This window comes from Streptomyces sp. NPDC001544 (genome assembly GCF_042894285.1).
Taxonomy (GTDB): domain Bacteria; phylum Actinomycetota; class Actinomycetes; order Streptomycetales; family Streptomycetaceae; genus Streptomyces.
Genome location: NZ_JBIAVN010000011.1, coordinates 1 through 111,947, shown reverse-complemented (window position 1 = coordinate 111,947; position 111,947 = coordinate 1). Strand labels below are relative to the sequence as shown.

Below are 111,947 nucleotides of genomic sequence, written 5' to 3'. Positions count from 1 at the left end.
GATTTGTCCAGGCCCGGCCACGGAGGTTGGGTCACCCGGCGCGCTGGGTTGTCTCTCCGGCCCGAGCGGGTACGGCGGGCAGGGATACGGTGCAGGATGCGCAGCGTCGGGCCTCAGCGGGTACGGGGCTGAGGCATTCGGGGCAGTCCCGTTTGGGAGCCTGGACGTCGTGGTGCGGGGCGAGGCGTTCGTGGAGCTTGTTGATCGGGAGCACGACCAGGAAGTACAGGGCGCTGGCGAGGAGGAAAAAGCTGATCGCCGCGTTGACGAACGCGCCGTAGGGGAACTTGGTGGCGCCTATGGTGAAGGTCTTGCGGCTCATATCGCCGGTGGCGCCGGTGGCCAGCCCGACAAGTGGGGTCAGGAAGGCGCTGACGAAGCCGTTCACCACGGCGGTGAACGCTGCCCCGATGACGATGCCGACGGCCAGGTCGACCACGTTGCCGCGCAGGATGAAGCTGCGGAAGCCTTTCACCTTCTCACCCCTAAGAGGTTCTTGACGTCGACGGGCGGCACCGAAAGCGCGGTCAGCCCATCCCTTTCGCCTCGGATGCCCTGCTCCCCCTTACCCATGCCGGCTCCGCGGCGCGGCACGGTGATGTACCAGTTCACCAAGTGGCGCGACGACGGCAGACCCTCCATGACCTGCCTGCGCCGGCAGGTGCGCTGTTCGGCAAATTCTCGTTGAGTGGGGAGTCGCGCTATGAACCATCCGGCTCCCCGCGGATGAGCGCAGTGACGGGGCCCGGGCACGGTTCGTGATCAGCCCGGGCCGCCGTCGGCTGGCCCGGCTGAACCGAGCCGGGTCCATCTGGTGTCGGGATGACAACCCGCTCGGGGCGGGTTCGGCAGCAACGGCCGTCACGATCTCCAAACCGTGCTGCCCCACCCGCCCGGCATCGGCGGCCCGGGCCACCGGCAGCACCGGATGGGAATCCACACCTCGACCTCCACCACGTCCGCGTCGATACGCAGGCTCATCAGCACCGGCCCGGGCACGTATTGCGGGCGTTGGTGACCAACTCGCTCACCACCAGCTGGGTCAGGTCCATCGCGCGGGCCGAGACCGGCACACCGTCCTCAACCTGAACGCTCGCGCGCCTCAACGAGGCCTGGCGGCAGCACGAACCCGACGCACCGGTCATCACCGCATGGTGACCAGAGCCAGACGAAGCTCCTGGTAGGGCGACGAGTGATCTTAGTTGTGAACCCGTCTCCCACGAGCTTCGCTGTTACGTGCGGCCGCTGGCTTCAAGCTGCACGCCCCCGGCGGACAGCGCGAGAGCCGGCCGTTTCGCGCCGCCGCTCGATACGGCCGTTCCTCCCCGATCGCATCGCAACGGTGGCGTAAGCGCCGGGACGGCAGTCAGCGGAAGGCCGTGGCGCCAGGGCTCGAGAGACCTCGGCAGGCGCTCAAGCTCGTCTGTGGTCACGGCTCCCGGAGGATCACTGCGCAAGATGGTCATGGCCGTTTCCGTATGCGTAGGGATCATCAGAAGCCGGGTGTTCCAAGCGGAAGCCACCAAGTGGGCGCGCAGCCCCTCAGCCGCGCCCCATGCTGAACCCCCGCAACCGCCAACGGGCCCGGGAGCGGCGGGGCTATGTGCCCACCGTACGTCGCCGCTGCAGGCGATCGGCGGCGGTCAGCAGGGCACGTCCAGGATGATGGCGGTGCCGCGTCCGGTGTTGGCGGCGTGTGCGGTGCCGCCGTGGGCGGTGGCCACCGCCTGCACGAAGGCGAGCCCAAGGCCGGATCCCTCGCTGGTACGGCTTGCCTCGGCGCGGGCGAAGCGGTCGAAGGCGCGAGGCAGGAACTCCGGCGGGAAGCCGCTCCCCTCATCCGTGACGCACAGGCGCAGCCTGCTCTCGTGGACAGTAGCCGTGAGGCGGACGCTCCCGTGGCCGTGGCGCAAGGCGTTGTCGACCAGGTTGCCGATGGCGGGTCGCAGCCACCGGGCATCCACATTGACGGTCGCCTCGGCCGCGTCGGCGGTCAGGTCGCGCGCGGCCCGTTCGGCGGTTCGCTGGTGCGGGGCGAGCGCGGCGTCGACGAGGTCGGCGAGGGATACGGGTGCTCGGGTGAGGTGGCCGGTGCTGCCGAGTTCCTCCAGGTCCAGCAGTGCGTTGGACAGGTCGATCAATCGTTGGACCTCGCTGTCCATGGAGCGCAGGGTGTCGGTGAGTTCGCCGGCGGAGCGGGGGCGGTGCAGGGCGACGTCGAGTTCGGCGCGGATCAGGGTGAGGGGGGTGCGCAGTTCGTGGCTGGCGTCCGCGACGAAGCGGCGCTCGCGTTCGGCGGCCGCCTCCAGGCGGTCGAGCATGTGGTTGAGGGTATGGCCGAGACGGGTGATCTCGTCGTCCCGGTCGTCGGGCACGTCCAGGCGCAGATGCTGGGTGCCGTCGGCGAGGGTGGCGGCCCCGCTGCGGTATCGCTCGACGGGGCGCAGGGCGGCGCGGGCGGTGCGGTAGCCGACGTAGGAGGCGGCGATCAGGGTCAGGCCGGAGGCGAGGGCGAGCTGGGCGAGGAGTTCGCGCAGCGCCTCGTCGCGGTGGCCGCGCCGCACGGCGGCGATCACGATCCGGGTCTGTCCGCCGGCGGTGACGCGCCTGGCCTGCAGACGCAACGTGTCCGCGGTGATCGGCAGCAGGGAGCCGACATCACGCCGGATGGTGGCATCGCCGGTGACGGCGTCGAGTTCGGCGGATGTGAGCAGCAGTTGGTGGCGCAGGGCGTGGCTGGAGCGCAGGATGCGGCCGTGCGTGTCCAGGACCTGTTGGAGGCTGCCGCTGGGGCCCGGCGGAAGATCTTCTCCGCGGCGCACGGCTTGGTCCAGACTGTGCTGGTAGGTGCTCAGGTCGTCGTTGAGCTGCTGGTCCAGGGCTGTTTTGACCCGCCAGTAGACCAGGCCCGCCGCGCCGGCCAGGACCAGCGACATGGTGATGGCGACGGCCAGCACGAGGCGTGTGACCACGGGCAGCTGCCGAAACCAGGCCCGCGGTCGGCCGGGCAGCGTCACGGGGTGGTCTCCAGGCGGTAGCCACGCCCGCGCAGGGTCGTGATCGTCGTTCGGCTGAAAGCGCGGTCGGCCTTGGCTCGCACCTTGGAGACGTGGACGTCGATGGCGTTGCTGCGCAGGTCGGTCTCACCGTCCCAGACCTCCTCCAGCAGTTGCAGGCGGGTGACCACCCGCCCGGCGTTCTCCATCAGTACCCGCAGGACGTCGAACTCCCGGCGGGAGAGGTCGAGTTCGGTGTCCGCTCGCCAGGCACGCTGCTGTTCGGGGTCCAGGACCAGGTCGCCGACCTGGAGGCGGCCGGAGGCGTCAGGGCGGCGCCGGGAGATGGCTCGCAGCCGGGCCAGCAGTTCTTCCATGGCGAACGGCTTGACCACGTAGTCGTCGGCGCCGGCGTCCAGGCCGGCCACGCGTTCACTGATCGCGCCGCGCGCGGTGAGCAGGATCACCGGGACGTCGATGCCCTCGTCGCGCAGGGTCCGGCAGACCTGCAGGCCGTCCAGGCCGGGCAGCATCACGTCGAGGACCACGGCGTCCAGGCGGGGGTCGCGGGCGGCGGCGAGCCCGCTCGGGCCGTCGTAGCGGCCCTCGGCGGTGTGGCCGGACTCGATGAGGTAGTGGACAACCAGGTCCGTGAGGCGTGTCTCGTCGTCGACGACCAGGTAGTGCATGCCGGTCAGGCTAGCCGCCCGCGGCGACCGCCCGGACGCCGGGCGTCGGGGAGTCTTCATGGTCTGTTCATGCGGCATCTCTAGCGTCGTCCATGTCGCGGTGCTCCGCGGACCGCGACTGGTCCGCCGTCCGACGTGCCGTGACGGAAGGGACCATCCATGCACACAGCGGTCACGGTGCTCGCCGCCAAGGGCATCACCGACCACATAGCGCCCGCCGACCTGATGACGCGCGGCGCTCTCGACGTCATCGCTCTGATGCTCCTGGTGGGCTGGCTCTACCGGCGCCGTCCCAGTGCACCGGCGATGCCGTTGGTGCTGGCCGCGCTGAACATGGGCCTGTTCGCGGCGATGAGCACCATCAGCTCCGGGAAATTCCCGGCCGGGGTCGGCTTCGGCCTGTTCGGCATCCTCTCCCTGGTCCGGCTGCGCAGCGCGGCGTTCACCCTACGCGACGTCGCCTACACTTTTGTCGCGCTGGTCATCGCCCTGTGCACCGGACTGCCGCAGCGCCAGACCTGGCTCGTCGTCGCGCTGGGCGCCGCGGTGCTCGTGGCGGTCCTGTTGGTCGACGACCCCAGCAGGTACGAGCCGGCGACCCGGACCGTGAAACTCACCCTCGACCGGATCTATCCCGAGCCCGCACTCATTGCCCAGGACGTGGCGTCCCGCTTCGGCCAGGCCCCGTTGTCGGTGGTCGTGGACGAGGTGGACTACGTCCGCGAAACCACACGAGTCTGCGCACGCTACCCCGCCGGACCGGACGAGCCCACAAGCCAAGCGGATGGAGAACCGCGCGAGCCGGTGGTGGTCCCGTGACCGCCGCGTCCACTCTCACGGCCGGCCTGGGCCTGCCGGCTCTGCGCGGCGCCACGCTGGCCGAGGTCGACGCGGCTGCGGCCCTCCAGCACCGCACCGACCGCAAGTACCTGCTCCCCCTCGGCCGCGCCCGGGCCTTCGTGGCCCGGCTGGCGGACACCCACCATGTCCTCGACCTGGCGGGACGGCGCACGACCAGCTACCTCAGCACGTACTTCGACACCGAACAGCTCGCCGCCTGGCACGCCCACGTCCAGGGGCGCCGACGCCGCTGGAAGGTCCGCACCCGTTTGTACGGGGAGGACGAACTGTGCCGGGTGGAGGTGAAAACCAAGGACGGCCGCGGCGCCACAATCAAGCACGCTCTGAAGGTCCCGGCCACCGCGTACGCCGAACTCAGCCCGCAGGCCGCCGCGTTCGTGGACCAGGTCCTGCAACGGGCCCGGGTCCCCGTCACAGCCAGGGAGCTGGTCCCCTCCGCCGAGGTCCGCTACGTCCGCGCCACCCTCGCCGACCTGGACCACGGCACACGCGTCACCCTCGACGGCCACCTCACCTGCCACCACGGCGACCGCGCCGCCGCACTCGATGCCGGCCAGGTGCTCGTCGAGACCAAGGGCGGTGCCCGGCCCGCCCCGGCCGACCGGCTGCTGCTGAGCCTGGGCGCCCGCCCGGTGTCGCTGAGCAAGTACGTCATCGGACAAGCCCTGCTCACCCCCGGCCTGCCCGACAACGACCTGCGCCGCCTCGCCCGTACCCACTTCACCGCACAGGCGAGCACGCAGCCTGTCCTCGAAAGGATCTCCGCCGCATGAACGCCCTGCGCGGCATCAAATGGCCCTACGCCGTCATCGCGCTGCTCGCCGTCACCGCTGCCGCCCTCGGCCTGCTGCGACCGCAGTTGCTCCCGGCCGCCGCCTCCACGTCCGCAAAGAAGAAGCCCGGCGCGACGGCACTGATCAAGCAGAACCCGCCGCCCAAGCTCTTCACCGACACCGAGATCGCCACGATCGGAAAGCAGGCCGCGGCCCAACGCGCCAAGGCCGATGCCCTGTTCGCCCGGTGGAAGGCCGCACACGGCACCACCCGCGACGACAAGGCGTTCGCCGCCTGGGCGGCCCAGCAGATCCCGGCACCGCCCTCGGCCAAGCAGCGCACCGTCGAACTCCACCAGGTCCAGGCACTCGCCAAGACCCGCACAGCGGCCGGGAAGAAGGCCGCGACCTGGCTGGAGCTCTACGGCAAGAAGGACATCTGGAAGCTCTACCTCCACGACCAGCGCGAACTGATCCCCGCGGCACCGGGCACGGTCGAGAAAGCCGAACTCAAGGCGGCCCTGAAGCTGGCCAAGACGGTCAGCGACCAGCTGGCCGCCAAGGACAAGCAGTCCGCCCCCTTCGTTCTGGACCCGAGCCTGCGCCCCGACAAGCACATCAAACCCGGCGCCAAGGGCCCCTACTCCTACCCCTCCCGCCACGCCGCCCGTTCCGCCGCAGCCGTCACCTACCTCAGCGCCCTCGCGCCCCACCGGGCCCAGGACTACGAGTGGATGCGCTCCGAAGTCCTCTACTCCCGCCTCTACATGGCCGGCCACCTCCCCAGCGACCTCACCGCCGGCACCCTCCTCGGTGACCTCATCGGCGGCTACGAACTCGCTGTCAGCGGCCACTGACCGGCCGGCCGTCGAGGCCGGTGCCGACTGGAGCAGCTGGGCTGTCCTGCGCCGAGGTCACTGAACGCTGCTCAGGGTCTGTCGCCTGGGCGGATGGATCGGTGGGTCGACGTCAGCGGGGCCGGCGCGGACGCGATCACCTTGTGTACCGGCTTCCGCCCGGCCCTGTCCCACCTCGCCCCGCTGGACCTGCGCTGCGTGGACTGCTCGCGTAGGCGCCGGAGCGGACGTCGCGCGCCCAGTTCCCTGGTTGCGTGGAGCTGCCCTTGAGATCCCTTGCCCGACCGTCCGGACCTGGACATAGCCGTCTGGCTGACCCGGCTGCTACCGGATTGTTGGGAAACCCTTACCGGTGCCTTCCCGGTCGTGAATCTTCGGCCCGTACCGTGGCGGTGTTCCGGCGGCGGCCCGCCGCAGACCTTTCGACCAAGTGGGAGTGTGGATGACGACGGGTCGCCGGGCCGTGCTGGCCGCCCTGGTGGGTGGCGTGCTCGCCGGATGCGCAGGCCCGAGGAGCGCGGCGAGCGAGGCCACGTCCGGGCAGCCCACGGTGCCCGCACCGAACGCGACGCCCGCGCCGAACGCCACCGCGGACGCTGCGGCATCCACTCCCTCGCCGACGGCGGTCACCCGTGCCGAGATCGTGGCTCGTTACGGACATGCCGTGCCGCGTTCCTGGGGCTTCGATGGCCCCGGCGTGGTGCACGCGCTGCCGAGGGGGAGGCGTGAGATCGCGCTGACCTTCGACGCCTGCGGCGGCCCGGGCGGCAGCGGTTACGACCAGGCTCTGATCGACTTCCTGCGCAAGCGCGAGGTACCGGCGACTCTCTTCATCAACTCCCGCTGGATCGGGGCCAACCCGTCCCTCTTCCGCCGACTGGCCGCCGAGCCGCTGTTCGAGATCGCCAACCACGGCACCCGGCATCGTCCGCTGTCGGTCACCGGGCGCTCCGCCTACGGCATTCCCGGCACCCGTGACGCCGGGGAGGTGTACGACGAGATCGCCGGCAACCGCGCCGAGCTCACCCAACTGCTGGGCGCTCCGCCGCGCTTCTTCCGGTCCGGCACGGCTTACTGCGACGACGTCGCGGCACGGATCGTCACCGACCTGGGAGAACGCTTCGCAAGCTTCTCGGTCAACGGCGACGGCGGCGCCACCTTCACCCCCGAACAGGTCCGCACCACCGTTGCGTCCGCGCCCGGCGGCTCCATCGTCATCTGCCACATGAACCATCCCGAGGGCGGCACCGCCCGGGGCATCACCGCCGCCGTACCGCAGTTGCTGGCGAGAGGTCACACCTTCGTGCGCCTGTCCGACGCGGTGCGCTGACCAGCGCCGCGGCAGACGAGGCTTGCCCGTCAAGGAGCGTGCCGGGCGTCGCGAAGGGGTGAACGCTGCCTGTTGCCCACTGGCCGACCGGCTCCGCCTCGCACCACCGAGGCGATCAACTGGTCCGTGACGGCGATGGGGAGGTACCAGTACGACTTGCGTTCCCGGGCCGCGCCAGGGCGTCCCGTATCTCCTCGGGCGGGAAGGGTGCCGGTTGTGGAAGCCGTTGGCGGCGACCACGAAGGGGGTGCCGCGGCGACTGACCATCACCGGACGCGCCCGGCCTGCCGCCACGCTGTTGCCGAGCCGCGAAGGGCTGCGCCCGCGTCGCACCGCCCGTTCATCGGCTCATGCGCACAAGCGCCCGTCCCCTATACCTGTGATGCAGCGAGCAACTGCAGGGCACGCTCTTTCATCCGGGGACTGGCGTCTGAGGCGTTGCCGGAATCGAAGGGGGGCTGGGGGTCGTACTCGATGGCGAGTTGGATGGCCTGGGCCGTGTCGTCGTCCGCGAGCAGGGATGCAAGGTACAGGGCCATGTCCACTCCCGCCGATACCCCGGCCGCGGTGATGACCTTTCCTGAGCGCACGTAGCGCTGCGGCACGTAACTGACGTCGAACGTGGTCTGGAGGTAGTCGGCGGAGGCCCAGTAGGTCGTCGCCTCCCGGCCGTTCAGCAGCCCGGCCGCCGCGAGGACGATGCTGCCGGTGCAGACGGAGGTCGTCCACTGCGTGTGGCGGTGCATCTCGCGGATCCAGCGCAGGAGCGGCTGGTTGTTCATCGCCCCGACGGTGCCGCGGTTGCCCGCGCCCGGGACCAGCAGGACGTCGAGTCGGTCGACCTCGGCGATGGAGCGGTCGGCGACCACGGCGACGTCTGCCGTGTCCGTGCGGACGGCTCCGCGTTGCTCACCGATCATGGTCACGGTGGCGTCCGGCAGCCGGGACAGGATTTCGGCCGGGCCGGTGGGGTCCAGCAGGCTGTAGCCGTCGTACAGCAGGATGCCGATGTTCGGGCCCGTACCGCCGCTGCGCGGGGCCGCGTGCGCCGCTTCGGTCCGGGCGGCCGTTGCCGTGGCCGTGAGTGCGGCGGTGGCCACAGTCCCGCGCAGGACGTTTCTGCGTGTCGTGGAATAGCTCATGGGCCAGGAGTCTTCTGCCTTGGTGCGTAACGTGGGAGCGGCATGTCCGGCATCCTGCGAAGTCTGTCCCCCGTGACCCCGTAGTGGTCGAGGAACGCCTGCCGCAGTGTCTCCGCCGACCCGAACCCGCAGCGGCGGGCGATCGCCGCCATGGGCAGTGCGCTGGAGCGCACGAGGTGCGCCGCCGCCTCGGCGCGTGCCGCGCGTACGGCCCGGGCGGGAGTGGTACCGAGGTGGGCGGTGAACAGGCGGGTCAGGTGCCGGGGACTGATCCCCGCCCTGGCTGCCAGGGCCGTGAGGGTGAGGTCTTCGGACAGATGGCCCGCGATATGGCCCATCAAGTCCTTCACCAGCCGATCCTCCGGCGGTGGCGCTGCCAGGAACATCGATATCTGCGCCTGGTCGGCGGGCCGGTGCAGGTGGGTGACGAGTTCGCGGGCGACGGTCCGGGCGAGTGTCGGACCGTGGTCGTCCTCGATCAGGGCCAGCGTCAGGTCGAGGGCGCTGGTGACCCCGGCCGAGGTGTAGACGTTGCCGTCACGGATGTAGAGGGGACTTGTGTCCACGGCCACGGTGGGGTGGCGCTCGGCGAGCCGGTCTCCCCATCCCCAGTGGGTCGTCACCCGTCTGTGGTCGAGCAGCCCGGCGGCGGCCAAGACGTAGGCGCCGGTGCAGACGGAGGCCACACGTCGGCTGTGCGCGGCCAGCCGGCGCACCTGGCCCAGTAACCGCTCGTCCGCCGCCGCGTCCTCGCAGCCGATGCCGCCCACGACCATCAGCGTGTCCAGCCGTCCCACGACCGTCTCCAGGCTCTGCCCCGCTGTCAGCAGAACCCCGGCCGAGCTCCGGACAGCCCGGCGGCCGACGGCGCCCAGCTCGATGGCGTAGGGCGGCTGTGCGCCGTACCGGTTGGCGATGTCAAGGGCCCCGCTGGGGCACGCGATGTCGAGGATCTGCGCGTCGTCGTAAGCGACGATGAGAACCCGACGCTGACGCCCATGCTCGTTCTTACCCTGCTTCAAGCCCCCAGCTTCACTTCTCTCGTCGGGCTCCCCCAGAGGGCCGTGCCCGAACCGGACCGAGGGCCTCGGGCGGATCCGCTCCGGCGGTTCCTCAACCACCACACGCCACTGCCGAGCGCGCGGCCAACCGCGACAGTACCCAGAGTACGGCCATGGGCATGCCGTCGTCGTTCTTCAAGTTGTTCGCTACCGCCTGCGTGGGCGACTTCAGCACGCGGCTGCCGCAGTCACAGCCGCAGTCTTGGTCGCCCGGGCAGCGGTCCTGCACCAGGCCCACCGAGCTCACGCGGCCCGTGCTGCCCGCCCACCGCGCGTTCGGACGGCACCACCCGCCGACCGGTCCGCGTTCTCCGCAGCTGATGCCGCCCCTCCTGCCAGCCAGGACGCGGCCATCTGCGCTGTACGAGAAGCTGAAGAACACGTCCGCCGCAGCTGGCGGCAACTCCAGGCACGCACTGACCTGCCGGAGTGACCGAAGGTGAGCGCCGCAGCCGCCACGCGACGGCTGGCGCGGTGGTGACCGAGTCAGCTGCGCGTACCGGTCGGGAAGGTGCTGCTGCTGCCGGCCCGTGACGTCAGCCGGTTGCAGGGGAACGGACGGCGAGCAGGGCCCGGTCGTCGGGGAAGGCTGTGTCGGGGTGATGGTGCGGGAAGCGGTCGCAGGGCCAGATGGCCTAGGCGGCTTCCTCGCCGACTTGTCACTCAGGACCCGTGCCGGTGTCGTGCGAGGTCGGCCCGTGACGGCGCGCGGGATGCGGATGCTGTTGAGGACCTGGGCGAAGGCGGTGGCGTCGTTGACGGTGCCGGGCGCGAGCACGATGGACAGCGGGAGGCCCCGCCCGTCGACGGCAAGGTGCATCTTGGTGGTCAGCCGGCCCCGGGACCGGCCGAGAGCCTGACGCGCCTGCGAGCGGTCCGGATCTTCCAGTTCATCCCCGTCTGCGCCCCCCTTTTTTTTGCGGGCGCCGGCCGCGTACTGGTGGGGCCGGTTGATCGTGGAGTCGACGGAGACGGTCCACTCCACCCGGCCCACCGCGTCGTCGCGGACCTGCACGTGTTCCAGCAACTTCGCCCAGGTCCCGTCCGCTTCCCAGCGAGCGAACCGCTCGTAGACGGTCTGCCAGGGTCCGTACCGCTCGGGCAGATCACCGCACGGAGCCCCGGTCCGCATCCGCCACAGCACTCCGTTGACCACCTGCCGGTGATCACGCCACGGTCGACCACGCGCCCATCCACCCGCGGCAACAGGGGCTCTCTTCGCTCCTATGCCGCGTCCGTCAGCTCACCTCGACCAGCCAGAAGATCAATGATCGGAGCGCTCGTGCTCGGACTCCCACGCGGGGTCCGTCACGAAACGGCTCAGTCGGTAGGTGGTCGGCAGCGCAAGGCGCCCGCATAGCGTGTCGATCCGGATCATCTCCCCATCGACTCCTGCCTCCCGAAGACCGCGCAACCGCGTTCGCATCTCCGCCTGGTCCTGAGTCTCAACGACCACTTCCCACTGTCCCGCGTCCGGCGCAGCGCGAGCAGCGAGCCGCTGCCGCGCGTCCTCTTGCCGCCTCGCTTCTCTTCCGCTGTCCCGGCACCCGCCCAGAATCACTGACTGCCGTCAGGACGGCAAGGCAGCTGGACCGAACACGCACCCGCTCGCTGATCATTTGTCAGACAGGCCCTGGGCAACGTCTTGTCGATCAGGTGTCGAGCCAGATGAGTGTGCTGGCCAGCGTGGTCGCTGCTCGGTAGCGGGCGGGTTGTTTGTCGTAGCGGGTGGCGATGCCGCGCCACTGCTTGAGTCGGTGGAAGCAGCATTCGACGACGTTGCGGCGCGCTCATGTCCCAGAGCTCGCCGACCAAGGAGTCGCCATGCCAGACCTCGTATGCGGCCGCTTCCCCCACTTGTCCTCCCCGCTGTCTTGTCCGATGATCTATCGGCGCCGAACACCTGCCATCGCTGCGGGCGTCGCCGACGGCTCGGGGTGCGGGCATCCTTACCCCCAGGGCGTGCGGCACGCCCACGGCTGGGAGGTATGAAGCCCATGGGACTCCTCGACGGAAAGACCGCGCTGATCACCGGTGCGGGCACGGGCATCGGCCGGGAGACGGCGCTGCTGCTCGCCGAGGCGGGCGCGACGGTGATCCTCGTCGGACGTCGGCCGCACGTCCTCGAGGAGGTGGCCACGGTCGTCGAGGACGCCGGTGGCACCGCCTTCACCCGCCCCACACACGTCGAGGACGCCGGGGAGGTCCGAGAGCTCGTCGAGTGGACGAGGGAGGTGGCGGGGCCCGTCGACATCCTGGTCAACAACGCGGGCGGCGCGAGCAGGGTGCGCGACGTCCGCTGGATCAGTGAGGCCGAGTGGAACGCCGTCATTGGCGTCAATCTCAACGCGGTCTATCTGCTCACCCAAGCCGTCCTCCCGGACATGCTGACGCACGGCGGCGGCACGGTCATCACCATATCCTCGCTGGCCGCTGAGCGGCCCACCCTGCTCGGCGGAGCCCCGTACGGCGCGGCGAAGGCGGGCGTGCGCAACTTCATGGCGTATCTGCGCAACACCTTCCGCAACGACCTGGTCCGCGCCACCTGCATTCTGCCCGGCGAAGTGAACACGCCGATCCTGGATGACCGCGCCGTCCCGCCGGGCGAGGAAGCGCGGGCGCGCATGGTGCAGCCGCAGGACGTGGCCCGAGCCGTCCTGCTGTGCGCCACGCTCCCGCAGTGGACAGTCGTCGAGGAACTGGTGATCGCACCGACCCTGGTGCGGGACACATCCGCCGACGTCGAGGGGAGCCGCTGGATCGGGGCCCCGGACGACGCCTGCGACGTGCGGTGATCAATTCCGGTCGTCATGGCCGTGTCCTGGGTTCGGAGCTGGTTGACTAGGGCCTGTCCGGCGGATCATGCCGCAGGGCACGGGCGGTGCCTCATCGGCGCTGGTGAGCGGGGCGAATGGGGGTGGCCCCGCGCGAGCTCATTCGAGCGTGGGGGAGCGTCCGGCCGCAAGGCGGAGGAGGGCGCCGACGCGATGGGGGCCCCCCGCGCGAGCTTGTTCGAGCGTGGGGGAGTCGGCAACCGACGACAACGCCGGTGGGGGCACCGCCCGCTCGAGCGAAGCCGAGAGTGGGGCAGGGCGTGCCAAGCCCCGCGTCTGCGGCATGATCCGCCGGACAGCACACCTAGCGCGGCCACAGTTCGTCGCTCGAGCACACCCGGGCGCTCATGTTGCGCTCCATCATGCACAGCGCCGCGTCCGCCAGATCGCGGTGGATGTGGGCCACCGCGTCACGGGGGATCGTCACGTCGAGATGGCGGATGTGTGCGTCCAGTGCCGAGTAGAGCACGCACTGCTCGGTGACCTGACCGCACAGGACGAGGCGGTCGATGCCCTGCTGGGAAAGGAGGTAGCCCAGCGGTGTCTCGTAGAAGATCGAGTGGCGGGCCTTGACGATGAAGAGCGAGGAGCTGTCGGGCCGCAGCGGCTCGACCAGAGAGGCGTGCGGCCCGGCAAGCGCCTTCTCCAGCAGTTCGCCATGGTGCGAGCGCCATTCGCCGAAGTTGTCATTGACGTAGATGACCGGCGCGTCGCTCTTCCGGGCCCGCTCCAGTAGCGAAACGACCCGTGGAACCACCTCGGCCACCGAGGGCAGCAGCAGGTCGGCATCGGGGTGGTCGTAGGTGTTGATCATGTCGATGACGATCAGTGCGGTCTTGTCCATGATCTCCGTAGAGCCCTTCCCAACGCGATCAGCCTATCGCGTCCTGCCAGGGCAAGCATGTCAACCGGGGCTTCACTGGTGCCGCCGCCTTCGGCAGCCGGTCCGGCTGCCCAGGACGGGAAGGACGGCTGTTTACGGCTGAAAGTGCTACACATGGCCCTGGATGTGGCGGTCGCCTGCCTGGTAGGCCGCTGCCTGTGACATGTCGAGCAGATACGGCTCGGACCGGTTCGAGACGCCGACCGGTCAGTCCCACCTGATCCGGGGCGTCCGGGTGGTGAGGACAGCGCCGGCGCCGGCGCGTTGTCACCCCCCTATTTCTGGGGGATTCACGCGCCTTCCCGGCCAGGGCATCGTCCAAGGTGCAGCGGACTTTGTGCACGCTCGGCACGGTGGGAGCCGGGGATCGCCGGGGAAGAACGGGAGTTGACTCATGACCGCACGACGGACTCTGACATCGCTCGTCACCACCGCACTGACGGTGTCGGCCATCGCGCTGGCCGGCGCGCCCGCCCAGGCTGCGGGCGCCACCAACATTCGCGTCTGGAACTCGAACCACTGCCTCGACAGCGACGTCGGCAACGCCGCGAGACTCCAGATGTGGAGTTGCGACAGCGGCTCCGACGAGGAGTGGCTCACAGAGTACTGGGGGAACGGCCAGTATCGCTTCATCAATCAGCAGACCGGAAGGTGTATCACCGCTCCCTCGGGACTCGCGGCGGGCGCCATCACGTTGTTGCCGTGCGACCCCGTCGTGAGCACCCGGGCCATCCAGCTCTGGCACGCCTACGCCACGCAGCCCGGGGACCCGACCGTGGCGGTGTGGCAGAGCGCGGAGAGCGGCCTGTGTCTGACCACCCCGAGTGTGGCCAACCGGACGATCCCGCAGACCCTGGGCTGCGACACCTCCGACCGGTACGACTGGTGGCAGCAGCAGTGAGCTTGTCGATCAACCTCGGCGTTCGAGGAGTCGGGTGAGTGATTCCGTGGGCCGGCAGAGCCACTGCAGGAGTGGGTTGGTGACGACGAAGAAGTGGGCACTCACCCGCCCTCGCTCCTTGTCCAGGATCCGCGGGGCCCCGTCGCGGTGGACGTAGCGGAGATAGCGTCGGTGGATCGGTGCGCCCGCTATCAGGAGTACTGGTGAGGCCACGAGGAGGGCCAGCGGGATCAGGGCTCTCACGGCTGTGAGCTTGGCTCTCTCCTCATAGCGCATGCGGTCAGTGTGCTGGTGCCCGTTCCTCCGGGGGAAGGTTGCATACGCGCCACTGAGCGCCGCCTGTCGGCCAACGTGCCGAAACCGTGGTCTCGGAAAGGTGCACCGATTCCACACTCCTTTCATGCATCCGGACCTGGAACTGATCTCCCGTACGTTGCCTTCAGCGACAGCGGAGGCGGCCACCGTTCCCGAACTGGGCACGGTGATTTCACGGCACATCGCCCGGCTCGTGCCGCACGACGGATACATGCTGAGAGGAATTGACCCGCTCACGGGCGCGGCGTGTTTCCTGGCCAAAGAACACGGTTACGGAGCCGCCTTCTACCGTGCCCTGGAAACGGAAGAGATCCTCGGCCACGACCAGCACACCGTAGCCTGCCTGGTCAAGAGCGTCCGTCCCGTCGCAGTCCTCGAATACGACGCACCGGACAGACGGCACAGCGTTCAGCACGAAGAGATCATGAGCGTGACCGGGGTAGGCAGCGAAATGCGGGTCGCGCTGACCCTCAACGGGATGCCGTGGGGGGTATTGGTCCTGCTGAGAGGGACAGACAACAGACCCTTCTCGACGGCCGATGCCGTGAATGCCGGGCGCCTCTCCAGCCCCTTGGCCGGAACGCTGAGACAGTACGTCGCCGGTCGGTTCCTGCGTCCCGTCCGTAGCGCACCCGCGCCAGGTGTCGTGTTGATCGACAGCAGCGACACCATAAGAGCCGTGACCAGAACCGGCCGCGAATGGGTGCGCAGGCTCGTTCCGGAGAATGTGACGGCCGACGAGGACGAGATATTCGCGCACGTCTGGAACATCGCCCTCGCGGCACGACAGCCGGGCCGTCAGGCATTGAGCCGTATCCCCGGACCTGACGGGTGGATCGTATTGCAGGCCCAACCGCTCGACGAGCCAGGCCCCGGCGGTGTGGCGGTGACCATCGAGTCCGCGTCTTCGGACGTGCTGTTACCCGCTGCGGCCGTCCTGTACGGGATCACTGCAAGGGAGCAGACGGTCATCAGGCGGGCGCTCGACGGACTGGCCGTCAAACAGATCGCCCGCAGTCTGAATCTTTCCTTGCACACCGTCAACGATCACTTCAAAGTCATTTACCGAAAGACCGGAGTCAACAGTCGGGAGGAACTCATCGCCAGCCTTTCGAGATGACCCGTCCGGCAGCGTAACTGTGCGCGGGCGGATCACGGAGACGTGCCGGCGGCGGCGCTGTCGCGCAGGAAGCCCGCGAACGCCTGGGCGGCGGGGGTGAGGACGTGGTCGCTCATGCGGACGAGGAGGATACGGCGTACGGGGGGCGGGAGTTGCAGGGGCAGGACGCTGACGCCGGCGCGGATGCCTTCCAGGGCGAGGGTGGAGGCGAGGGCGACGCCGATACCGGCGGCGACCATGGCCTGGGCCTCCTGGTAGTCGTGGGCCTCGTAGGCGATCTGCGGCTCGAAACGCGCATGCTGAATGTGAACACCGGGGCCGTCTCACCGGCACCATCCCCACCCCCGGGCGTACGGCACCCGACGAGGGCACGGCCGTGGTGCCGGGCACCCCCGAACCGCCGGCCGGGCCCGCATCCGGCGCGAAGCCCGAGGAGACCGAGGCGGCCGATCTCAGGGCGGCGGCTGGATCGGACCGCGACCCCGTGCCCACCGCCGACTGACGTCCCGGCCGGTCCGGGGCCTGTGTTCCGGACCGGCCCGGCCACCTGCGGCCTCCCTTCGCCTTCGGCGGCTTGCGACTCGGCGAGCCCGGCCCGAGGCCGGTGAAGGGGACGCGATCGTCTTCTGCGCGGGCGGCTCTTAGTGCTGCAGCGCCGGTGATCCGGTGGACGCACGTCGTGCGGCGCTGCGGTAGGCGGAGATGCCCAGAGCGAGCATCCAGTAGCTGAAGACCGCGCCCATCAGGGCGGTGGTGCCCCAGCCGTTCGCCGCGTAGAAGTGTGCGGGGGTGTTGCCGAAGAACAGAGACGGCACGAAGACCAGATTGAGCCCTGCCAGGAGGAAGGCGGAGCGGTGGGTCCAGCGCGGCAGCAGGTTCGTTCGGGAGATTCCGCAGCCCACGGTGGTCAGGAACAGCGCGAGCATGAGGCGGTCGATCGACCCGTAGAGGATGTAGGTGCCGCTGACCGTGATGGTCGGGTCGATCGGATGGTCGGCGGCGATGACCGCGCCGGCTTCCAGACCGCTGGAGACCAGGGTGATCGTCGCGTAGACCAGCCCGGCGGCGAAGGCCAGCGTGCCGACCCATTCGTAGGCGGGGTTCACCGCTTTGACCAGTTCACGGAAGGCAGTCACGAAGACGATCAGCAACGCCAGGGCGAGGATTCCGATCAGCAGCCTGGTGAGGACGTTCGAGTCCGGCGGTGGACCGGAGTAGATGAAGTACAGGGGTACTTCGACGATGAAGGCGGCCGCAGTGGCGATGCCGGCGAGGCCTGTCAGCCGTCTGGCGACGGTTTCGTTCATGGCTGTCCCCCTGGGGTTCCGTGTGGTGGGTGCCCGGTTGGTGCGGCGACATGAATACTGCCGCTCGCGGCGCTTGTCGTCGCTGGGCCTGGACACCGGATGGGGGGTGGCCCTGCCGACACCCCTGCCCGAAGGGGGGCCATGGCGCCCGCTGCCTGAGGGGTGCGGTCTTGGCCGAGGCCATACCCTTACGGCGGGTCGTCTGCGTGGATGTGGAGACGATCCCTGCCGCTCAGTCGGCATGGGCGATCGCATCGAGCTGTCTGTCCAGCCGCTCAAGGTCGGGGTGGCCCAGGAGTTCCTCGAGGAGGCGCTGCCGCATCTCGTGGATGTAGGCCTCGGTCAGCTCCTGCGGCGTCACTGCGAGCCCTTTCGCCACACTCGCCGTGGTCGCCTCGTCCAGGCCGCCGGCCAGGGCGATGGCTGCCAGGATCAGGATCCTCGCCTCCGTGTCATGTGTGGTCAGGTCGTAACCGGCCACCCGGGCACGGTCCAGCAGCCAGCGGGCGAAGCGGCTCTTCGCGATCTCGTCCCGTGACATGGGCGTCTCCCTCCATCGGCCCGGGCAACGCCCCGGCGAAGCCTTCGTCGACCAGGGCGCGTGGCCCCTGGATGCCGTTCTGTACCTGAGCGAGGCCGGAGGGCGCGGTCAAATGCCCTCACAGCTCTGGTCGGTGACATGTCGAACGCGCCCGCCGGACGCCGTGCCCTCCAGTCGGCGGCCCGGCTCGCCGGCCTCCCGGCGGCCGGAGCCGAGTCCGACTGACGTCCCGTCGTACGACTGTCCCGGCGATCCCCTCGATGCACAGCACGGTCTCCCCCACATACGTGCCGGCCCCGCCACCCTGCTCAACAAGACGATGCCTCAATCACTCCAGTCGGTGGGCGCCCGGGCGGCGCTGCGCCGGGGGCACTGGTTCGAAAGAGCCGGCCCTACTGTCTCGACCGTGTCCTGCCGCCCCATTGTGTTGCGCCTTACGCCCCCCTACTGTTCGACTTTGCCTGAGTCTGTTTGATGCTGATTGCTCAGGCGGTATGGAGGCCGCAGTGCGGGGTAATCGGATCGGTTCAGAAACTGCGAGACCCGGACGCAGTCGGTGGTGGAAAGCGGTCCTCGCGACAGCCGCGACCATCGCCCTCGCCGCGGGCATGACCGCGCCCGCCACGGCGCAGGAGGCCGGTGGGCGGGACCCCGCCGCCCCAGCCGCCGGTCCGCAGGCGCACACGGTGAGTCTCGACGGCTACTCCTTCCTCGTCGACGGCAAGCGCACCTATCTGTGGTCCGGCGAGTTCCACTACTTCCGGCTCCCGAGTCCGGACCTGTGGCGGGACATCTTCCAGAAGATGAAGGCCGCCGGGTTCAACTCCACGTCGCTGTACTTCGACTGGGGTTACCACTCGCCGAAGCCGGGGGTGTACGACTTCAGTGGGGTGCGTGACGTCGACAAGCTGCTCGACATGGCCCAGGAGGCCGGGCTCTACGTGATCGCGCGCCCGGCGCCGTACATCAACGCGGAGGTCGACAGCGGCGGCCTGCCCGGCTGGATGACCACCAAGGCCGGACACAACCGCAGTGACGACCCGCAGTTCCTGAAGTACGCGGACGAATGGCTGACCCGGATCGACCGGATCATCGCCCGCCACCAACTGACCAACGGCACCGGATCGGTCATCGCCTACCAGGTCGAGAACGAGTACTACAACGGCTCGGACGCCGGACGCTCCTACATGAAGCACCTGGAGGACAAGGCCCGCGCCGACGGCATCACGGTACCGCTGACCGGCAACAACAACGGCACGTTCAACTCCGGTACCGGCGCCCTGGACGTCGACGGACCGGACTCCTACCCACAGGGCTTCAACTGCTCGAACCCCTCGAAGTGGAACGGCGTGCCCGACATCGGCTACGACCACCCGGACGGCAAACCGCTGTACTCGCCGGAGTTCCAGGGCGGCGCCTTCGACCCCTGGGGTGGGCCGGGCTACGACAAGTGCGCCCAGCTGATCAACGACCAGTTCGCCAACGTGTTCTACAAGCAGAACATAGCCGTCGGCGCCACCGCGCAGAGCTTCTACATGACCTACGGCGGCACCAACTGGGGCTGGCTGGGTATGCCGGAGAATTACACCTCCTACGACTACGGGGCCGCGATCCGCGAGAACCGCCAGCTCGATCCGAAGTACTACGAGGACAAGCTGATCGGATACCTCACGCAGTCGGTCAGCCCGCTGACCAAGACGGAGGCGGTCCGGGCCACGCCGCCCGACGACTCCGCGGTCGTCGACACGGCCCGCATGAATCCCGACACCAAGACGCAGTTCCACGTCGTGCGGCACGGGAACTCCACGTCCACCGCGGTCGACAAGACCCACATCGCGCTGGACTTCGACGCCCAGCCGTCCGCGGACACCCACTACACGTGGGACGACCCGGACTCCGCGCTGCAGTACACCGGTTCGTGGTCGCACGTGGCCGACACGAGCTACACCGGCGGCGACTACAAGCACACCGAGTCGTTCTCCAACAAGGCCGGTGACTCGGTCACCGTCCCCTTCGACGGCACCGCGATCCGCTGGATCGGCTCGAAGACCAACAACCACGGCAACGCCGACGTCTACCTGGACGGCACCAAGGTGGCGACGGTCGACGACTCCGGTGGCGAGAACCAGGCGGTGATCTTCCAGAAGACCGGCCTGTCGCCCGGGGCGCACACGCTGCAGATCGTCGTCGACGGGAGCCACAGCTCGGGGTCGACGGACAACTACGTGTCCATCGACGCCATCGACGTGCCGACGGCCGCCACCGCGACGCCGACCTACCCGGTGGTGCCGCAGCAGCCGGGCACCGCGATCACCCTCGACGGACGCGACTCGCACGTGATCGTGGCGAACTACCGGCTCGGAGACTCGCAGTTGCAGTACTCCACGTCGGAGATCATGACCCACGCGAACGTCGGCGACCGGGACGTCGCCGTGCTCTACGGCGCCCCGGGCAGCGACGGCGAGACCGTTCTTCGCTACTCCTCCAAGCCCACCGTGACCAGCAACGGCGGCACCGTCACGACGACCTGGGACGAGGCCACCGGTGACCTCCGGCTGAACTACACGCACAAGGGCCTGATCCGCGTCGAGATCAGCGGCGGCGGATCACGCCCGCTGCTGCTGCTCGTCGGCGACAAGGCCACGGCGGAGACGTTCTGGCGTCAGGACACGGCGAGCGGCCCGGTACTCGTGCGCGGCACCCATCTGCTGCGGACGGCGACCAGCCTGGACGACGGTCGGACCCTGGCACTCACCGGCGACAACGCCGACGACAAGAACATCGAGGTGTTCACCTCCGCCGAGCACGTCACCTGGAACGGCAGGACGTTGAAGAGCCGGGCCACCGGCTCAGGGAGCCTCACCGGGACGATCCCGGTGGCCGCCCCGGTCCACCTGCCGGCGCTGACGAACTGGAAGCACGCCAAGGAGTCCCCCGAAGCGGCCCCCGGTTTCGACGACTCGAGCTGGCAGGTGGCCAACAGGACGACCACGAACAGCGTCTCCGGCGTCAACTCGCTGCCGGTGCTCTATGCGGACGACTACGGCTTCCACACCGGCAACACGTGGTACCGCGGTCGCTTCCGCGCCGGCGGCAAGGAGAAGGGAATCCACCTGGTATCGGATTCCGGCGGAGACGCGCAGGCGTTCTCTGCTTGGCTCAACGGCACCTTCCTGGGCAGCTCCACGACAGGCAGCGCCGACTTCACCTTCCCGGCCGGTTCGGTCAAGTCCAAGGGCGACAACGTCATCTCCGTGCTCACCGTGAACATGGGGCACGAGGAGGACTACAACTCCACCAACGGCAACAAGACCGCGCGCGGCCTGACCAGCGCCTCCCTCGCCGGGGCGCCACTGACCTCCGTCACCTGGCGGCTGCAGGGCGTACGAGGCGGCGAGGAACTGCAGGACACGGTGCGCGGACCGCTCTCCACGGGCGGCCTGTACGGCGAGCGGGCCGGCTGGTCCCTGCCGGGCTATCCCGACGGCGAATGGAACCGGATCTCCCTGCCGACGACCGACACCCGTCCCGGCGTCTCCTGGTACCGCACCGACGTGAACCTGGCCCTGCCCCGCGGGCAGGACACCTCGCTCGGACTGACGTTCACCGACGACCCGTCACGCAAGTACCGTGCCACGATCTTCGTGAACGGCTGGCAGGTCGGCAACTACGTCAACTACCTCGGCCCCCAGAGCAGCTTCCCGGTCCCCAACGGGATCCTGCACCCGAACGGCAGGAACAGCATCGCGATCGCGGTGTGGAACCTGGACGGCAGTACCGGCGGACTCGGCAAGGTCTCGCTCACCGACTACGGCAGCTTCGCCTCGTCCCTGCGCGTCGCCCAGAACGACAGCCCCCGCTACGACCACAAGAAGTACGCGATGCCGAAGCGGCCGGGGGCGGACGTCACCCTGGACGTGGCGGACACCGCGCAGTCGGAGCAGGCCTTCACAGCCGAGGCGACGGTGCGGGTGCCCAAGGACGGACCGTCCGCCTCCCGGCTGACGGCCTCCCTCTCCGCGCCCGACGGCTGGAGCGTGAGGGCCACAAGCCCCACGTCGGTCAAGCGACTGCGCCCCGGCGAGTCGGCCGCCTTCACCTGGAAGGTCCAGCCGTCGGCCGGGAAGCTGCCATCCGCCTCGGCACTCACCGCCACCGTGCACTACCTGCAGCACGGACGGCAGGCCACCGGCAGTGACGAGCGCGTCATCGGCGGGATCCCGCCGGCTCCGCCGGCCGGCAAGAGCGCTGTGAGCGACCTATCGTTCTTGTCGTCCACCAACGGGTGGGGTCCGGTCGAACGGGACAGCAGCGTCGGCGAGCAGGCGGCCGGGGACGGCCGTCCGATCACTGTCGCCGGCGTCAGGTACGGCAAGGGCCTGGGCACCAACGCGGTCAGCGACGTCGAGCTCTACCTCGCGGGAACATGCTCCCGGTTGACGGCGGACGTCGGTGTCGATGACGAGACAGGCGGTGCGGGCACGGTGACGTTCTCCGTGATCGCCGACGGCAAGACCTTGGTGACCACGCCGACGATCCGCGGCAAACAGGCCGCGGTGCCGATCGACGTCGACGTCAGCGGCGCACAGGTGGTCGACCTCAAGGTCGGTGACGCCGCCGACGGCAACGGCAGCGACCACGGAGACTGGGCCATGCCGACGTTGACGTGTAGCTGAGTGCCACCGGGCGCCGGCCGCGCAACGTCGGCGCCCGGTCACCGCAGGCGTACTCACCGGCCAGGGCTCGCAACGACTCCTTGGGCTCCCAGTGCCAGGGAGAATCCGGCGCCGCCGGACGGTTCCCGGTCCCTTTGAGAGGTCAGGCAGCCAGCGTCTGGGTTGCTCGAGCGGCCGTACGACGGTCCGCTCGCATCCGCTCCAGGAGGGCGTCGGCCGCGATGAGGGCCTGGTCCACCGACTGGGTGCCGGTCATGGCGCACAGCCTGTGCGAGGTGTCTTCCAGTTCTCGGCTCGAGTGGCCGGTGGGATGCAGGTCATGCCGGAAGCGGGCATCGGCGAAGCGGGCCAGTACCGCACGCAATTCATTCTCCGCAGGCAGCAGCACAGCGACAGTCCTTCTCGATATGCGGGCCCCTTGACCGGGCCCGCGTCACGGGTGCAGGCGAACAGGTGGTTCCGCCGGGAAAACTCGTGTGCCCTCAATCGATCACCGCATGCACTCCTGCCGCGCCGGTGGCCGACCCGGTGACGCCTCTCGGCGCCCGGTTGCCGCGGCTTCTGTCATGGCGCCGACCGGGCAGCATCGGTGCGCACATCGCCTCCGCGGGCCCTGAGGCGTACGCCCCCTTCGATGAGCACGCGGTGCACGAAGCCGTAGGACCGCCCGTGGGCCTCGGCTATGGCCCGGATCGATCGGCCCTCGTCGTACTCCCGAGCGAAGGTCTCGGCCAACCGCGCGCGGGCGCCGCCTGTGATCCACTTCCCCTTCTGCACGAGGTCTCCTCTCACAAGGTCGTCATGTGATCACCGGTTGCCCGTATCACCGATACTCATGTGACGATCGGGTGGGCGCTCATCTGTCCTTCACCTCTCCCCGCCCACGGCCCGGTCGCCCTAACGCTCCCGGCTCTCCTCCCGTGCCTGCTGGAAGGCATCGGAGATCGTCTGGGCGGCGCCGGACAGAGCGCCCTTGGTCTTCCCGCGGGCGCCGGACTCCGTGAGCTGTCCCGTGAGCTCCGTGAGCCCGGCCGGCTTGCGCGGCCCCGCTTCCAGGTCGAGGCGGTTGCACGCCTCGGCGAAGCGAAGGTAGGTGTCGACGCTGGCGACCACGATCCGTATGTCGATCTTGAGTATCTCGATGCCGACGAGGGAGACCCGCACGAAGGCGTCGATCACCAGTCCGCGGTCGAGAATGAGTTCCAGAACGTCGTAGAGGCCACTGGAACCGCCCCCGCCACCCTGCTGTGTCGCCACGGTCATCGCGACCAACCCCTCGTCGTCTGAGTTCTGCACGGTCTCGTCGGCGGAGACCGTCGACAGGATGCGAGTAGCCCCCACGGACGGCGACCAAACACCAGTACGATCAGCCTGGGGATCCTTCCGTCACCGAATGATCCGGTGAGGGCTGCGTTCTCGCACTCCTCGCCCCAGCCGGCGGCCCGGCGCCCCACCGGTGCGGGCAACCCGCGCACCATGGCCGGGTCGGTCAGCGCACGGACGGTTGCCGACGGGACCGGTGGGCGCTGGGCGTCCGCGTCGGGTGAGCGGTGGAACGGCCACGGGAACGACAGACGACATAGGGCCTGGTGACGTAGCCGAGCGGCAGCGTGAAGGCGTGGACGAGGCGGCCGAACGGCGACAGGTCGAAGAGGGCCGGCGCCAGGAGTGCGTGCACCTGATACACGAGGGGTGCGTGTGCCATGGCGTTGATGTCCGGGTCCTTCGGGGACGAGCAGCCCCATGGTGTGCCCGCCGATGACGAGGAACAGCGCGTAGTGGAAGAGCGGTCCGCCGATGCCCAGCAGCCGGGACTCGTGGAGTTGGCTGGATCGGGTGGTGAAGCCGAAGCGGTCCTAGCGGTAGCGCCAGGCGGTGCCGGTGACCAGCGTGGCCAGGGCGACGTAGGGCAGTACGCCCCACAGCGCGATACGCAGGTGCGTCATCAGAGGCGCACTCCTTCGTCGAGGGTGGTCCGGACGGCCCGGATCACGTCGAGATAAGGGCTGCCCTGAGCGGCCAGGCCGGCGGCGAGCAGGGCGAGGGCGCCGCGGTGCTCGTGCAGCACGGCACGGCCGACGGCCGGGCAACGCGCCGCGAACTCGAGGACGGAAGGGAGGTGGTCGGGCGGTTCACCGTCGGACGGCTCCCAGCCGCACTGCCGGTAGCGTGCCTTGAGTGCGGCGAGTGAGGCGCCGCGGCGGCGGGTGTCTCCGTCCGTGTAGTGGGTCAGGTGGAGGGTGCGCCGGCGGCTGCGGTCGAAGGTGGTGACGTACTCGGCCGCGAGGTCGAGCAGGGGGATGCCGGCGGTGCGGCGGCAGAACCGCAGCAGCGGTTCCGTCGCCGGGCCGGGAAACCCGCCGAGCGATTCGATCACAAGGGCGCGCTGCGCCTCCCAGCGGTGATCGGGGTACTGGAGGAGCAGGGAGGCGGCCTGGTGCACCGCGCGGTGCTGGTTCATCGAGACTCCGCCTTCCGGTCGGGGAAGAGGCCCCGCGGCCGGCCGCGGCCGTTCCAGTCGAGGAGGTTGACCCTGCCGCGCAGCCCGTCGGCCGCTCCGCCGCCCGCTCCCGTCGCAACGGGCGGGGCGTGGAAGGCTTCCGTCGCGTCCGTGCCGTACATACCGGGGCCGCCGTCGTGGTCCAGGCTGCACCCCGGGCCGTCCGCCCCTCCCCCGCCGGGTTCCGCGACGTAGGTCGTGGGGATGACGTACCGCTCCTCGTACTTGGCAAGGGCCGGCAGTCGGTACATGGCCTCGATGGACCGTTCGTCCATGCCCACACTGCGGGCGATGGCCGGATCGAGTTCCTCTCCGAGGTTGACGCGGCGCATGTGGGCGCGCATCGCGGCCAGGCGGCACAGTGCGGCTTCCACGGGCGCGGTGTCGCCCGCGGTGAACAGGCCGGCAAGGTATCCGAGGGGGATGCGCAGGGAGTCGATCGCGCCGAAGAGGGCCGACGGGTCCTCCCCGTCGTGGCCGCTGCGGGTGAGCGCCTCGACCACGGGAGAGAGCGGGGTGACGTACCCGACCATGGGCATCGTCCGGTACTCGGGATGCAGGGGGAGGGTGACCCGGTAGGTCGTGATGAGATCACGGACCGGGGAGCGACGGGCCGCCGTGATCCAGTCGTGCGGGATGCCCGACTGCTCGGCGGCACCGACCACCTCGGGGTCGTCCGGGTCGAGGAAGCGGTTCAACCGGGCTTCGTACAGGTCGTGTTCGTCGTCGACCGAGGCGGCCTCCCCCACCTTGTCGGCGTCGTGGAGCATGACGCCGAGGTAGCGCAGCCGGCCCACGCAGGTCTCCGAGCAGACGGTCGGCTCGCCCGCCTCGACGCGCGGGCAGCACAGGGTGCACTTCTCGGCCTTGCTGGTGGCGTGGTTGAAGTAGACCTTCCCGGTGCAGTTCACGCCGTGTGTGGAGCGGACCACTTTGTCGTGCGCCCAGCGCTCCCAGTAGGGAGTGTCATTGACGTCTTGATCCGTACGGAATTCCGCGCGCAGGTCCGGTGTGGTCGCGGTGCGTCGCAGCATCCCTCCCGCTCGCAGAAGTCGATCGGCGGCCAGTGCCGCCGCTCGTTCCACTTCCCGTCGGGCGCCGCGCCGTCTCACCGTGATCACTCCCTCTGTAGCCGGCAGAGCACGCAGGCCCCGACGGTCGAGACCGTCGGGGCCCGCCTTCCGTTTCTGTCAGCGTCGACCACTGTGACCGAATGCGTTCGGACGACTACGCGGAGTTGATGATGTCTATACGGTGCTTTTCTTGCGCTTTGCAATGATTGTGCACGCCATGGGGGAGGTGCTGCCGTCCCCCGGAGCGCGCCGGGCTGGTACCGGCACTCAGGGCTCTGACGACAGGCGCCGCCGGCCTCGAACTCGGTCTGGACCCCGTCGGCGAGGCCGGCCGCCTCGCCGGAGTCGTCGACGATCCACTCAACCCCACGCCGTAGGACTGCCCGGCGGGCAAGGCGCGGGCTTCGTACGGCAGGACCGGCGTCGACCGGGCCTGTCCTGGTCGACACGTCGGTGAGCGTGCCCCGCCTGACGCAGGGCCGGGCAGCCGGGCCGCCGCGCGCCGAGCCTGCCCGGACGAGGGGGGCTGGGGTCCGGTGGATGGAGGCGCAGGTTCCGCTGCTTCACCGGGCCCCAGCTATGAGGCCTGGTGCCCATGAAGGTGCCGATTACACCGATTTCACCGGACGGGATCTCCTGGCTCCGGCACGTCTGCGGGCCCCGGGAACACCCGGGGCCCGCCGACATGACGTGTACCGCTTGGGCTACCAGCGATACCAGCGGCCCTTACGGCCGCCGCTGTCCGCGGTCCGCACCACGAAGCCCAGCAGCCAGACCACCAGCACGATCACGGCGATCCACCACAGTGCCTTCAGCGCGAAACCCGCACCGAAAAGGATCAGAGCCAACAGCAGAACGAGAAGCAGGGGAACCATAGTTATCAACCTCCGACGCTCCGGATGCCCGGCCAATCGAAGAACACACGGTCGATTTCCCTGGTTTCTTCACCCCTCTAGCGGACACTCGGCACACTTTCACCACCGCACACGGTTTCCTCCGCCGCGTCAGGACGATGCCGCGGTGCGGCCGGACGGGTCATCGACGGAGCGTCGTGGCCGCAGAGCCGGGAGCCATCAGTGCGGACGGTGAGGGTAGGCGGTAGTGACCCTGATCCTTCGCATGAAAGTGGTGCTCTCCCATGACCAAGACAGAGGACGTCGTCGAGCTCATCCTGCAGGACCACCGGCGCATGGAGGACCTGTTCCGTCTGATGCGCAGCGTCGAAGCAGACCGGGCCGCAGCGCTCAAGGAGTTCGCGGAACTGCTGATCGCCCACGCCCTGGCCGAGGAGGCCAAGGTCTATCCCGCCCTCAAGCGGTACAAGAACATCGACGACGAAGAGGTCGAGCACGGCGAGCACGAGCACGACGAGGGCAACAAGGCCCTCCTGGACCTCCTGGAGGTCCAGGAGGTCGGCTCCGAGGAGTGGGACTCGAAGCTGGAGGACCTGGTGGAGGCCGTCACCCACCACGCCGACGAGGAGGAGCGCACCATCCTCAACGGTGCGCGCGAGAACGTGGCGATGGAACGGCGCGAGGAACTCGGGGTGGCGTTCTGGGAGGAGCGCGAGCGTCAGCTGAAGGCCGACTGCGGTTCGGTCGACAACGTGCGCCGCATCGTCAACTCCTGACCGGGTACCGCAGCGGCGTCCCGCGCCGGGGTCAGGGCCCCGGTCCCGGGCCCGGTTGTACGGCCCGGCCCAGCCCGGCGCGCGCCGCCTCCAACTGCGCGGCGAACGCGATGCCCAGGAACAGGGCGATCCCCGTCAGGTTGGCCCACAGCAGCAGGGCCACGAACGCGGTGAGGGGACCGTACACGGCGCCGAAGGCGCCGCTGCGGGAGACGTAGAGCGTCAGCAGCCAGGTCGCGGCCACCCACAGCACCAGGTGGACGGCGGAACCGAACGCCAGCCAGGTGTACCCGGGCTGGTCGCGCCGCGGTGACCAGCGGAAGATGACGGCCGAGGCGACCCAGGCGAGGGCCGTCCCCACGGGCACCTCGAGGGCGCCCCACCACCCGGGCGGCCCGGGCCGGTGCAGCGCCTCGGCCGTCGCGGAGGTCACGGCCTCGCCGGCCACCAGCACGAGGAAGCCCAGGACCATCGGGACGCCCGCGGCGAAGGCGAGGAGCACGGCCCTGCCGTACTTCCGCGGGAAGGGCCGGTCCCGTTCGATGCCGTAGATGCGGTTGGCACCCCGTTCGACCTGGCCCATGGCCGAGGCCAGGTTGAGGACGGAGAAGACCAGCCCCAGAAAGAGCGCGACCTTGCTCCAGGTGCCGGAGCCGGCGGTACGTCGGGTGCCGCGCAGCGCGTCCTGGATCACGTCCGCGCTGGCTCCCGGCACGATCCTGCCCAGGGTCAGTTCGATGATCCGGCCCACGCTCTCCGTGTGCGCGGCCGTGGCCAGTCCGACGAGCGCGATGGTGAACGGCACCATGCCCAGCACGATCTGGAAACCGAGGGCGCGCGCGTTGGTGAAGCCGTCGGCGTAGCGGAACCGGGAGAGGGCGTCGAGCAGCAGCCGCACGCCCCCGTAGCGGCGCAGTGCGGTGAACGCCTCGTCGCCGGAGAGCTCGTCCCCGATCATGTCCCGTGTCTGCGGGACATGGACCACCGTCCCCATCGTCCGTGACTCCCCTCATCCGTGGCTGCGGTCGGCGGTCACCGCGGGTCCGGATGGTTCCCGGGTCCGCCACCCGGACCGGCCAGCGGCGTCGGGGACAGGGCCGTGGGCTCCTCGCCCGGCTCCAGCAGGGTGTCCGCCGCGCCGACGATGAGCGGATCGGGTGTGCCCACCGCCGCGTGGTTCTTGGCCGGGTAGGCGAAACGGTCCAGGAGGCTGCGCATCGCCTCCAGCCGGCCCCGCCGCTTGTCGTTGTTCTTCACGACCGTCCAGGGCGCGTGCTCGGTGTCGGTCGCCCGGAACATGTCGACCTTGGCCGCGGTGTAGTCGTCCCAGCGGTCGAGCGAGGCCAGATCCGTGGGGGACAGCTTCCAGCGGCGTACCGGGTCGATCTGCCGGATGGCGAACCGGGTGCGCTGCTCGGCACGCGAGACCGAGAACCAGAACTTCACCAGCAGGACGCCGTCTTCGGTGAGTAGCCGCTCGAACAGCGGGGCCTGCCGCAGGAACTGCCCGTACTCGGCCTCCGTACAGAACCCCATGACCCGCTCGACGCCCGCCCGGTTGTACCAGGACCGGTCGAAGAAGACGATCTCACCGCGAGCCGGCAGATGGGTCACATACCGCTGGAAGTACCACTGTCCAGCCTCCCGTTCGGTCGGCTTGTCCAGCGCCACCACGCGGGCTCCACGGGGGTTCAGCCGCTCGGTGAACCGCTTGATGGTGCCGCCCTTGCCGGCCGCGTCCCGTCCCTCGCAGACCACGACGATCCGCTGCCCCGTCTCCTTCACCCAGCGTTGCAGTTTGAGCAGCTCTATCTGCAGGATGCGCTTGGTCCGCTCGTACTCGCGCCGACCGATCCGGTGGTCGTACGGGTGGTTCTCCCGCCAGGTCTCGATCGGCCGGCCGTCGCCGTCCAGGAGCACCGGCCGCTCCGGCTGCCGGTCGTCCACCGCAAGCCCTCGCAACAGGTCGTCCTCACGTCCCGTGCTCCGGCTCCCCCGTGCCTGCGTCCCCTGCTCCTGCTCGGCCACGCCACCGCCCTTGTTCGCCCCGTCGCCTACCCCCTCCGCCTGCCCGCGCAGACCGGCCCCAGACGCACGACTGTCCGGCCCGGTACCGTCCCTACGGTCGTTCCTTTCCGTACGACAGAAAACAGGAGGGCGATCACCGTGGCCGAACTACGCCTGGGACCGCTGCTGAGGTACACCGACGGCTCGTGCGCGACCGTGTGGGTCGAGACCAGCGAGCCCTGCACGGCGCAGGTGCGCTGCTCCGACGGCGCGGGTGGCACGGCCCCCACCTTCCAGGTGGCCGGGCACCACTACGCGCTCGTCACGGTGACCGGCCTGCGATCCGACACGTCGCCCTCCTACGAGGTGCTCCTGGACGACACCCCGGTGTGGCCGCTGCCCGACTCCCCCTTCCCGCCCTCCGTCATCCGTTCGCCCGGCACCGGCGACGCCGTCCGGGTCACTTTCGGCTCGTGCCGCTGGGCCGCGCCCCCGGCCGACGGCAAGGATCCGGTCGGCCCGGACGCCCTCGACACCCTCGCGACCCGGCTGGCGGCCGACCCCGACGCCGGGCGCCCCGACGTCCTGCTCCTGCTGGGCGACCAGATCTACGCGGACGAGACCTCGGAGCAGACCCGGCGCTGGCTCGCCGGCCGCCGCGACCTCGACAAGCCGCCCGGCGGCCAGGTCACCGACTACGAGGAGTACTCCCACCTCTACTACGAATCCTGGCTCGATCCCGAGGTCCGCTGGCTGCTGTCCACCGTGCCCAGCTTCATGATCTTCGACGATCACGACATCGTGGACGACTGGAACACCTCCGCCGCCTGGCTCGCCGACATGCGCGCGACGGACTGGTGGCAGGAGCGACTGCTCAGCGGTCTGATGTCCTACTGGGTCCACCAGCACCTGGGCAACCTCTCCCCCGCCGAACTGGCCGACGACCCCACCTGGGCCGCCGTTCACGCCATACCGGACGGCACCCCCGCACTGCGCGCTCTGGCAGAGCAGGCCGACGCCGATTCCGCCTCGGTCCGCTTCAGTTACCGGCGCGACTTCGGCCGGGTCCGCGTGGTGATGGTGGACTCCCGGGCCGCGCGGGTCCTCGCCGAGGACCGCCGCGCCATGCTCGACCCGGGCGAGGCGGCCTGGCTGCGCGAGCAGGTACTGGCCGACGAGGGGGCTTACGATCACCTCCTGATCGGCACCTCCCTGCCCTGGCTCCTGCCGCACCTGGTGCACGACACCGAGGCCTGGAACGCGGCTCTGTGTGCCGGAGAACGCGGGCAGCGCTGGGCCCGCTTCGGCGAGTGGCTGCGCCGCGGAGCCGATCTGGAGCACTGGGCGGCCTTCCCCCGCTCCTTCGCCGGTCTCGCCGACCTCCTCGCCGAGGCCGGGACCGCCCCGACGGCCCCCGCCACCGTGTGCGTACTGTCCGGTGACGTCCACCACGGCTACCTCGCCGAGGCGTCCTGGCCGTCCGGCGGCCCCCGTGTCCCCGTCGTCCAGCTCACCTGTTCACCCGTGCACAACTCCGTACCCCTGATGATGCGGATCGGTTTCCGCTTCGGCTGGAGCACACCGGCCCGCCTGCTGGGACGCCTCCTCGCCCGGCACGGCCGCTGCCCCAGTCCGCCGGTCAGCTGGCGGAAACAGGGCGGCCCCTGGTTCGGCAACCAACTCATGACCCTGACCCTGCGCGACCGCTCGGCCCACCTCCGCCTGGAACGCACCACCCCGGACGCGACGCTGCAGACCGTTCACGAGTCCGACCTGACCGCCCACCAGTACTCCGGCCGAAGGCCTTGATCTTGTTGGCGACGACCTCCACACCGTGGGGGCACACATGTCCGCCCCTGAGCCGATCCGACGGGACCTGGCCGTCGGCCGGAGGCCCTGGACAGCGCAGACCGTCCAGCTCAGCCGTCGCAGCGATCGACATGCTGCTGTTCCCCGCCGAGACGGCCCGCATTTTTTTCGGCAGCGTGTCGATCGACGCGGTTTCCGTTCGACGCTCGGGTGGAGACGTGACCGCGAAGCAGCGACCGGGCCGGCCGCGGCTCTGTGATCGACAAGTACTGCCCATTCATCGACCAGCCGTTCCGGTGGCGGGCCACACGTCCGGCACCGGGCGCCCCAGGGAGACAGCATGCAGATCCGCGCCCGTATGAGCATGAGTGCCGACGGCTACGTGACCACTCCTAACGGGTGGCCCGCCCTGACTGCGGACCCCGCGTTCGTCTCCGGCGAAAGCCACGGCATTCGGGAGTTCCTCCAAGACTGTGAGGCGGCGCTGATGGGCCGCACCACCTTCGAGCCCGCGCTGACCAACAGCCGCTGGCCTTGGCCGAACCTGGACGTGTTCGTGCTCGGCTCACACCGTCCGGACGGCACCCCCGAGCACGTCACCACCGACAGTGACCCGGTACGGCTGCTGGAGAAGCTCCGCGCGGCGAACCGGGGTGGCGACGTCCACCTCATCGGGGGCCCGCACACGATCGGTACGTTCCACGCCCTCGGCGCGCTCGACACCCTTGAACTCGTCGTGGTGCCGCTGCTGTTCGGCGCCGGGCTGCGCCTGACACCCGCGCTCGGCGCCGACACCGGGCTGACTTTTCAGCGGGAGCGCCCCCTCCCCGGCGGTTCCGTGGAGATCGTCTACTCCTGCCGGGGCTCTCGCACCGAACTTCCGGGCAAACCTGCCAGTCAGCGCTGATCTCATGGTCCGTCTCGGCGGGTCACCCGTCGCGCACATCAGGTTTCGACGGGCCGGTTGCGGACCTGGTAACGCCAGTGGGCGGACACGCGGTGGTCATCTTCGAAGCCGGGACCGAGCGTGCCCACGCGTTCGTAGGCCCGGTCCGTGCGCGGATCGTCGCGGACGGCGAGGGCGTAGGCCGCCTCCAGCCGCAGATTCCGATCCTCCTCGTCCAGCAGGGCGGCGAGAGCCTCCGTGACGGCCGGCGTCCGGTCGTGGGAGGTGGAGAGGGATGCGGCGGCGCGGCCCCGGACGTCGGGGTCCGGGTCCCTGAGCAGGGTGAGCAGGGCCTCCCGGGTCACCGGGGTCAGCTCGCGCGGACGGGCGAAGACCCAGGCGACGACGTACCGGACCCGGGAATCGGGGTCCCGAGCCAGGGCGAGCAGGGTGGTGGCGGCGGGCTCGCTCCCTGGATCCAGGCAGTACGGCACCTCGCGGCGCACGCGCGGGTCCGGATGGCCGGCGTAGCGGAAGCCGATGGCCTCCTGGTCGGGGTGGTCGTAGTTCGTGCAGACCTCCAGGACCTCGGCGAGCACCTCGCCGTCCGGCTCCTCGAGCGCCCACTCCGCCAGGAACCCGGCGTCCTGCGCGGTGTCCGTACGGTCGTGGCAGCTCGTCAGGGCATGCCGGGACGACAGGACACTGGCGAGCAACCGGCGATGAACAGGAGCGGGGTGGTGGCGCAGGGCCGCCAGATCCGACCAATCCTGCGGGCTCTTGCGGAAGGCGAGGGTGTAGCTGTTGGCGAACCAGTTGGCGTGCAGCACGTCCGGGTAGGGAACGGCGCGTGCCACCAGCTCCGCCACCGGTGGCATGATGCCGAACGCCCGCTCCAGTTCGGTGAGGACGCCGCTGTGGCCCGCCCGGACGGTGAGCCCGCCGAGGGAGACCTCCTCGATGTCCGTGAACTCGTCGTCCTTGACCCGTCGCCGGGTGGCCGGACCCGAGGCTCCCGTGCGGCGGCGGAGTTCCTCCGTCTCCCCCGTCTCGTACCACTTCCGGGCGAGGTCGAGCAGCCGCTTCCGCTCGGGCTCGGCGATCCGCGACTGCGGGTCCTTGCCGAGCATGGCGCCGACCAGCGCCGGGGAGCCCAGGTCGACGGCTCGCAGAAGCGGTGTCGTACCGTCCGGCAGCACGACGCCCGAGTCCGCGCCGCCGTCCATCAGGGCGGCGGCCGTCTCGTGGTCGAACCCGGCCACGGCGGAGCAGAGCAACGGGAGGCCGTCCGGGCCCGAAGTGTTCGGGTCGGCGCCGTCCCGGAGACAGACCTGAACCGTGCGGAGGTCCTGGGCGAGCACGGCTGCCGCAAGCCGGCCATTCACGTCGTTCGGGTTGTTCGGATTGTTCGGGCTGTGTGGGTCCTGCTGCGGTCCGGTCATCTCGCCCCCCTGATAATCAGTTAACCAGTCGGACAGCACGTTATCCGGCGACCTTGCCCGGCACGGCAGTACCGGCCCCTCGTGGAGGTGTCAGCGCCCTGGGGCGCCGGCCCGGTGCCCAGACGAGCTACGGCCTGTCTCAGACGTCCGGATCAGGATCCGGCTGTGGTTCGGGGGTGCGAGGATGACGGGATGGAGCATCTCCTGAGCCGCCGGGAAGCGTCTGAAGCAGTCCACGACCACGGTTGGCGCTTCTTGCTGGGTACGCTGCAGACGTCTGTCCCGGTCCGGTCACTGGTCCAGGGAATCGGCCTGATGTCGGATGTCGTGGCGGTGTGCGGCGGCGATGCCGATCAGCATCTTCGGGTCGAAGTTCGCCCCGATCTGGTGGTGCTCACCCTGCAATCGCCGGCCAGTGCGGCGGTGACCAGCCGGGACGTCGAACTCGCGCGGCAGATCTCCGCGGCTGTTCGCAAAGCCGGGCTGCGGGCAGAGCCCGGGATCGGGACTGAGGCGCAGCGGTCGGTCCAGCTCGTGGAGATCGCGATCGATGCGCTGGACATCGCCCGGATCCGGCCGTTTTGGAAGGCGATCCTCGGCTATGCCGACGAGTTGAGCAACGCAGGGCCGGAAGATCCGCTGGTGGACCCGCTCCGGCTGGGACCGGCGGTCTGGTTCCAGCAGATGGACCGGGCACGCCCGCAGCGCAATCGCATCCACTTCGACGTCTGCGTCCCGCATGACGAGGCGCTCCGAAGGATCGACGCCGCGCTGGTGGCCGGGGGCCGAATGGTGTCCGCGACCCGCGCCCCGGCCTTCTGGGTCCTTTCCGACGTTGAGGGGAACGAGGCCTGCGTGACCACATGGCAGGGCAGAGACGGCTGAGCCGCGGCTCGGACGCCGACCGCAGCGGCGACACCCCGGACCAGACACCGGCGGAAGACGACTCCGACCCAGAACACGCAGGACCGCCGTCACGACCACCAACACCGCGCGCTCACAGCGCCGGACAGCGGTTCAGGTGGTCGACGGGCGCTGCTCCGGCTCGTCCGAAGGCAAGAAATAGTCCGTGCTGGAGATCGGTGGTCCGGTGGTGACTGCTGTCTCGTAGGCCCGTTCGGCAAGGTCGACGAAGCGGCGCAGCCGCGCGTTCTCGCTGGCAGCCGCATGCCGCACGTAGAAGTCACGGGAGTTGCGCCAGTGATCGCGCGCCGTCTGCCCGCCGCGATGGAGGGCGGTTCCCAGCAGGTCAGGAACTCGGTGTTGGCAAGCGACAGCAGCAGCAGCTCACGGTGGGCCGTCCAGGTCGTCTCCTCTGTCGCTATGCGGGTCTGTCTTGCCTGGTAGGCCAGTGAGGCCGCCACGCCGGCGAGGGCCCCTGCGGACAAGACCACCGACAGGGCTCCGTAGGCCTGGCTGATCTGGCTGAGCTTCTCCCAGTCGGCGTTCCGCGGGCCGATCGCCATGAGCATGAAGGGAGTCGTCAAGACCAGCCCGAGAGCACACGCGCCCGCCACCACCGCCCAGACCAGCTTCTGTGCTGACTTCATCGTTCGCATCGACTCAAGCCACCTGAGACGGGCTTGCCGGCCACCGGGAAAAGCGACGTGAGCCTGCCAGGGAGGCCTGCGCACGCTCTGTGCTGCCGGGTGGCTCGCCCGGCTCAGCCGCGTCGGCGGCGTCCGAGCCGGCCGTCGGACTGCCGCTCGGGTGACAGTTCCGACTGCTCCTGGTGCTCGGGCCCGCCTGTCTGCAGGGCGCGGAGGTCGGGTCCGGTACGAACACCCGGGTCCTTTGAACTGCCCAGCCGGTCGCTGCGTACCAGTCACTGTGGGCGGTACGGTGCCGCCCGGCGTGCCACCAGGGCGGCACACACGGTGCCCAGAGAAAGGGTCGAACGATTCCAGTGGATTCGAGCCGTCCGGTCAGCAGCGCCGTCGACCTGGCCGCTCCGGCGCGGCAGGAGGAGACGACGAGGGCAGCACCCGTCCGTCGGCAAGTGCCAGGTCTGGATGGCCTGCGCGGCCTGGCCGCACTGTATGTGGTCCTGTTCCACTGCTGGTTGTACGTCTTCCCCGGTTATCCCCGCAGTTCGGCCCCTGCGTGGCTGGACGGGCTGATGTTCGGGCGCATCGCTGTCGTCTTCTTCCTGGTGCTGTCCGGTTTCTCACTGGCGATCTCCCCTGCGCGCCACGGTTGGCGGTCGGACGGCGTCGGCCAGTTCCTGCGGCGACGCGCCTGGCGCATCCTGCCTCCGTACTGGGCGGCGCTGGCCATGAGCCTGATCATTTCCTGGTTCGTGGTCCCGGCTTCGCACTACGGACCGCCCACCCGCGCGACGATCCTGGTGTACGGCCTCGTTGCTCAGGACGTGTTCCATGCTCCGACACCGAACGGCGCGTTCTGGTCGATCGGTGTGGAGGCCGAACTGTATCTCCTGTTTCCGCTTCTCCTTTTTGTGCGACGGCGATTGAGCGCGGTGGTCCTGATCGCGTGCGTGACCCTTCCGGTGATCGCCGGTGGGCTGATGGCCACTGACGCGTCCCCGGTGGAGGGCGACAACTGGCTGGCGCCACATCTCGCTCCCGTGTTCGTCGCGGGCATGGTGGGCGCGGGAGTCGTCGTTGCCTCGGACAGAGTGCGACGGCTGCCCTGGGGGTGGTTCGCCGTACTGGCCGCCATGCCTGTTCTGGCTGTCGGCGTCGTCAAGGGTTCTGTTTGGACGGTGAACCACTACTTCTGGGTGGACCTCGCCATCGCTCCCGCCATGACGATGCTGCTTGCCGCGGTCGCCACCGGCAGACCCGTCGTCCTCGTACGGCTCCTGACCACGCGTCCGATACAGGCTCTCGGCAACTTCTCCTACAGTCTCTACCTGATCCATCTGCCGATCGTCATGGCCGTGATCCGCCGCGTAGCCCCGCATGTCGTCTCGCCCGGCCTGCCCACGTTCGGTTTCACGCTTGTCCTGGCACTGCCGGTCTCCGTACTCGGGGCATGGCTTTTCTCCCAGATCTTCGAGATGCCCTTCAAACGGAACAGATCCTGGAAATCCCTGATCGCGCTGAGCCGTTCCGCATCGTGATCCCCGGGCCGCCCCTCCGCCGGGTGGCCAAGGCGATGGTCAAGAGTGCGTCATGTGAAATCAGCGGCTGAGAGGGCGCAAGCCACCCGACGTACTAAGAGTGCAAGCAGATGCGACTCCCGACGAAGGGCAACTCCTTGATCCCACGACGTATCGTCCTCAGCTCCGTCGTAGGGCTCGCCTCCACGCTCCTGCTGGGGGCTTGCGGCTCCTCGAACGACACCGGCCCCGGCAACGCCGCCCCTGCGGCCCCAGCCGTGTCGGGTCCCGCGACCTCCGCACCGGGTACCTCAGCCCCGGCTGCCTCAGCACCAGTCGCCTCAGCACCGGCCGAGAGCGGCACCTCCGGGAGCGGGCACACGGCCATTACCACCATGGTGATGGCCAAGGCGATCGAGGGCATGGGCAACGTGGTCACCGACGACAAGGGGATGACCCTCTACCGCTACGACAAGGACCAGCCGGCCCCGTCCAAGTGGACCTGTTCCGGCGCGTGTACAAAGACCTGGATGCCTGTCATCGTGCAGGACTCCGTGAAGACAGCCGGGGTTGCGAACAGCCTTCTCGGCACGGTCCACCGGGACGGCAAGAAGCAGCTCACCCTCGCCGGCTGGCCGCTGTACCGGTACCTGGGCGACACAACGTCCGGGCAGGCGAACGGCCAGGCCAAGGACCAGCAGTGGTACGCCGTCACCCCGTCCGGACAGAAGTCCGCCAAGACGGGCTGACGTCCACGGCTTGACCCCGTGGGGGCGACCGGCCGGCGGGCGAAGACAACGCCGGGACAGATCAGTGCACCCGGGCGGCCCGCGTTCGCTCAGCCGACGGTGGCCGGTGCTTCCGCCATGCCGATGAAGTGCCCGCCCATGGTCCGGATACGGACCGACCATCCCAGCGCGGTGAGATCGGTCTTCAGGGCCTCGGCATCGTGGAACACCTTCACGATGCGGTACTGGCTGCCGTCATCGAGCCGGCGCAGTGCCGCCGGGGTCGGCCCGTTCGCGAGCACTTCCTCGTAGGCGGCTGCGGCGGGGCCGTCGTCGATGAAGATCGCCTTGCCGCCCGGCACGAGGGCGGCGGCGACGGTCTTCCAGAAGGCGGGCAGCCGCTTCGGCGGGACGTGGGAGAGCCAGAAGGCGAAGAACACCGTGTCGTAGCGTCGTGGCGGCTGCCACGCGAACAGGTCGGCCTGAAGGAACTGGACGGAGGGGGATGCGGTGCGCGCCCGAGCGAGGGCCAGCGTTTCGGTTGCCGCGTCGACGGCCGTCACCGAACGTGCCCGTGCAGCAAGTCTCGTAGTCCACTGGCCCGTTGCGCAGGCCAACTCCAGCACGTCCCCGTCAATCGGGAGATCATCGACGACGGTCAGCAATTGCTGCAGGACTGCGGACTCTGCGTAGGGCCGGTCGTATTCGGCCGCGCCCGCCCTGTAGTAGACCTTCTGTTCTGCCAGGAGAGCGTCGTCATCCATGCAGACTCCTTCCATCCGGTTCGGGCAAGGCCCATTGCCGCATCCACTCTCGGCCTTCACCTTTGGACAAGGTCAATTGCCATCGGTCAGGAAGACGTCGGCGATCCGGACGAACAGGCCGTCCATCAGCTCGCCTCCTGGGGCTGATTACGTCGTGAACTCGTCAGGTGGTCGCGGCGAGCACCGAACCGGCAGCCGGTCAGTCACGCTCGCCATGGCTCGACCACCTGTCCGGCGACCAGGTCAGGACTCGTCGCGGGCCGAGGACCATCCGGCGCAACCGGGGCATGGCGATACTCCAGCCGACCAGGGCGAGCGTGAAGAGGACGCGGGTGCGGGCGTCGTCGCCACGGCCGTCCGACGCTGTCAGCGCGGGCCGCCCAGCGAAGAAACGGAAGATCACGTAAGATTCCCGCGCTAATCGATCAACTGTGCGCAGTCACCCGCCCAGTGGGAGACTCCTCCACATCTCAGACCAGGGTGACCGTGCAGGGGGAAGGAAAGAACCAATGAAGTCGATCAACCTGAGGCGCCGTCTGGCCGGGACCGCCATCACGGCCCTTGTGGTAGGTGCGGGCTGCCTCGCGGCCGCGCCCTCGGCAGCGGCCAAGGGCAACGGGATCACCATCGACACGGTGTCGCTCCACAAGTCGGATGTGCAGGTGAAGGTCACCTACTCCTGCGACCCTGGCCTCGGGCAGGAGATCATGGCCAACGCGACGGCGCTCGGCCCGGACAGCCCCGGCGCCGGCATCGCCGTGGGCATCGTCAAGACGAACGATGTCATCTGCGACTACGCGAACCACACCGCCATCGTGACCTTGCACGCGGCCGCCGGCACCCACTTCGCCAAGGGCGACAAGGTCAAGGTCGCCGTCTTCGTCGGAAACGACGAGTCGGTCTCCGCCGACCAGACGGTCGTCACCGTTCTGTAAGCCGGCCTGAACCCCTGCCCCGACAGGGGCGCGGCGGTCCGGGGCTGCCCGGACCGCCGCGGGCGCGGGTCACCCGCGCGGAGGGTCACCGCACGGCGTGGCTGCCGGGCGCGTGTCCGACCGCTTCGCTGACGCGAGCCGCGGCACCGGTGCCGGGGACGGTGCAGGGCTTGTTGTTGAGGGTGAAGTTCTTGGGCACGGCGTTGGTGCCCGTGTAGGCGCCGTTGAAGCCGACACTGACGGAGGCATCGGTGGCCAGGGCGGCGTTCCAGCCGGCGTCCTTGACGGTCACCGCGGTGCCGCTCTGTTTCCAGGTGCCGTTCCAGCCCTGGGTGACCTTCTGGCTGCCGGGGAAGGTGAAGCCGAGCTGCCAGCCGTTGAGGGCTGCGCCCTTGTTGGTGACCGTGATGGTGGCGGTGAAGCCGGTTCCCCAGTCGTTGGAAACCCTGTAGTCGACCGTGCAGACGGAGGCCGTCGCGGCCGTGGTGGTCACCTGCAGAGGGGGCGACGGCGAGGAACTGCGGCCGGCCGTGTCCTTGGCCACGACCCGGAAGGTGTAGGCGGTGGACGGAGACAGATTTGTGACGGTGGCCGTGGTGGCCGGTGCGTCGACCGTGGCGACGGGTGCGGTCCTGGCCGGGTCGCCGGAGTACACCTGGTAGCTCGCCACCGGGGAGGAACCGGCGTTGGAGGCCGTCCATCCCAGCGTCACCCGGTCCGAGCCGACGGACGTGGCGGTCGGGCCACCGGGGGCGGAGGGCGGGTTGGCCGTGGAGGACCCGGCGGGCAGGACGTACTCGGTGATGGAGTACGCGGGGAAGGTGGCGGTGAAGGCACCGCCGGAGACCGGCTGGTCGGCCAGATGTTTGATCGCGGTGGTGTCGTCCTGCCCGTAGCGGTAGACCTGCGCGGCCGGGGGCAGCGCGCTGTCGCCGGTCAGCGATACCGGCGCGGTGAGGTCGCCGGTGGTCTTGTTCACGACGATCACGGTGAGCGCGTGGTCGGTGCTGCGTTCGGCCGCGTAGACGGCGAGCTTGCCCTGGTCGGCACTGGCCGCGTGCACCGAGGTGTCGCCGAAGGCGCCGCCGTTGCCGTCGTAGTTGCGGTACATCCGGAAGGCGAAGGCTCCGGGGTCGGTGGACTTGGGCGGGTCCCAGAGGGTGGCCAGGTCCAGGCCCTCCCGCCCGAAGATACCGAGGACGTCGGCCTGGGCGAGCCCGCCGTCGATCTTGTCCAGGGCGCCCCAGTTGTACTCGGTGATGGCGAGCTTGGTCCCCGGGTAGTTGGCGTCGACGAGGGAGCGCATCCGCGGGATGAACTGTACGGCCTGGTTGATCCAGCTCTCGTCCACGTAGGTCGGGTCCCACAGCTGCCGGGTGGAGCGCAGCCGCAGTTCCTGGGTCGCGGCGTCGTCGTTGCCACCGGACACCCCGGACTGCTGTGGATAGATGTGCTCGTCGAAGTAGTCGAGGACACGGCGGCCGTGGGCCTGCTCGTAGGCCTTCATCTGCTGCAGGTACCAGGGAGCGAACTGGACGCCGCCGTGGGCGGCCCGGTCCGGCGGATTGGACCAGCAGTCGCCGCCCTGCTCGCCGCAGGTCTTCTGGTCGAGACCCGAGTAGACCAGGGAGTTGAAGCCCCAGCCGACGGGGCCGAGGGTCTGTGCCGCCGGGTCGGCGTCTTTTACGGCGGCGGCGGTGGCATACGTGGTGTCGCGGAGCTCGTCGTAGCCGGGCCCGGTCGGGTGCACGTCCCGGTGGGTGGTCCACCACAGGTCGGGCTCGTTGTCGAGGTTGTAGAACCGCACTCCGCCGTTGTTCGCGGTGCCGTACGTCCTGTCGAGGTACTGCACCCAGCCCTTGGTGAAGTCGGCGTCGATGGCGGTGCTGGTGTCGGCCGGGTCGTTGCCGGTCACCTTCGTGCCGTTGGTCTTCACGCCGTTTCCGCAGTCGGGCCGCCACTGGGCGTCGCTGCCTTGCTGAGGCCCGTACTTGGCGATACCGAAGCCGCAGGCGCTGTTGCGGGCCGCGGTCGTCCAGCCGGTCATCGGCACGGTCATGACGGTGTCGGTGCCGGTGCGGCGGTTCTGGTCGACGAACTTGTCGGCCTCCGAGCCGTCCGGCAGCTTCGAGGTGTCGTTGTTGTAGTACAGGTTCTCGAAGTACCAGTCGGCGCCCGCGTTGTAGGCGTCGAGCTTGTAGTTGTAGCGGGTCGTCGCGTTGCCGCCCCACCGACGGACCGGCAGTCGCACATCGGCGGCCAGGGCCTCGTCGGCGAAGTTCATCCCGTAGATGTGCGGATCGATGGGGCGGCGGCCGATCGTGGCGTCGACGCTGAGCGCGGGACCGTCACCGGCCGCGGTGCCCCGCGGTGCCGCGGTCGCCACGGCGGGCGTCACCGCCGGGCCGGCTCCGGCCATCAGCAGGACCACGGCCGCGAGCGCGGCTCTCGGAGTCATGCGCATGATCACCTTCCCTGCGGCCGCGCGGCAGGGCCCGGACGCCCGCGCCGCCCCGGGCGGCGCAGTGGCAGGCCGCCTGGGGGACGTGCGGGCGGGGCGCCGGGCGAGTGGCGCCGCACGATCTGGACGTGGGGGGACGACGAGGCAGTACGGAGCAGGCGTGCGCGTGCGGTGGGGAGCCGGCACAGGGAAGCAGTGCCACTATGGGAGCGCTCCCATCGGCTTCACATGTTCAGCGAGCTCCGAGACAGTGTCAACCTTCCGCACGAGAGGCATCGTGTGGATTTCACGCGTCGGCTTGACCGTGCGACAGGCCGAACAGGTCTGCCGCGTTGTCGTGGCACACGGCCCGCAGCCACTCCTGGCCGAGTTCCAGCCGTTCCAGTGACTGGAGTTGGTGCAGGTAGGGGTACGGGATGCTGGGGAAGTCGGAGCCGAGCAGGATGCGGTCGCCCAGAGCGGCGAGCCGGGACAGGGCCTGGCGGGGGAAGGGCATGAGTTCTTCGGTGAAGTCGGTGAACGCCATCGTCGTGTCGAGGCGCATCTGGTCGTACCGATCGGCGAGGTCGAGGAACTCCTCGTACTCCGGCATGCCCATGTGCGCGACTATCAGCCGCAGTCCCGGGTGCCGTGCCAGGACCCGCGCGATGGGCTCGGGGCCTGTGTGTCTGCCGGGGGCGGGCCCGGAGCCGCAGTGCATCACCACGGGAATTCCGGCCTCGGCCAGCACGCCCCACGCTTGCTGGAGCCGTTCGTCGGCCGGATCGTACGCTCCCACCTGTACATGAGCCTTGAACACGCGCGCACCCGATTCGACGGCCTCACGGACATAGGTCCCGACGTCCGGCTCGGGGTAGAGCGTGGCAGTGTGCAGGCAGTCGGGGGTGCGGCGGGCGAAGTCGGCCGACCACCCGTTCAGCCATCGGGCCATGCCGGGCTTGTGGGGGTAGAGCATGGCGGTGAAGGTCCTGACGCCGAACTCCCGCAGGAGGCTCGTGCGCTCCGCCTCCTGTATGCGATAGGTGATCGGCCACTGCAGCCCGGCGATCAGCGGCCCATTGGCGTCGAAGTAGTCCCAGACCTTGTGCAGGACGCGCTCGGGCATGAAGTGAGTGTGAACGTCGATCAGCCCGGGCAGATCGAGGCCGTGCCAGAAGCGGCGGACCTCCACGGCCTCCTCCATGGCCGCCCGGGAGGAACTCACCTGCTGATGCCTCTCTCTCGAACACGGTCGTCTGCGGTCTCGGACCTCCGTACCTTCCCAGAGGTGTGGAGGATCCGAAAGCGTTCGGGTCCGGCCGGTTCTCGACAGGCAGGAGGGCGTACGTCCCGGCACGGCGTCGTGACGGGTGTCGTGCGCCTCCCGCTTCCCACCTCACTCGCCGGACGGCTCCCGGCCGCCGGCCAAGGCGGCCACCTCCCTGGCCGCCCGGGACCGCATCCGCGACGTCCTCCTCACCCCGGCCGGCTTCACCGGTCTCACCCTCACCCAGGCGCAGGTGTACGGGGCCTGGGGGCACGGAGCGGAGGACGCGGCGGCGTTCCTGCTGGGAACGGGCCCCGGTCGCCACCTGATGGAACAGGTCGACGCCACGGCACGGGACCGCGCCCGCCGTGCCCTGACGGACCATCTGCGCGAACACGAGGCGGAGGACGGCACTGTCCGGCTGCTCAGCACGTCGTGGCCGGTCACGGCCGTGCGCCCACGGGTATGAAGGGCTTGCTCGAACGCCGTAAACTCCTGGCGTGGCATTCATGAGCACCCCGCACTGCTGCTTCCTGTGATCGGAAGGCGTTGAGGGCGATGCCGGACGGCGTCGCCCTCCTTGGTGTGCCTGCGCGAACCACATTCCGCGCAGGCACGGTCTCTTCCCTTCGGACTTGCCAGGAGTGCCTCGTGCCCGTGTTGCTTCCCCCTGCCCTCGGACCGTTCCTCGACCTGCTGCGCTGCCCGACGTGCCGCACGCGCCGCCTGCACCCTGGCCGGAGCGCAGTGCGTTGTCCGGCGGGTCATTCCTTCGACATCGCCCGTCACGGCTACGCCGGCCTCCTCACGGGCACCCGCGCCACCAGCGGGGACGACGCGGCCATGGTCCAGGCTCGGGACCGCTTTCTGGCGACCGGCAGGTACGCGCCCATCCGCCAGGCCGTGGCCCGCCTGGCGGCCGGCTCAGCCCCTGAGCGGGGCACGGTCGTGGACGTCGGGTGCGGCACGGGCTATTACCTGGCCGGCGTTCTCGACCAGCTGCCCGGCGCACGGGGGCTGGGCCTGGACACGTCGGCGCGAGCGCTGCGCTCGGCGGCGCGAACCCATGAACGAGGCGCAGCGGCGACCTGGGACGTCTTCCGTCCCTTCCCGCTGGCCGACGAGGTGGCCGACGTGGTGCTGAACGTGTTCGCCCCGCGCAATCCGGCCGAGTTCCACCGGATACTCCGCCGGGCCGGCCGGCTGATCGTGGTCCGTCCCGGTGGGCGGCACCTGACCGAACTGCGCGGTCGGGTTCCTGGGATGGTCGCCATCGACCCGGCCAAGGAAGAACGTCTGCACCGGGTGCTGGACCCGCGCTTCGAGGCCGTCGCCACCGAACGCGTGGAGTACTCCATGGCCCTGGCCGGGGCAGAAGCCCTGGATCTGGTGGGGATGACGCCGAGCGCACGCCACCTGAGTCGCACGGAACTGAACGACGGCGGCCTCCTGCCCGACCGGGTCACGGTCTCGGTGCTGGCCACCGTCTACAGGCCTCGGTGACCATGTGCGGGCGGCTGGTCGCGAAGCCGAGACGCGGCCCGGGCCTTCTCTTTCGGATCACTCTCACCGGCGTGCGACAGGTTGCCCGCCGTGACTGAACTCGGGCCCGTCGCCTGGCCACCTGCCCCGATAAGGACCGGACGGCTCGTGCTGCGTGCTTCCGAGGCCCGGGACCGTACGGCGTTCATCGAGTTGTTCGCATCACCTGAGGTGGGCGCCTACCTCGGTGGACCTCGACCGCGTGATGAGCTCGAACGCGCGGTACCTGAGGTGCCCGGGCGGCGCCCTGGCTTCTTCGTGATCGATCTGGAGGGAGCGATGATCGGCGTGGTCACGTTCGATCGGCGCGACGCGGAGCGTCCGGGGCGCGTCCACGCGGATGCCGGGCAGACCGGACTCGGATACATGCTCCTGCCCAAGGCGTGGGGACGCGGGTACGCCGCCGAGGCGTGCGCAGCGGCACTCGACTGGTTCGCCGACGCGCGCCCCGGTGAGCCGGTGGTGCTCTGCACGCAGACCGCCAACGGCGCCGCGATGCGCCTCGCGGCGAAACTGGGGTTCACCGAGGTGGAGCGGTTCGAGGAGTACGGCGCCGAGCAGTGGTTCGGGGTGTGGTCCTCGGTCACGCCGTCCGCTTGAGCTCGGCTGCGGGAACCGTGGTTCGCGGATCCGGAAGGATGAGGCCATGCACGACGTGGGTGGGGATCTCGACGGTCATGGTGACGGTGTCCATCGGCCGGCCGAGGAGTGGCTCGGTGGGCTGATGGTGAACCCGGCGCTGCCGGGCGCGGTGCTGGCCCGGCTGCTCGCTGCCGAGCGGTTGCCCGGCCATGTGTCGTCGTGGCTCACCTGGCGTCCGCTCGACGCCGAGGCCACCGCCCTGCTGGTGGCCTCCCCGCGGATCGAACACCGGCTGCAGCTTCTGGAGAACGGGCGGGCCGACGCCGACGTGCTGGCGCGGCTCGCCCGTGATCCCGAGCCCCGGGTGCGTGCCGTGTACGCCGCGCTGCTCGGTGACTTCGGCCGGCGCATACCTGAGGGGATGCTGGAGACCCTGGCTGAGGACAGCCACCCGCGGGTCCGGAGGATGGTGGCCTCCCACCGGAGTCTGCCCCTGGCCACCAGGGCACGGCTGGCCGGGGACGCCGACGGTTCGGTGAGGGCAGCCGCTCTCACCCGGGAGCTGTGGGAGCAGGTCCCGGACGGCGTGCGCGACGCCCTGCTCACCGATCCCGACCCCCGAGTGCAGCAGGCGGTGGCCCGGCTGCTCACGCCCGCATCGGAACCCGAGCCCGAGACCGATCCCGAGCTCCGGGTCCAGAGCCCCGATCCCCGCGTCCGCTGCGCCGCGGCCGAGGACCCTGGAGTGCCGACCGATCTGGCGCTGCGGCTCGCCACGGACCCCGACGACGGCGTCCGGCTCGTCCTGTCGATGCGTGAGGACCTCACCGAGGAGCAGCGTTCCGCCATCCCCTACGTCGTCCCGGGCGGCTACCACACGCCGCCACGCTGGGTAATGGAGCGCGGTCACGAACCGGAGGTCGCCCGCCGGGCAGCCGCCTCAGGTCATGTCCTGCTGCGCCGGAGCATCGCGATGCAGCCGCATCTGCCCGGCGACGTGGTGGACCGGCTCGCCGGCGACGAGGACTTCTTCGTCAAACTCACCCTGTGCGAGTCCTGCGCACAGGCCCCGCACGAGCTCGTCGTGGAGATGTACTCCTACTGGCACGGCCTGAAATGGAGCTTCTTGCGCGCACACCCGAACTTCGCCAGGCCCGGCCTCGCCCGCTTCGCCGACCATCCCAACCCCCGGCTGCGCCGCGCCGCACTCGACGATCCCGAGGGCGACTCGGATCTCGTCCTGCGGTTGGCCGACGACCCCGCCGTCGGCACCTGGGCGGTCCGGGACCCGCGGTTGCCCGCGGACGAACTCCTGCGACGCCTCACCGTCCCGGCGAGCGCTCTGGCCGCCGCGGCCAACCCCGCGCTGCCGCCCACCGAGATGCACCGGCTGCTCGACCTCGCCGGCGTCCCCCGGGTGTGAGCGCCCGCATCGGTGCGGCTGCTCCGTGCGCGCGGCCGTCACGGCGTCCACGAGCGTCGACGGGTCGGCGCGTCACAGCCCTGCGGTCGTCTGCTCGCCGGACGCGCTGCCCGCGAGCCACTGGCCCCAGCCCAGGTTGAAGTCGGCGTAGCCGTTGTCGGCCGAGGCCTTGGCGCGGGGCGAGCCGGTGATGGTGACGGGGTCGCCCTGCTTGACCTGGCCGTAGAACCACTTGGCGTCCGACATGGACAGATGGACGCAGCCGTGCGAGCCGCGGGCGCTGCCGCTGCCCGGATTGGGGTCGCCGGTCGAGTAGTGCACGTACGTGCCGGACTGGGTGAGGTGGACGTCCCAGGGCAGCGTCAGGTCGTAGTAGTTGGGGCTGCCCTTGTCGCAGCTGATGCCGACGCTGCAGGAGGTCATGTGGACCTTCTCCTGCTTGTCGATGACGGCCATCGTGCCGTTCCACGTCGGGTACTGGGCGCTGCCCGCGTTGATCGACAGGGTGCGGACCAGCTTGCCGTTCCGGGTCACCTTCATGGTGTGGCCGGTCACCGAGACATCCGCGCGCACGTCGTCGCCGACGGTGAAGGTGTGCGTGTAGGTGCGCACGCCGTAGCGTCCGTTGCCGTTGCTGACGCCCTTCATGTCAGCGTCGATCTTCACCTTCGTGCCGGAGGGCCAGTACGTCTTCGGCCGCCAGTCGGCGCGCTTGTCGCCCATCCAGTGCCAGGCGCCGACCACCGGCTGGGAGGCGCTCACCTTCATGTGCTTCTCCACCGTGGCCCGCGCCTTGGCCGCCACCGGGTTGGTGAAGATCACCGAGATCGGCATGGCCACTCCGACCGTGTTTCCCGTCTGCGGGGTGATCGTTTCCAGCAGCATGGGCGGGCCCTTGGGCTTCGTCGGTGACGGCGATGCGCCAGTACTCGCCTTGCCCGGCGCCTTTGCGTCGTCCCCGCCCGCCTTGTCGCTGCTGCCGCCGCCGCAGGCACTCGCACCCACCAACGTCGCGACCGTGACGAGTGCGATCCCTATTCCGCCCCTGCGCCGTCCCACGACCTGCCCCACTCTCTCGTTCCCTTGCCCTGACGGGCCCCACGCTCTGTCAGACAGCGGCGGCACGGGCTGCAGTTGCGTACGGCACGTAAAGCGTGTCCCAAGAAGCGGTGTCCACCACCGACTTCCCTCTGCAGCCTCCGCCTCGGTGAGGCCGGTCCAGTAGTCGTGTACCGCAACCAGCCCTGCCCGAATCACACAGTCGCGGGAATCGATGTAGAGGTCGTGCAACGAGCTCCGCATCGCGCAGGCGAGAAAAGTGATCCTCGGGCCCTTGGGTCTTTCTTCAGTCCGTGCCCACGACGACCACCTCGTCCTCGGCCGTCCAGCGGCGTCGCTCGGCTTTGGGAGGGTTGATCCGCATGCCGTAGCCCGGAGGCGTCGACGAGTCGGCGTGGCTTCGGTAACCGATGGCGCATTCGCCGCGATGACGTGCCGCGGCCACGACTGTGGCGAAGGACGTCTCACGTCCCGGCAGCACGTAGTCGCCGGCCGGTCGCAGGCGGACCCCGGCGCCGTCGGCGGAGAACAGTTCCTCGAACACCGCTGCCAGATGCCGGTTCTGGGAGATCTGCGCCATGAGCAGACCGATGAGCTTGCCACTGATGATCACATCGGCTCCGGGACCGATGGGGGCCAGCGCCCGGTTGCGGTCGTCGATCAGTTCGGTGACGACCGGCAGTTCGCGCCCGCCGGCTTCCTCCAGTTGGCGCAGCAGCAGGAGGGTGACGAGCGTGCGGTTGTCGGGGTCGTCCGCCGGCGGGCCGGGGGCGGGGTCCTGGCCGAGCACGATCACGCTGTCGTAGGAATGCACGTCCAGGCGTCGCAGTGTCTCGGGCCGGGTGACGTCGCCGCGGTGCAGTGTCAAGGTGAGGCCGGTACCGGTGTGCGCGTCGGTCTCGAGCACCTGGCGGACCGTGGCCTCGTCTCCGTCGGTCACCACGTCGACGGCCGATCCGGGCCGGGCGCGGCGGCGCAACTGGTCGACTATGAGCGGGGCTCGGCGATTCCAGCCCAGCAGGAGGACCCGCTCCGGCCGCTCGGGTGTCGAGGGGCCGGACGCGATGGCCGTCTTGTCGACCAGATCCGCGCAGTCGCCCGGCCAGGCGGTGTCGTCGTCACGGGAGATGACGACGAGCAGGTCTCCGGGGACCATCGGCGTCTGTGGTGACGGGTTGAGCAGTGGAGTGCCTTCCCGCATCAACCCGACGACGCTCGACGTCGGGTAGGACAGCAGCGCGTCGCCGAACGGGCGGCCGGCCAGGGCCGGTGCGGCGATCAGATAGAACTCGTCGCCGGCGAAGTCGAGGAGTTCCTGGTGGACGAGGGAGAGCCCGGGGCGGCGGGCGGCCTGGACGATCAGCCGGGCGGTGACGGTGTCGCTCTCCAGGACGACACCGCCGGGTCCGGCGGCCAGACAGGCGGCCAGACGGTAGCGGTCGTCCCGGACGGCGGCGACGACGGCCGGACGTTCTCCCTCCCCGGCCAGAGCCGTCCTGAGCGCCAGCAGCGTCTTGACCAACTCGGCGTCGGCGTCGGGCTCGTCGCGGGGCAGGACCAGCACCACGCCGGCCGTGGCCGGGCTGGTCAGGGTGAGCACGGCCGGGTCGGTGGTGGGACCGCTGCGGCAGATCAACCGCGTGCGGCCGACGGAACCCACCTTGGTGTTCAGGGCCTCCTCCATGGCTGTCTTGTCCCGGTCGGCCAGCACGGCCACCGCCGCGCGCCGCTGGTTGGCGCCCGCGGCCACCAGTTCGCTCACCACGGTGAAGACCTGTTCCGACCACCCCAGAACCACGGCGTGCCCTTGTTCGAGCACGGTGGAGCGCCCCCGCCGCAGCGCGGTGAGCCGCTCCGTGAGCGCCGTCGTGATCAGGCCTACGAGCGTCGAGACGTACAGCAGAGCGACCAGTGCGAGCAGGACCGACAACAACACGCGCAACGGTGTGCCCGTCGTACCGCCCAGCCGCAGTGTCTCCCCGGTGAGGCGCCATACCGCCGCCAGCCGGTCGATGAGCGGCGCCGGCGCATGGGGGTCGGTCCACACCAGCACGGCGCTGGCCGGGACGACGACGGCCAGACACACCAGCGCCATCCAGCCGACGAGAGCGGGAGCACCGCGAGCCAGCGTGCTGTCGAACCAGTAACGGGCTCTGTCACCGAACAAAGTGCGCCGCTGCCCCACCCTTCCCCCCTCAACGGATGTGGATACGCATGTCGCAGCGTGGGGGATGGATCGCGACGGCATACGGAGTTCGCCCGACGTTCATCCCTTCGGGTTTCCCTTGGCCTCCACGTCGGCGGACGTGCTGTGACGTCGGGAGACGTCAGGATTCATCTGTGTCTTCGCTCCTTCGAGTCAACGCCGTGGCGAAGGGCGGACGCCCGGCCTCCGCCGCCAGTACAAAGGCCGGCATGACTGAAGATCACTCGGTGCTGCGTTCGGACGGCGGTTTCTCCCGGAGGAGTTTCGCGGCCGCGGTCGGCACGACCACGGTGGCAACGGCCCTGACCGGCGGTGTCGCCACGGCTCTGCCCGCGCCGGCCGCGCCGGCCGCGCCGGGCGACAGCCGTGGCACCGACTTCGACCGGTGCCTCGCCGTGGCTCGGGCACTCCTCGTACTGGATTCCGGCGACCGCCCACTCGTCCCGCGTTACCAGCGTGTCCTGCACGAGGGACTGCCGGCCCGGCGACGGACCCGCCCGAAGGACGTCCTGGTCGTCGGGGCCGGTCCGGCCGGGCTGGTGGCCGCCTGGCTGCTGAAGAGGGCAGGTCACCGGGTGACCGTGCTCGAGGCCAACGGCAACCGCGCGGGCGGACGCATCAAGACCTTCCGGAGCGGCGGCCACGAACACGCCCAGCAGCCCTTCGCCGATCCACGCCAGTACGCCGAAGCGGGTGCGATGCGCCTCCCCGGCAGCCATCCCCTGGTGATGGAGCTGATCGACCAGTTCGGACTGAAGAAGCGGCCTTTCCACTACGTCGACGTCGACAGCGAAGGACGTCCCGCCAACCGCACCTGGATCCACGTCAACGGCATCCGCATGCGGCGCGCCGAGTACGCCCGCGCGCCCCGGCGGATCAACCGGTCCTTCGGTGTCCCCCGGGCCCACTGGGACACCCCCGCCGCCGCCATCCTGCGCTCCGCGCTGGACCCGGTGCGCGACGAGTTCAGTCACGTCGGCGGCGACGGCAAGCGGGTCGACAAGCCGCTACCCGAGCGGCTGCGGGGCTGGGCCCGCGTCGTGCAGCGGTTCGGTGACTGGTCGATGTACCGCTTCCTCACCGAACACGCCGGTCTCGACGAGCGGACCATCGACCTCATCGGCACCCTGGAGAACCTCACCTCACGTCTCCCCCTGTCCTTCATCCACAGCTTCATCGGCTCCTCCCTGATCAGCCCCGACACGCCCTTCTACGAGCTGGAGGGCGGCACGGCCGTGCTGCCGGACGCCCTGCTGGAGCGCGTGCGCAAGGAGGTGCGGTTCGACCGCCGTGTCACGCGCATCGGGTACCACCACCCCGACCGCCCTTCGACGGACACCGCGCACGTCCGGACGAAGGGCCCGCACGTGTGGGTGGACACCGTGTCCGAGGGCCGCGACGGTCCCGTCGTCCGCGAGCAGTTCACCGCGGACGTCGCCGTGATCACCGTGCCGTTCTCCGGACTGCGCCACGTACAGATCGATCCGCCGATGTCCTACGGCAAGCGTCGCGCGGTCTGCGAACTGCACTACGACAGCGCGACCAAGGTGCTGCTGGAATTCAGCCGCCGCTGGTGGGAGTTCGACGAGGCGGACTGGAAGCGCGAGCTGCACGCCGTCGACCCCGGCCTGTACGACTCCTACCGCACCGGCCGCGCCGCCGCGGACGGCAGTCTGCTCGGCGCCCATCCGTCCGTGCCGGCCGGACACATCACGGCGGGTCAGCGCACCCACTACGCGGCCAACCGGGCGGTCGCGCGTGAGCAGCCGGAGGCGGTCGACGTCGTGGGCGGCGGCTCGGTGTCGGACAACGCCAACCGGTTCATGTTCCACCCCTCGCATCCGGTTCCGGGCAGCCCGGGGGGTGTGGTCCTGGCCTCGTACAGCTGGGCGGACGACGCGCTGCGCTGGGACTCCCTGGACGACGAGGCACGGTACCCGCACGCCCTGTGCGGCCTCCAGCAGGTCTACGGCCAGCGCATCGAGGTCTTCTACACCGGAGCGGGCCGCACCCAGAGCTGGCTCCGCGACCCCTACGCCTACGGGGAGGCGTCCGTGCTCCTGCCCGGGCAGCACACGGAGCTGCTGCCCGTGATCCCCGTCGCCGAAGGGCCGTTGCACTTCGCCGGGGACCACACGTCCGTCAAGCCGGCGTGGATCGAGGGAGCCGTGGAGTCCGCGGTGCGTGCCGCCCTGGAGATCCATACCGCATGAGTCGGGCGGTCCGCTGAGGCATGACGCGGGCGCGGACCCGGCGCACCGGCGTCGGGTCCGGGTCGGCGGTCAGTGCCGATGAATACCGGCCTCGGACGAGGCCGGTGCTCATGCCGAGCCCGTGGCCAGCGCGTGGTGCTTGTCCGCCACGAAGCGGGCGACGGTTCTTCTGTCGCTCGCCGTCAGCAGGTGCTCCTCCGCGGCCTGTTGCACGTCCCGGACGGCTTCGGACAGGCCGGTCTCGAGCTGGCAGCCGGCGTCGGCACCCGCCAGCCTGATCTCGTCTCGGCCGAGTGCGTGCAGGGTCTCCGCGTCTGCCGCGGCCTTCTGCAGCCGGGAGTCGATGGCCCTGCGCGGTGCCTGGAGGTCGGTCGCCGGGTGCCCCGCCTTGGTCATGCACGAGGACCAGTGCCGGACAGCGGCACGGTAGCCGGGATCCGCTTCGACGGAGCCGATCACACGGTTCGCCAGTCCCATGGTGACCGGGGCCACGGTGTTCCAGTCCGCCCCGTACAGCTCGGCGCGCGCCCGGGCGACACAACCGTCGGTGGAGTACTCGAGGCTGACGCCGTCGGGCAGCCGCAGGCGCACCCGGTGGGCCGGTGTACCGGTCAGGGCCTGCCTCCAGGCCGTCTTGCGGGGTTCTTCGGGCGGCGGAGGACTGGACTGCCGGTAGAGGTACTCACCGACGATCCCGTACCCGTCCTGGGCTGCTCTCTCCGGGGTCAGCAGCCCGTAGGGGTTGGTCTCCTCACTGCGGGCGGAGGCGGTCCGGGGTTGAGTCGTGTAGCTCTGGCCGCGCGAGGTCATACAGGCGGCGACGGCACGTTCCTCGCGGTCGTGGAGACGTACGGCCTGGGCATAGGTGAACGCGGTGGCCCCGGACAGGGGGCGGACGTCGAGTGCCACGGGCCCGCGGCCGGGCTCCCCGCCGAGGGAGCAGCCGGCCGCGGTCAGCGCAAGGAGCACCGTGAGGAGTGTCCGCCGCGCCGTGGATGCGCTCATACGCACCAGTCGTTCGAGGCGACGTTGTGCCACCACACGGTGTTCGCCAGGGAGCCGTTCAAGTAGCCCCGGGCAAGCACGTAGCTGGAGCCGGTGTAGTTCAGGCCCGAGTAGAGGCGGACGTTGCAGTTGTTGCCGTGGTTGTACAGGGACTCGGCGTTGTTGAACTTGTTGTACTGCAGGAGGTTCGCGTTGTCGTTGTAGACCACGCCCGGGTCGCCCGCGCCGTTGACGCCGAGGTAGGCGCACAGCGCTCCGGCGGGACAGTCCGACCACGCCGCGTTCGCGGGGGCGGCTGTGATGAGTGCACCGGTGGTGGCCAGGGCCACGCTTCCCAGGGCGATGCCTGCCTTCGCCAGGATCCGCTTCATGCTGAGTCTTCCTCCATCACTCGAGGGCCGCCCACGGGACGGGAGTCGTCCGTGGTGCGCGGTGGTGCCATGGACACGGTGGAGGAGGGAGGTGGTCGAGAAGCTTGCGCGAACCTTGCCTCGGCGGTGGCCAGGTGGTTGGGTGACGCCCGGGGGATCGGGTCGGCGCGCACAGGGTGGGGCAGGGGGCGGCGTGACGGGGTTTCAGCTGCTGGGGCCCGTCGAGTTGTGGGTGTCGGGCCGACGGGTGGATCTGGGTCCCGCCAAACGCCGTACGGTCCTGGCGGCGCTGTTGGTGGACGCGGGCCGCTGGGTGGCGGCCGAGACGCTGATCGACCGGGTCTGGGGCGAGGAACCGCCCGCCCAGGTACGCGCCACGCTGTACGCGCACATCGCCCGCATCCGGCGCATCCTCGCGGACACCGCCCCGCAGCTCTCCGGCGGCGCCGACGGGAACCTTCCTGGCGGGGCGCACACGCCTCTCCCCCGCGACGCCGACGGCCCGTCGAGCCCGTCGAGCCCGTTCAAGGAACCGCAGTTGCTGCGCGGCTCGGGAGGCTACCGGCTCGACATGCCGCGGGACCTCGTGGACGCTCACCGGTTCCGGCGCCTGGTCACATGGGCCCGTGCGGCCGACGCATCCGACGCGGGGCGGCCGGCGGTGCTGCGGGAGGCCCTGGGGCTGTGGCGGGGCGAGCCGTTGGCCGGCCTGTCCGGGCAGTGGGCGGCGCGCGTCCGCGAAGGCTGGCGGCAGCAGCGCATCGACGCGGTCCTGGACTGGGCGGACGCCGAACTCCGCGTGGGCGGTCACCGCACGGTGGTAGACACGCTGACCGTCCTGGCCGCCGAACATCCACTGACCGAGCCGCTCACCGTGGCGCTGATGCGGGCGCTGCACGCCGCCGGGCGCGCTCCGGAGGCGCTCGCCTGCTACACCGCGCTGCGACGACGGCTGGCCGCCGAACTCGGCACCGCCCCGGGCACGGAGGCGCAGCGGGAGTACCAGACGCTCCTCAGCGGCGAGCCCGCCGCACCGGCCGTCCGCCGCACACCGCCCGTCGTCGACGCGGAGCACACCAGGTCCGTTCCCGCGCAACTTCCCATGGAGGCAGCGGCGTTCATCGGCCGTGACGAGGAGTTGGCCCGGCTGGATGCGCTCCTGGCCACGGCTGCGGAGCGGCCGGCCGCGGTGCTGATCTCCGCGGTGTCGGGGACGGCGGGGGTGGGCAAGACCGCTCTGGCCGTGCACTGGGCGCACCGGGCCCGGGACCGGTTCCCGGATGGTCAGCTGTATGTGAACCTGCGTGGCTACGACCCCGACCAGCCCATGACGGCCGCGGAGACGCTGGTCCGCTTCCTGACCGCGCTCGGGGTGCCCGGGCAGGACGTTCCGCTGGAGCCGGACGACCGGGCGGCGCGCTACCGCAGCGAGGTCGCCGACCGGCGGATGCTGATCGTCCTGGACAACGCCGCCACCGTGGAGCAGGTTCGTCCCCTGCTGCCCGGCACCGGCTCCTGCGCGGTGCTGGTGACCAGCCGCGACAGCCTGGCCGGGCTGGTCGCGCGGGAGGGCGCCCACCGGCTCGACCTCGACCTGCTGCCCGCCGACGCCGCCCGTGCCCTGCTGCGGCGGCTCGTCGGTGCCCGCGCCGAGGCCGATCCCGGGGCCGTGGACGACCTTGCCGCGCAGTGCGCCCGGCTGCCGCTCGCGCTGCGGGTCGCCGCGGAACTCGCCGTCTCCCGCCCCACCACTCCCCTGGCCGAACTCGTCACCGAACTCGCCGACCAGCAGCGGCGGCTGGACCTGCTCGACGCGGACGGCGACCCGCGGGCGGCAGTCGCCGCGGTGTTCTCCTGGTCGCTTCGGCACCTGCCTGCGAACGTGGCGCGTACCTTCCGGCTGCTCGGTCTGCATCCCGGCCCCGACCTCGACGCCTACGCCGCCGCCGCGCTGTGCGACAGCGGCCTGACGGAAGCCCACCGCGCCCTCGACATCCTGGCCCGCGCCCATCTGGTCCAGCCCGTGGGCGGCGGCCGCTACGGCATGCACGACCTGCTCCGCGCCTACGCCACCCGTCTCGCCACGGTCGAGGACGCTCCTGACGTCCCCAGGGCAGCGGTCGACCGGCTGTGCGACCACTACCTGGCCACCGCTGGCGCCGCCATGGGCTGTCTCCATCCGGCCGAGGCCCATCTACGGCCCGGCATTCCCCCGGCCGCCACCCCGATGCCCGATCTGTCCGACCCGGACGCCGCCCGCGCCTGGCTGGACACCGAACGACCGTGCCTGACGGCGGTCGCCGCGCACACCGCCGCCCACGGCCGGCCCACTCATGCCATCCGGCTCTCCCTGACCCTGTACCGCTACCTCGTCACCGGGCATCACACCGACGGCCTCACGATCCACGGCCACGCCCGGGACGCCGCTCGCCAGACCGGCGACCTGGTGAGCGAAGCCCGGGCCCTGCTCGGACTCGGCACCGCCTACTGGCAGTTGGCCCAGCACCAACCGGCGACCCGGCATCTTCAGCAGGCGCTGACGCTGTTCCGGCGGGTCGGCGACCCGACCGGCCAGGCCCGCGCCCTCGTCAACCTCGGCCTCGTCGCCGAGCGGCAGGGCCGCTACCTGCCGGCCGTCGAGAACCTCGAACAGGCGCTGGTCCTGTACCGGCGGGTCGAGGACCGGCTGGGCGAAGCGATCGTCCTGAAAGACCTGGCCTCGGTCGAACGGCAGCTGGGCCGTTACGGGCCGGCCGCCGACCGTCTCCGGCAGGCCCTGACCCTGCTGCGCCGGAGCGGCAACCGGTACCTGGAGGCCCACGCGCTCAACGATCTCGGCATGGTCGAGGCGCGTCTCGGCCGGTACGGGCCGGCCGTCGACCACCAGGAGCAGGCCCTCCTCCTGCTCAGGGAGGTCGGCGACCGCTATGGCGAAGCCGGGGCGCTGAACAGCCTCGGCATCATCCGTACACGCCTCGGCCGACCCGAGGAAGCCGCCGAGTGCCACCGGCAGGCCATCGGCATCTACCGGCAGAACGGCGACCGGGACGGCGAAGCGGGCGCGCTCAACGGACTGGGTGAGGCCGCCCATGCCGCAGGGCGGCACGCCGACGCCCTCACCCACCACACCGACGCTCTGGCCATCGCCGAGGACATCGGCAATCCCGGCCAGCAGGCTCGGGCGCACGGCGGACTCGGCGATGCCCACCACGCTCTCGGCGACGCCAACCCGGCCGTTCGCTGCTACGAGCGTGCGCTCGCCCTCTACACCGAACTCGGCATGCCCGAAGCCGACGACGTCCGAGCGATCCTGGCGACGGTGAAGGGCTCCCGGCGGTAGCCCGCCGGACGCGGCGTCGGCCGTGACTACGCGCGGTGGACGGTGACGCCGCCGACCAAGCCCCAGGCGTCGATCCGGACCGTCGGGCCGCCCGGTTCGGTCGGGCCGTCGTCCTTCACCCCGCCCAGGCGCAGCCCGTGGACCTCCACCCGAACGTCGGGACGGACCTTGAGGCTGACGCCGCCGATCAGGCTCAGCTTGGTGATACGCAGTTCGGTGCCGTCCGGGATGTCGATGTCCGTCAGGTCGATGTCGGCGCCACCGATGAGGGAGGCGGTGACGGTCCGCTCGTGCAGGGTGGCTCCCCCCAGGCGGTGACCGCCGAGGAGGCTTACCTTGACATCGGTCTTCTGTGGGTTTTCCCCGTCGCTCTTCGTCATGGCAAGAACCATATGACTGGCGGGAGTTGCCCTCCCAGTGCGCGCCGTCCGGTGTCGCGCGTGACAAGTGTCATGCGGCGCGCCGTCCGGTTGGACGACGGTCGTCAATCCCGCGGCAGGACGATGCGGGACAGGGTGGCGGTGGCGAGGAGGAGGGCGGCGATGGCGAGAAGGCCGAGGCGCATACCCGGGAGGGAGAATCCGCCGTCGGGGCCGGAGAGCAGGCTGCCGAAGAGGGCGACGGCAAGCGCACCGCCGGTCTGGCGCAGGGAGTTGAGGAGCCCTGACGCGGTCCCGGCGCGTTCTCCCGGGACGGCGTCTATCAGCAGAGCGGTCAGCGCGGGTACCGCGAGCGCCCCGCCGACGCTCAGCGGCAGCAGCAGAACCAGCACCAGCCAGACCGGGGTGTGCGCGGCCAGCGGCAGCATGGTGAGCATCGCCGCGGTGAAGACCAGTTGGCCGGCCACGATCACCGGCCGCCGCCCGATGCGCTCCGCCAGGCGCGGCGAGACCAGGTTGGTCGCGGTCACCACCGCCGACACGGGGACGAACATCAGCCCGGCCTCGGTCCCCGACATCCCCCGCAACTGCTGGTAGTACAGGCCGAGAAGGAAGATCCCTCCGTAGAAGGCGGCGTTGACGGCGAAACCGACCGCCAACGGGACGGCCACCTCTCGCTTCGTCAGCAGCGGCAGAGGGACCATGGGCCGGCGGTGCCGGGACTCCACCGCGCGGAAGGCGAACCCGGAGGCGACGGCGAGCACGGCGGCGGCCAGCACGGGGAGACCGGTCCAGCCCAGGTGGCCGCCCTCGATCACCGCGAAGGCCAGCCCGGTCAGGGCCAGTACGGCGGTGAGCTGGCCGCCGGCGTCCAGCGCGGCGGGCCGGCGCGGCGAGCGCGGAACCCGGATCAGCAGTCCGAGAATCACCGCGCCCACGGGGAGGTTGAGCAGGAAGACCGCCCGCCAGCCGACCGACTCGGTGAGCACTCCGCCCAGCACGGGGCCCGCGGCCATGGCCAGCGACCCGCCGACCGTCCACAGTGCGATGGCGCGGGCGCGCTCCCGGGTGTCGTCGTAGGCCTGGCGGATCAGAGCCAGCGAGGCCGGCATCACGACCGCGGCGGCACCGCCCTGTGCGACGCGCGCGGCGACCAGCACGCCGATGCCGGGCGCGAGCGCGCAGCCGAGGGAGGCGAGGGTGAACAGGGTGACGCCCCAGGCGTAGGTGCGGCGGGCCCCCGCGCGGTCGGCGATGGCACCGGCGGAAAGCATCAAGGCCGCGAACATCAGGGTGTAGGCGTCCACCACCCACTGCAGCCCGGCCATCCCACCGCTGAGCGACTCCCGGATCGCGGGCAGCGCGATGTTCACGGCCGACACGTCGATCGTGATCACGGTGAAGCCGAGGAGCGAAGCGACCAGTGCGACGCCTGCCCGCCGCGCCCCCGCACGGGTGGGGGCGAGCGGCGTGGCTGGTCGGGATCCGTCCGGCCGTCGTGGCCGGAGCATGGCCGCCGTCGCCCCGGGGCCGCGCCCGTGGGCAGGGGCAGTGGACGGTGCGGGGGAAGGGTGGCCCGGCATGGTGACCTCCTGGAGGTAGCAGGCATGGCTGACGGTGTCGTCGTCAGGGGTGATCGGGCGGGCGGCCTCGGTCCGTCAGGGCCGCGGTCCGGTGTCGCGCACCCCCTGGGTCCCCGACGGCCGGGCCGCCCGCTCCGGGAGCAACTCTCCGCCCGCCCGCGACCGCGCGGCAGACCGCGCTGTACCCGGGGTGTGGCGTTCCAGGCAGTGACAGGGCCCCCCAAGTCCCGGGCGGGGCTGCCACAATGGGCCGAATGGCAGCAGCGACGAACCCGCGGGGCACCGAACTCGGCAAATACCTGAGGGCCCGCAGGGCACAGGTACGCCCGGAGGACGTCGGCCTCCCGGCCGGTGCGGGCCTGCGCCGCACTCCCGGACTGCGGCGGGAGGAGCTGGCCGCGCTGGCCGGGGTGAGCGTGGATTACTACATCCGGCTGGAGCGCGGCCGGGAGACGAACCCTTCCCCTGCCGTCGTGGACGCCCTGGGTCGTGCGCTGCGACTACGCGGTGACGCCTACGAACGCCTGCACGAGCTCGCGGAGCTGGCCTCCGGCCGGGTCTCCGAGCTGCCCGTCTCCTCGGACCACACCGTCCGCGACTCGGTACTGCGGATGCTGGAGGCGGTGCGCCCGCTGCCCGCCTATGTGGTGAGCCGGTACAACCGCGTACTGGCCGCCAACCCGTCGGGCCGGCGGCTGCTGCCCGGGCTCTGGGACTGGCCGGAGCACCAGCGCAACCTGACCCGTTATCTCTTCCTCCACCCGGTCGGGCTGACGCTGTACGAGCCGTGGGAGGACACGGTCGCGCTGTCGGTGGCGCATCTGCGGGCGGTCGCCGGCGCCCACCCGGACGACCCCGAGCTGACCTCGCTGGTCGGCGAACTGGTGCTGAAGTCACCTCAGTTCGCACGGCTCTGGGAGCGGTACGACGTCTGTGAGCGCGGTGGCGGGCAGAAGACCTTCCGGCATCCGAGGGTCGGACGGATGACCCTCACGTACGAGGTCATGCGGCTGGCCCGTACGGGTGACCAGCGCATGGTGGTCTACCAGGCGGCTCCCGGCACCGTGGACGAGGAAGCCATGCTCCGCCTGGAGCCCGCGGCCGCCCGGCCGGAGCCGACGCCCGCGGGCCACCCGGATCCGGCCGCCGAGCCGTGCCCCGCCCGCCGGCTGTCGCCCGTAGCCGCTCCGGCCCCCGCTCCCGCGGGCACCTCGAGGCAGTAGGCGGATGTGTACCGCCCGGTGGGGGTCCGTCCGCCTCGCCGAGCAGGCCCGTGAGCCTGTGATGACGCCGCTCGGCTTCCGCGCGGTACGCCGTTCTCCGTGCCTGATTCGACTGCGCGGCCCTGGCTTCCCCCGGCAGCACCGAGGAAGCTTGCTTATATCGGTCATACGCGGCTTTGTCGGGCTTCTCAGGGAACACTCAGCCAACTCTCATGATCTCGGCGCACTCTCTTGTCCATGACCGAGAGCTTCCGCCGCGACAGCGAGTACGACTCAGCACCAGGTCACGGGTACCGGACCGGCTACCCCCAGCAGCAGCCCGTTTCCGCCCCCGTGAACGCGAACTGGCCGCCCCCTCCGGCGCACGCCCCGGCCCCGCCGTCCGGCTCGGGAAGGCGCGCCAGGAGGCCGGTCGCGATCGTCGCCGCCGTGGCAGTCGTCGCCGCCGTGGCAGGTGGCGGCGCGGCCTACGGCCTGCAGGAGCTGACCGGGGGCAGGACCGCCGTATCCTCCGCGCCCACCGGTTCCACGGCCGTCGGCGCGGTTCCGTCCAGCGCGAAGGGTACGGTGGCGGGCGTGGTGGCCAGGGTGAACCCGAGCGTCGTGGAGATCAAGGCCACCTCCGACGCCGGCGAGTCGATCGGCTCCGGCGTGATCGTCACCGGTGGAGGCCAGGTCGTCACCAACAACCACGTCATCGCCGGCGCCTCGTCGATCAGGGTGACCACCAGCGACGGCAAGTCGTACGCAGCGCACGTCGTCGGCACCGACAGCAAGAAGGACCTGGCGCTCGTCGAGCTGCGCGGCGCCTCCGGCCTGAAGGCCGCCACGCTCGGTGACTCCGGCGACCTCCGGGTCGGCGACCAGGTCGTCGCCATCGGCTCTCCCGAGGGCCTGAGTGACACGGTCACCAGCGGTATCGTCTCGGCGCTGGGCCGCGATGTCAGCGTGCCGACCGACGAGAACCAGGGTCAGGGGCAGGGCAACGGCCTGTGGCCCTTCTGGTTCGGCGGGCAGGAGTTCAACGGGGACACGGGCTCGTCCACGACGACGTACAAGGCGATCCAGACGGACGCGTCCCTGAACCCGGGCAACTCCGGCGGCGCGCTGATCAACATGAACGGCGACGTCATCGGCATCAACTCGGCCATGTACTCGTCGAGTTCCGATCAGAGCTCGTCGAGTTCCGGCAGTGTCGGGCTGGGCTTCGCCATCCCCGTCAACACCGTGAAGGCCGACCTGGCGAAGCTGCGCGCCGGTTCGCAGAGCTGAGCGGGGGTCGGCGGTGAACGCCCTTCCGGTCCGGCGAAGAACACCCGTCGCGCCTTCGCGGAACACGGGCGGCCGCCGTCGGCTGCGCCGCCTGCTCACGCTGTGTGCCGGTGCGGGGGTGGCGACGCTGCTCATCCTCGTCGCCCACTCGTTCGGTTACACCCTCGGGTGGACGGTGGTCTGCGGTCTCTACGCCGGGCTCACGGGTGCCGCCGCGGCCGTGACCGAGGCGACCCGCCGCCGTGGCATGCCTGACCGGTTGCGGCGCTGTGTGCGAGGGGCGCTCGTCCTGACGCTGTCGGCGGCCGTGCTGTGCGCCCTGTGCGGGGGTGTACTGCTCGCGGTCACCCCGGGAGTGGGCGACGCGGAGCAGCGCGCACACGCGCTGGACGCCGAACGGGGCATCACCGACGTGACCGCTCCGACGCCGCCCAAGGTGGCCGCGGCCCTGGTCGCCACCGAGGACTCCCGCTTCTGGCGCAACCCGGGCATCGATCCGGCCGGCATCGCGCGGGCGGTCGTGGTGTGGCTGGAAGGAAGGGGCGGGGACGGGGGCGGCGCGACACTCGAGCAGCAGCTCGCGAAGATGCTGTACACCGACGGCCGGCGGACGCGCGCCGACCAGGCCGAGCAGGTCGGGCTCGGACTGAAGCTCGCGCACGACTACCCGAAACCGGCCATCCTCCAGATGTATCTCGCGGCCGCCTACTTCGGCCATGGCTACTACGGACTGCAGTCCGCCGCCCACGGCTATTTCGGCACCACGCCGGACAGGCTGACCTGGCCCCAGGCAGCCCTCCTGGCCGGTCTGGTCCAGGCACCGTCACTCTACGATCCGCTCCGCGACCCGGGCCTCGCGCGGGAGCGCCGCGCCGAGGTGCTCGGGCGCCTGGCAGCCGTCGGCGACCTGACCCCGGCCCGGGCCCGCTCCTTCGCCGCCCGCCCTCTCGGCGTCCCCTCGTGAGCCGTCGGCTTGCCGGCTCGGTGTTCCGGGGGGGCTACAGCCGACGGAGCACCGAGCTCAGCGTCTCGATCTCCTGCGCGGAGAGCTTGTCGGTGAAGTGGCGGCGTACCGCGGCGTCCAGACCCGGGCCCACGGTGGTGATGGTCCGACGTCCGTCGTCGGTGAGGGTGACGGTGACGCCTCCGGCGCGCTCCCGGGTGACGAGTCCGCGCTTGCCCATACGGGTGAGCTGGTGGGAGATGCGGGTGCGGTCCCAGCCGAGCGACGCGGCGAGCTCGCTCTGGCGCAGTGCGCCTCCCGCCTTGTCGAGGTTGACCAGGATCGTCAGATCCGGCTCCGACAGGCCTGCCGCCTCGGCGGTGTCCGCGATCACCCGGGCCCGAACGATCTCGTGCGCGCGCTTGAAGGCTGACCAGAGGTCGACGGGCTCCGGCACGACGTCGTCCATCGGCTCGTCGGCATCGGCAGCTCCACCCGATCGTGTTGACATATCAACGCGCCTCTTCCTAGTGTTGAAATGTCAACGCTAACAGCCGGCTGCGCCTTCCGCAGCCCTGTCGGCGGCGCCCGCCCGCGCCGCCCCACGGAAGGATCCATGCACACCAGACCCCTCGGACCCGACGGTCCGCCGATCGGTCCTCTCGCCCTGGGCTGCGCCGGCATGTCCGACCACACCGCCCGCGGTGACGAGGCCGATGCCATCGCCACCATCCACACGGCCCTCGCCGCCGACGTCACCCTCCTCGACACCGCCGACTTCTACGGCATGGGCCACAACGAGGACCTCATCCGCCGTGCCCTGCGCGACGGGGCTCGCGAAAAGGCACTCCTGAGCCTCAAGTTCGGTGGTCTGCGCGGCCCCGACGGAGCGTTCCTCGGCATCGAGGGCCGTCCCGCCCACGTCAAGAACGCGCTCGCCCACTCGCTGCGCCGCCTCGGCACCGACCATGTCGACATCTACCGACCCTGCCGCCTCTCCCCCGACATCCCGATCGAGGACACGATCGGCGCCATCTCCGAGATGGTGCGGGCAGGGTACGTGCGCCACATCGGGCTCTCCGAGGTGGGGCCCGAGACCATCCGCCGGGCCCACGCCGTGCATCCGGTCTGTGATGTACAGATCGAATACTCCTTGTTCAGCCGGGGCCCCGAGACCAACGGCGTCCTGGACACCTGCCGCGAGCTGGGGATCGGTGTCACCGCCTACGGCGTCCTCGCACACGGCATGCTCACCGGCACCTACCGGCAACCCGCCGGAGGCGACCCGCGCGCCCGGTGGCTGCCCCGTTTCCGCCCCGGCAACCTCGCCTCGAACCTCACCCTGGTCGACCGGCTGCGGCCGCTCGCCGACGCACGCGGCATCAGCGTCGCGCAACTCGCCATCGCCTGGGTCATCGCTCAGAGCCGCGCGCCCAGCACCGTCGTGGCCGTCGTGGGCACCCGCCGACCGCACCGCCTGGCTCAGGCCCTGACCGCGGTCGACGTCCCCCTGACCGACGCGGACCTCCGCGCGATCGACGAGGCCGTCCCGGCCGGCGCGGTGGCCGGATCCCGGTACGCCGCACCCCTCATGGCCCTGCTGGACAGCGAGCGCGGCTCCTCCCAGCCATCCGGACAAGGAACCTTGCCGCATCATGAAGACATCTGAGTCACTGCTCGCCGAGCTGGCCCGGTCCGGGAAGCCGATCGGTGTCGGGGTCATCGGCCTGGGGGCGCACGGGAGTTGGGCCGAGCGCTCGCACCTGCCGGCCCTGCGCGCCGTCCCGGGCTACGAGCTCACGGCCCTGAGCACGAGTTCGAAACAGTCGGCGGAGCGCTCCGGACAGGTGCACGGTGTCTCCCGCACCTTCGGGACGGCGGCCGAACTCGCTGCCTGCGACGAGGTGCACCTCGTGGTCGTGGCCGTGAAGGTGCCGCACCACCGGGAACTGGTGCGGACGGCGCTGAACGCCGGCAAGAGCGTGCTGTGCGAGTGGCCGCTGGGCAACGGCCTCGCGGAAGCCGAGGACATGGCGCGGCAGGCGCAGAGCAGCGCCGTGCCGACCGCCGTCGGACTCCAGGCGCGGTCGCACCCGGCCCTCGCCTATGCACGCCATCTGGTGGCCGACGGCTACGTGGGTGAGGTGCTGTCCGCGACGGTCGTCGGCTCCGGGGGTGCCTGGGGCGCCACCGTCGGTCCTCGCGACCACTACGTGCTCGACGCCGCCAACGGCGCGACATTGCTGACCATCCCCTTCGGTCACGCCCTCGACGGGCTCGCCTCCGTCCTGGGAGAGCCCGAGGAACTGCGGATCCGAACGGCGTCGCGGCGTACGTCGGCCGTGGACAGCGAGAGCGGGCGGCACGTTCCCATGACCGCCGAGGACCAGGTGGTGGCGTCGGGACGGCTGCCGGGCGGCGCGGTGGCCTGCTTCCACTACCGCGGAGGCATGTCCCGGGGCACCAACTTCCGCTGGGAGATCAACGGCACCGAGGGCGACCTCGTTCTCACCGCCCCGATCGGCCATCCCCAGCTCAGCCCGCTCGCCCTGGAAGGGGGCCGCGGAACGTCCACCGGACTGGCACCCCTGACAGTGCCGGAACACTACGTTCGCGTCCCGGAGCTGGACCCCCGGGCCGACGCGCCTGCCTACGCCGTCGCCCACGCCTACCAGCAGTTTCTGCGCGACCTGCGCGAGGGCACGTCAGCGGTACCCGATTTCGCGCATGGCGCCGCCCGCCACCGCAGCATCTCGGCCGGAGCCGACCGGCTCGCGGAGGGCGGCAGGATCGTCGGGCCGTAGCGATCCGCGGTTCACGGCCGTCCGGGGCGGTGGCCGCTACGCGCCAAGCCCGACCTGATCAGTGCGGCGTCGTCGTCCAGGTCGGCTCGGGACCGCTCCTGCCACTCGACCTCCAGACGGAACCGGTCGTCCGCGGTGCGGGGGAAGACGTGCACATGGAGGTGGAAGACCGTCTGATCGGCTGCCTCGCCATCGGCGAGGAACACGTTCACCCCCTCGCACGGCAGCCCGGAGCGCCGCAGTCCCCGCGCCAGCAGATGGACCACTTGGAACAGGTGGGCCGTCGAGGACCGGCCGATGTCCTCCAGGCCTTCCGCGTGCGCCTTGGGAATGACGAGGAGATCACCGGGAGCGGCCGGGTGGATGTCCATGAAGGCCAGGACCTGCGCGTCCTCGTACACCCGGCTGGAGCGCACCCGGCCGGAGACGATGCCGCAGAAGGTGCAGGCCGGATCCTCGGCGAACGACCTCATGGGGTCAGCATGCGGCATCGGCTCGCACCGCGCCGCCAGACCCCCTCCGCATCGTCGGCGCCGGCTGTAGCCTTCGTCTTCATGAGGCGCGCTTGGACCCTGCCGGTGCTGTTCGTACTCTGCGGTTCAGCTCTCGCGGCCGCGCTGTTCTCCAGCGGGACGCCCGGCGCCGCCGGGGCCCTGCTGCTGGTGTTCGTGCTGATCGCAGGCGTGCACTCGCCTCTGGTCTTCCCGAGGTCGGTCAGCGCGCTGGAGGCGCAACGGCGCAGCGCGGTCGACGGCCGGCCGGTCGTCTTCTGGCGGCCTGGCTGCCAGTACTGCCTGCGGCTGCGCTTCCGGCTCGGGCGTAGCGCCCGCCAGGTGCACTGGGTCGACATCTGGCGGGACCCGGCTGGAGCCGCTGCGGTGAGGGCTGCCAACGACGGCGACGAGACCGTGCCGACCGTCGTCGTGGCGGGCCGGGCGTACACCAACCCCTCTCCTGCATGGGTGCGCCGACAGCTCTCGTACCGCGCAGACGGAAGTTGAATGCCGTACTCCCCTGCCCGTGGGGGGCGCTGCCGGCCCCGGTGCCGGTGCTGTCGTCAGCCGGCTTTCCGGCCACCTGGGGCTCGCCCGTCGCGGTCCTGTTGCCGCAGCCGTATCTCTACGTGCCCGTCGACGATCCGGGTGTCGAAGGCAGGCTGGGGAGCGGTGGCGGGGCCCTGTACGTTCCAGCCGTCCGAGAGCCGGAAGACGCTGCCGTGCCACGGGCACCGGACGCATCCGTCGGCGACGGTCCCCTCGGACAGGGGTCCCGCCAGATGGCTGCAGCGCTCGGCCAGCGCGTGGATCGTCCCGCCGCTTTCCCTGACGACCAGGACCGGCACGTCGTCGACCGTGCGGCGCACGGGCCGGCCGACCGGGAACTCGTCCACGGCCCCTGTCCGGTGCCAGCCCTGGGTGACGACATGCGGAACCTCTTCGGCGTGGTTGGCGCCGGACGCTTGGCGATAGGCCAGGTGGCCGCCCAGCATGCCGCCGAGTCCGACGGCTGTCAGCCCCAGGAAGCCGTAGGCCCGGGCCGCCGTCTCCCGTCCCCTGACGCGGCAGGTGAGCGAGGCGCCGTACAGGCCGACGGCCGCCGTGTTGGCGAGGGCGTGCACCAGCCCGACGCGCTGCTGCTGGGGGTGCAGTTCCGCCCAGTCGACGGCGCCGGTCACGGCCGCGGGAGTGGCGGCGGCCAGCCCGACGCCGACCAGCAGTGCCGCCTCCCGGGAGCGGCCGGGCCACAGGTCCAGGACCGCCGCGGACAGCCAGCTGCCGACCGGGACCTGCACCATCAGCGGATGCACCGGGTGCCCCAGCCACCTGCCGTGCAGCACATCCCGGCCGCGGCCCAGCGGCACGGCCCGTACTCCCCTGCGGAGCACCTCGATCAGCGGATCCGCTCCGGGCTCCCGCTCCAGGCGGTCCAGCAGCCGCAGAACCCTGCTCTGCCGCATCCGGCGGCGTGACGTCACGCTCATGCTCGGCCGGGTCCCCACCTGGACGGACGGCAAACGGACCGGCGAGCGGCAGATCATGCTGAACGGCCCGCGGTTCCCTCAGGCGGGTCTCACCCCATGCTGCCGCGGTGCGCCCGGCGCCACGTCGGTGGCGGTGCCGCCGTCGATGGAGACCGCGCCGATGCCATGTCCGGGGTCGTCACGCCGTGGAAGGTCAACCGGGTGCCGGTGAAGCCGAATTCGACCGAGTCGCCGGTGTGGTCGCTCCAACTGTTGGTGCCCTCGTACGGATTGGCCGGGGCTCCTTCGCCGCTCGCGTGGCCCCAGCCGGGGCCGTGGTAGTCGAACCGGCCCTGCCCGCTGCCCTGGAGGGAGTCGTCCACGGTGACGGTGGTGGCGGCCTCGGCCACACCGCTGCCGGTGGCCTCCGCGCGCCCTGCGCCGGACACCAGAAGAAGAAACGCGGTTAGTTCGGACACGATTCAACAGAATGGGAGATCGCTTCCATGCTCCGTGATGGGATGCGAGGCATGAGCGACTCGCTGCACGTCCGTGTCGAGCACTACTACGCCACCGTGCCCCTGCTGTTCGCCGGCTCGGAGGAGTTCGGCTCGCTACGGCTGTTCGTACGCAAGGAGGCAGGAACCCCTTACTACGGCGGCCCGAGCCACGCGCAACCCGTCGAAGGGTGTTCCGCGGCCGTCACCGCCACCGACATCGCCCGGGTGCGTGCCCGGCAGCGCGAGCTCGGTGTACCGGAAGCCTTCGAATGGCTCGCCGAGGCGGCTCCCACGCTGCGTACCCGTATCGAGGCCGCCGGCCTGCCGGTGGAGGAACGCCCTCTGATGGTCCTGGACGCGCACCGGCCCCTGCCCTCGCGGCCCCTGCTGGACGGTGTCACGCTGCGCGCGCTCACGGCCGACGACCCGGCCCTGCCCGCTGCCCTCGCCCTTCCCCGCCTGGCCTTCGCCGAGGCGGACACCGCGGTGGGCTCGACGGGCCGCACGGAACTGGCCGCGGTGGCCGAGAAGCTCGCCACGGACGGCACGGTCGAGGCGGTCCGCCCCACGATCCGTGCCGGGCACAAGACGCTCATCGCCGCCCTCGGCTCCGACGGCACCCCACTCGCCGTCGGTCACTACCACCCGGCGAACGGCACCACGGAGATCGGCGGCGTCGGCACCCTGCCCGCGGCCCGACGCCAGGGCCTGGCCGCCGCCGTCACAGGGGCCCTGGCCGACCACGCCCGCGCCCACGGGGTACACACCGTTTTCCTCGCCTACGCGGAGGACGCGGTCGCTCGTATCTATGCCCGGCTGGGCTTCCGGCCCGCGGACGTCACCCTTCTGATCGCCAACCAGCCGGCACGGTCGTAGGCGGCCGCCAGGTACGACAAGGGAGCGGCCTTGTCGGGCGCGCTCCCTTGCGTGTCTGCGACGACCGCTACCTGAGAACAATGATCACCACGGATCCGTTGTCGAAGCGGTGGGGGAAGCAGAACCCGGGGTGGTCGAAGCAGAATCCGCGGTGGCCGAAGCGGAACCCACCGTGGTCGAAGCAGCGCATGCTGTCGTGGTCGAAGCATCCGAAGTCGGTCGCTCGGGAGTGCACGTCAGGGACGGCCGCGGCAGCTGTGCCTGCTGTGGTGATCGCAGCCCCGCCGGCCATGAGAATACCGGCCGCGGAAACCGCGGCGAGGCGCCTCGCATGTGTTCGCATGATGGATCCACCCTTCCTGCCCTCGTCTCGTGCGACTCTGGGCGCACGAGGCCCTACTACCTGTACGTCGGCGGTGCCCTTTTGGATTGCACTGTTGATGAACGCCTCTATTCGCTTATGTGGCTTCCGTTGCTCTGAAATGTTGGATTCCGTACGCTCCTCGCCGTCCACACGAAGGGATCCCCCCGATGCGCAGAACCTGGTCCGCCGCTGTGGTGAGCCTCGCCGTCGCGGTCACCGCCGCACTCACCACCGGTGCCGCCGCCTCGCCGTCCCATCGCGGCCCGTGCCGGCACGGCGAGTTACTGGCAGTCGACGACTTCCGGCACGGCACCGGTCAGTGGACGACGGAGCTGGAGAACGGCGGCAGCGTCACGGCGAAGCACGGCGTGCTGGACGTCGACGTGCCCGCCGGGGCGTCCGTGTGGTTCAAGCGGCCGTTCTCGGGGCGGTACGAGATCGACCTCACTGCGACGCCGGTATCCGCGGGCGGTCCCAACGACCGGGTCAGTGACCTGAACTCCTTCTGGAACGCGCGGGATTCACGGTCTCCCGAGAACCTGTTCGCCACCGCGCACAGCGGCGCACTGGCGGACTACGACTACCTCACCACGTACTACGCGGGCCTCGGCGCGAACTACAACACCACCACCCGGCTGCGCCGTTACGTCGGTGTGGCGGGCTCCCGGCCGCTGATCTACGACTACACCTCGCCGCTGCTCGCCGCGAACGAGCCCAACCACGTCCGGCTGGTCTCCGACGGCGGGCACATCCAGTACTGGGACAACGGCGAGCTGGTCTTCGACTACACCGACGAGGACCCGTACACCAGCGGCTGGTTCGCCTTCCGCACCACCTGGAGCCACTTCCACATCACCGGCTTCCGCGTCCGGCGGCTGCGGGACGAGGACGGTCACGGCTCCTGACCTGGCCGGCAGTGCCTCCCCGTAGCGGCGGCCGCGACCGTCGTCACCCCCCTTGCGCGCACCGGGGATCCCGTCGGCGCAACAGTGCCCCTTGACACGGACGAACTGCCGCAACGTTCCTGTCGCAAACACCGTGCATGATTTACCTTCGGGCCGTGAGTCGACGAACCGTCAGGGGGCGCGCACGATGACCATCAGTCGCAGGACACTGCTCGCCGCGGGGGTGGGCGCCGGACTGCTCACCGCCTGCGGCTCGAACACCGGGCGCGGCGGTGCCGGCGGCTCGGGGCCCGCGCTGTCGCAGTGGTACCACCAGTACGGAGAGGCGGGCACCGAACAGGCGGTGAAGCGGTACGCGGCGGCCTACAAGAAGGCCGCCGTCAGCGTGCAGTGGCGGCCCGGCGACTACGACCAGCAGACCGCGGCCGCGCTGCTCACCGACTCCGGTCCGGACGTGTTCGAGGGCAGTCCCACACTCGACCAGATCCAGGGCGGCCAGGTCGTCGATCTCACCGATCTGCTCGCGGGTGTCAAGGACGACTTCAACCCGGCCGTGCTCATCCCGAAGACGTACGACGGCAAGGTCTGGGGCATCCCGCAGGTCATCGACATGCAGTTGCTCTACTACCGCAAGAGCCTGCTGCAGGACGCGGGTGTGGAGCCGCCGGCCACCCTCGACGCGCTGGTCGACGCCGCCGGGAAACTGACCACGAAGAAGACCAAGGGGCTCTTCCTCGGCAACGACGGCGGCGCCGGTGTCCTCGGCGGAACCCCGCTGTACGCGGCCGGACTTCAACTCGTCACGGACGACGGCAAGGTCGGGTTCGACGACCCGGCCGCCGCGCGCGCCCTCGCCAAGGTCCACCAGTTGTACGCCGACAAGTCCCTGCTCCTCGGCGCCCCGGCCGACTGGTCGGACCCGTCCGCCTTCCTCCAGGGCCTGACCGCCATGCAGTGGTCCGGTCTGTGGGCCCTGCCCCAGGTGCAGAAGGAACTCGGCGACGATTTCGGTGTGCTGCCGTTCCCCGCGGACGGATCCGGCAGTCCGTCCGTCCCCGTCGGTGCGTACGGGGCCGCTGTCAGCGCGCGCAGCAGGCACCGGGAGGCCGCCAAGGACTTCGTGAAGTGGCTGTGGGTCGAACGCACCGACTATCAGGAGGACTTCGCGCTCTCCTACGGTTTCCACATCCCCGCACGCGTCTCTCTCGCCAAGAAGGCCGACAGGCTCAAGGCGGGCGCGGCCGCCGAGGCCGTCCGCCTCACCACCGAACACGGCTACGCGCAGCCGCTGCTGTGGACCCCTGCCAGCCAGACCGCCTACCAGGACGCGCTGAGCCGGATCATCAGGAGTGGGGCCGATCCGGAGAACGAACTGAAGACCGTCGTGCGGAAGGTGTCGGCCGAACTCGCCCGGGTGAAGAGGAAGTCGTGACGGCCGCCCGCAGAGTACGCAACCGCACTCTCTGGTTCTGGGTCTTCGTCGGACCGTTCGTTCTCGGCCTCGGGCTGTTCACGTACCTGCCGTTGCTGTGGAGCGTCGGTCTGAGTGTGTTCGAGGCCCGCAACACCGTCACCCCCACTCACTTCGTCGGCCTCGACAACTACACGGCCATGCTGTCGGACGACGCCTTCGTCGACAGCCTGCGCACCTTCCTCGTCTTCACCGCGTTCATCGTGCCCGCCACATACGCCCTCTCGCTCGCCCTCGCTCTGATGGTGAACCGGGTGCGACGTGCGCAGGCGTTCTTCCGGTCGGTGTTCTTCCTTCCAGCCGCGTGCAGTTACGTCGTCGCCGCCCTCATCTGGAAGATGTCCGTGTTCAACGGTGTGCGGTTCGGGCTCGCCAACACCGTGCTCGGCCGGTTCGGCGGCGACCCGGTCGCCTGGCTGTCGACCACCGACCCGCCCTGGTACTGGCTGGTCATCGTGACGGTGCGGTTGTGGCTCCAGGCGGGCTTCTACATGATCCTCTTCCTGGCCGGGCTGCAGCGGATCGATCCCGGTCTGTACGAGGCCGCCGAGGTCGACGGAGCCCGGCCCGGCTGGCAGGTGCTGCGGCACATCACGCTGCCGCAACTTCGCGCCACGTCGATCGCGGTCGCCCTGCTCCTCGTCATCAACGCCTTCCAGGCCTTCGACGAGTTCTACAACCTCCTGTCCGACGCCCGCGGGTACCCGCCCTACGCCCGTCCGCCGCTGGTGTACCTCTACTACATCGCGCTCGGGCAGGGACAGAACCTCGGGCTCGGCAGTGCGGGCGCGGTCATCCTCGCTCTGGTCATCGCGGTGGTGACGGTGGGTCAGGCGCGCTGGTTCGGTCTCGGCAGGAAAGAGGAGTGACCATGGAGGACGCGGTGGTACGGGTCGGGCGGGCCCTGCGGCTCGTCCTGCTGATCGCGCTGGCTCTGCTCTTCCTCATCCCCTTCTATCTCCTTCTGCGCAACGCGCTGTCGAGCGAGCAGGACATCACCTCTCCGCAATGGACCTTCTTTCCCTCGGAGTTGCAGTGGGGGAACGTACGTGAGCTCTTCGACGACACCTCCGTCCCCTTCGCCCGCTCCCTGCTCAACTCCGCGCTGATCGCGGTCACGACGACACTCGGCACGCTGCTGCTCGCCTCACTCGCCGGGTACGGTCTGGCCCGCATCCCCTACCGGCACGCGGACAAGGTCTTCTACGCCGTCCTCGGCACCCTGATGGTCCCGGCCGCCGTCACCTTCGTGCCGAGCTTCGTGCTCGTGTCGTCGCTGGGCTGGATCTCGACCTACCGGGGCATGATCGTCCCGACGCTGTTCTCGGCCTTCGCCTGCTTCGTCTTCCGGCAGTACTTCCTCGGGTTCCCGGCGGAGCTGGAGGACGCGGCGCAGGTCGACGGGCTCGGTCACTGGCGGACGTACTGGCTGATCGTCGTACCGAACGCCAGGCCGGTCTTCGCAGCCGTCGGGACGATCGTGTTCATCGGCGCGTGGAACTCCTTCCTGTGGCCGCTGGTGATCGGGCAGGACCAGAGCGCCTGGACGGTGCAGGTGGCGTTGTCGTCCTTCACCACGTCGCAGGTCGTCAGGCTGCACGAGCTGTTCGTCGCGGCGGCCGTGTCGATCCTTCCGCTGTTGGTCGTGTTCCTGTGCTTCCAGCGGTGGATCGTGGCAGGGGTGGAGCGGTCCGGGATCGACTGACGGCCGTACGCGTGCGTGATCCTGTGGGGGTCAGTCCCACTGCTCGTCCGCCAGGGAGGTGACCGGCTGCGGCTTGCCGATGACGGCCAGGGCTATGTAGAAGCTGATCTGGCCGATCGCGATGGTGAGGGTGGCCAGCGCCTTCTCGTCGTAGTGCTTCGCCACCTCGGCGTACAGTTCGTCGCAAACGCGCTCCCTGCCGTGCGGGGCGGGCTGGAGGGTGGCCTCCACCAGGGCCAGGGCGGCACGCTCGGCGTCGCTGAAGTACGGGGCGTCCTGCCAGGAGGAGACGGCGGTGATGCGCTCCTCCGGCTCGCCGGCCTTGCGCAGGAAGCCGGTGTTCAGAACCGTCAGGTAGGTGTTCCCCACTATCTGTCCGGCTCGCAGATGGACGAGGCTCATCGTGGTACGCGGCACCGAGCGGTTGCCGGTGGCCCTGAAGAGCGCGGCGCTGATGTCGTTCAGCTCGGGCACGAACTCGGCCGGGTTCGGCATCCGGGAGATCGAGGGGTTCGTCATGGCTGCACTCCTTGGTCGGCCAGGTCGGCGTCTTCACTGCACTGACGGACCGGCTCGCAGGAATGTGACAGGGATCCGGACGTCTTTTTCTTCAGGGCGGCGAGTCGCCGCACACGGTCCGGTTCTTGCCCTGCTCCCCTGCGTGGACTTCCCCGGCCGGCAGCCACCGGCCGTCCCGGAGGCCGCAACCGCGTGGTGCCGGGTTCTCGCCATGGGCGGGCGGCCTGCTGACCACACACTGCCGTCGGTGAACCGCGAGGGAACTCTTGGTCATGGATTGCCCTGGACGGCCGGCCGGACGGATGCCGCTGCCTAGCATGAGGCGATCACGAACGGTACGACCTGCGGGAGGCCCGGAATGCCCCTGTCCGGCCCGGGGCGGCGGTGGCGACCCCCGTGGGCGGTGGCGGGTCTCGTCGCCGTGGTGGCCGTCCTGGCCGTACTGGGATCGGTGGCGCTGACGCACGGATCATCCCCGGCACGAGCCGACGCGGACGGGCTGCCGCACACGACCGTCGAGGTGTCGCCCGGCGCCTGCGGCCGGGGGTGGGGCAGGCCGGTGGCAGGTGTGCAGGTCTTCGACCTGCACAACACCTCCGACGGGGCCGCCGAGGTGTACCTGGAGGACCCGGGGAGCCGGGTGGTGTACGGCGAGGTGGAGGGCATCGCCCCGGGCACCACCCGTGAGTTGACCGTCCGCCTGGGCAGGGGCTCGTACGCCTTCAGGTGCGTGCCGGACGACGCCGACGCGGTCTCCGGTCCCACCGTTCACATCACCGCGGGGCGGTCGGGGCCGGCGGAGGCCCCGGTCACCGAGCACGATCTGATCCCCCCGGCGCTCGGGTACCAGAAGTGGGTCGACCACGGCCTGGACGAGGTCGTACGGCTGACCGGCCGGCTACGCGACGCGATCGACCGCGGGGACCTCGCCGGGGCACGCGCGGCATGGCTGCCGGCGCACCTGGAGTACGAGCGGCTCGGCGCGGCCTACGACGCCTTCGGCGACGCCGACGCACGGATCGACGGTACCGACGCGGGGCTGCCCGGCGGCGTGCACGACAAGGGCTTCACCGGCTTCCACCGCGTGGAGTACGGGTTGTGGCACAAGGAGTCCGCCGGTGGGTTGCGTGGCCCGGCGGCGGCGCTGGCCATGGCGGTGACCGGGTTGCGGGACACCTGGTCGCAGACCCGTATGGACCCGGCGCAACTCGGCCTGCGCGCGCACGAGATCCTGGAGAACACCGTGCAGTTCGAGCTGACCGGGCGCACCGACTACGGCAGTGGCAGCACCCTCGCCACGGCCCGCGCCAACATCGACGGCACCCGCCAGGTGCTGTCCCGGCTGAGGCCCCTGCTCGCCACCCGGTACACCGGCCTGTCGGCACTGGAGAAGGAGTTGGACGACGGCCGGCGCACCCTCGACAGGTTCCACCACGGCGGCTCCTGGACTCCCTTGAACCGTCTCACCCGCGGGCAGCGGGAGGACGTGAACGCGGTCCTGGGCGATCTGGTGGAGCGGCTGGCGTCGGTGGCGACCCTGTGCGATCCACGGAGGACAGTGTGAGCCCGGTCGACGACAACACGGGTGGCGTGGGCCGGCGCCGCTTCCTGCGGGGCGCGGCCCTCGCGGGTGCCGGGCTCGCCGCGGGCGGTGCCGCCACCCCCACCGGGGCGTCTGCCGACAGGCCGACCATCGCCCCCTTCCACGGCACTCACCAGCAGTCGGCCATCGCGGCCCCGCGCCGCGTCACGGTGTTCACCGCCCTCGACGTGACCGCCGGGAACCGCTCGGAACTCGCCGATCTCATGCGCGTTCTCACCGAGCGGGCCCGCTTCCTGACCTCCGGCGGGACGCCGTCCCCGGTGGGCATCACCGGACCGCCCGCCGACTCGGGCATCCTCGGCGACCGGCTGCCGTCCGGGGAGCTGGCCGTGACGGTCGGCGCCGGCGCCTCGCTCTTCGACGAGCGGTTCGGCCTCGGCGCGCACAGGCCGCGCCGGCTGACCGCCATGCCCTCCTTCCCGGACGACGATCTGCGGTCCGACTGGTGCCACGGCGACCTCAGTCTCCAACTGCACGCCGACGACAGCGACACCGTGCTGCACGCACTGCGCGACATCGCCCGGCACACCCGGGGCGGCATGCAGGTCCGCTGGCGACTGGACGGCTTCACCAACCCGCCGCGCCCGTCCGGCACCCCGCGCAACCTGATGGGCTTCAAGGACGGCACGGCCAACCCGGACGCGGGCGACGCCCGTGAGATGGCGCGCCTGGTGTGGGTGGGCAAGGGGACGGGCGAGCCGGACTGGGCGGTCGGCGGCAGCTACCAGGTGGTCCGGCTGATCCGGATGCTCGTCGAGTTCTGGGACCGGGTCTCACTCAGCGAGCAGGAGCGGATGTTCGGCCGCGCCCGGGTGTCCGGCGCACCGCTGGACGGGAACACCGAGCACGACGTCCCGCACTACGCCGAGGACCCCAAGGGCGACGTCATCCCGCTGGACTCCCACATTCGGCGCGCCAACCCGCGCACGGCGGCCACCGCCGACCAGCGGATCCTGCGCTGCGGCTACAACTACGACCGCGGCATGGACGCCAACGGCAACCTCGACATGGGACTGCTGTTCTGCTGCTACCAGCAGGACCTGGCCCGGCAGTTCGAGACCGTGCAGAAGCGTCTGACGGGCGAGCCACTCACCGACTACATCAAGCCGTTCGGGGGCGGTTATTTCTTCGCCCTGCCCGGCGTGCGGGACAAGACCGACTGGTACGGCCGGGCTTTGCTCGCCTGAACCGGTTGGACGTTCCCTTCACCCGCCCGGTCAACACGCAGTCAAGATTCGCCCTTGCATCCCTGACCGGGTGTTCACTCCCAGGCCATCATGTCTCCGCCGGCGCGCCGGGCACCTCGCGGAACATCCCTGGCTGTAATGGCTGAATAGCATCTGTTTGTCGAAGGGGAAGAACATGGCCAGCAGGGGAAGACGAGCGGCTGTGCGGAGCGCGGGGGCGCTGGCCGGTGCCGCCGCACTGACGGTTCTCGGTGGGGCCGCGCCCACCTGGGCCGCACCGGCGGGACAGCACGGTCACTCGACCACGGCGACTCCGATCAAGCACGTCGTCGTCCTGTTCGACGAGAACATCTCCTTCGACCACTACTTCGCCACCTACCCGAAGGCGGCGAACACGGACGGCACGAAGTTCACCGCGTCGAAGAAGACGCCGAAGAACATCGACACCCTCGCGCACGCCGGACTGCTGACGAAGAACCCGAACCAGTACGCGCCGAAGCGGCTCACCCCGGCGCAGGCGATGACCTGCGACCAGAACCACAACTACAGCGCCGAGCAGTACGCCGCGAACGGCGGCAAGGCCGACCAGTACGTGCAGAACACCGAGGTCGACAAGTGCAGCGGCGGACTGTTCGGCGAGCCCGGCCTGGTGATGGACTACTACGACGGCAACACCGTCACCGGCCTGTGGAACTACGCCCAGCAGTACGCCATGAACGACCGCTCCTACAGCTCGGTCTACGGCCCCTCCACTCCCGGCGCCCTGAACCTGGTCTCGGGCCAGACGCACGGTGTCATCTCCGTCGACCCGACCACGGGCACGGAGAACCCGAAGCAGACCTCGACACCCGACGCGTACACGGTGAAGTCCCCCGACGCCAAGGGCGTGGGCACGGTCATCAACGACCCCGACCCGGCCTACGACGACTGCTCCGGCAAGGACCACACCAGCACCAGCGCGCTGGCCGCGATGCAGGGCAGGAACATCGGTGACGTCCTCAACTCCCAGCACGTCACCTGGGGCTGGTTCCAGGGCGGCTTCCGGCCCACGACCGCGTGGGACGGCAAGCAGGGTGACTACGCCAAGTGCGACGCCACGCACACCAACCTGGGCGGCGCCTCGGTCGTCGACTACAGCCCGCACCACTCGCCGTTCGAGTACTACAAGTCCACGTCCAACCCGCACCACCTGCCGCCGAAGAGCGTCGCCGAGGTCGGCCACGGCGGGCAGGCCAACCACAACTACGACCTGACCGACTTCGACGCGGCCCTGAAGGCCGGCAAGCTGCCGGCCGTCAGCTTCCTCAAGGCGGCCGAGTACCAGGACGGCCACGCCGCCTACTCCGATCCGATCGACGAACAGCACTTCCTCGTCCACGAGATCAACGCCGTGCAGAGCTCGCCGCAGTGGAAGTCCACCGCGGTCGTCATCGCCTACGACGACTCCGACGGCTGGTACGACCACGCCTACGCCAAGCCCCGCAACGGCTCCACGGACACCTCCCTGGGCTCCAACGGCAAGGCGACCGACGGCCCGGCCTGCCAGTCCGGACCGGCCGCGTCCGGCGGCTACGCCGACCGCTGCGGTCCCGGGACCCGTCAGCCACTGCTGGTGATCTCGCCGTACAGCAAGGTCAACAAGGTCGACCACACCCCGACGGACCAGGCCTCGATCATCCGCTTCATCGAGGACAACTGGCACACCGGCCGCGTCGGCGACCACTCGTTCGACGCCACGGCCGGTTCGCTGGCGGGCATGTTCGACTTCCGGCACCCGAACGACAAGCAGGTGCTGCTGAACGCGGACGGCTCCGTCAAGTCCGTGGGCCCGATCAAGCACGTCGCCCCGGTCAGCACCGGCATCACTCCCGGTCCAGCGATGGAGAACACCGCCGCCGCCACCGGCACCTCCGCCTTCCCCACCCTCCCGGTGAGCCTCGGTGCGGGCGCCCTGCTGGCGGCCGGCGCCACCGGTACCTACCTCAGCCTGCGCCGTAAGCAGCGCGGAACCGCCTGACATCACAAGCGTGACCGGCTCGGCGTGGGCGTCCCCGTACCGCGCCGAGCCGAGGCATGAGCGTCACCCTGGGTGGCCTCGTCGTTCGCTTCAGCATCGGTTCCGGTCAGCTCAACCAAAAAGGGGCATAACAACTCAAATCCTACGAATAAGGTAGGCCGGTCGGGGGACTCCGGTTCACGACCCCTCACAGAACGGAGACCCATCGAATGATCATCAAGCAGATGCACGAAATGGGCGTCCGCAGCGAGCACGCCTACCTCGCGGGCATGGCCTCCATCGGCTTCAGCGTGGCCGCCTGGCTGGGCAGCCTGAAGATGGAACCCGGTACGGGTCTGGACCGCGCCGACCGCTGGGGCATCTTCGTCGGCGAGTGGGCCCCCACCTTCTTCGGTCTCGGCCTCGCCCTCTCCCACTACGAGCAGAACGACGGCACGCTGAACGTCGCCAACGTCCACGAACTGCGCGAGCGGCAGAAGGCCGGCTGAACCTCCTACGACGGCGCGGCAGCCGGAGCACGGTCAGCGCATCTAGTTCCTGAGAGCCACCGACTCCTCCGGCGACCGCGTCGTCGGCCCGCCCTGGCCGCGCCCGGTGAAACGCATGGCGAGGCACGCACCCAGGTACAGCGCCGCGACGAGCAGCAGCAGCGCCTGGTAGCCCGTCACCAGGGCCAGGTACTCGAGCGTGCCACCGGTGAGCGCGCCCAGCAGGTTCGCGCCGAACGCGGATGTCGGGTCGGGGGCGGACGCGAGGCGGTCGGAGAAGATCAGGTTGGCGCAGAAGATCGGGGCGAAGGCCAGGGCGATGGCGGCGGCCAGCCGTCCGGCGAAGGGCAACGAGAGCACGGCGTCCGCCGGGACGATCCAGGCCACCGCCAGCGTGCCGAAGAGCAGCAGCTGCAGCAGCGGCTGGTTGACCCTCAGCATCCTGCGCCGGACCTCGACCGCCGCGAGGACGGCGAGCAGGACACCGATGAAGACCAGCGCGTTGACCAGCCAGGTCGTACCGAAGTACAGGGCGAAACCGATCACGTTCTTGGTCTCGAGCAACATGAAGGCCGCGCCCAGCAGGAACATGTCGGCGTAGCGGAGGGTTCGCCGGATCCGCACACCGGTCAGGCGTACCGAGAAGATCGTCACCAGCAGGATCGCGCCCAGCGCGCCCAGATACAGCGTGGGGATGTCCCGGTGGAGCAGATACGGGAAGGGGTGGTCGTCGGTGGCGGCCGCCGGAACCGCACCGCTGGGCTGCCAGACGCGCTCACAGGACTGGTCGGCGGTCGTCATCCCGGCCACCAGCACGGCCGCGTTCTTGTTGAACGTCGTCATGCAGGGGGCGTGGCCGTAGACGTCGTCGAGGGTGCCCGCGAAGCGGTCGATCAGCCAGCTCTTGCGGTAGTAGTTGTACATGGCGAACGCACCGTGCGGCGTCAGGTGTTCACGGGCGGCCTCGAACGCCTGCCGGGTGAAGAGATAGCTCTCCAGACGCAGATTGCTCGCGCCGGACACCAGCGTCAGTGAGTCCGGCAGCGCCAGGACGACGAGGTCGTACTTGGCGTTCGTCCGCTCCAGGAAGGCCCGTCCGTCGTCGATGTGGACGTGCACCCTGGGGTCCGCGTACGGTTTGGCGGGGTGCAGTTGGGCGCCGATCTGCTGGAGCCGGGGATCGATCTCCACCGCGTCCACGCGCGCCGCTCCGCGGGTCAGCGCGACCGCGACGTCGTTGCCGTTGCCGGCCCCGATGACCAGCACGCGCTTGTGCGGGTTGTGCGGTGTCCGGTCGTACGCCTGCCGGTAGGGCGAGTTCTGCTGCAGCAGCGCCGGGAGCGGCATGATGCTCTGGTGCGGGACGCCGTTGGCGGAGATGCCGTAGGCCCGGGTGGCGGACCGCGAGGCCTTGAGCTGGATCTTGTAGTAGGGCGACCAGGAGATGCCGTTCGTCGTCTCCATGAACAGCGCGACGACCATCGCCGTGAGCGGGATGCCGTACAACAGGGTGTTGCGCCGTCCGCCGAGGATCAGCAGGGCCGCGGCGGCCAGTACACCCCATACGACCGATGGGGCGCGGAGCCAGGACAGCAGCGCGAAGGACGCGGAGCCGATGATGCTGCCGAGCAGGTCGTAGCGGTAGGCGTCGAGCGAGGGCAGTCGGCGGAAGAGGTCAGCGGTGATCTTGCCGATGCCGGCCATGATGACCGCGGTCAGCAGGAAGATGGCCGGCAGGGTCACCCATTCGGGGAACCCTGTGGTCTTCACGGCGGTGAAGTAGATGACCTGTTCGCTGCTCTGGCGCACCTGGACCGGGTAGGCGCGCACCAGGACGACGAGCAGCGCGAGCGGGGCCGGTGTCCAGCGTTTGAGCCACTGTCCACGCTCGGCGGGGATCAGGAAGCCGATGCCGATGCCGAGGAACGATCCCAGCAGGATGAAGTTCGAGAAGTAGCTGAGGTGGACGACGTTGGCGCCCGTCCATCTGATCAACGCCAGCTCGACGAACAGCATCGTCGTGCTGGCCAGCATCAGCCTCCATCGCACCGAGCTGTCGGCCAGTCCCGTTTCGCTCCGCTTCCTGCGCATGTACGGTGCCACCTCAAGCCCGGTCGGGTAGTCAGCTCGTCTTGTCCATCACCTTGCGGACCGCGTCGCGTGCCCGGTCGATCACAGCCGCCACAGGTCCGGCGGCCAGGTTCTCCGCCACTGTCTCCACGCCCGGATGCGGCCGGGTGGGGGCCACGGCCTCGGCGGCCCGGACGGCTGCGGCCATCACCGTGAGCTGCGCGGCTCCGGCCTTCTCGCGCAACCGGGGAAACTCGTACTGCTCCTCCGAGGCCGCGTGCTGCAGCACCTCCGCGCGCAGCTCACGAAAGAGCGGCATGAACTGCGGGTCGTCTGTGCCCAGGTCGTCGAGCCGGCTCAGTTTCTCCTTCGCGGATCTCTCTTCCGCCAGACGGTCGTCGACCACCTTCCTCTCGTCCTCGAAGGCGCGGCGGGCCATGGGATGGACCACCTCCTCCTCGGCCGTCTCATGGACCGCCAGGAGACGGACGAGTCTGCGGAAGGCCTCGGCACGGTCACCGGCCGCGGCGTTCTCCACCTCGGCGAAGAGGTCACGGATGTGGTTGTGCTGCAGCATCAGCAAGGTGACGACGTCACCGTCGCCGACATCGTCGGCGTGGGGCATCGCGCCGGTCATGGGTCCTCCCGAATGAGTGCAGCGCCGACCGTCCCGGCGCACGGCGCCGGTCGCCCGACGGCTGTCTTCAGGCTGTCCCAGGCACCGGACGGCCGCGACCGCACAGGGCCGATCGGAGGCGCCCGACGGTCATGCCAGCGCGTTCACCACTGCCGCGAAGAGGCCCGGCAGGCGTTCGGCCGCGGGTGTGATGCGTGTGGCGAGGGCGGGCCGTCGGCGGGCCCTGACCAGGATGTCGGTCAGCAGCCGGTGGCGGCGGGTGGCACGGCACCAGTCGGTCTCGTAGCGGTTCGGTGTGCCCCGCAGCACGTTGGCGACCAGGGCTTCGGCGCCGGTGAGGGCGAGACACACGCCCTCACCGGTCAGCGCGTCGACGTATCCCGCGGCGTCGCCGACGAGGAGCACCCGCCCGTGGACGCGGGCGCGGGCCGTCTGGCGCAGCGGGCCGGCGCCGCGCACCGCGGTGACGGCCGTGTGCGGGGGCAGACGGGCCGCCAGTTCCGGAAAGCCCTGCAGTTGGGCGGCGAAGGGCGCCCGCCGGGCCGTGAGCAGGGCGACGCCGACGAGTGTGGGGCCGAGCGGGGTGACGTACGCCTCCGCGTGCGCTCCCCAGTGCACCTCCACGAAAGGCGACCAAGGGGGCACCGCGTAGTGCCGGCGCAGCCCGTACCGGGGGGCTGCCGCCCCGTGGGGCCTCACGTCCAGGCCCAGACGTCGGCGCACGGGTGAGTGCAGGCCGTCGGCCGCGACCAGCCACCGGGCACGCAGTCCCGTGCCCGGGACGGTCACCCCCGTGTCGTCCTGCCGGACGTCCTGGACGGCCAGGGGAAGGACAGGCACCCCTGCGTCCACAACGGCCCCGTGCAGAACACCGTGCAGGTCGGTGCGGCGCGCACCGAGGCCCGGTCCGCGCCGGAACGCGGCCTGGGCCCGGCGGGCGCCCTGGACGTAGCGAATGCCCGCGATCGGGTGGCCGGGGATCTCCAGGCCGAGGCGGGCGAGGGCGCGAACCGCGCCGGGCATCAGGCCCTCACCGCACGCCTTGTCGACGGGCGCCCCGCGTGGCTCGGCGACGACGGTGTCCAGACCGGCGCGCGCGGCGTGCAGGGCGGCGGCGAGGCCGGCGGGTCCGCCTCCGGCGATCAGCAGGTCGTGGCCACCGCTCATGCGGGCACCGCCTGGGCGAGGGCCGCGTTCTCGCAGCGGACACGGACCGTGAGGAGCACCGCGTTGGCGGCGGTGAACACCGTGGCGGTCAGCCATGCGGAGTGCACCAGGGGCAGGGCGGCGACCTCCACGACGACCGCCACGTAGTTGGGGTGGCGCAGGAGACGGTAGGGACCGGCGCCGACCGGTCGGGCTCCGGGAACGACGATGACCCGGGTGTTCCAGTAGGGGCCGAGTGCGGTGATGCACCACCAGCGCAGGGCCTGGGCCAGGAGTGCGAGCGCCAGCATGGACCACCCCAGGGCGGGCAGGAACGGCCGGTCGGCGAGGACGGGTTCGAGCAGGCAGCACGCGAGCAGACCCGTGTGCAGGGCGACCATGACGGGGTAGTGGCCACGGCCGTGCTCCACGCCGGCGCGGGTCAGGGTCCAGGCCGCGTTGCGCCGGGCGACGAGGAGTTCGGCGACGCGTTCCGCGGCGACGGCGAGGACGACGAGCGCGTACCACGGCATGGGCCGCTCACCACCGCAGGAGGACGAGTTCGGAACAGAATCCCGGCCCCAGCGCCAGGAGGAGCCCCCAGGTTCCGGGCTCGGGCCGGTGCGCTTCCCACGTGCTCTGCAGGATGTGCAGCACGGAGACGGAGGACATGTTTCCCACCGTGGCGAGGGAGCGCCGTGCGCCGTTCAGCGCTTCGTCGGGCAGGCCGAGGGTGTCGCTCACCGCGGAGAGGACCCTCGGGCCTCCCGGATGACACACCCAGGTCCCGATGTCGTCGGCGGTGAGGCCGTGTTCGGCCAGGAACGCGCGCACGTGCCGGCCGAGATGGTCGCGTACGACGCCCGGAACACCGGCGTCGATGACGACGCGGAATCCGCGGGCGCCGATGTCCCATCCGAGGAGCTGCTCGGTGCCCGGGTACAGGTGGCTGCGGGTGGCGACCACCGAGGGCCCGGCCGCCCCGGCACCGGCGCTGCCGCCGGCGCTGCCGCGCGCGACGAGCGCACCGGCGCCGTCGCCGAAGAGGGCGCCGGCGACGAGATTGGCGCGGGAGTCGTCATGGCGCTGGAGCGTCAGCGAGCACAGTTCGACGGTGAGCAGCACCGCGGTGTCTTCGGGGTGGCCGCGCAGGTAGTCGTGCACCCGGGCCAGGCCGGCGGCGCCCGCCACGCAGCCCAGGCCGAAGACCGGAAGCCTCTTGACGTCGGGCCGCAGGCCGAGGCGTCCGGCCAGCCGGGCGTCGAGCGAAGGGGCGGCGACTCCCGTGATGGAGGCGCACACCAGCAGGTCCACATCGGCCGGCCGGAGCCCCGCCCGGGCCAGGGCGACGGTGAGGGCCTGAGCGCCCAGCTCCAGGCCCGACGCCAGCCATGCGTCGTTGCTCTGCCCGAAGTCACCGAGACCGGCGTACTGCTCGATCGGCAGGGCGAGATGACGGGTGCGCACTCCTGCGGACGCGTGCAGGCGGCGCAGCAGGGAACGGTCCGCTCCCGGGGGCAGACACAGGTCGCCGATGAGTTCGGTGAGGTCCTCCTGGGTGTAGCGGTGGGGCGGCAGCGCGGTGTGGACGGCGGCGATCGCGGTCGCCGTGGCGGGCGCGGTCGTGCGGCGCGGCGCGGCGGGCAGGGACGGGACATGCTCGACGATCACGGGGACACGCATGTCGCTCATGCCTTCCGCGCGTGGGGCACCCGATTACCTTGCGTACGTGTCTCTCCACCCGTCTGGGGCTCTCCGGCACCAGGCACACCTCGTACCGGCGCTGCTGCGCGCCTGCCATCCGGAGCCGGCGGTCGCCGTGACGGTGTTCGTGACCGCCCTCGCCGTGGCGGCGGGCCGCGGGGCGGCGGGGTCGGCGGCGGTGGCTCTGGCCGTGCTGGCCGGTCAGCTCTCGGTGGGCTGGTGCAACGACGCGGCCGACGCGCACCGCGACACGGTCTGTGCGCGCGGCGACAAGCCGGTGGCCCGCGGGGAACTCCCGCCCCGGGCAGCGGCCGTCGCTGCCGGGACGGCCCTCGTACTGTGCGTGCCGCTGTCTCTGCTGAGCGGTGCCGCCGCGGGGTGGGCCCACCTGGGCGGAGTGGCCTCCGGCTGGGCCTACGACCTGCGCCTGAAGCACACGGTGCTCTCGCCGCTTCCGTATGCCACGGGCTTCGGTTCACTGCCGGTGTTCGTCTCGCTGGGTCTGCCGACCCCGTCGTGGCCCGCCTGGTGGGCTGTCACCGCAGGGGCGCTCCTGGGCGTCGGGGCACACCTGGTGAACGTCCTTCCCGACATCGAGGACGATCTCGCGACCGGCGTGCGCGGACTGCCCCAGCGGCTGGGCCGTCCCGCCTGCCGGTGGCTGGCCCCGCTCGTCATGCTGACGGCGCTCGGTGTGGTCGTCGCCGGCCCGCCCGGGGCGATGGGGGTCTCGGACTGGGCACTGGCGGGGACGGCCGGGATCGTCGCCGTCGCGGGTACGGCCGTGCCGTCGGGGGCCGGAAACCGGTGGCCGTTCCGTGCGGCCATCGTGGTGGCCGGCACGGCCGTGGCGGAGTTGCTGCTGCGCGGCTCGGACATGGCCTGACCCCGTCCTGGTGGCGAACCGGTGCCGGGCGGCGTTTCCGGTGGAGGCCGAAGGGCGCCCGCGGGGCCACCTGACGCCGTTCGGGTGCCCGGCCGTTCCGGTGCCCGGGCAAAACCGCCGGTCAGGTGCCCGCCGGGCCTCGGCCCAGCCGACGCCCGGCCGTCACGGCCGCTCCGGCCAGCGTGGCGGCGACGGCGGTCCTGCGCAGGGCGGTGCGTCGCCGCCCGTGCCAGCCGCCGTGCACCGCGCCCGGCCCGGAAGCCGGTACGTGCAGCGCTCCGTGGGTGGCCGGAGCCTTCTCGTCGTGGTCGAGATGGCTCTTGTCCGTCTGCCGGGCCATGGCCCGCTCCACGAGCCCGGGCGCCAGCCGGGACTCGCGTACAAGGGCGCGGCCGGCGGGTCCGACCACCACCTCGCGGCGAGGACGGCGGACGAGGTCCACGACCGCCCGGGCCACCCGCTCCGGGGTGTACACCGGGGGCATGGCGACCACCTTCCGCCCGGTGAAGTTCGCCGCCTGCTGGAAGTGCGGGGTGTCGATGGTCGCGGGCATGACGGTGCACACATGGACATCCCTCACCCCCTCCACCGTGAGTTGCTGCCGCAGACTCGAACCGAGCCCCTGGACGGCGTGCTTCGACATGCTGTACGGATGGCTGTACGGCTGGGACACCGCGCCCGCGATGGACGAGATGTTGATCAGCGTCCCCGAGCCCTGCCCCCGCATCACCCGCAGCGCCGCCCGGGCCCCGTGCACGTAGCCCATCACGTTGACGTCCAGGACCTTGCGGAAGTCCTCCAGCGGCACGTCCTCGAGGCGGCCGAAGGCGTTGACGGCCGCGTTGTTCACCCAGACGTCGATCCGGCCGAACCGAGCCACCGCCCGCCGCGCGAGGTCCTCGACCGCCCCGGCGTCCGTCGTGTCCGTCGGTACGACCAGGGTCCGTGCGCCGCGGTGCTTCTCGCACTCCCGGGCCGCCGCCTCGAGCGCCTCCTCACGACGCGCGGCCAGTACCACCGCACAGCCCTTGCGGGCGAAGGCCTCGGCCGTGGCCCGTCCGATACCGCTGGACGCTCCGGTGACCACCACCACGTGATCGCGCAGTCCCATGCGCGTCAGCGCTCCATCCGGGTGGGACGGCCGCGGCGGCTGCTGTCGGTCTTGTTCGCCGCGGCACTGGCCGCGAGTGCGAGCAGCAGGGCGATGACGCCGACGATGACGTTGTTGACCACGGTGCGCGTCGTGTCCACGTTCCCTGCCACCACCCACGGCGAGATGATGGTCCAGACTCCCAGCAGTGCGGCAGCCCACGCCCGGGCGTGTGTGCGCTCGTAGGCGTGGCCGATGCCGCTCAGCATCAGCGCGTACGCGATACCGGTGATCAGGTTGTTCACCGCCAGGGTGGTGAGCCCGTTGAAGCCCGCGATCCACGGCGATGCCGCCAGGTACAGGCCGGTGAGGAGGGCCAGCGTCTCGAGCGCTTGTCCCTGCTGCGTCGTCGCCGCCCTCTCGGCCCTCACATGACGCTCCCGCATCTCCAGGATGTCCGGGTGCGACTCCATACTGGTGTGGGCTTGGTCGGTCATGGCCGCCTCCTGCGTCAGGGGTTCGGTTCCTTAATCCTCCCGGCGGAGTCGGGTACCCATCAGATGGGGCAAAACCACACATGACTAATAAAACGGGACGTTCCATCATGGACCTCATGGCCCGCTCCGGGGGCGGGGCGGGTGATGGTGCGGTGGCGGCTCGGGGCGTCGTTCGCCGCTGGGCATGGCGGGGTGCCGTCCGAGAACGAAGACTCCGGTGACCGCCGCGACCACTCCCGCCGCCTGCCAGGCCAGTGCGCCGGGCTCGGTGCGCAACTCGTCGTGGAGGAAGCCGATCCCGCACGCGATCCCGCTCATGGGCTCGGTGGCGCTCAGCGCGGGCAGCGACAGCCGCAGCGGCCCGGCCTCGAACGCGCTCTGCACCAGCAGCAGCCCCACCACCGCCAGGGCCACGACGCCCCATGGCTGCCAGGAGACGAGCAGCCCGGTGACTCCCCGGTCCCCGAGGATGCCGCCGCAGACGCGGGTCAGCGCGTCCTGGAGGCCGTAGAGGGTGCCGGCCGCGGCGGCCAGGAACGGCGGCCGGTGCAGCAGCCGCAGGCGCTGGGCGAGGACGACGAGGATCCCGGCCAGCCCGAGTACGCAGCCGATCACGAGCCACTGCCGCAGCCCGCCGACCGGCCCCTGGCCGCTGTGCGGGCGCCCCGCCAGGACGAAGGCCGTCACCCCGCCGCTGAGGGCGAGCACACCGAGCCACCCCGAACGGCCGAGCGGCTGGTCGCCCATCCATCGGGCGAGGGCCATGGCGAAGATCAGGTTCGTGGTGAGCAGCGGCTCCACCTGGGCCAGGCTGCCGTGCGTCAGCGCGAGTGCACCGAGGACCTGGCCGACGACCATGCAGCCGATGCCCGCCAGCCACAGTGGCACCCGCACCAGGTCCAGGAGCAGCCGGAAGGACAGCATCAGAGACAGCGGTTCACGTTCGGCCGCGTGCTGCTGCAGCACGAAGCCGAAGCCCAGCAGACAGGCGGCGGGAAGGCTGTAGAGGTACACCACGGCCTGTCATCCTCCTGTCCGGCCGGTGTGATGGCTCCCGACGGTCTGGGCGCGGCCGGGGACCGTTTCACAATGTCACCCGGTCGGCTCATCGCTTCGCCTTCGTGCGCCACCCCGGAGTTTGAAAGCCGTGAGCTCGGGCTACCCCTCCGTGGTCGGTGGAATCGTCGTACGCGGATGCGCGGGACCGGCGGGGCAGGGATCGTGCCCCTCGCTCAAGGAGGTCAGCTTGGGACGCGCCACGACGGATTCGTACCCGGTCCCGTACTCCCTGCTGCCGAACGCCACGGCGGGCGTGGCGCTGGTGACGGGTGCCTCCTCCGGAATCGGGGCGGCTGTCGCGCGCGCGCTGGCGAGGGAGCGGTGGGCGCTGCTGCTCTCCGGACGTGACCGTGTCCGGCTGGACAAGGTGGCCCACGAGACGTCCGGTGTCGCCATTCCCTGCGACCTGGCCGACGCCGACGGCGCCCGGCGGTTGGCCGACCGGGCTCTTCGGCAGGGCCCCGACGTCGACCTGCTGGTCGCCGCGGCCGGGTGCGGCTGGGCCGGGCCGTTCGCGTCGATGCCCAGTGGTGAGCTGGACCGGGTGCTCACCGTGGACCTGGCGGCGGTGGTGCGTCTGGCCCGGCACATCGTGCCCCACATGGTGGCGCGGCGCCGCGGCCGGCTGGTGCTCATCGGCTCCGTGGCCGGCTGTGTCGGGGTGCGGGAGGAAGCGGTGTACTCCGCGGCGAAAGCAGGCCTCGGCGCCTTCGCCGACGCGCTGCGGTACGAGCTGCACGGCACGGGTGTGCACGTGACCCACGTCGTGCCGGGCGTGGTGGCGACTCCCTTCTTCGCCCGCAGAGGGGTGCCCTACTCGCGCAGCCGCCCCCGTCCGATCTCGTCCGAACGGGTGGCCGCGGCGGTCGTCGCGGCGGTGCGCCGGGAACGCGACGAGGTGTTCGTGCCCGGCTGGCTGCGGGTGCCGGTCGCGGTCCGCGGCCTCTCCCCCACGTTGTACCGGCGCCTGGCGGCTCGGTTCGGGTGAACCGGGCGACAGCGAGCCGTACGGGAGCCGTGGACGTGCGGGACTTGAGGAGTGGTGTCGACCGGGGCCGGTTGCTCACCGCGGCCGTCGCCGCCGTACCGGCGCTGGTCGCCGCGGCCCATGTCGTGCCTGCCGGGACCTGGCTCTCCGGCCCACGACGGGCTTGGCTGCCGGCGCTGGCGGGCGTCGGCGCCCCGGACCACGTGGCGCTCACCTTCGACGACGGGCCCGACCCCCGCTCCACCCCTGCCTTCCTCGCCGCGCTGGACGAGCTGGCGGTCCGTGCCACGTTCTTCGTGCTGGGCGAGCAGGTGCTGCGTCACCGGCGACTGAGCCACGACATCGTCCGGCGGGGTCATGAACTCGCCGTACACGGCTGGACGCACCACCGCCCGTGGCGGCCCGCGCCGGTCAGGGAGGCCGGACAGCTGGCTCGGGCCGCCCACGCGGTGGCGGAGGTGTCCGGTGTCCTCCCCACCTGGTACCGGCCCCCGTACGGCATCCTGACCGGTGACCGGCTGCTGGCCGCGCGCCGCACCGGGCTGCGCCCGGTCCTGTGGACGGCGTGGGGCCGTGACTGGACCGCACAGGCCACCGCCGACTCCGTGGCCGCGACCGTCCTGCCGGACCTGCGGGGCGGCGGCACGGTGCTGTTGCACGACACCGACCGCCACGCCGCACCGGGATGCTGGCGGGCCGCGCTGGGTGCGCTGCCCGCCCTGGTCGGCGCCTGCCGGGCGGCGGGCCTGAGAGTCGGCACGCTCGACGAGCACGACATCGCGAGGCCCGCTCGTGCTGTCCGCGCCCGCACCCGGTGATCGTCAGATCGTTGCCGGGGCCAAGAGCTCTTCCAGTGGGCGAACGGCGTCCCCCCGCAAGAGCCGGCCGTCGCCTGGGGCGCGGCGGTCCGCTGCCGGACCGTCCGAGGTAAGGCGGTCCAGGGCCTGCACCAGTTGCCAGGAGTCGGCGGCGTACTCGGTCAGCCCGAGCTGCGCCATCCCGCGCACCCCCTCCGCGCCGTGCCCGGGGATCGGACGGTAGCCGACGACCGGGGTACCGACGGCGAGTGCTTCGAGTGCGGTCTGCCCCGCGGCGTTGTCCACCAGTGCCACGCTTGCCGCCATCAGGCCCGGCATGTCGTCCACCCAGCCCATGGCGAGCGTCCCCGGGGCCTTCGACAGCCGGCGGCGCAGTCCGTCGTTGCGCCCGCACAGGACGACTGGCAGGTAGCCCGCGCCGGTCAGCAGCCGGGCCGTCGTGTCGAGCCGGCTCCCCACCCCCCAGGCACCCGAGGACAGCAGCACGGGTGGGCGACCGTCGTCGGCCGTGAGGCGCTGCCGCCAGGACGCCTCGCCGGGCGGGTGCGGGTGGAAGCGGTCCGGCAGCAGCGGGCCGCAGGCGACGGCGGGGCGCCCCAGTCGCTGCCGTACGTCCTCGGCGATCCGCGGGGTGAGGCACAGATGGAGGTCGTTGCCCGGGTGCAGCCATTGCCGGTGGACGGCGAAGTCGGTGACGACCACCGCGCTGGGCACCGCAAGCCGCCCCAGAGCCCGCATCCGGCCGGTCAGCTGGGCGGCGAGGTGGAAGACCCCGACGACGGCGTCGGCACGCTCGTTCGCCACCTCGGCCCGCAACCGTTCCTCGGCCAGCGCCGCGAGCGGAGCGCTGCCCGGCCGCGGACCGGCGCCGGCGCGGAAGAAGGCGGCGTAGATGCCCGCGTAGAGCAGGGGGGCGTGCCGGACCGTCGCGTGGTAGAAGCTTCGCAGTCCCGCCCCGGTGCGGGCGGGGAGCATCTCCAGCACGTCCGTGTGCGCCGTCTCGTGCCCGGCCGCGCGCAGGCGCCGGGCCAGCTCGTCGGCCACCGCGTCGTGCCCTGCCCCCATGCTCGCGCCGATCAGGAGCAGCCGGCTCACGGCAGGCACCCCAGGGGTGGGCGAGGAGCCTGGAGGTACGGGCACCGGAAGGGGTACATGTGCGGCATGGTCACCTCGTACGGGTCAGTGAGCAACAGGTATCCGCGACACCGGGTGCCTAACACGCGCCGACCGGTATCCACCCGTCGCGCGTAGCCGGTGTGGGTAGGTTTGTCACCGTGCTCACCGTCGTCATGGCCCTGCTCTCGGCGCTGTCCAACGCGGCGGCGGCCGTCCTGCAGCGCAGGGCCGCCGTGGAGCCGGACGAAGTCACCGGCCGCGGTGCCCGAGCGGCGGCGGCCCGGCTCGCAGGGCTCCTGAGCCGTCCGTACTGGTGGGCCGGTGCGACGGCCATGATGCTGTCGGCGGTCTTCCAGGTGATCGCCCTGGACGCCGGGGAGCTTTCGGTGGTGCAGCCGCTGCTGGCCACCGAGCTGTTGTTCACCCTGCTCGTGGGTGCGGTGGTGTTCCGCCATCGCCCCGGCGCCGGGACATGGCGTTCCTTCGTGATGCTGGCGGGCGGACTGGCCCTCTTCCTGCTCAGCGCGTCCCCGTCCCCCGGCAGCGACCGGGCCGCCGACTTGCGCTGGCTCGCCGTGGGAGGCGGGCTGGCGTGCTGTGTCGCCGTCCTGCTGGGAGTTGCACTCCGTGTACGCGGCCCCCTGCAGGCCGCCACGCTCGGCGCCGCGACCGCCGCGTGCTTCGCGGTCACCGCCGCGCTCATCAAGGAGGTGACCGGGCGGTTCCCGGAGGGCCCCACCGCGGTCCTCACCACCTGGCACACCTACGCCGGTGCCGCCACCGGGCTGCTGAGCGTACTGCTGCTCCAGTGGACGCTGCGGGCCGGCACCCTGGCCGCCTCCCAGCCCGCCCTGACCCTGGGAGACGCCCTCATCAGCGTCACACTCGGCGGCCTGCTGTTCGGGGAGAGCATCGCTCTGGGCTGGAACCTGCTGCCCGAGGCCGCGGGCGTCGGTCTCATGGCGACGGGCATCGTCGGTCTGACCAGATCGCCCGTGGTGGCCTCCGGCCGAAGCTGGGACGAGACGGAACCCGAAGAATCCACCGGAGCCCGCCATGACACCTGAACCCGCTCGACGGGTGTGCCGCCCGCGGTCCCGGCCGCCGACGACGGGTGCCGCGGGCCGGACGGCTCCTTGGGCGGGCCGTCCGCGCACCGGCCGGCCGACCCGCGCTTCACCCTGCCGGTCAGTCGCCCTCCTGGACGAGGAACACGTCGTCGGCGAGCAGGCCGTGCGCCTCCTCGTGCACAGCGGTGGCGGCCTGCGCCGACGGCGCCTCGATGAGGCAGAAAACCTTTCCCTGCGGCTCGTTGACCCAGTACCGCAGGTAGCGGACCCCGAACCTGCCCTGTGCCTGCAGGTCCGCCTGGTGGGCCTTCGCCGCGTCCTGAGCGGTCACGCCCCCACTGATCGTGTGGACGTCGAGATACAGCGCCATGATCTTTCCCTTCGTGTGCCCGGCACTCCTTGCGGTGCCACACTTGATACTCGTGACGCTCGGCAGGAAGAGCCATGACCGCACGACCGGGGCTCCTAGCCGTAACCCCGCTCACGGTCCCGGCGGGGTGGTCACTCGGCCCGCGGCGACATGGGGCGCGCTCGATTCGGCCCTGCAGGGCCTGCGGCTGGACGGAGCGATCTTCTTCCGCGCAGAGTTCACCGAAGGGTGGGCGTACCGGTCACCGACGCCCGACCAATTGGTCCGGGCCCTCCGGCCGGACGCGCGACGTCTGATCGTTTTCCACATCGTCGCCCGCGGGGAGTGCTGGGCCCGGGCCCGAGGTGGCGAGCGCCTGTGGGCCCGTGAGGGCGATGTCGTCGTCGTGCCCTACGGCGAGCAGCACGCGATGGGCGGTTGCGACGCGGCGGAGGAGGTTCCCATCCTCGATCTGCTCAGCCCGCCTCCCTGGCAGGCCCTGCCGGTGCTTCGGCACGGCGCCGGCGGGGGACGCACCGACATCGTGTGCGGCTATCTGCACTGCGACCATCCGCTGTTCGACCCCGCCCTCCAGGCACTGCCGTCCGCCTTCGTGGTGCGCCCGCCGGAGGGGCCGGCGGCGGCCTGGATCCGGTCCAGCATCGACTACGCCCTGGCGCTCGGTTCCACTGCGCCGGGCACCGGCCGGACGGCGACGAGGCTCCCCGAGCTGGTGTTGCTGGAGACCCTCCGACTGCATCTGGCCAGCGGGGCGCCGATCGACACGCGGTGGATGGCCGCGCTCGCGGACCCGGTCCTCGCCCCGGCGCTGGCCCGCCTGCACGCCGCGCCGGATCACCACTGGACGGTCCGGCAACTCGCCGAGACGGTGGCGGTCTCCCGCTCCGCACTGGACGAGCGTTTCCGTCAGGTGCTCGGGCGCTCGCCGATCCGCTACCTCGCCGACTGGCGGATGCACCTCGCGGAGAATCTGCTCGCCACGACCGGGCACTCGGTCGCCGCCGTCGCCCATCATGTCGGGTACGACTCCGAGGAGGCGTTCAGCCGGGCGTTCAAACGGGTCCACGCCATGGCGCCCGGCACGTGGCGCCGTCGACAGCCGGGCGAGGCCCGTCCCCGCGACCCGTCCCTCCGGTCCTGAGCCAGGTCCAGGCCGGTCACTCGGAGCGGGCGGCGAGTTCGGCGGCAGTGGGCCGCTCCCCGCTCCCCCGTGGCGAAGCGGCGTCCGGCGGTGGCCGCCGGCGCCGGGCGGGAGGCGCCGGGGCGGTGAGGACGGCGAGGCAGGCGACCACGAGCGCGATACCGAGCCAGCCGGCGACGGGCAGGCGCTCGCCGATGACCAGCACGGCGAGCACCGCCGCTACGGCCGGCTCGAGCAGGGAGAGCGTGGTCGCCGTGCTGGCCGGCACATGCGCCAGCCCCCATCCGAAGAGGACGTACCCGGCGAACATCGGTACCAGCGCCATGTAGGCGCCGACCGCCAAGTTGGACCAGGAGTCGAGGAGCGGGGCGCCGGTGGCCAGCAGGACGGGCAGGAGGAGCAGTCCGCCCAGCCCGAAGACCGACCCCATGGCGGCGCGGGAGGCTATCCGCCGGGTGATCAGCCGGTGTGCCGCCCAGGAGTAGAGCGCGTAGGTGGTGGCGGCGACGAGGCCCAGCGCGACGCCGAGTACCGTCGCTCCCGCCGAGGCCTGTTCCGAGCCGACGGGGGTGCTCATGGCCTCGGCCGCGCACAGCATGACGGTGCCCAGGAGCCCTGGGGCGGCTCCGAGTTTCCAGCGGCCCGTCAGGCGCCTGCGGTCCAGGACATGTTCGATCAGCGCCGAGGCCAGTGGGGCGGTGCCGATCGACACCACGGTTCCGACGGCCACTCCGGCCAGACGCATCGAGCTGTAGAAGGCCAGGGGGTAGGCGGCCACCGCGACCGCGCCGAGCACGACGGTGCCGAGCCGCTCACGCAACTGTGCCCTCTGGCGCGCGATCCGAGGGGCCGCCACCAGTGCTTGGAGCAGTCCGCCCAGCCCCATGGCGACGGCGCCGATGGCGAGCGGTCCGACTGCGGGAGCGAAGGTGGCGGCTGTGCCCGTAGTGCCCCACAGCAAGGACGCGGCGAGCACGCACAAGGAACCGGCGGCCGTCGAGGGGCCGTGCACGGCGGGTCGCGTCACAGCCGCTCCAGCAGATCCGCCGCCATCGCGCGGGCGTGCCGCAGGCGGGTACCGTCCCCCTCCAGACCTGCGCGCGCCATCGCGCCCTCCAGCAGGAACGACAGGTGTTCGGACGCAGCGCGCGCGTCACCGGGCCGTTCGGGCAGGAGATCCTGGAGATGACCTGCGATCAGTCGTTCGACCTCCTCCTTGTGGCGGCGTACGACCGCCCTCCCCTCGTCCCCCGCGGGCAGCTCGGCGGCCGCGTTGAGCAGACCGCATCCGCGAAAGCCGCGCTCGTAGGCGAACTCCGCGTGGTCGGCGTAGGCGTCGAAGACCGCCAGGACACCGTCGCGCGGGTTGTCGGCCCGCTCGGCCCGGGCTCGGTACAGGGCGAGCCACTCCTCGTGCCGGGCATCCAGGTAGGCCATGACGAGCTCGGCCTTGCTGGAGAAGTTGTTGTACAGGCTCATCTTCGCCACGCCGGCCTCAGCGGTGATCGTGTCGACCCCGGTCGCGGTGACACCGTCGGCGTAGAAACGGCGTGCCGCGGCCGCCAGCAGACGCTCCCGGGCCGGTCGCCGCCTGGTCTCACTCATCATTCGCCCCCGGAGAAGAAGGTCGCCCAACAGGCAGACTAGGTAGGTCGGTCTATCTACCATAACGTAGCGGCGCACGGCCGGGAAACACGCGCGGCCCCCGCACAGCACAGGTGCGGGGGCCGCGGATACCGGGGGCGGGTGATCAGTCGGCGGGCCAGGCCCCGCCGAGCTGGCTGAGTCTGGCGGCCGCCGTGATGGTGGCGTAGATGTAGTGCTGGGGGGCTTCCGGCATGACGTCCATGGGCTTGAGCAGCAGGACCGCCCCCCAGATCGCGCCGTCCCAGATGACGGGGGCGGCGATGGAGTTCCACTTCGCCATGCACTCCTGGCGCCCCAGGGCGTACCCCTGGTCACGGATCTCGGCGAGGGAGGCGAGCAGCTCGTCGCCGTCGCGGATGACCCCGGGGCCGGCTTCCTCCGGGACCGGATCGTCGGCCACCCGCCGCTGGATCTGCTCGGGCAGGTAGGCGAGGATCGTCCGGCCCGAGGCGCCGGTACGCAGCGACCGCGTGACCGACAGGACGTCGCGGGGCGTCATTCCGAGCTCGACCAGATCGGAGTCCCCCACCGCCATGTCCAGGCACTGTCTGCCCGCTATGCCGAACGGGGCCCGCATGTACAGGAAGACCAGGCCGCTGTCGGTCGCCCTGCGCAGACCCTGGAGGACGTGGGTGGCCTCACTGCCGGAGAGGTTGTCCTCGGACAGTGCGTGGAGCCCCAGGTCGGCGACCGTGCTGCCGAGCTGGTACAGACCTCGGTCGATACGGACGAAGGTGCTGTTGTAGGTTCCGGCGGTGAGCATGCGGCCGGTGGTGGAGTCGTCGAGATCGGCTGCTTTGGCGATCTCGGACAGCCGGTGGGCACCGGGCCCCAGCGTGATGAACGCCTGCTGCACCCTCATGAAACGGTCGGCGTAACCGGTCCCGGTTCCGCGCCGTCCACTCATCAGCCGTACCCCCTTCATCCGGCCCGCGCCCCGCTGCCCGGAGCACGGTGGTACACGGCCCCGAAGCCACCGCATACGGTAGGGCACAAGATTATTACTCGGTGACGGCGAGACTGAACTTACCCGTCCCCGTACGGCTGTTGAGTACGTGGTGCGCCTTGGCCGCGTCGGCGAGCGGGTAGGTCCCGCCGCTCACGGTCCTGAGCGAGCCGTTGCCGACGGCGTCGAAGAGCTGCCTCATGGACGCCGCCAACGGGAGTGTCCGGTCCGTGTAGAGGTGCGGGAGCCAGAAACCGGCGACAGTGACGGACTTCTGCAGCAGTGTGTGCACCGGGACCTGGGCGAGCTGCCCGCCGGCGAAGCCGTACACGACGAGCCTGCCGCGCGGGGCGACCACTTCCAGGGTCTGCAGCAGTGTCCTGCCGCCGGTCATCTCCAACGCGGCGTGCACGGGCCCTCCTGCCGCGTCGAGGATCTGCTCCGCGAGGCCCTCCTCGTCGCAGGAGTCGACGACTTCCGTGGCCCCGAGCTCCAGGGCGAGCTGACGCTTTTCGTCCGTACCGGCGAGCGCGACGACCCGGGCACCTGCCTGGTGCGCCAGCTGCACGGCCAGCGAACCGACGCCGCCGGCGGCGGCGGGAATGACGACCGTCTGCCCCTTGACGACCTGGGCGACGGTGAAGAGGAGGTGGTACGCGCTGTTCCCCTGCAGAGCCAGCGACACCGCCTGTTCGTCCGTGACCTCGTCGGGGATCTCCCACTGCAGTCTGCGGTGGGCGGCCACCTTCTCCGCGTAGCCGCCGCCCTGGGTCAGCGCCACGACCCGCCTGCCGTCGCCGGTGGTGCCGACGACCTCGTTGCCCGGGATGTACGGCAGTTCGACCGGCGCGAGGTACGTATTCCCACGAACATGGACATCCGCGTAGTTGACACCCGCCAGCCTCACATCCAGCAGGGTTTGCCCGGGCGAGGGTTCGGGGTCCGGAACGTGTTCCAGCCGCAAGACCTCAGGGCCGCCGAATTCCCTCATGACAATGGCACGCACGGCACTCCTATGGACGCGAAGCGGGATGTGTACCACGACAGGCTAGGGCATCCGTACAGCGAGGCCCACCTGGGCATCTTGCCGCCTACATCTTTCTCACCGGGTGAGAAGAAGGCATTCGTTTCTCACCCGGCGAGAAAATTCAACGTCGAACTTCTCGGGAGGTGAGAAGAGGAATCCGAAGATTGCATTCGCCCATTCGGAGAGACATAGTGATGCCTCCCGCTCGAGCGTTCCAGGAGGACCAGCGCAGGAGGCTGCTGTGCCCCTTTCCCTTTCCTCTCGCCGTGGCCGTTCCGGAAGCCGGACCCCGGGTGTCCCGACGGCCGTGCCGGGACTCATCGGCGATGCGGCAGGCACGCCGCCGTCCGCGACCATGCCGGCCAGGAGGCCATGTGACCGGTCGGCGACGCCCGAGGCCAACGGGCAGGGCGCCGCACGTATCTGGTCCTCGTAGGGAGTCCGCTCACATGACCATGGCCTCCGCCGCCCCTGTCGTCGCGCCCCGGTCCGGGGCCGGCGCCGGTACCGTGGCGATCGTCGCCCCCGGTGGCAGCTCTTCCCACGCGGAGTCCTTCACGCAGCGCGGTTGGCGAAGCGTGACCGTCGAGCTGGACACCCGGTGCCGGACGTCGGCGCTCGCACCTGTGCAGGGGGCGGGCGGCCGCGCGGAGTCCGTCGAGCATCGCGGGTCCCTGCGGCAAACGGTCAAAGCGCTGCGAGGGCTGGGAGTGTCGGCCGTCGTCGCCGGGAGTGCGGCGGGTGTCGGGTTGGCGGAGCGGATCGCCTGGCATCTGGGCCTGCCGCTGGGTGACCCGGAGACATCGGCGTTGCGCCACGACCGCGGTGCACAGGCGGCCGCCCTGGCGCGGGCCGGTGTACCGGCCCCCCGCGGCATCCGCAGCGCGAGCCTGGCCGAGGTCCTGGCCTGGGCCGAGACCTGTCGCCTGCCCGGCTACCTGCTGGCCCCCGCCGCGGCCGGCGTACCGGTCGAGCCGGTGCCCTGCGACGGAAAGCAGCAGATCAGCACCTTCTGGCCCGCCATGAAGCGCGCGGCCGCCCTGCACTCCGACGACGCCTGCCTGGTCCTCACCGAGCGGCTGCCCGACCGGCAGTTCGTGGTCAACAGTGTCAGCCGCCCCGGTACGGACGGGCGGGCTGAGCATGCCATCACCGACGTCTGGGCCGAGACCCGCTCCCGCGACCGATCCCTGGACCGCGTCGACCTGTTGTTCCCCGACGAGCCGCTGACGCGAGTGCTTTCGGCGTACGTACTGCGCGTGCTCGACGTCCTTGGTGTGATGCGCGGTCCGGTCACCGCGCGCGTCGCCTACGCGGAGGACCGGGGCCCGCTCCTCGTCTCCGCGTTGGCGGTGCCCGGCGTCTCGCCGGCCGACGAGGCGTTGCGCAGGGCAACCGGCTACGACCGCTTGACGGACGCACTGGACACCCCTGTGCTGCCTCTGTCCGTTCCGTTCGTTCCCGGCCCGGCCGGTCAGCGGGTCGTCCGGGTGTGCGTACGCCGAGACGACGGCGCGGCCGTCGACCCACGGCTGGGGCGTTTCCTGCGCCGGCTGCCGACAGCGGTCGTGGTCAGCGCGGACCTCCTGGGGCACGCCCCGGTCCGCCCGGCGGCCCGGGGCGCCGAGGTCGTTCTCAGCAGCGACGAGCCGGACGCCGTCGAGGCGGACTACCACGTCATCAGGGCCGTCGAGGGCTACTTGAGGCCGCTGAGCATGACGCCGCGAATGTAGTACTTCTGCAGCAGAAGAAAGAGGATCAGGACCGGCAGGATGCTCAGGACGAGGCCGGCCATGACGATGGGCATCGTGCGGGCCGGGTCGACGTGGTCCTGCAGGAGCTGGATACCGACGGGCAGCGTCATCACGTCCGGGTCCGCGGTCGAGACGAGCAACGCCCAGATGTACTCGTTCCAGGCGTCGACGAAGGTCAGCAGTCCGAGCGTCACCACGACCGGCTTGGTCTGCGGCATCACGATCCGCCACCACACGCAGAACTCACCGGCCCCGTCGATACGGGCCGCCTCGAGGACCTCGTCCGGGATCGAGACCATGAACTGGCGCATCAGGAAGATCCCGAAGCCGTTGACGAGGAACGGCATGGCGAGCGCCACGATGCTGACGGTCAGTCCCGCGCCGCCGCGTCCGAGCAGGTCGTTGCCGCCCGCCAGCGGCCAGTGCACCAGGATCAGGAAGTGGGGGACGAAGAAGAGGAACGGGGGGAACATCATCGTCGACAGCACGAGGCGGAAGATGAAGTCCCGGCCGGGAAAGCGGAGTTTGGCGAGCGCATAGCCGGCGAGTGACGACGTGAGCAGCACGGACACGGTGATCACGGTGGTGGCGACGACGCTGTTGCGGAAGAGCACCGGCAGATCGAGCTGGTCGATCGCCGCACGGTAGTTGGACAGGTCGAAGGCCTTGGGCAGGAACCGGTACGGCAGCGTGCCGGTCTCGCCGGGCCCCTTGAAGGACGTCATCACCATGTCGAGGAACGGCACCACCGTGACCACGGCACCGGCCCCCACCAGCAGACACGAAAACCACGGGAAACGGCGGCGGATCACGCGTCCTCCCCCCTGCGACGGAAGACCCACAACTGCACCAGGGTGACGGCGAGTACCACCACGAACAGCACGAAGGCGGCGGCGCTCGCGGTCCCCCAGTCGCCGTGGGCGAAGGCCTGCCGGTACATCTCCAGCGCGGCCACCTCGGTCGCGTCACCCGGGCCGCCCTGGGTCATCACGATGATCAGCGCGAACGACTGCAGGCCGGTGAGGAACTGGGTGATGCACACGAACAGCAGGGACGGCCGCAGCAGCGGCAGTGTGATCTTCCAGAAGACGGTGACGGGCCCGGCACCGTCGAGCGCGGCGGCCTCGTAGTAGGACCCGGGGATGGACTTCAGCCCGGCGGTCAGGACGAGGATCGCCGTACCGACCGAGGCCCAGGCCTGTACGACCACGACCGAGGGCAGCGCGGTGTCCGGGTTCTGGAGGAACGCCACCGAGCCGAAACCGAGGGCGTTGAGACCTCCGTTGACGAGGCCGCCCGGCTCGTACATGAACTTCCAGACGTTGCCGACGGCGACGACGGTGGTGACGATCGGCAGGAAGTACAGGGTGCGCCACAGCCCCTGGAACCGCAGCTTGTCGATGCAGGTGGCGACGAGCACAGAGCCCGCGAGCGCGAGAGCCACGGTGCCGAGGGCGAACAGCAGCGTGTTGGTGAGGACCGGCACCAGGAACGTCGATCCGTCCGCGAAGAGGCCGGTGAAGTTGTCCAGGCCCACCGGGTCGATGTCCCCCAGGTCGAACCCGGTCCAGTGGGACATCGACAACAGCAGCGCGAAGCCGAGCGGCAGGAACAGGAAGACCGCGAAGAACAGCAGCGTCGGCGCCAGGAAGAGATAGGCGACGACGGCCTGGCGGTGCCGGTGCCCGATCCGGCCGCGGCCGACGGCGGCGGGCACGGCGGACCGCCGGCTGTGCGCCGCCCGTCCGGTCGGCTCCGGCGCCAGGGCGTTCACCATGAGCGCGACACCTCCTGGTCGACCTGACGGCGGGTGGTGCGCAGCGCCTCGTCGACCGACTGCCGGCCGGTCCACAACGCCTCGATGTTCTTGCGCAGCAGCGACTTGGCCTGCTGCGCGCCCGGCATGTTCGGTTCCGGCACCGCGTACGCCAGCGCGTCCAGGAACGGGCGCAGGTTCGGGTCGCCGCCCTGGCCCAGGAGCGTGCGCATGTCGTCGGCGCGGCCGGTCAGGGAGCCGACCGACACCTGCAGGGAGCTCATCCGGGTCGCTGTCGCGTCCTTCCCGGCGCTCTTCACGGGGACCTTCTCGGAATTGAGCCAGCGCAGGAACTCCCAGGCCTCACGCGGGTGTTCACTGGCGGTGTTGACGCCCAGCATGAAGCCGGTGGAGAGCGTGGCGCGCTCGTCGTCCAGTTCGGGGACCGGTAGGGGCGCGACGCCGACTTCGCGGTAGTCCCTGCCCATGAGTCCCTTCAGGCTGGCGGTCCACCAGCCGGCGCTGACCACCATGGCCACCTGCCCGGACGGGAACGCCTGGTAGACGTTGACTCCGGGGTCGCTCGCCCCTTTCGCGATGAGGCGGTGCTCCAGATCGAGCACCGCCCGGCCGGCCGGCGAGTCGATCGCGGTGTGCCTGCCGTCGGCGGAGACGAAGGTTCCGCCGGCGGCACTGAGCAGGGCGAGGGTCTGGCCGACGGTGGTGGAGTCGTCGTAGGTCGACAGCCCGAATCCCTGGACCAGTGTGTTGCCGTACCGGTCGCGTCTGGCGGTGCGGCAGGCGGTCTCCTCCAGTTCCCGCCAGGTGCGCGGAGGGCCACCGATGCCTGCCTCGTGCAGCAGCCGCTTGTTGTAGTAGAGGGCGTAGGTCTGCACCTCGGTGGGGTAGCCGTAGACCTTGCCCCCGACCGAGGAGGAGGCGACCGCGGCCGCGCCGTAGCCGCGCGTGATCTCCTCGGCGGGCTCCTGCGGAGCGGGCCGCAGGACACCCGCCTGGACGAGCTGGCCGTTCCACAGGCAGTACGGGTGGAGGATGTCGGCGCCCTGGCCGGCGGCCTGCCGGACCATGAAGGTGGTCAGCAGGTCCGTGAACTCGACGGCTGTCGTGCGCACCTTCACCCGTTCGTGGGTCGCGTTCCACTCGTCGACCGGCCCCTGCAGTGCCTCCTTGAGCGTTCCGCTCGCGTAGTGGGAGAGCAGGGTGAGGACGATCGGGTCCCCGGGCCGCCCGGTGCCCCGGTGCGGCGCGGCACATGCGGAGGTGAGCAGCGCGGAGGGCAGCGCGAGGGCGAAGTGACGGCGGCTCAGACCGCCGACGCGGTGTGCCCGCGTCATCGGGGAGCCTCCCGGCGCATCACGTGGAACACCCTGGTCGTGGTGAAACCGGCCTTGCGGTACAGATGGCCCGCCGGGGACTGCTCACCGGTCCACAGGAACCACGCGGAGTGCGCGCCGCGCGCCCGCATGCGGTCCAGGACCAGGTGGAGCAGGACCGTGCCCAGTCCGGTGCCGCGCATGTCCTCGAGGACCCCGAACGGGCCGAAGCGTTCGTCCATCGACTCGTACGCGCCGTGCATCGCCCAGCCGGCCAGGCGGCCGGACGGGTCGCGGACGACGACGACGCGGTCGAGCGGCGTGCCCGCGGCCAGGCATACGCGGATCGCGCGTGCCCAGTCCGGGTTGAAGTGGTTCCCGGCGAGCGCGACGAGTTCCACCAGGTCGTCGTCGGACGGGGTGGCGAACCGGTGCCCCCGCGCCGTCAGTTCGGTCAGGCGCTGCGCGACACCCTCGGGGAGGCGGTAGCCGACGAGGCCGCGGTCCATGGCCGCCGCCTCGTACAGGGTCCGGAACCCCAGCGAGCGAAGGAGTCCCGCCGCTTCCGGGTAGGCCGCGGTGTCCAGGCCGGGGAGGAAGTAGTTCGGGGTGTACGGGGAGAAGTCCACCCGGGTGCGGTCATGGCTGCCCAGCCAGGCGAGGGCATCGCAGAGCAGCCGCCGGCCGAGGCCGCGCCCGCGGGCGGCCGGGTCGACGAAGAAGAACGGGATCCATCCCTGCTCCGGCTCCAGGTCGGTGCCGGTCATCGGCGTCAGACGGCGCACCGCGTAGGCCGCGCCGACGACACGATGACCCTCGACGGCGACCCGGAGCCCCTCCGGGTCGAAGTTGCCGTCCAGCAGGACCAGCGAGCGGAACCGGTCCGGTGTGATGGGGTCGGCCGGTGCGCTGCGGCGCCACGCCTCCACCACCTGCGGTCCGTCGCCCGTGCGGAAGCCGCGGATCCCGGCCCGGGATGTCGTCGTGCGATCGGTCATCGACGGGGCTGTCCCTCCACACGCAGGTCGCGTACGGGCGGCAACGGCTCGGCCGAAGACCGCGGTGTGTCCGGTCACGGGCCACGGCCGCGGATCGCTGCTGCCCACGCACACCCAACGAGCGGACCGGCCGGCGGTCACAGGACGGGGGGGAACCGCCCGGCATGATCCGCGGCATTCGTGGCACCTCTGATGAACATGAGCACCACCGAAGTCCGGCGGGGCGAGCCGGTCACCACGGTTCTGACCTGGGAAGTGCGCCCCGGCCGGGAGCAGGAGTTCGAGGACTGGACGCACGGGATCACCCGCTGCGCCAGACAGTTCCCCGGCAACGAGGGCGTCTCGTGGCTGCGCCCCGAGGAGGGCCACCGCTTCCACGCGGTGCTGCGCTGGTCCGATGCGCACCGGCTCACCGCGTGGCTGGAGTCGGACGAGCGGGCGGCATGGCATGCCCGGATCAAGGGTGTCGCCACGGAGATCGGCAGCGAGCGGCAGTCGACGTCCGGGATGGAGACCTGGTTCAGCCTGCCCGGCACCACCGTGCAGGCTCCGCCCCGCTGGAAGATGGTGCTCACCACGTTCCTCGGCGCCTATCCGTTCACGCTGCTGATCCAGTGGCTGGCGACGCCGCGCACGGGTGCCTGGCCCCTGCCGCTGCGGGCCGCCGTCTTCCCGGTGGTGCTGCTGCCGACGCTGACGTACCTGGTGATGCCGCGACTGAGCCGTCTGCTGCGGCGGTGGCTGTACCCCCCGCCGGACCGCTGATCATCCGGACGCCCGGGACCGGGGCCTGCCCGTCCGGCGGTGGGGCAGGCCGCCGGCGTACGGCGGTGCCGGGTTACAGCGCGCGTTCCAGGCGGTCCGCCATCAGTTTGACGAACCGGGCCGGCTCCTTGGGCTGACCGCCTTCGGCGAGCACCGCGAGGCCGTGCAGCAGCTCGGCCGTCTCCGCGAGTTCCGTGCGGTCCTCGAGCTCCTTGTACGACTGGTTGAGGCTCTTCACCAGCTGGTGGTCCGCGTTGAGCTCCAGGATCCGCTTGGCGCGGGGCACCTCCTGGCCCATCGCGCGGTACATGTTCTCCAGGGCCGGGGTCAGGTCGTGCGCGTCGGAGACGACGCAGGCCGGGGAGACGGTGAGGCGCGAGGACAGGCGCACCTCCTTGACGTCCTCGCCCAGTTGCTCCTTCATCCAGCCGAGCAGCCCGGCGTACTCCTCGGTCTGCTTCTCCCGCTCTTCGTCGGTGGCGTCCTCGTCCTTCGCGTCGAGGTCGATGCGGCCCTTGGCGACGGACCGCAGCTTCTTGCCCTCGTACTCGCCGACGGCGTCGGCCCACACCTCGTCGACGGGGTCGGTGAGCAGCAGCACCTCGATGCCCCGGTCGCGGAACGCCTCCATGTGCGGGGAGTTCTCGATGCTCTGCCGGGACTCGCCGGTCAGGTAGTAGATGTCCTCCTGTCCGTCGTTCATCCGCTCCACGTAGTTCCTGAGCGTGGTCGGCTCGGTGTCGTGGTGCGTGCTCGCGAACGACGCGAGGGCGAGGATGGTGTCGCGGTTCTCCGAGTCGGTGACCAGGCCCTCCTTCAGGACGGTGCCGAACTCCCGCCAGAACGTGGCGTAGCGGTCCTGGTCCTTGGTCATCATCTCCTTGACCGTGGAGAGGACCTTCTTCGTCAGCCGTCGCCGCATCATCTCGATGTGGCGGTCCTGCTGCAGGATCTCCCGGGACACGTTGAGCGAGAGGTCCGCCGCGTCGACGACGCCCTTGACGAAGCGGAGGTACGGCGGCAGCAGCGCCTCGCAGTCGTCCATGATGAACACGCGTTTGACGTACAGCTGGACGCCGCGCTGGAAGTCGCGCGTGAACAGGTCGTGGGGGGCGTGGGCGGGGAGGAACAGCAGTGCCTGGTACTCGAAGGTGCCCTCGGCCTGGAGCCGGATGGTCTCCAGCGGGTCGCGCCAGTCGTGGCCGATGTGCTTGTACAGCTCGTGGTACTCGTCGTCGGACACCTCGTCGCGCGGCCGCGCCCACAGTGCCTTCATGGAGTTGAGCGTCTCGGGTCCGGGTGTCTCGTCGCTCTCCTCGGCCGCGGTGGAACGCTCGGGCACCATCCGGATGGGCCAGGTGATGAAGTCCGAGTAGCGCTTGACGATCTCCCTGATCTTCCACGGGGAGGTGTAGTCGTGGAGCTGGTTCTCCGGGTCGGCCGGCTTGAGGTGGAGCGTGACCGAGGTGCCCTGCGGCGCGTCGTCGACCGTCTCCAGTGTGTAGGTGCCCTCGCCGCGCGAAGTCCAGCGGGTGCCCTGGCTCTCGCCGGCGCGCCGGGTCACCAGGGTGACCTCGTCCGCCACCATGAAGCCGGAGTAGAACCCGACGCCGAACTGGCCGATGAGCCCGTCCACCCCGGCCGCGTCCTTGGCCTCCTGCAGCTCTTGGAGGAACTTCGCCGTGCCCGAGTTGGCGATCGTGCCGATGAGCCGGCCGACCTCCTCGTACGACATCCCGATCCCGTTGTCCCGCACGGTGAGGGTGCGGGCGTCGTGGTCGATGTCGATCTCGATGTGCAGATCGGACACATCGGCGTCGAGCGAGTCGTCCCACAGCTTCTCGAGCCGAAGCTTGTCCAGGGCGTCGGATGCGTTGGAGACGAGCTCCCGCAAGAACACATCCTTGTTCGAGTAGACCGAGTGGATCATCAGCTGCAGCAGCTGACGGGCCTCCACCTGAAACTCAAACGTCTCGGTCGGCATGTTCGCGAATACCTCACAGGTCCTGTCGCCGGAACTGGTGGAAGCCACTTTAGATGTTTCGCCGCCGGTGCGTCGGCCCGCGCGGGGAGCGGCCCCGGCCCTACTCGGCCGCCGCCACCCCGATGCCGATGACGATGAACAAGCAGCCGGTGACGCGTTCCCAGCGACGGCGCCACGCCGGACGGGCCAGTACCGCTCGCAGGCGTGCCGCGACGGCCACGAGGGCGAACCAGTAGACGACGCCGCCGAGGATGTCGAGCGTGCCGAGCAGGAAGACCTGTCCGGTGACCGACGTGCCGCCCCGGTCGACGAACTGGGGCAGGATGCTGAGGAAGAAGAGCGCCGCCTTGGGGTTGCACACATTGCTGAGAAGCCCTTGCAGGAAACTGTCCCGCAGGCCCGGTGCGCCGAGCGCCTTCTCCTCACGCTCGGCCGGCCGGCCCGGGGCGGCGGCGCCCCCGCGGGCGTCGAGCAGAGCCCTCACGCCCAGACACACCAGGTACGCGGCTCCGGCCAGCCTGATCACGGTGAACGCGTAGGCCGACCGGGCGGCGATCGCCGACAGCCCCAGCGCCGCGGCGCACATGTGTACGCACAGCCCGCTCTGAGCCCCGAGGGCGGCCGCCCGGCCCAGCGAGGCCCGGTGCGCGGCGGCCCGTACGACGACCAGGAAGTCGGGGCCGGGCACCAGGTAGGCCAGCAGCACCACTGCGAGGAACCCTGCGAGATCGATCGACACCGCCCTGCTCCGTTCCGCGCCCGGCCGCCGGGCGTGCTCCACCGGGTGGGTTCCACCGATGCCGCCCCTCATGCGGCAGGGCCGGCTGTCGGGTGCGCCGCGGGGGAATGTTCGGGTGGGCAGAGGGCAACCGAACGGTCAGTCAAAGGTGAAGCGCGCGCGGCCAGTTGGTGTCGCGGCGCCAATCGACCACACGGGAGTGTGCCCCATGACAAGCTACGGCAGTTCTCCTGCCACGACCTCGCGCACCAACGGGATGGCCGTCGCCGGCCTCGTCTGCGGCATCGTCGGAATCTTCGTCCTGAACGTCGTCCTCGGCCCGTTGGCCATCATCTTCGGCGCCCTGGGCCTGCGGCAGGCGGGGGCCAGGAACGGTGCGGGCATGGCCAAGGCAGGCATCATCCTGGGCATCGTCGACTTGGTCCTCTTCTTCGTGCTGCTCGCCGTGGCCGCGTCGAACGGCGGCTTCTCCTGGTACGTGGGCGGCTGATCACGTCACGCGCCGGTACCCGCTCGGAGCGGCCACTCGGGTGGCCGCTCACTGCCGTTCGACGACAGGTTTCCGGGCGCTCGTCCTTCAGGTGTGGGCGCCTTGGTGCGGGATGCGCAGGGCGAGGAGGGCGACGTCGTCGTCGTTGCGTGCCGGGCGGACCCGGCGCAGCAGTTGGTCGGTGAAGGCCGCGAGGGGACGGTGGGCGAGAGCGGCGGCATGCTGGCGCAGGCGGTTCAGGCCGTCGTCCAGGGAGTGACCGGCTTCTTCGATGAGGCCGTCGGTGTACAGCACCAGCGTGGACCCGGGCGGCAGCAGGGCCGTGGCGTCGGGGCGGGGGGCGCGCGCCCCGGTTCCCAGGAGAATGCCGTGGCCCTCGGTCAGGTATTCGGTCAGTCCGTCGCGGGTGACCAGCAGCGGCGGGGGATGCCCGGCGTTCGTCCACGACAGCTCCCACCGCCCGTCCTGCATCGCTTCCAGCCGGGCGAAGACCAGGGTGGCCATGGGCACGTCGGTGATGGGCACGATGGCTTCGTCGAGCCGTTCGACGATCCGGCTGGGTGGATCCTGCTGGGACCAGGCGTAGGCGCGGAGCATGTTGCGCAGCTGCGCCATGCCCGCCGCGGCCTCCAGGTCGTGTCCGACGACGTCCCCGACGGCCAGGGCGGTGACGCCTTCGGGCAGTGTGAAGGCGTCGTACCAGTCGCCGCCGACCTGTGAGGCGTCGGGCGCGGGCAGGTAGCGGACGGTCATCTGCAGGCCCGGAACGTGCGGCATCTGGGGCAGCAGGTGGTTCTGCATGGTCTCGGCGACCTTGCGCTGACGCTGGTAGAGGCGGGCGTTGTCCAGGGCGAGCCCGGCGCGGCGGGCGATGTCCTCCAGCAGGGGAAGGTCGGCGGAGGTGAAGTTCCCCGGCTTCTCCGCGCGGCCCACGGTCAGGGCTCCCAGTACTTCGCGTGTGCTGCGGATGGGCGTGATGGCCGCGGAGTGGATGCCGGTGGTCTCGAACAGACGGCGCTGTTCCACCGCGATGCCGGAATCCGGTTCCCGCCGGTAGGTCTCGGGTCCGGCCAGGTTGGACGCGACCCCGCGCAGGGCCCTGGAGAGCGGCATCGGCGATTCATCCGGTACCGGCGGCATCGGGCCCTGCAGGTCCTCGTGGTGCACCAGCGTGTCGCCGTCGGCGTGGACCACGGCCGCGCGCCACACCTCGTCCCGTTCGGTGATCAGATCGATGACGACCCAGTCCCCGAGCCGGGGCACGACCAGGTTCACCAGTCGCTGCAGCGCCTCGTCGACGTCGAGAGTGGAGGTGAGGCTGCCGGTGGTCTCGGCCAGCAGGGCCAGCCGTTCCAGTTCGGTCAGCGGCTCGGCCGCGGGATCCGGCTGCCGGACGGTGGCCTGCGGCCGGACGGGCGTGTGGAAGAGGACGAGCGCCCCGGCTCGCTGGTCACCGATGTCGTAGGGGGTGATCAGCCAGGAGACGGGCAGTACGGAACCGTCGCCCCGCGCGAAGTGCTCCGCATCGGCCTGTGCGGTGCGTCCGGCGTGGAAGGCCTGCCGCATCACACACTGGGTCCGGGAAAGCGGCTGGCCGTGCGGGTCGCGGTGCAGCAGGTCGTGCGCGTCGTTTCCCAGGAGGTCCTGGGCGGGCCGGGCCAGCAGCTTCTCGGCGCGGGTGTTGACCGCGATGATGCAGCCCTGCTCGTCCACCACATAGGCCCCGGTGCCGAGGGCGTCCAGTGTCTCGGGCAGCACGGCGGCCGAGGGCGGCAGGGCTCCGACGTCGACGACATCCTCGTGGTCCGGCCCCGCCATGTCCTCGCCTCCGTTTCGTCCGATGTTCTGTCCCGGGTTCCCTGCGTGTACCCGCGAAAAATGGAGAGTCCGGCAATGTGGACACGATTCTGCTGACTTTCGGCCACAGCACGGCCGATCGTGCTCGGATCACCGAGCTGCTGAGCTCCGCCGGGGTCACGGCAGTCGTGGACGTGCGTACCGCCCCGGGCAGCCGGCGCGATCCCGACCTGTCCCGGCAGCGGCTCGCCGAGTGGATGCCGGCCAGTGGGATCGCCTACCGCTGGGAGCCCGCCCTCGGTGGTTTCCGCAGACCGTCTCCGGACAGCCCGGACGTCGTCTGGCGCAACGCCTCCTTCCGCGGTTACGCCGCGCACACCCGCTCCCCCGAGTTCGTCACCGCCATGGGCCGGGTGCTGCGCGATGCCGCTCTCGCCCGCACGGCCGTGATGTGCAGCGAGGCGGTCTGGTGGCGCTGTCACCGCCGGCTGATCGCCGACTTCTCGGTACTCGCCCGCGGCGTACCGGCCCACCACCTCATGCACGACGGACGCGTCGGCGTGCACACACCGACGGCGGGTGTGCGACTGCGCGACGACGGGCTTCTCGTGTACGACAGGCTCGAGGGTACGGGCGACGGGGGCGAGCGGGCGGCACCGTGATCGTGCCCGGACCGTGGATCCCGGCGTCCCGCCCGGCCACCGGGGCGCTGCCGGTGCCCGGGCTGGCACGGTACGTCGCCGGGCAGGGCGCTCGGTGCCGGCTCAGCCGCCGTTGCCCATGGCCTTGCGTACGGCGTCCCTGGTGGGGTCCTTGAGGGCGGCGATCGGCCCGACGGCCACGTTGGCCGTTGCGGACTCGACTCCGGGGTGCGGCAGGGTGGGCGCCATGGTCTCGGCGGCCTTGACCGCCTTGGCCATGGCGGCGAGGCCGGTGACGTCCGTGCTGCGGCGCAGGTGCGAGAACTCGTAGCGCTCCTCCGCCCGGGCGTGTGCCTGGACGTCCGTCTGAGCGGGGTCGGTGTGCCGGTTCCGGCCACCGCTGGTGACCGGGGAAGCAGGTTTCCCCCGGTCGGATCAGTCGGGATGCGGGCCCGTCCGGCATATGACATGAACGGATTGACGCGCTCGTGCGGCGCCGGCCGCCCGGAACGCCTCACCGCGCCGGCGGGACGCGCGCCCGGTTGCTGCTAGCGTCCCGCCACATGAACGACAGCGTGTACGTGGGCAACGCGGGCAAGGACGCGGCACTGGACCGGGGCTGGCTCCTCGGGCACTTCAAGGACGTCGGCGATCCACGTCACAGCGAGGCCGTCGAGATCAAGTGGGGTGTGCACCCCCGTGGCGACGAGCGAGCCCAGTGGGTGGAGGGCGAGGTACGCACCGCCCTGCTGGTCCTCATCAGTGGCCGCTTCCGCGTCGAACTTCCCGGCCGCAGCGTTGTGCTGGAGCAGCAGGGCGATTACGTCGTATGGGGGCACGGGGTCGACCACTCGTGGTTCGCGGAGGAGGAATCGGTGGTGCTGACCGTCCGATGGCCGTCCGTGCCCGGTTACGCGGTGGCACAGCAGGACGCGTCGCAGGTCGGCTCCGCGTCGTAACCGAAGGATCTACACAGGGTGCCTTATAGTCATTTGACATGATTTCAACCCACGATGGTGGCGTGTACGAAGGCAGCAGGCCGAAGCAGGGCCGCCGCCTGGTGCTGGGACTGTTCCCGCTGGTCGCGACCGTGCTCACGTTCGTGGCACCGTCCGCTCATGCCACGGAGGCCACAGGTCTCGGCACCGACTGGGATGCCATCGCACGATGCGAATCAAGCGGCAACTGGCGCGCGAACACCGGCAACGGCCATTACGGGGGTCTTCAGTTCAAGCAGTCGAGCTGGATCGCCGCGGGCGGCCGCAAGTACGCGCCCCGAGCCGACCTGGCGACGCGAAGGGAACAGATCGCCGTGGCCCGCCGTCTCGCCGCCCTTCAGGGCATGAGTGCCTGGGCATGCGCGTGAGGGCTCGGCCGGACCGGGGGGCCGGTGTCGCTTCAGCGCCGCTGCCCCCAGGCCATCAGCATGCCCGGCCCGAGTTCGGCGAGCTCGGGTGAGGACAGGTACGCCTGTGCCTCGTCGATGACGGTGTCGTCCACCCGGCCGGTCTCCGCCAACGCGGACCGCATCCGGCTCCAGGTCTCGGACCAGAACCGGGCCAGCGGGCTGCCCGCGGCCAGTGGCGGGCAGTACAGCTCCGCGGCGACGCTCCGCAGCCCCTCCTCTCTGAGGTAGTGCGGATACGCCGGGACGGACGAGGTGTCGGTGCCGATCGTCGACCTCAGCGCCTGCCACATGGCGTCCATGGTCCGCCGGTAGGCGGACGAGGTGTCCAGCGCGTCCGGAACTTCCACGGCGTCGCCGAGCACCAGCCAGCCTCCGGGGTTCAGCCACTGCGCGAGCCGTGCGACGAGGCGGCGGCGCTCGGGCAGGTGCATGAGGACGAACCTGGCATGGATCAGGTCGAAGCCGCCGGGCCGCAGGCTCTCGTCCAAGAGGTCGGCGGTGACCACTCGCAGCCGTGGGCCCGCGAGCGCCGACAGGGCGCTGGTGTCCCGGTCCAGGGCGACCACCTGGTCCACTCGCGCCTCTTCGAGCAGCCAGCGCGCCACCGTTCCGGTCCCCGCGCCCACTTCCAGGCAGCGACTGCCCGGCCCTGCGCCCAGCGCCCGCAGGCGGCGGGTGGTGACCGGGTCGTAGACCAGCGCGGCCGCGTCGATCCGCTCGGCTTCCTGCGGGTGCTCCGGCTCGAACAGGTCCTCACCGTAACGGCCGTCGCCAAAGGACGCCGGTCCGGAGGGCGGCGATCCGGTCATGGCAGGACCTCCTGTCTCAGCGCCACGCGGCTCTCCCCGTCGTCGGGGATCAGCCGCTGACCACGATGACAGGCTGCGGCGGCGATCGACCGGCGGCACAAGCGCGGACGCCGCACGTCCACCCTCCCGTGGCCGTAGCGCACTCCCCGTCCGGACCCATCACGGAGGCGACGTGGTGGATCACGCGACCTTCGGACGGCTGCTGATGGGCGGTGTAGACGGTTCCCAGCCCCTGGTCGTACGCCGACCGGTACGGCGGTGGCCTCAGCATCGCCGACACCCGACCGCGCGGATGGTGCTCAGGCGCTGCTGGGTGCGGGAGAACAGCTCCTGTTCGGCCGACAGGTCACCGCACCCACAGGCCGAGCCACCTCCAGGCGGTGTGCGGCGAGCCTCCGGCCGGTCACGGCCCTCCGGGCAGTCCCGGCGCCGGCCCTCCTGTCGCCCCGGGCGTCAGCACCGCTTCCAGACGAGCCGGTAGGAGGCGCCCGGGACGTCCGTCGAACCCATGGTGACCATGCCGGCGCGGCCACCCGAGCCGGCGCTCACCTGCAGGGACGTGTTGACGTTGAGGTAACGCTGCGAGCCGCATGGTGCCCAGACCAGCCGGTTGTCCGGCACGCTGTCGGACACGGCCCAGTCGTCCTGGTACGGCCCCGTCAACGGGTGGGACTGGAAGACGTCGTCCGTCTGCCCCTGGAAGTAGTAGTCGGACTCGATGGTGGCGGTCGCGCCCGCGGGCAGCGAGGCATGGCCGCGGTGGTCCAGCCCGAAAAGGGCGTAGGTGAAAGACGCCGGGGCCTTGACGTCCAGGACGAGCTGGCAGTTCTTCCGCGCGTCGGCCGGTCCGGCACTGCCACCGGCCTGGGCGGTGTAGGCGCCGTACTG

General features: G+C 70.7%; 104 protein-coding genes and 6 pseudogenes. 47 read left to right on the top strand and 63 right to left on the bottom strand.

The window, feature by feature from the left end:
* Positions 1-31: 31 nt before the first annotated feature.
* From mscL to ACFY0F_RS26155, 4 genes and pseudogenes are all read right to left on the bottom strand, one after another.
* Positions 32-475 carry a large conductance mechanosensitive channel protein MscL gene (mscL, locus tag ACFY0F_RS26170; RefSeq protein WP_388798926.1) on the bottom strand — a complete coding sequence of 148 codons (444 nt, stop codon included), beginning with the start codon at positions 473-475 and terminating at the stop codon, positions 32-34.
* Positions 476-850: 375 nt separating this feature from the next.
* Positions 851-1,145, bottom strand: a pseudogene (locus tag ACFY0F_RS26165) (ATP-binding protein); the annotation flags it as partial.
* 498 nt (positions 1,146-1,643) lie between these two features.
* On the bottom strand, positions 1,644-2,972 hold the full coding sequence (locus tag ACFY0F_RS26160) for an ATP-binding protein (protein WP_388798923.1): 1,329 nt from the start codon (positions 2,970-2,972) through the stop codon (positions 1,644-1,646).
* A 41-nt stretch (positions 2,973-3,013) separates the two neighbouring features.
* A complete protein-coding gene (locus tag ACFY0F_RS26155) occupies positions 3,014-3,685 on the bottom strand; it encodes a response regulator transcription factor (RefSeq protein ID WP_388798920.1) in 672 nt (223 codons plus the stop codon).
* A gap of 159 nt (positions 3,686-3,844) precedes the next feature.
* On the opposite strand from ACFY0F_RS26155, the gene ACFY0F_RS26150 reads away from it, so the two are divergent.
* From ACFY0F_RS26150 to ACFY0F_RS26135, 4 genes are all read left to right on the top strand, one after another.
* On the top strand, positions 3,845-4,504 hold the full coding sequence (locus ACFY0F_RS26150) for a DUF4956 domain-containing protein (protein WP_388798919.1): 660 nt from the start codon (positions 3,845-3,847) through the stop codon (positions 4,502-4,504).
* Positions 4,501-5,319 (top strand): polyphosphate polymerase domain-containing protein, encoded by an 819-nt coding sequence (locus tag ACFY0F_RS26145; protein WP_388798916.1) that lies wholly within the window; start codon positions 4,501-4,503, stop codon positions 5,317-5,319. The genes ACFY0F_RS26150 and ACFY0F_RS26145 overlap by 4 nt, the downstream gene beginning before the upstream one ends.
* A complete protein-coding gene (locus ACFY0F_RS26140; protein ID WP_388798913.1) occupies positions 5,316-6,176 on the top strand; it encodes a phosphatase PAP2 family protein in 861 nt (286 codons plus the stop codon). Before ACFY0F_RS26145 ends, ACFY0F_RS26140 begins: the two co-directional genes overlap by 4 nt.
* Positions 6,177-6,618: 442 nt before the next feature.
* On the top strand, positions 6,619-7,506 hold the full coding sequence (locus tag ACFY0F_RS26135; protein WP_388798909.1) for a polysaccharide deacetylase family protein: 888 nt from the start codon (positions 6,619-6,621) through the stop codon (positions 7,504-7,506).
* Between the two features lie 371 nt (positions 7,507-7,877).
* On the opposite strand, the gene ACFY0F_RS26130 is transcribed toward ACFY0F_RS26135, so the two are convergent.
* The 4 genes and pseudogenes from ACFY0F_RS26130 to ACFY0F_RS26115 form a co-directional block, all read right to left on the bottom strand.
* A complete protein-coding gene (locus ACFY0F_RS26130) occupies positions 7,878-8,648 on the bottom strand; it encodes a DJ-1/PfpI family protein (protein ID WP_388798906.1) in 771 nt (256 codons plus the stop codon).
* Positions 8,645-9,670 (bottom strand): GlxA family transcriptional regulator, encoded by a 1,026-nt coding sequence (locus ACFY0F_RS26125; RefSeq protein WP_388798903.1) that lies wholly within the window; start codon positions 9,668-9,670, stop codon positions 8,645-8,647. Before ACFY0F_RS26125 ends, ACFY0F_RS26130 begins: the two co-directional genes overlap by 4 nt.
* A gap of 691 nt (positions 9,671-10,361) precedes the next feature.
* Positions 10,362-10,918: pseudogene (locus ACFY0F_RS26120) on the bottom strand (IS5 family transposase); the annotation flags it as partial.
* Positions 10,919-11,361: 443 nt separating this feature from the next.
* Positions 11,362-11,493: pseudogene (locus ACFY0F_RS26115) on the bottom strand (IS5/IS1182 family transposase); the annotation flags it as partial.
* Between the two features lie 213 nt (positions 11,494-11,706).
* Between ACFY0F_RS26115 and ACFY0F_RS26110 the strand changes: the two are divergent.
* A complete protein-coding gene (locus tag ACFY0F_RS26110; protein WP_388798900.1) occupies positions 11,707-12,504 on the top strand; it encodes an SDR family oxidoreductase in 798 nt (265 codons plus the stop codon).
* Positions 12,505-12,847: 343 nt separating this feature from the next.
* Here the strand turns inward: ACFY0F_RS26110 and ACFY0F_RS26105 are convergent, their stop codons facing one another.
* On the bottom strand, positions 12,848-13,387 hold the full coding sequence (locus ACFY0F_RS26105; protein ID WP_388798897.1) for a cysteine hydrolase family protein: 540 nt from the start codon (positions 13,385-13,387) through the stop codon (positions 12,848-12,850).
* 433 nt (positions 13,388-13,820) lie between these two features.
* On the opposite strand from ACFY0F_RS26105, the gene ACFY0F_RS26100 reads away from it, so the two are divergent.
* Positions 13,821-14,327, top strand: coding sequence for an RICIN domain-containing protein (locus ACFY0F_RS26100; protein ID WP_388798894.1), 507 nt, complete (start codon positions 13,821-13,823; stop codon positions 14,325-14,327).
* 9 nt (positions 14,328-14,336) lie between these two features.
* Here the strand turns inward: ACFY0F_RS26100 and ACFY0F_RS26095 are convergent, their stop codons facing one another.
* Positions 14,337-14,603 carry a hypothetical protein gene (locus ACFY0F_RS26095; protein ID WP_388798891.1) on the bottom strand — a complete coding sequence of 89 codons (267 nt, stop codon included), beginning with the start codon at positions 14,601-14,603 and terminating at the stop codon, positions 14,337-14,339.
* A gap of 124 nt (positions 14,604-14,727) precedes the next feature.
* Between ACFY0F_RS26095 and ACFY0F_RS26090 the strand changes: the two genes are divergently transcribed.
* Positions 14,728-15,762 carry a helix-turn-helix transcriptional regulator gene (locus tag ACFY0F_RS26090; RefSeq protein WP_388798888.1) on the top strand — a complete coding sequence of 345 codons (1,035 nt, stop codon included), beginning with the start codon at positions 14,728-14,730 and terminating at the stop codon, positions 15,760-15,762.
* Positions 15,763-15,794: 32 nt separating this feature from the next.
* Here the strand turns inward: ACFY0F_RS26090 and ACFY0F_RS26085 are convergent.
* The 3 genes and pseudogenes from ACFY0F_RS26085 to ACFY0F_RS26075 form a co-directional block, all read right to left on the bottom strand.
* Positions 15,795-16,058 (bottom strand): annotated as a pseudogene (locus ACFY0F_RS26085) (LysR substrate-binding domain-containing protein); the annotation flags it as partial.
* Positions 16,059-16,403: 345 nt separating this feature from the next.
* Entirely contained in the window at positions 16,404-17,069 is a 666-nt protein-coding gene (locus tag ACFY0F_RS26080) for a hypothetical protein (protein WP_388798885.1), read from the bottom strand.
* A gap of 232 nt (positions 17,070-17,301) precedes the next feature.
* Complete coding sequence (locus ACFY0F_RS26075; RefSeq protein ID WP_388798882.1) at positions 17,302-17,610, bottom strand: hypothetical protein; 309 nt, start codon at positions 17,608-17,610, stop codon at positions 17,302-17,304.
* 506 nt (positions 17,611-18,116) lie between these two features.
* Here ACFY0F_RS26075 and ACFY0F_RS26070 point away from each other — a divergent pair.
* On the top strand, positions 18,117-22,286 hold the full coding sequence (locus ACFY0F_RS26070) for a beta-galactosidase (protein WP_388798879.1): 4,170 nt from the start codon (positions 18,117-18,119) through the stop codon (positions 22,284-22,286).
* Between the two features lie 142 nt (positions 22,287-22,428).
* On the opposite strand, the gene ACFY0F_RS26065 is transcribed toward ACFY0F_RS26070, so the two are convergent.
* The 7 genes and pseudogenes from ACFY0F_RS26065 to ACFY0F_RS26035 form a co-directional block, all read right to left on the bottom strand.
* On the bottom strand, positions 22,429-22,674 hold the full coding sequence (locus ACFY0F_RS26065) for a DUF5133 domain-containing protein (protein ID WP_388798876.1): 246 nt from the start codon (positions 22,672-22,674) through the stop codon (positions 22,429-22,431).
* A 176-nt stretch (positions 22,675-22,850) separates the two neighbouring features.
* A complete protein-coding gene (locus tag ACFY0F_RS26060; protein WP_388798873.1) occupies positions 22,851-23,063 on the bottom strand; it encodes a helix-turn-helix domain-containing protein in 213 nt (70 codons plus the stop codon).
* A 120-nt stretch (positions 23,064-23,183) separates the two neighbouring features.
* Positions 23,184-23,549, bottom strand: coding sequence for a gas vesicle structural protein GvpA (locus ACFY0F_RS26055; RefSeq protein ID WP_388799261.1), 366 nt, complete (start codon positions 23,547-23,549; stop codon positions 23,184-23,186).
* Between the two features lie 226 nt (positions 23,550-23,775).
* Positions 23,776-24,232, bottom strand: a pseudogene (locus ACFY0F_RS26050) (respiratory nitrate reductase subunit gamma).
* A complete protein-coding gene (gene narJ, locus ACFY0F_RS26045) occupies positions 24,232-24,747 on the bottom strand; it encodes a nitrate reductase molybdenum cofactor assembly chaperone (RefSeq protein WP_388798870.1) in 516 nt (171 codons plus the stop codon). Before narJ ends, ACFY0F_RS26050 begins: the two are co-directional and overlap by 1 nt.
* Positions 24,744-25,820 carry a 4Fe-4S dicluster domain-containing protein gene (locus ACFY0F_RS26040; RefSeq protein ID WP_388798867.1) on the bottom strand — a complete coding sequence of 359 codons (1,077 nt, stop codon included), beginning with the start codon at positions 25,818-25,820 and terminating at the stop codon, positions 24,744-24,746. Before ACFY0F_RS26040 ends, narJ begins: the two co-directional genes overlap by 4 nt.
* Positions 25,821-26,563: 743 nt before the next feature.
* Positions 26,564-26,734, bottom strand: a complete 171-nt coding sequence (locus tag ACFY0F_RS26035) for a DUF5670 family protein (RefSeq protein ID WP_011113206.1) — start codon at positions 26,732-26,734, stop codon at positions 26,564-26,566.
* A 263-nt stretch (positions 26,735-26,997) separates the two neighbouring features.
* Here ACFY0F_RS26035 and ACFY0F_RS26030 point away from each other — a divergent pair, with 263 nt between their 5' ends.
* A complete protein-coding gene (locus ACFY0F_RS26030; protein WP_388798864.1) occupies positions 26,998-27,489 on the top strand; it encodes a hemerythrin domain-containing protein in 492 nt (163 codons plus the stop codon).
* Positions 27,490-27,520: 31 nt separating this feature from the next.
* On the opposite strand, the gene ACFY0F_RS26025 is transcribed toward ACFY0F_RS26030, so the two are convergent.
* Positions 27,521-28,483, bottom strand: coding sequence for a YihY/virulence factor BrkB family protein (locus ACFY0F_RS26025; RefSeq protein WP_388798861.1), 963 nt, complete (start codon positions 28,481-28,483; stop codon positions 27,521-27,523).
* Positions 28,484-28,521: 38 nt separating this feature from the next.
* Positions 28,522-29,517: a polyphosphate kinase 2 gene (gene ppk2, locus ACFY0F_RS26020; RefSeq protein ID WP_388798858.1), complete on the bottom strand. Its 996-nt coding sequence runs from the start codon at positions 29,515-29,517 to the stop codon at positions 28,522-28,524.
* A gap of 138 nt (positions 29,518-29,655) precedes the next feature.
* Between ppk2 and ACFY0F_RS26015 the strand changes: the two genes are divergently transcribed.
* Positions 29,656-31,305 carry an alkaline phosphatase D family protein gene (locus ACFY0F_RS26015; protein ID WP_388798855.1) on the top strand — a complete coding sequence of 550 codons (1,650 nt, stop codon included), beginning with the start codon at positions 29,656-29,658 and terminating at the stop codon, positions 31,303-31,305.
* A 340-nt stretch (positions 31,306-31,645) separates the two neighbouring features.
* Complete coding sequence (locus tag ACFY0F_RS26010; protein WP_388798852.1) at positions 31,646-32,212, top strand: dihydrofolate reductase family protein; 567 nt, start codon at positions 31,646-31,648, stop codon at positions 32,210-32,212.
* A gap of 38 nt (positions 32,213-32,250) precedes the next feature.
* Here the strand turns inward: ACFY0F_RS26010 and ACFY0F_RS26005 are convergent, their stop codons facing one another.
* Complete coding sequence (locus tag ACFY0F_RS26005) at positions 32,251-33,633, bottom strand: HEAT repeat domain-containing protein (protein WP_388798849.1); 1,383 nt, start codon at positions 33,631-33,633, stop codon at positions 32,251-32,253.
* A 192-nt stretch (positions 33,634-33,825) separates the two neighbouring features.
* On the opposite strand from ACFY0F_RS26005, the gene ACFY0F_RS26000 reads away from it, so the two are divergent.
* A complete protein-coding gene (locus ACFY0F_RS26000) occupies positions 33,826-34,518 on the top strand; it encodes a VOC family protein (RefSeq protein ID WP_388798846.1) in 693 nt (230 codons plus the stop codon).
* Between the two features lie 89 nt (positions 34,519-34,607).
* On the opposite strand, the gene ACFY0F_RS25995 is transcribed toward ACFY0F_RS26000, so the two are convergent.
* Positions 34,608-35,099, bottom strand: coding sequence for a DUF6082 family protein (locus ACFY0F_RS25995; protein WP_388799258.1), 492 nt, complete (start codon positions 35,097-35,099; stop codon positions 34,608-34,610).
* A 440-nt stretch (positions 35,100-35,539) separates the two neighbouring features.
* Between ACFY0F_RS25995 and ACFY0F_RS25990 the strand changes: the two genes are divergently transcribed.
* On the top strand, positions 35,540-36,718 hold the full coding sequence (locus ACFY0F_RS25990; RefSeq protein WP_388798843.1) for an acyltransferase family protein: 1,179 nt from the start codon (positions 35,540-35,542) through the stop codon (positions 36,716-36,718).
* 380 nt (positions 36,719-37,098) lie between these two features.
* Positions 37,099-37,446 carry a hypothetical protein gene (locus tag ACFY0F_RS25985; RefSeq protein ID WP_388798840.1) on the top strand — a complete coding sequence of 116 codons (348 nt, stop codon included), beginning with the start codon at positions 37,099-37,101 and terminating at the stop codon, positions 37,444-37,446.
* An 89-nt stretch (positions 37,447-37,535) separates the two neighbouring features.
* Here the strand turns inward: ACFY0F_RS25985 and ACFY0F_RS25980 are convergent, their stop codons facing one another.
* Both ACFY0F_RS25980 and ACFY0F_RS25975 read right to left on the bottom strand, forming a co-directional pair.
* Positions 37,536-38,189 carry a class I SAM-dependent methyltransferase gene (locus tag ACFY0F_RS25980; protein ID WP_388798837.1) on the bottom strand — a complete coding sequence of 218 codons (654 nt, stop codon included), beginning with the start codon at positions 38,187-38,189 and terminating at the stop codon, positions 37,536-37,538.
* Between the two features lie 199 nt (positions 38,190-38,388).
* A complete protein-coding gene (locus tag ACFY0F_RS25975) occupies positions 38,389-38,592 on the bottom strand; it encodes a hypothetical protein (protein WP_388798834.1) in 204 nt (67 codons plus the stop codon).
* A 106-nt stretch (positions 38,593-38,698) separates the two neighbouring features.
* On the opposite strand from ACFY0F_RS25975, the gene ACFY0F_RS25970 reads away from it, so the two are divergent.
* Positions 38,699-39,124, top strand: coding sequence for a hypothetical protein (locus ACFY0F_RS25970; RefSeq protein WP_388798831.1), 426 nt, complete (start codon positions 38,699-38,701; stop codon positions 39,122-39,124).
* A gap of 85 nt (positions 39,125-39,209) precedes the next feature.
* Here the strand turns inward: ACFY0F_RS25970 and ACFY0F_RS25965 are convergent, their stop codons facing one another.
* Positions 39,210-41,582 carry a glycoside hydrolase family 44 protein gene (locus ACFY0F_RS25965; RefSeq protein ID WP_388798829.1) on the bottom strand — a complete coding sequence of 791 codons (2,373 nt, stop codon included), beginning with the start codon at positions 41,580-41,582 and terminating at the stop codon, positions 39,210-39,212.
* Positions 41,583-41,871: 289 nt separating this feature from the next.
* Complete coding sequence (locus ACFY0F_RS25960) at positions 41,872-42,768, bottom strand: amidohydrolase family protein (RefSeq protein ID WP_388799255.1); 897 nt, start codon at positions 42,766-42,768, stop codon at positions 41,872-41,874.
* A gap of 166 nt (positions 42,769-42,934) precedes the next feature.
* On the opposite strand from ACFY0F_RS25960, the gene ACFY0F_RS25955 reads away from it, so the two are divergent.
* From ACFY0F_RS25955 to ACFY0F_RS25940, 4 genes are all read left to right on the top strand, one after another.
* Positions 42,935-43,300 (top strand): hypothetical protein, encoded by a 366-nt coding sequence (locus ACFY0F_RS25955; protein WP_388798826.1) that lies wholly within the window; start codon positions 42,935-42,937, stop codon positions 43,298-43,300.
* 182 nt (positions 43,301-43,482) lie between these two features.
* Positions 43,483-44,334, top strand: a complete 852-nt coding sequence (locus ACFY0F_RS25950) for a methyltransferase domain-containing protein (RefSeq protein ID WP_388798823.1) — start codon at positions 43,483-43,485, stop codon at positions 44,332-44,334.
* Positions 44,335-44,424: 90 nt separating this feature from the next.
* Positions 44,425-44,973, top strand: coding sequence for a GNAT family N-acetyltransferase (locus ACFY0F_RS25945; protein ID WP_388798820.1), 549 nt, complete (start codon positions 44,425-44,427; stop codon positions 44,971-44,973).
* A gap of 46 nt (positions 44,974-45,019) precedes the next feature.
* Entirely contained in the window at positions 45,020-46,378 is a 1,359-nt protein-coding gene (locus tag ACFY0F_RS25940) for a hypothetical protein (RefSeq protein WP_388798817.1), read from the top strand.
* A 72-nt stretch (positions 46,379-46,450) separates the two neighbouring features.
* Here the strand turns inward: ACFY0F_RS25940 and ACFY0F_RS25935 are convergent, their stop codons facing one another.
* Positions 46,451-47,449, bottom strand: coding sequence for an Ig-like domain-containing protein (locus ACFY0F_RS25935; protein ID WP_388798814.1), 999 nt, complete (start codon positions 47,447-47,449; stop codon positions 46,451-46,453).
* Positions 47,450-47,723: 274 nt separating this feature from the next.
* Positions 47,724-49,622 (bottom strand): NAD-binding lipoprotein, encoded by a 1,899-nt coding sequence (locus ACFY0F_RS25930; protein WP_388798811.1) that lies wholly within the window; start codon positions 49,620-49,622, stop codon positions 47,724-47,726.
* 230 nt (positions 49,623-49,852) lie between these two features.
* Between ACFY0F_RS25930 and ACFY0F_RS25925 the strand changes: the two genes are divergently transcribed.
* Entirely contained in the window at positions 49,853-51,856 is a 2,004-nt protein-coding gene (locus ACFY0F_RS25925) for an FAD-dependent oxidoreductase (protein WP_388798808.1), read from the top strand.
* A 108-nt stretch (positions 51,857-51,964) separates the two neighbouring features.
* On the opposite strand, the gene ACFY0F_RS25920 is transcribed toward ACFY0F_RS25925, so the two are convergent.
* Together ACFY0F_RS25920 and ACFY0F_RS25915 are read right to left on the bottom strand one after the other, a co-directional pair.
* Complete coding sequence (locus ACFY0F_RS25920; RefSeq protein ID WP_388798805.1) at positions 51,965-52,861, bottom strand: hypothetical protein; 897 nt, start codon at positions 52,859-52,861, stop codon at positions 51,965-51,967.
* Positions 52,858-53,232 (bottom strand): peptidase inhibitor family I36 protein, encoded by a 375-nt coding sequence (locus ACFY0F_RS25915; RefSeq protein ID WP_388798803.1) that lies wholly within the window; start codon positions 53,230-53,232, stop codon positions 52,858-52,860. Before ACFY0F_RS25915 ends, ACFY0F_RS25920 begins: the two co-directional genes overlap by 4 nt.
* Positions 53,233-53,425: 193 nt before the next feature.
* Between ACFY0F_RS25915 and ACFY0F_RS25910 the strand changes: the two genes are divergently transcribed.
* Positions 53,426-56,572, top strand: coding sequence for a tetratricopeptide repeat protein (locus tag ACFY0F_RS25910; RefSeq protein WP_388798800.1), 3,147 nt, complete (start codon positions 53,426-53,428; stop codon positions 56,570-56,572).
* A 26-nt stretch (positions 56,573-56,598) separates the two neighbouring features.
* Here the strand turns inward: ACFY0F_RS25910 and ACFY0F_RS25905 are convergent, their stop codons facing one another.
* Together ACFY0F_RS25905 and ACFY0F_RS25900 are read right to left on the bottom strand one after the other, a co-directional pair.
* On the bottom strand, positions 56,599-56,952 hold the full coding sequence (locus ACFY0F_RS25905) for a hypothetical protein (RefSeq protein WP_388798797.1): 354 nt from the start codon (positions 56,950-56,952) through the stop codon (positions 56,599-56,601).
* Between the two features lie 104 nt (positions 56,953-57,056).
* Positions 57,057-58,463 (bottom strand): MFS transporter, encoded by a 1,407-nt coding sequence (locus ACFY0F_RS25900; RefSeq protein WP_388798794.1) that lies wholly within the window; start codon positions 58,461-58,463, stop codon positions 57,057-57,059.
* 326 nt (positions 58,464-58,789) lie between these two features.
* Between ACFY0F_RS25900 and ACFY0F_RS25895 the strand changes: the two genes are divergently transcribed.
* From ACFY0F_RS25895 to ACFY0F_RS25885, 3 genes are all read left to right on the top strand, one after another.
* Entirely contained in the window at positions 58,790-59,758 is a 969-nt protein-coding gene (locus tag ACFY0F_RS25895) for a helix-turn-helix domain-containing protein (RefSeq protein ID WP_388798791.1), read from the top strand.
* A 237-nt stretch (positions 59,759-59,995) separates the two neighbouring features.
* On the top strand, positions 59,996-61,030 hold the full coding sequence (locus ACFY0F_RS25890; RefSeq protein ID WP_388798788.1) for a S1C family serine protease: 1,035 nt from the start codon (positions 59,996-59,998) through the stop codon (positions 61,028-61,030).
* Between the two features lie 118 nt (positions 61,031-61,148).
* Positions 61,149-61,994 (top strand): transglycosylase domain-containing protein, encoded by an 846-nt coding sequence (locus ACFY0F_RS25885; protein ID WP_388798785.1) that lies wholly within the window; start codon positions 61,149-61,151, stop codon positions 61,992-61,994.
* 34 nt (positions 61,995-62,028) lie between these two features.
* Here ACFY0F_RS25885 and ACFY0F_RS25880 read toward each other — a convergent pair whose 3' ends face one another.
* Entirely contained in the window at positions 62,029-62,442 is a 414-nt protein-coding gene (locus ACFY0F_RS25880) for a MarR family winged helix-turn-helix transcriptional regulator (RefSeq protein ID WP_388798782.1), read from the bottom strand.
* Positions 62,443-62,589: 147 nt separating this feature from the next.
* Between ACFY0F_RS25880 and ACFY0F_RS25875 the strand changes: the two genes are divergently transcribed.
* Positions 62,590-63,642: an aldo/keto reductase gene (locus ACFY0F_RS25875; protein WP_388798779.1), complete on the top strand. Its 1,053-nt coding sequence runs from the start codon at positions 62,590-62,592 to the stop codon at positions 63,640-63,642.
* The gene (locus ACFY0F_RS25870) at positions 63,629-64,777 is read left to right on the top strand and encodes a Gfo/Idh/MocA family protein (protein ID WP_388798776.1); all 1,149 of its coding nucleotides are present in this window, start codon (positions 63,629-63,631) and stop codon (positions 64,775-64,777) included. Before ACFY0F_RS25875 ends, ACFY0F_RS25870 begins: the two co-directional genes overlap by 14 nt.
* 11 nt (positions 64,778-64,788) lie before the next feature.
* Here ACFY0F_RS25870 and ACFY0F_RS25865 read toward each other — a convergent pair whose 3' ends face one another.
* The gene (locus ACFY0F_RS25865; RefSeq protein WP_388798773.1) at positions 64,789-65,250 is read right to left on the bottom strand and encodes an HIT family protein; all 462 of its coding nucleotides are present in this window, start codon (positions 65,248-65,250) and stop codon (positions 64,789-64,791) included.
* An 81-nt stretch (positions 65,251-65,331) separates the two neighbouring features.
* On the opposite strand from ACFY0F_RS25865, the gene ACFY0F_RS25860 reads away from it, so the two are divergent.
* Positions 65,332-65,778 carry a glutaredoxin domain-containing protein gene (locus ACFY0F_RS25860; protein WP_388798770.1) on the top strand — a complete coding sequence of 149 codons (447 nt, stop codon included), beginning with the start codon at positions 65,332-65,334 and terminating at the stop codon, positions 65,776-65,778.
* A 56-nt stretch (positions 65,779-65,834) separates the two neighbouring features.
* Here ACFY0F_RS25860 and ACFY0F_RS25855 read toward each other — a convergent pair whose 3' ends face one another.
* Both ACFY0F_RS25855 and ACFY0F_RS25850 read right to left on the bottom strand, forming a co-directional pair.
* A complete protein-coding gene (locus tag ACFY0F_RS25855) occupies positions 65,835-66,758 on the bottom strand; it encodes a Rieske 2Fe-2S domain-containing protein (RefSeq protein ID WP_388798767.1) in 924 nt (307 codons plus the stop codon).
* Positions 66,759-66,847: 89 nt separating this feature from the next.
* Complete coding sequence (locus tag ACFY0F_RS25850; protein ID WP_388798765.1) at positions 66,848-67,186, bottom strand: hypothetical protein; 339 nt, start codon at positions 67,184-67,186, stop codon at positions 66,848-66,850.
* A gap of 72 nt (positions 67,187-67,258) precedes the next feature.
* On the opposite strand from ACFY0F_RS25850, the gene ACFY0F_RS25845 reads away from it, so the two are divergent.
* The 5 genes from ACFY0F_RS25845 to ACFY0F_RS25825 all read left to right on the top strand — a co-directional run bounded on the left by ACFY0F_RS25845 (position 67,259) and on the right by ACFY0F_RS25825 (position 72,558).
* A complete protein-coding gene (locus ACFY0F_RS25845; protein WP_388798762.1) occupies positions 67,259-68,113 on the top strand; it encodes a GNAT family N-acetyltransferase in 855 nt (284 codons plus the stop codon).
* A gap of 531 nt (positions 68,114-68,644) precedes the next feature.
* The gene (locus ACFY0F_RS25840; RefSeq protein WP_388798759.1) at positions 68,645-69,382 is read left to right on the top strand and encodes a DUF6250 domain-containing protein; all 738 of its coding nucleotides are present in this window, start codon (positions 68,645-68,647) and stop codon (positions 69,380-69,382) included.
* Positions 69,383-69,569: 187 nt separating this feature from the next.
* A complete protein-coding gene (locus ACFY0F_RS25835) occupies positions 69,570-70,814 on the top strand; it encodes an ABC transporter substrate-binding protein (protein WP_388798756.1) in 1,245 nt (414 codons plus the stop codon).
* The gene (locus tag ACFY0F_RS25830) at positions 70,811-71,722 is read left to right on the top strand and encodes a carbohydrate ABC transporter permease (RefSeq protein ID WP_388798753.1); all 912 of its coding nucleotides are present in this window, start codon (positions 70,811-70,813) and stop codon (positions 71,720-71,722) included. The genes ACFY0F_RS25835 and ACFY0F_RS25830 overlap by 4 nt, the downstream gene beginning before the upstream one ends.
* Before the next feature lie 2 nt (positions 71,723-71,724).
* Positions 71,725-72,558: a carbohydrate ABC transporter permease gene (locus ACFY0F_RS25825; RefSeq protein WP_388798750.1), complete on the top strand. Its 834-nt coding sequence runs from the start codon at positions 71,725-71,727 to the stop codon at positions 72,556-72,558.
* Positions 72,559-72,588: 30 nt separating this feature from the next.
* Here ACFY0F_RS25825 and ACFY0F_RS25820 read toward each other — a convergent pair whose 3' ends face one another.
* On the bottom strand, positions 72,589-73,077 hold the full coding sequence (locus ACFY0F_RS25820; RefSeq protein ID WP_388798747.1) for a carboxymuconolactone decarboxylase family protein: 489 nt from the start codon (positions 73,075-73,077) through the stop codon (positions 72,589-72,591).
* Positions 73,078-73,435: 358 nt separating this feature from the next.
* On the opposite strand from ACFY0F_RS25820, the gene ACFY0F_RS25815 reads away from it, so the two are divergent.
* The 4 genes from ACFY0F_RS25815 (at position 73,436) to ACFY0F_RS25800 (ending at position 78,372) form a co-directional block, all read left to right on the top strand.
* Complete coding sequence (locus tag ACFY0F_RS25815) at positions 73,436-74,641, top strand: EfeM/EfeO family lipoprotein (protein WP_388798744.1); 1,206 nt, start codon at positions 73,436-73,438, stop codon at positions 74,639-74,641.
* Entirely contained in the window at positions 74,638-75,867 is a 1,230-nt protein-coding gene (efeB, locus tag ACFY0F_RS25810; protein ID WP_388798741.1) for an iron uptake transporter deferrochelatase/peroxidase subunit, read from the top strand. The genes ACFY0F_RS25815 and efeB overlap by 4 nt, the downstream gene beginning before the upstream one ends.
* 175 nt (positions 75,868-76,042) lie before the next feature.
* The gene (locus ACFY0F_RS25805) at positions 76,043-77,884 is read left to right on the top strand and encodes a phospholipase C (RefSeq protein WP_388798738.1); all 1,842 of its coding nucleotides are present in this window, start codon (positions 76,043-76,045) and stop codon (positions 77,882-77,884) included.
* A 209-nt stretch (positions 77,885-78,093) separates the two neighbouring features.
* On the top strand, positions 78,094-78,372 hold the full coding sequence (locus ACFY0F_RS25800) for a hypothetical protein (RefSeq protein ID WP_388798735.1): 279 nt from the start codon (positions 78,094-78,096) through the stop codon (positions 78,370-78,372).
* A 42-nt stretch (positions 78,373-78,414) separates the two neighbouring features.
* Here ACFY0F_RS25800 and ACFY0F_RS25795 read toward each other — a convergent pair whose 3' ends face one another.
* The 5 genes from ACFY0F_RS25795 to ACFY0F_RS25775 form a co-directional block, all read right to left on the bottom strand.
* A complete protein-coding gene (locus ACFY0F_RS25795; RefSeq protein WP_388798732.1) occupies positions 78,415-80,463 on the bottom strand; it encodes a spermidine synthase in 2,049 nt (682 codons plus the stop codon).
* A 31-nt stretch (positions 80,464-80,494) separates the two neighbouring features.
* The gene (locus tag ACFY0F_RS25790; protein WP_388798729.1) at positions 80,495-81,079 is read right to left on the bottom strand and encodes a hemerythrin domain-containing protein; all 585 of its coding nucleotides are present in this window, start codon (positions 81,077-81,079) and stop codon (positions 80,495-80,497) included.
* Between the two features lie 129 nt (positions 81,080-81,208).
* Positions 81,209-82,246, bottom strand: a complete 1,038-nt coding sequence (locus ACFY0F_RS25785) for an NAD(P)/FAD-dependent oxidoreductase (protein ID WP_388798726.1) — start codon at positions 82,244-82,246, stop codon at positions 81,209-81,211.
* Positions 82,243-82,758: an isoprenylcysteine carboxyl methyltransferase family protein gene (locus tag ACFY0F_RS25780; RefSeq protein ID WP_388798723.1), complete on the bottom strand. Its 516-nt coding sequence runs from the start codon at positions 82,756-82,758 to the stop codon at positions 82,243-82,245. Before ACFY0F_RS25780 ends, ACFY0F_RS25785 begins: the two co-directional genes overlap by 4 nt.
* Positions 82,759-82,765: 7 nt before the next feature.
* A complete protein-coding gene (locus ACFY0F_RS25775; RefSeq protein WP_388798721.1) occupies positions 82,766-83,917 on the bottom strand; it encodes a type III polyketide synthase in 1,152 nt (383 codons plus the stop codon).
* 37 nt (positions 83,918-83,954) lie between these two features.
* Between ACFY0F_RS25775 and ACFY0F_RS25770 the strand changes: the two genes are divergently transcribed.
* The gene (locus ACFY0F_RS25770; protein ID WP_388798718.1) at positions 83,955-84,815 is read left to right on the top strand and encodes a UbiA family prenyltransferase; all 861 of its coding nucleotides are present in this window, start codon (positions 83,955-83,957) and stop codon (positions 84,813-84,815) included.
* Positions 84,816-84,936: 121 nt separating this feature from the next.
* On the opposite strand, the gene ACFY0F_RS25765 is transcribed toward ACFY0F_RS25770, so the two are convergent.
* The 3 genes from ACFY0F_RS25765 to ACFY0F_RS25755 all read right to left on the bottom strand — a co-directional run bounded on the left by ACFY0F_RS25765 (position 84,937) and on the right by ACFY0F_RS25755 (position 87,419).
* Complete coding sequence (locus ACFY0F_RS25765; protein WP_388798715.1) at positions 84,937-85,926, bottom strand: SDR family oxidoreductase; 990 nt, start codon at positions 85,924-85,926, stop codon at positions 84,937-84,939.
* 5 nt (positions 85,927-85,931) lie between these two features.
* Positions 85,932-86,402: an SPW repeat protein gene (locus tag ACFY0F_RS25760; protein WP_388798712.1), complete on the bottom strand. Its 471-nt coding sequence runs from the start codon at positions 86,400-86,402 to the stop codon at positions 85,932-85,934.
* Positions 86,403-86,516: 114 nt separating this feature from the next.
* Positions 86,517-87,419 carry a DMT family transporter gene (locus ACFY0F_RS25755; RefSeq protein ID WP_388798709.1) on the bottom strand — a complete coding sequence of 301 codons (903 nt, stop codon included), beginning with the start codon at positions 87,417-87,419 and terminating at the stop codon, positions 86,517-86,519.
* A 229-nt stretch (positions 87,420-87,648) separates the two neighbouring features.
* Here ACFY0F_RS25755 and ACFY0F_RS25750 point away from each other — a divergent pair, with 229 nt between their 5' ends.
* Positions 87,649-88,449 carry an SDR family NAD(P)-dependent oxidoreductase gene (locus tag ACFY0F_RS25750; RefSeq protein WP_388798706.1) on the top strand — a complete coding sequence of 267 codons (801 nt, stop codon included), beginning with the start codon at positions 87,649-87,651 and terminating at the stop codon, positions 88,447-88,449.
* Between the two features lie 44 nt (positions 88,450-88,493).
* Positions 88,494-89,267, top strand: coding sequence for a polysaccharide deacetylase family protein (locus tag ACFY0F_RS25745; protein WP_388799252.1), 774 nt, complete (start codon positions 88,494-88,496; stop codon positions 89,265-89,267).
* A gap of 3 nt (positions 89,268-89,270) precedes the next feature.
* On the opposite strand, the gene ACFY0F_RS25740 is transcribed toward ACFY0F_RS25745, so the two are convergent.
* Positions 89,271-90,362, bottom strand: coding sequence for a galactosyldiacylglycerol synthase (locus ACFY0F_RS25740; protein ID WP_388798703.1), 1,092 nt, complete (start codon positions 90,360-90,362; stop codon positions 89,271-89,273).
* 179 nt (positions 90,363-90,541) lie between these two features.
* On the opposite strand from ACFY0F_RS25740, the gene ACFY0F_RS25735 reads away from it, so the two are divergent.
* Positions 90,542-91,450 carry a DMT family transporter gene (locus ACFY0F_RS25735; protein WP_388798700.1) on the top strand — a complete coding sequence of 303 codons (909 nt, stop codon included), beginning with the start codon at positions 90,542-90,544 and terminating at the stop codon, positions 91,448-91,450.
* Positions 91,451-91,571: 121 nt separating this feature from the next.
* On the opposite strand, the gene ACFY0F_RS25730 is transcribed toward ACFY0F_RS25735, so the two are convergent.
* Positions 91,572-91,823 carry a DUF4242 domain-containing protein gene (locus tag ACFY0F_RS25730; RefSeq protein ID WP_388798697.1) on the bottom strand — a complete coding sequence of 84 codons (252 nt, stop codon included), beginning with the start codon at positions 91,821-91,823 and terminating at the stop codon, positions 91,572-91,574.
* Positions 91,824-91,950: 127 nt separating this feature from the next.
* On the opposite strand from ACFY0F_RS25730, the gene ACFY0F_RS25725 reads away from it, so the two are divergent.
* The gene (locus ACFY0F_RS25725) at positions 91,951-92,964 is read left to right on the top strand and encodes an AraC family transcriptional regulator (protein WP_388798695.1); all 1,014 of its coding nucleotides are present in this window, start codon (positions 91,951-91,953) and stop codon (positions 92,962-92,964) included.
* Between the two features lie 16 nt (positions 92,965-92,980).
* On the opposite strand, the gene ACFY0F_RS25720 is transcribed toward ACFY0F_RS25725, so the two are convergent.
* From ACFY0F_RS25720 to ACFY0F_RS25705, 4 genes are all read right to left on the bottom strand, one after another.
* Entirely contained in the window at positions 92,981-93,991 is a 1,011-nt protein-coding gene (locus ACFY0F_RS25720) for a DMT family transporter (RefSeq protein ID WP_388798692.1), read from the bottom strand.
* The gene (locus tag ACFY0F_RS25715) at positions 93,988-94,569 is read right to left on the bottom strand and encodes a TetR/AcrR family transcriptional regulator (protein ID WP_388798690.1); all 582 of its coding nucleotides are present in this window, start codon (positions 94,567-94,569) and stop codon (positions 93,988-93,990) included. The genes ACFY0F_RS25720 and ACFY0F_RS25715 overlap by 4 nt, the downstream gene beginning before the upstream one ends.
* 145 nt (positions 94,570-94,714) lie before the next feature.
* Entirely contained in the window at positions 94,715-95,518 is an 804-nt protein-coding gene (locus ACFY0F_RS25710; RefSeq protein WP_388798687.1) for an IclR family transcriptional regulator C-terminal domain-containing protein, read from the bottom strand.
* A gap of 94 nt (positions 95,519-95,612) precedes the next feature.
* Entirely contained in the window at positions 95,613-96,548 is a 936-nt protein-coding gene (locus tag ACFY0F_RS25705) for a zinc-binding alcohol dehydrogenase family protein (RefSeq protein ID WP_388799249.1), read from the bottom strand.
* Between the two features lie 485 nt (positions 96,549-97,033).
* Here ACFY0F_RS25705 and ACFY0F_RS25700 point away from each other — a divergent pair, with 485 nt between their 5' ends.
* On the top strand, positions 97,034-98,317 hold the full coding sequence (locus ACFY0F_RS25700; protein WP_388798684.1) for a hypothetical protein: 1,284 nt from the start codon (positions 97,034-97,036) through the stop codon (positions 98,315-98,317).
* Here ACFY0F_RS25700 and ACFY0F_RS25695 read toward each other — a convergent pair.
* Genes ACFY0F_RS25695 through ACFY0F_RS25680 form a run of 4 tightly spaced genes read right to left on the bottom strand, consistent with a single transcriptional unit; the run spans position 98,281 to position 102,426 of the window.
* Positions 98,281-99,150: a carbohydrate ABC transporter permease gene (locus ACFY0F_RS25695; RefSeq protein ID WP_388798681.1), complete on the bottom strand. Its 870-nt coding sequence runs from the start codon at positions 99,148-99,150 to the stop codon at positions 98,281-98,283. The genes ACFY0F_RS25700 and ACFY0F_RS25695 overlap by 37 nt on opposite strands.
* Complete coding sequence (locus ACFY0F_RS25690; RefSeq protein ID WP_388798678.1) at positions 99,147-100,115, bottom strand: carbohydrate ABC transporter permease; 969 nt, start codon at positions 100,113-100,115, stop codon at positions 99,147-99,149. Before ACFY0F_RS25690 ends, ACFY0F_RS25695 begins: the two co-directional genes overlap by 4 nt.
* A complete protein-coding gene (locus ACFY0F_RS25685; RefSeq protein WP_388798675.1) occupies positions 100,109-101,449 on the bottom strand; it encodes an ABC transporter substrate-binding protein in 1,341 nt (446 codons plus the stop codon). Before ACFY0F_RS25685 ends, ACFY0F_RS25690 begins: the two co-directional genes overlap by 7 nt.
* Positions 101,446-102,426, bottom strand: a complete 981-nt coding sequence (locus tag ACFY0F_RS25680) for a GNAT family N-acetyltransferase (RefSeq protein WP_388798672.1) — start codon at positions 102,424-102,426, stop codon at positions 101,446-101,448. The genes ACFY0F_RS25685 and ACFY0F_RS25680 overlap by 4 nt, the downstream gene beginning before the upstream one ends.
* A gap of 198 nt (positions 102,427-102,624) precedes the next feature.
* Here ACFY0F_RS25680 and ACFY0F_RS25675 point away from each other — a divergent pair, with 198 nt between their 5' ends.
* The gene (locus tag ACFY0F_RS25675) at positions 102,625-103,191 is read left to right on the top strand and encodes an antibiotic biosynthesis monooxygenase (protein ID WP_388798669.1); all 567 of its coding nucleotides are present in this window, start codon (positions 102,625-102,627) and stop codon (positions 103,189-103,191) included.
* Between the two features lie 73 nt (positions 103,192-103,264).
* Here the strand turns inward: ACFY0F_RS25675 and htpG are convergent, their stop codons facing one another.
* On the bottom strand, positions 103,265-105,175 hold the full coding sequence (gene htpG / locus ACFY0F_RS25670; protein ID WP_388798666.1) for a molecular chaperone HtpG: 1,911 nt from the start codon (positions 105,173-105,175) through the stop codon (positions 103,265-103,267).
* 100 nt (positions 105,176-105,275) lie between these two features.
* Complete coding sequence (locus ACFY0F_RS25665) at positions 105,276-105,914, bottom strand: LysE family translocator (protein ID WP_388798663.1); 639 nt, start codon at positions 105,912-105,914, stop codon at positions 105,276-105,278.
* A 208-nt stretch (positions 105,915-106,122) separates the two neighbouring features.
* On the opposite strand from ACFY0F_RS25665, the gene ACFY0F_RS25660 reads away from it, so the two are divergent.
* A complete protein-coding gene (locus ACFY0F_RS25660) occupies positions 106,123-106,404 on the top strand; it encodes a DUF4190 domain-containing protein (RefSeq protein WP_388798660.1) in 282 nt (93 codons plus the stop codon).
* An 87-nt stretch (positions 106,405-106,491) separates the two neighbouring features.
* Here the strand turns inward: ACFY0F_RS25660 and ACFY0F_RS25655 are convergent, their stop codons facing one another.
* Complete coding sequence (locus ACFY0F_RS25655; RefSeq protein ID WP_388798657.1) at positions 106,492-108,222, bottom strand: SpoIIE family protein phosphatase; 1,731 nt, start codon at positions 108,220-108,222, stop codon at positions 106,492-106,494.
* Between the two features lie 77 nt (positions 108,223-108,299).
* Between ACFY0F_RS25655 and ACFY0F_RS25650 the strand changes: the two genes are divergently transcribed.
* On the top strand, positions 108,300-108,863 hold the full coding sequence (locus tag ACFY0F_RS25650; RefSeq protein WP_388798654.1) for a DUF488 family protein: 564 nt from the start codon (positions 108,300-108,302) through the stop codon (positions 108,861-108,863).
* A gap of 102 nt (positions 108,864-108,965) precedes the next feature.
* Here the strand turns inward: ACFY0F_RS25650 and ACFY0F_RS25645 are convergent.
* A pseudogene (locus ACFY0F_RS25645) lies at positions 108,966-109,211 on the bottom strand (hemerythrin domain-containing protein); the annotation flags it as partial.
* A gap of 194 nt (positions 109,212-109,405) precedes the next feature.
* Here ACFY0F_RS25645 and ACFY0F_RS25640 point away from each other — a divergent pair.
* Both ACFY0F_RS25640 and ACFY0F_RS25635 read left to right on the top strand, forming a co-directional pair.
* On the top strand, positions 109,406-109,801 hold the full coding sequence (locus ACFY0F_RS25640) for a signal peptidase I (RefSeq protein ID WP_388798651.1): 396 nt from the start codon (positions 109,406-109,408) through the stop codon (positions 109,799-109,801).
* A 131-nt stretch (positions 109,802-109,932) separates the two neighbouring features.
* Positions 109,933-110,208 carry a transglycosylase family protein gene (locus ACFY0F_RS25635; RefSeq protein WP_388799246.1) on the top strand — a complete coding sequence of 92 codons (276 nt, stop codon included), beginning with the start codon at positions 109,933-109,935 and terminating at the stop codon, positions 110,206-110,208.
* A gap of 32 nt (positions 110,209-110,240) precedes the next feature.
* Here the strand turns inward: ACFY0F_RS25635 and ACFY0F_RS25630 are convergent, their stop codons facing one another.
* Both ACFY0F_RS25630 and ACFY0F_RS25625 read right to left on the bottom strand, forming a co-directional pair.
* Positions 110,241-111,059 carry a class I SAM-dependent methyltransferase gene (locus ACFY0F_RS25630; RefSeq protein WP_388798649.1) on the bottom strand — a complete coding sequence of 273 codons (819 nt, stop codon included), beginning with the start codon at positions 111,057-111,059 and terminating at the stop codon, positions 110,241-110,243.
* Between the two features lie 453 nt (positions 111,060-111,512).
* Positions 111,513-111,947, bottom strand: a 435-nt coding sequence (locus tag ACFY0F_RS25625; protein WP_388798647.1) for a DUF4360 domain-containing protein, incomplete at its 5' end; no start/stop codon positions are given.

Coding starts and splice junctions, on each gene's coding strand:
- ACFY0F_RS26155 (WP_388798920.1), bottom strand. CDS start 3,685: ATGCACTACCTGGTCGTCGACGACGAGACACGCCTCACGGACCTGGTT.
- ACFY0F_RS26150 (WP_388798919.1), top strand. CDS start 3,845: ATGCACACAGCGGTCACGGTGCTCGCCGCCAAGGGCATCACCGACCAC.
- ACFY0F_RS26140 (WP_388798913.1), top strand. CDS start 5,316: ATGAACGCCCTGCGCGGCATCAAATGGCCCTACGCCGTCATCGCGCTG.
- ACFY0F_RS26135 (WP_388798909.1), top strand. CDS start 6,619: ATGACGACGGGTCGCCGGGCCGTGCTGGCCGCCCTGGTGGGTGGCGTG.
- ACFY0F_RS26130 (WP_388798906.1), bottom strand. CDS start 8,648: ATGAGCTATTCCACGACACGCAGAAACGTCCTGCGCGGGACTGTGGCC.
- ACFY0F_RS26110 (WP_388798900.1), top strand. CDS start 11,707: ATGGGACTCCTCGACGGAAAGACCGCGCTGATCACCGGTGCGGGCACG.
- ACFY0F_RS26105 (WP_388798897.1), bottom strand. CDS start 13,387: ATGGACAAGACCGCACTGATCGTCATCGACATGATCAACACCTACGAC.
- ACFY0F_RS26100 (WP_388798894.1), top strand. CDS start 13,821: ATGACCGCACGACGGACTCTGACATCGCTCGTCACCACCGCACTGACG.
- ACFY0F_RS26095 (WP_388798891.1), bottom strand. CDS start 14,603: ATGCGCTATGAGGAGAGAGCCAAGCTCACAGCCGTGAGAGCCCTGATC.
- ACFY0F_RS26090 (WP_388798888.1), top strand. CDS start 14,728: ATGCATCCGGACCTGGAACTGATCTCCCGTACGTTGCCTTCAGCGACA.
- ACFY0F_RS26080 (WP_388798885.1), bottom strand. CDS start 17,069: ATGAACGAAACCGTCGCCAGACGGCTGACAGGCCTCGCCGGCATCGCC.
- ACFY0F_RS26075 (WP_388798882.1), bottom strand. CDS start 17,610: ATGTCACGGGACGAGATCGCGAAGAGCCGCTTCGCCCGCTGGCTGCTG.
- ACFY0F_RS26055 (WP_388799261.1), bottom strand. CDS start 23,549: ATGACCGTGGCGACACAGCAGGGTGGCGGGGGCGGTTCCAGTGGCCTC.
- narJ (WP_388798870.1), bottom strand. CDS start 24,747: ATGAACCAGCACCGCGCGGTGCACCAGGCCGCCTCCCTGCTCCTCCAG.
- ACFY0F_RS26040 (WP_388798867.1), bottom strand. CDS start 25,820: ATGCTGCGACGCACCGCGACCACACCGGACCTGCGCGCGGAATTCCGT.
- ACFY0F_RS26035 (WP_011113206.1), bottom strand. CDS start 26,734: ATGGTTCCCCTGCTTCTCGTTCTGCTGTTGGCTCTGATCCTTTTCGGT.
- ACFY0F_RS26030 (WP_388798864.1), top strand. CDS start 26,998: ATGACCAAGACAGAGGACGTCGTCGAGCTCATCCTGCAGGACCACCGG.
- ACFY0F_RS26025 (WP_388798861.1), bottom strand. CDS start 28,483: ATGGGGACGGTGGTCCATGTCCCGCAGACACGGGACATGATCGGGGAC.
- ACFY0F_RS26010 (WP_388798852.1), top strand. CDS start 31,646: ATGCAGATCCGCGCCCGTATGAGCATGAGTGCCGACGGCTACGTGACC.
- ACFY0F_RS26005 (WP_388798849.1), bottom strand. CDS start 33,633: ATGACCGGACCGCAGCAGGACCCACACAGCCCGAACAATCCGAACAAC.
- ACFY0F_RS26000 (WP_388798846.1), top strand. CDS start 33,826: ATGGAGCATCTCCTGAGCCGCCGGGAAGCGTCTGAAGCAGTCCACGAC.
- ACFY0F_RS25995 (WP_388799258.1), bottom strand. CDS start 35,099: ATGGCGATCGGCCCGCGGAACGCCGACTGGGAGAAGCTCAGCCAGATC.
- ACFY0F_RS25985 (WP_388798840.1), top strand. CDS start 37,099: ATGGCCAAGGCGATCGAGGGCATGGGCAACGTGGTCACCGACGACAAG.
- ACFY0F_RS25980 (WP_388798837.1), bottom strand. CDS start 38,189: ATGGATGACGACGCTCTCCTGGCAGAACAGAAGGTCTACTACAGGGCG.
- ACFY0F_RS25970 (WP_388798831.1), top strand. CDS start 38,699: ATGAAGTCGATCAACCTGAGGCGCCGTCTGGCCGGGACCGCCATCACG.
- ACFY0F_RS25965 (WP_388798829.1), bottom strand. CDS start 41,582: ATGACTCCGAGAGCCGCGCTCGCGGCCGTGGTCCTGCTGATGGCCGGA.
- ACFY0F_RS25960 (WP_388799255.1), bottom strand. CDS start 42,768: ATGGAGGAGGCCGTGGAGGTCCGCCGCTTCTGGCACGGCCTCGATCTG.
- ACFY0F_RS25940 (WP_388798817.1), top strand. CDS start 45,020: ATGCACGACGTGGGTGGGGATCTCGACGGTCATGGTGACGGTGTCCAT.
- ACFY0F_RS25925 (WP_388798808.1), top strand. CDS start 49,853: ATGACTGAAGATCACTCGGTGCTGCGTTCGGACGGCGGTTTCTCCCGG.
- ACFY0F_RS25920 (WP_388798805.1), bottom strand. CDS start 52,861: ATGAGCGCATCCACGGCGCGGCGGACACTCCTCACGGTGCTCCTTGCG.
- ACFY0F_RS25915 (WP_388798803.1), bottom strand. CDS start 53,232: ATGAAGCGGATCCTGGCGAAGGCAGGCATCGCCCTGGGAAGCGTGGCC.
- ACFY0F_RS25905 (WP_388798797.1), bottom strand. CDS start 56,952: ATGACGAAGAGCGACGGGGAAAACCCACAGAAGACCGATGTCAAGGTA.
- ACFY0F_RS25900 (WP_388798794.1), bottom strand. CDS start 58,463: ATGCTCCGGCCACGACGGCCGGACGGATCCCGACCAGCCACGCCGCTC.
- ACFY0F_RS25895 (WP_388798791.1), top strand. CDS start 58,790: ATGGCAGCAGCGACGAACCCGCGGGGCACCGAACTCGGCAAATACCTG.
- ACFY0F_RS25890 (WP_388798788.1), top strand. CDS start 59,996: ATGACCGAGAGCTTCCGCCGCGACAGCGAGTACGACTCAGCACCAGGT.
- ACFY0F_RS25880 (WP_388798782.1), bottom strand. CDS start 62,442: ATGGACGACGTCGTGCCGGAGCCCGTCGACCTCTGGTCAGCCTTCAAG.
- ACFY0F_RS25875 (WP_388798779.1), top strand. CDS start 62,590: ATGCACACCAGACCCCTCGGACCCGACGGTCCGCCGATCGGTCCTCTC.
- ACFY0F_RS25870 (WP_388798776.1), top strand. CDS start 63,629: ATGAAGACATCTGAGTCACTGCTCGCCGAGCTGGCCCGGTCCGGGAAG.
- ACFY0F_RS25865 (WP_388798773.1), bottom strand. CDS start 65,250: ATGAGGTCGTTCGCCGAGGATCCGGCCTGCACCTTCTGCGGCATCGTC.
- ACFY0F_RS25860 (WP_388798770.1), top strand. CDS start 65,332: ATGAGGCGCGCTTGGACCCTGCCGGTGCTGTTCGTACTCTGCGGTTCA.
- ACFY0F_RS25855 (WP_388798767.1), bottom strand. CDS start 66,758: ATGAGCGTGACGTCACGCCGCCGGATGCGGCAGAGCAGGGTTCTGCGG.
- ACFY0F_RS25845 (WP_388798762.1), top strand. CDS start 67,259: ATGCGAGGCATGAGCGACTCGCTGCACGTCCGTGTCGAGCACTACTAC.
- ACFY0F_RS25840 (WP_388798759.1), top strand. CDS start 68,645: ATGCGCAGAACCTGGTCCGCCGCTGTGGTGAGCCTCGCCGTCGCGGTC.
- ACFY0F_RS25835 (WP_388798756.1), top strand. CDS start 69,570: ATGACCATCAGTCGCAGGACACTGCTCGCCGCGGGGGTGGGCGCCGGA.
- ACFY0F_RS25825 (WP_388798750.1), top strand. CDS start 71,725: ATGGAGGACGCGGTGGTACGGGTCGGGCGGGCCCTGCGGCTCGTCCTG.
- ACFY0F_RS25820 (WP_388798747.1), bottom strand. CDS start 73,077: ATGACGAACCCCTCGATCTCCCGGATGCCGAACCCGGCCGAGTTCGTG.
- ACFY0F_RS25815 (WP_388798744.1), top strand. CDS start 73,436: ATGCCCCTGTCCGGCCCGGGGCGGCGGTGGCGACCCCCGTGGGCGGTG.
- ACFY0F_RS25805 (WP_388798738.1), top strand. CDS start 76,043: ATGGCCAGCAGGGGAAGACGAGCGGCTGTGCGGAGCGCGGGGGCGCTG.
- ACFY0F_RS25800 (WP_388798735.1), top strand. CDS start 78,094: ATGATCATCAAGCAGATGCACGAAATGGGCGTCCGCAGCGAGCACGCC.
- ACFY0F_RS25795 (WP_388798732.1), bottom strand. CDS start 80,463: ATGCGCAGGAAGCGGAGCGAAACGGGACTGGCCGACAGCTCGGTGCGA.
- ACFY0F_RS25790 (WP_388798729.1), bottom strand. CDS start 81,079: ATGACCGGCGCGATGCCCCACGCCGACGATGTCGGCGACGGTGACGTC.
- ACFY0F_RS25785 (WP_388798726.1), bottom strand. CDS start 82,246: ATGAGCGGTGGCCACGACCTGCTGATCGCCGGAGGCGGACCCGCCGGC.
- ACFY0F_RS25780 (WP_388798723.1), bottom strand. CDS start 82,758: ATGCCGTGGTACGCGCTCGTCGTCCTCGCCGTCGCCGCGGAACGCGTC.
- ACFY0F_RS25775 (WP_388798721.1), bottom strand. CDS start 83,917: ATGAGCGACATGCGTGTCCCCGTGATCGTCGAGCATGTCCCGTCCCTG.
- ACFY0F_RS25765 (WP_388798715.1), bottom strand. CDS start 85,926: ATGGGACTGCGCGATCACGTGGTGGTGGTCACCGGAGCGTCCAGCGGT.
- ACFY0F_RS25760 (WP_388798712.1), bottom strand. CDS start 86,402: ATGACCGACCAAGCCCACACCAGTATGGAGTCGCACCCGGACATCCTG.
- ACFY0F_RS25730 (WP_388798697.1), bottom strand. CDS start 91,823: ATGGCGCTGTATCTCGACGTCCACACGATCAGTGGGGGCGTGACCGCT.
- ACFY0F_RS25715 (WP_388798690.1), bottom strand. CDS start 94,569: ATGAGTGAGACCAGGCGGCGACCGGCCCGGGAGCGTCTGCTGGCGGCC.
- ACFY0F_RS25710 (WP_388798687.1), bottom strand. CDS start 95,518: ATGAGTGGACGGCGCGGAACCGGGACCGGTTACGCCGACCGTTTCATG.
- ACFY0F_RS25705 (WP_388799249.1), bottom strand. CDS start 96,548: ATGAGGGAATTCGGCGGCCCTGAGGTCTTGCGGCTGGAACACGTTCCG.
- ACFY0F_RS25700 (WP_388798684.1), top strand. CDS start 97,034: ATGACCATGGCCTCCGCCGCCCCTGTCGTCGCGCCCCGGTCCGGGGCC.
- ACFY0F_RS25690 (WP_388798678.1), bottom strand. CDS start 100,115: ATGGTGAACGCCCTGGCGCCGGAGCCGACCGGACGGGCGGCGCACAGC.
- ACFY0F_RS25685 (WP_388798675.1), bottom strand. CDS start 101,449: ATGACGCGGGCACACCGCGTCGGCGGTCTGAGCCGCCGTCACTTCGCC.
- ACFY0F_RS25680 (WP_388798672.1), bottom strand. CDS start 102,426: ATGACCGATCGCACGACGACATCCCGGGCCGGGATCCGCGGCTTCCGC.
- ACFY0F_RS25675 (WP_388798669.1), top strand. CDS start 102,625: ATGAGCACCACCGAAGTCCGGCGGGGCGAGCCGGTCACCACGGTTCTG.
- htpG (WP_388798666.1), bottom strand. CDS start 105,175: ATGCCGACCGAGACGTTTGAGTTTCAGGTGGAGGCCCGTCAGCTGCTG.
- ACFY0F_RS25660 (WP_388798660.1), top strand. CDS start 106,123: ATGACAAGCTACGGCAGTTCTCCTGCCACGACCTCGCGCACCAACGGG.
- ACFY0F_RS25655 (WP_388798657.1), bottom strand. CDS start 108,222: ATGGCGGGGCCGGACCACGAGGATGTCGTCGACGTCGGAGCCCTGCCG.
- ACFY0F_RS25640 (WP_388798651.1), top strand. CDS start 109,406: ATGAACGACAGCGTGTACGTGGGCAACGCGGGCAAGGACGCGGCACTG.
- ACFY0F_RS25630 (WP_388798649.1), bottom strand. CDS start 111,059: ATGACCGGATCGCCGCCCTCCGGACCGGCGTCCTTTGGCGACGGCCGT.